The sequence below is a fragment of the Shewanella halotolerans genome (assembly GCF_019457535.1).
GTDB lineage: Bacteria > Pseudomonadota > Gammaproteobacteria > Enterobacterales > Shewanellaceae > Shewanella > Shewanella halotolerans.
In genome coordinates, this window is record NZ_CP080417.1 from 2,477,460 (window position 1) to 2,592,802 (window position 115,343).

Genomic DNA, 115,343 nt, shown 5'->3' on the forward strand with positions numbered 1-115,343 from the left:
ACTTCGCTGCTTAATCTAATTCGACCAGATTTGAAAAGGAGCCACCCGGCTCCTTTTTTATTGCCTGGCAAAAACCTTAGCCCCTTACGCTAACTCAGGCTAGCAACGCATTTCGAGCTACTTGAACGAGTTAAATTCATTGCTAAGTAACCAATTCCGCTCGCATATTCCCCCTCAAGAACTCACTCAAATACACACTCAACTTCTGTTGATAATAGTCTCTTAAATTCGATGCCTCATCACCGCTCTTACTCTCCATTCCTCCATAACTAGGCAGCCCCAAAGCTAATTAAGCAAACTAGCCTAGACAAGCCACTACAGTTGCAACAATTGCATTTGCAACTGTTTGTCATTGTTTTTATTGTCTTTTTTGATACCCAGATCTCGTTTAAGGACTATTATTAGTAGTAGGTCACTGATTTTCAGTTGTCCCTTAAGACATACCGTTGGTTTTTCAGGGGGTGGAACATGGGCATTTTCGAGCATTATCAACAGCGCTATGAAAAAAAATTAGATGAAGAGTATTCACTACAAGAGTTTCTGGCTATCTGTAAAGAAGACAGGATCGCCTACGCATCGGCGGCCGAGCGACTACTTACGGCCATAGGTAAGCCGGAGGTCATAGACACCTCTAAGGATCCGATCCTTAGCCGCATCTTCTCCAACAGGCTAATCTCTCGCTATCCCGCCTTTAAAGATTTTTACGGCATGGAAGATTCTATCGAGCAGATCGTCGCCTACCTCAAACACTCGGCCCAGGGACTGGAAGAGTCGAAACAGATCCTCTATCTCCTCGGCCCTGTGGGCGGCGGTAAGTCCTCCCTGGCCGAGAAACTAAAGTCATTGATGCAGAAAGTGCCCATCTATGTACTGAGCGCCAATGGCCAACGCAGCCCAGTCAACGACCATCCCTTCTGTCTGTTCAATCCGGAGGAGGATGGGGAGCTGCTTAAGAGCGAATACAACATACCCGAGCGCTACCTCAAGACCATAATGTCGCCATGGGCGGTGAAGCGCCTGCATGAGTTTGGCGGCGATATCTCCCAGTTCAAGGTGGTCAAGGTCTTCCCCGCCATCCTTGATCAGATTGGGATAGCCAAGACAGAACCAGGTGATGAGAATAATCAGGATATCTCATCGCTCGTCGGTAAGGTGGATATCCGTCAGCTGGAGCACTACGCCCAGCATGACGCCGATGCCTACTCCTACTCGGGCGCCTTGTGCCGTGCCAACCAAGGCCTGATGGAGTTCGTTGAGATGTTTAAGGCGCCGATCAAGGTGCTGCACCCCTTGCTGACCGCCACCCAGGAGGGTAACTACAACGGCACCGAAGGCCTGTCGGCCCTGCCCTTCAACGGCATCATTCTGGCGCACTCTAACGAGTCGGAATGGACCACATTTAGAAACAACAAGACCAACGAGGCCTTCTTAGATAGGGTCTACATAGTCAAGGTGCCCTATTGCCTGAGGGTGTCAGAAGAGATCCAGATCTACGAGAAACTGCTCACCAACTCAGAGCTGGCTCAGGCGCCCTGTGCGCCGTATACCCTAGAGACGCTGGCCCAATTTAGCGTGCTGTCACGCATCAAGGCGCCGGAAAACTCTTCCATCTACTCTAAGATGCGGGTCTATGATGGCGAGAGCCTGAAAGATACCGATCCTAAGGCCAAGTCTTATCAGGAGTATCGCGACTATGCCGGCGTGGATGAAGGGATGCAAGGGCTCTCTACCCGCTTCGCCTTTAAGATCCTCTCTAAGGTGTTTAACTTCGATCACAGTGAGATCGCCGCCAACCCTGTGCACCTCTTCTATGTGCTGGAACGCCAAATCGAACAGGAACAGTTCCCCGCCGAGACGGCAGAGCGCTACATGGAGTTTCTAAAAGGCTATCTCACCCCTAAATATATCGAGTTCATCGGTAAAGAGATCCAGACCGCCTACCTGGAATCCTATTCGGAATATGGCCAGAACATCTTCGACCGTTATGTCACCTACGCCGATTTCTGGATCCAGGATCAGGAGTACCGGGACCCAGAGACAGGTCAGCTGTTCGATCGCGCCGCCCTCAACGCCGAGCTTGAGAAGATAGAGAAGCCTGCGGGGATCAGTAACCCGAAAGACTTCCGCAACGAGATCGTCAACTTCGTGCTGCGCGCCAGGGCCAACAACGAAGGCTCTAACCCGCTGTGGACCAGCTACGAGAAACTGCGTACTGTCATCGAGAAGAAGATGTTCTCCAACACAGAAGATCTGCTGCCGGTTATCTCATTCAATACCAAGACCTCCACAGACGATCAGCGTAAGCACGACGATTTCGTCAATCGTATGATGGAGAAAGGCTACACCAAGAAACAGGTCAGACTCCTGTCTGAGTGGTATTTACGGGTTCGTAAATCATCTTGATACCCGTACACGGGGAGCTTGCTCCCCGCTAGTCTTGGGAGGTGCGCATGGCTAATTTTATCGATAGAAGATTGAATACTAAGGGAAAGAGTACAGTCAATCGTCAACGTTTTATCAACCGCTATAAGCAACAGATCAAGAAGGCCGTCAGTGATGCCGTGACCCGGCGCAGCGTGACCGACATAGATAAAGGCGAGAAGATCAGTATCCCGACCCGGGATATCAGCGAGCCCACCTTTCATCAGGGACAAGGGGGCATGCGCGAGCGGGTGCATCCGGGTAATGATCAGTTCTCCCGAGGCGATAAGGTGGAGCGTCCGCCCCAGGGCGGTGGACAAGGCAGCGGTCAGGGGGATGCGTCTAATTCAGGCGAGGGCCAGGACGATTTCGTATTTCAAATCTCCAAAGATGAATATTTGGAGTTGCTGTTTGAAGATCTCGAACTCCCTAACCTGCAGCGCAATCGCCTCAATAAACTAGTGGAGTATCAAACCTATCGCGCCGGTTTTACCAATGATGGCGTGCCCGCCAACATCAACATCATTCGCTCGCTGCGCTCATCCCTGGCACGGCGGATCGCCATGTCCTCCTCGAAGAAGGCGCTGCTGAAAGAGCTAAAAGCAGAGCTGGAGGCACTAGAGCAGACACCCGGTTCGGAGGCGGAGAAGATCATCGCCTTGAAGGAGCAGATAGCGGAGCTTGAGGCCAAGATTGCCAAGGTGCCCTTTATCGACACCTTCGATCTCAGGTACAACAATTTCGCCAAGCGCGAGGTGCCCTCGAGCCAGGCAGTGATGTTCTGCCTCATGGATGTGTCTGGCTCTATGGATCAAGCCACCAAAGATATGGCCAAACGCTTCTATATCCTGCTCTATCTGTTTCTCACCCGTACCTATAAGAATCTGGAGGTGGTCTACATACGGCACCACACCCAGGCAAAAGAGGTGGATGAACACGAGTTTTTCTACTCCCAGGAAACCGGCGGCACCATAGTCTCCAGTGCGCTCAAGCTGATGCATGAGATCCAGCGTGAGCGTTATCCAGAGAGCGAGTGGAACATCTATGCGGCCCAGGCATCGGATGGCGACAACTGGGCCGATGACTCCCCTACCTGCCGCCAGATCCTCGAGCGTAAGTTGCTACCTGTGGTGCGTTACTTTAGCTATATCGAGATCACCAACCGCGCCCATCAAACCCTGTGGCGTGAATACGAAGGACTACAGAAGACTCACGATAATATTGCAGTTCAGCACATTAAACAGGCCGAGGACATCTACCCTGTATTTAGAGAACTGTTTAAGAAACAAGCTGTTTAGGGGGCCTTATGAGTTCAAAAAAGAAGCGCACTGTATTAGATGACGGCCCGGACTGGACCTTCGAGCTACTGGAATCTTATCTCACCGAGATCGAACGGGTGGCGGATCACTACCGTCTGGATACCTATAAGAACCAGATAGAGGTGATCACCGCCGAGCAGATGATGGATGCCTATGCGGGGATCGGCATGCCCATAGGCTATACCCATTGGTCCTTTGGTAAGAAGTTTATCGAAACCGAGCAAGGCTATAAGCGTGGCCAGATGGGGCTGGCCTACGAGATAGTGATCAACTCAGATCCCTGTATCGCCTACCTGATGGAGGAGAACACCATTACCATGCAGGCGCTAGTGATGGCGCACGCCTGTTTCGGCCACAACAGCTTTTTTAAGAGCAACTATCTGTTCAAGACTTGGACCGACGCCAGCTCTATTATCGATTATCTGGTGTTTGCCAAAAACTATGTCAGGGAGTGTGAGGAGCGCTATGGTGAGGATCAGGTAGAGTTAGTGTTAGACTCTTGTCACGCCCTGATGAACTACGGCGTCGATCGCTACAAGCGCCCCAGCGAGATCTCACTCAAAGAGGAAAAGGTACGCCAGAAAGAACGTGAGGCCTACCTGCAGAGCCAGGTGAACGATCTTTGGCGCACTATCCCCCTGACACAGGACACCCAAAAGCAGCAGAGCGCCCCCAATTTTCCCGCCGAGCCCCAGGAGAATATCCTCTACTTCATCGAGAAGAATGCCCCGCTACTCGAACCCTGGCAGCGGGAGATAGTGCGGATCGTGCGAAAGATGGGACAGTATTTCTATCCTCAGAGGCAGACCCAGGTGATGAATGAAGGCTGGGCCACCTTTTGGCACTACACGATTCTCAACCACCTCTACGACGAGGGGCTGGTCTCCGACCGCTTCATGATAGAGTTTTTGAAAAACCACACCAATGTGATCGCCCAGCCGAGCTATAACAGCCCCTACTATTCAGGCATCAACCCCTATGCACTGGGCTTTAACATGTTTGTCGACATCCGCCGCATCTGCGAGTCGCCCACCGACGAGGATAAACGTTGGTTTCCCGATATCGCCGGCAGCAACTGGCTCGATACCCTGCACTTCGCCATGGAAAACTTTAAAGACGAGAGCTTTATCAGCCAATATATGTCACCTAACATCATTCGCCAGTTCAAGTTTTTCAGTATCTTAGACGATGACAAGAAAAACTATCTCAGTATTTCTGCGATCCATGACGACCTGGGTTACCAAGAGATCCGCCAGACACTGTCCCAACAGTACAACCTGTCTAACCTTGAACCTAACATTCAAGTGCAGAGCGTTGCCATCTCAGGCGATCGCTCGTTGACGCTGCGCTATATACCCATCAATCGTATTCCACTGGATAAGAGCTGCCAGCAGGTGGTCAAACACCTGCACAGGCTCTGGGGCTTCAATGTGACCTTGGAAGAGATTAACGATCAGGGCGAGCCTATCGTGATCGCCAGCTGCCCGGAAAAGCTCTCGGAATCTGATCCTGCTTCTTAGGGGGATAGAAAAAAGGGAATGGGTGAATGGATACGGGAAATAAGGGCATAAAAAAAGCGCCACTAAGGCGCTTTTCTCATTTCAGATCCGCTATTAAGCAAATTTGAAATCCACGTGCTCGATCATAGGCTTGAACGCGTGACGTTGCATAGCTTGAACACGAACTTTAACTTCTTTACCGTCTAGAACGATAGTGATGTCGCTGTTGTAGAAATCATCGTTAGTTTGGATGTTGATGATTGAACGGTGTTCGAATTCGATAGAAACGGCTTCTTTGCCCGCACCATAGATAACTGCAGGAACTTTACCAGCATGACGTAGGCGGCGGCTCGAACCTTTCCCAATTTCAGTGCGGGTTTGTGCGGTAATTGTGTAAGACATAATTTACTCACTTAAATCAATAGTAATATAGGTGGCCATCGCTTTCGACCAACGATGACCTCATTTAAAGCGAGCGAATACTAGCACAGTGATCCGGCTTTAACAAACCTTAAGTGAGTCAAAGCCGGCATTTAGCTTACCAGGTACGGATGGGGCCGGTATCGACGTGCACAAAGCCTGAGCTTGGGTAATAACCAACACCGCCGAGTTTTAGAGAGATCGCCGCATCACGCAGATCTTTAAGGTTGACGTCAGGCAGTGCGATATCCATCGCCATCCCCTTCATATGATAACTCTTCTTCGCCACCCCTGAGCTGCGATTGGCCAGCATCTGATTAGTCTTAGGCGAGCGATATCCTGAGATCACATGAAAATCTTCGTCGACCTTTAGGGTCTGCTTCAGCGAAAAAAGCAGATCGAATAGGCGCTTATCCATGGGCGCCGTCTCGTTTTGACGATGATCCCGCAACAGGTGATTAAAATCATTCAAGGTATTTGTTTGATAATCACCATCGATCCAATAGCTTCCCTGCCCCCGTTCTCCTGTATGCCTATTGTAAAACCCTAGGGATCTTACTCCTTGTGTCGAGCGACTCGCTCGCGCTTTAGACGGCACCATAGAAAACATTGCTACACCACCTAGGCCTAATAACAACTGCCTACGCGCAGGACAAACTATCGTCACATCAACACCACCGTTTACTTTTTAACCAAAACAGCGGACAAGTTAACCTTAATTTAGGGGGAGATCAAGTGTTACTTTCTGCCAGAGGCCAGATAAACACTGGGCTAGCGGCTATTTGGCGGCGTGCAGACTCAGACTAATATTTTGATTCTTTTTGTATATGTCGTCTCTAAACTGGGCAACATTGTCGTCATCCAGCCAGGAGGTCCAATACACTAGATGTATAGGTAGGCCCGCATCGAAGGCAAACCACTGGGTCTTATCTCGCTCGATTTGCATACGTACCCAGGTCTGCTTGTCACGCACCAGATGCGAAGCCATCCAGTTGGCTAACTGTTCAACTTTTTCGATCCGAATACAACCCGATGAGAGCGCCCTGTCACTGCGCTGGAACAGCGCCTTGTCTGAGGTATCGTGTAGATAGACACTGTACTCGTTAGGAAAGAAGAACTTGTAGCGTCCCAGCGTATTTCCAACCCCAGGCTTTTGCACCAGACGATAGGGAAACTTACCCTTGGCGATGTCGCGCCATTCATCATCACTCTTGATGACCCGCTCTCCCTGATAGTCAAACACCTCAAAGTTGCGGCTGCTGATGTAGCTGCCATCCTCTCTCACCTTGGGCAGGAGATCATGGGTCAACAAGCGGCGCGGCACCCGCCAGCTGGGATTAAGCACCAGATTCTTTATCTCGCCGCTGATGATAGGCGTCTGGCGATAGGGCTTACCGACGATCACCTTAGACCTGAGTGCCACCTGGTTATCATCCACCAACCACATCTCATAGGCGGGGATATTAATTAGCAGATAGCGCTTGCCTATGTCAGCCAGATACTCGGCCCGGCGGATAAAGTTAACCGCCAAGAGCTGAGCACGCTCTCTGGGAGTGCGGTTGAGCCAACTCAGGGTTGCGGGGCCTATGATGGCATCAGGCTTGAGGCCATGGCGGGTCTGAAATTTGATCATGGCCACTTTTAACGTCTCATCAAAATAGAGGCCACTGGTATCCCCCTGGGGATAGTCCCCCAAGGCCTGCAGTCGCACTCTAATATCGGGGATGACTCTATGACTGTCACCGGGCTTTAGCCAGCCCTGGGGCTCGAGTGGCAACCAGGACTCATGGCGTGCCAACCAAAGAAGATAGCGCACGCGATTACTCAGCATCAGATAATCGGCTACCTGGGGCTCGCTGGCGATAACGCTGGTATAGGGATCGTCAGGCGCCAAAGGAAACTCGCCGGTCGCTATGCCTTGGCGCTGCCAAAACTGAGCGGCGGCCTGGGCTATGGTATAGAGCCTTGCAGGGGAGAGCGCTCCTTCCGCGCTAAGCTGCTCACGGTAGCGCTCAAACTCGCTGGAGGCACTGGCAAGGTGGATCACTTCCACCTGATCGAGCAACGCCTGATTTGCCGCAGCGAGACGCTCATCGGCAACGCCTAAGCATGACCAACACAGCAGAAGCAATATGAAAATGCGTCTCAAAGCCATAAAAACCTCCTTGGATAATTATGGCTCATAGTTGACAGGGCAACCTAGGCGACTAAAGACGGATTTTTTATAAGCTAATGCCCAGTCCAAACAAACCAGGTATGTTGAAAAAGAAGGCTAGGACCCGTGTTAGCTGAGGGTCGAACGTGTGATTAAGGTTTTACCCGTGCCTGGATAGTACCTTAACTGCCAGTTTTCACTGCCTTTTGCTCTGTTGTCGCGAATATAGTTAAAGTAACAATAGGTGTTGCTATTACTGATGTCGCCACCAGAGAACCAATAGACGATATCGTTACCGCCGCCAAACGCCGCATCACCATGTGGCGCCAACTGGTAGTCATTATTATCTAACAAGCCCTCCCAAAGTTGACGGCAGAACTCCCCTTGCAACAAGGTACCATTGTTACCATCTGCCTGGGTTGTCTGCCCCAGCGGAAAGCCTGTGGTGGTCGAATCGATAGTACCGTCATCAAAGCAGGCAAGATCCACCACATGACCACTCGCCCCCGCAGCCGCCCAGCAGCTGTGATAGAGGGACACACCAGAGCTAAAGGCGGCAAACGCTCCCTTCGCCGCGCTGTCGTGGGCATCCTGGCCCACAGAAATAAACCTTGGCAAGGCAACCACGGCCAGTATCGCCAACACGACAATCACCACCACTAACTCAATCAGGGTAAATCCGCTAACTCTACGCATCTGAATTCAAGACCTTAATAACTAACACATTAAAAGAATGCATTAAAACGATTCTTCCAATAATTGTATTACGCCTTTAGCGAAATCCCAGCTGGCAAAAGTGTAAAATGCGATAGGCGCATGATTTTTAATAATTAAATAGAAGATTGTTAGTGAACAAACAAAAAAGCCCCAACTTACGTTGAGGCTATTTTGTCATCAATTGATGGTACCCGAGGCCGGACTTGAACCGGCACGCTGTTACCAGCGAGGGATTTTAAATCCCTTGTGTCTACCAATTCCACCACTCGGGCAAAGTGTGTTTTACCGCATATTTGCACTAAAACATAAAGTGGAGGCGCGACCCGGAGTCGAACCGAGATCGACGGATTTGCAATCCGCAGCATAGCCATTCTGCCATCGCGCCTTAGGTTAAGATTGGAGCGACATATCGGGTTCGAACCGATGACCTATACCTTGGCAAGGTATCGCTCTACCAACTGAGCTAATGTCGCTTACTTCATCTTATTCCGCGTCAGAGTCTTAACAAGCTTTCCCCTGACTGCGGATTGGCATTCTACCGATTTACCCTCAAGTGTCAACGCCCTATTTCACCTTAATGCACTGTTTGGACACTAAGTGATCGCATTGCATTTTAATTGTTCGATTCGTCTGTGAGATCCGCCCAGGCGGCCATAATGTAGCTCACCATGGACCAAAACGTCAGGATAGCCGCCACGTAAAACAGTGCCATCGCCGTATAAGTCAGAAACTCATTAGGCTTCCAGATAAGGCCTATGATCGCCACCATCTGCGCCGCCGTCTTATACTTGCCTATCCAGGACACGGCAACCGCGCCGCGCTTACCAATCTCGGCCATCCATTCACGCAGTGCTGAGATCACTATCTCACGACCAATCATAAACAGCGCCGGCAGGGTCAGCCAGATACTCTTATATTCTGCGACCAGCAGCACCAACGCCGTGGTCACCATGATCTTGTCGGCAACAGGATCTAAGAATGCACCGAAACGGGTTGATTGCTGTAATTTTCGCGCCGCATAGCCATCTAGTGCATCGGTCACCGCCGCCAGCCAAAATACGAACGCAGCCGCAAAGGGTGACCAAGTGTAAGGCACATAAAAAAGCACTACAAAAACAGGTAGTAATATTAATCTAAAAAATGTGAGAGCTATCGGTACATTAAACGGCATGTGAAAACCAATTATCTAAAAGCAGCGCCAATCTTGCCTTAATTTTCTCACCCTCGCAACGCATCATGTATTGTTTGTGCCATTTCTAGGCTAATGCCTGGCACTTTAGACAATTGCGCTACGCTGGCCCCCTTAACCTGCTGTAAACCACCTAAGTATTGCAACAACGCCTTACGACGCTTAGGCCCCACCCCAGGAATAGACTCGAGCGTCGAGGTATTACGGGTCTTCTGACGTTTGTTACGGTGGCCGGTTATCGCGAAACGGTGTGACTCGTCGCGAATATGTTGGATCAGATGCAGCGCGCCGGAATCAGCCGGTAGACTAAAGGCCACCTCGTTCTCGCCATAGATGAGGGTCTCGAGTCCGGGCTTGCGCCCCTCCCCCTTTGCCACACCGATGAGCGTCGGTGCCACATCCAGGTGAGCAAACTTTTCATTAACGACTTTCTGAGCGATCCTCAGCTGTCCCATGCCGCCATCAATAAAGAGGATGTCGGGGATCTTGCCGTCTGCCTCTATCTTATCGAAGCGCCTACCGATCGCCTGTTTCATCGCCGCATAATCGTCTCCCGGAGTGATGCCAGAGATATTATAGCGGCGATATTCTCCCTTGCTCGGTCCTTCGCGATTAAACACCACACAGGAAGCCACAGTGCTCTCCCCCATGGTATGGCTGATATCGAAGCATTCCATGCGATTGATCGCCTGACTCTGCTCCAGCGCCTCTTCCAGCAGTAAGAAACGCTCCTCGACGGTATTTTGGTGAGACAGACGAGTCTCTACCGCATTCTTGGCGTTAGCATCGGCGATACGCAGGAAACTGGCGCGCTCGCTGCGCACCTTGGTCTTGATCAGCAGGCGTCTATTGGAGGCCTGAGCAATTGCCTCCTCCAGCTCATGGATATCTTCAAATTCATGGCTGACCACTATCTCTCTCGGCAGCGTGCGCTGACTGTCGACATTCAGATAAAACTGCAACATGAAGGCGCGTAGCACCTCACTGACCTCAGTCTCGTCCGGCACGCTAGGATAATAGCTGCGACTGCCGAAGATCTTACCGTTACGAATAAACAGCAGATGGAAACAGGCGATGCCCGAGGCGTAGTAGGCGCCAATCACATCCATGTCGCCAGAGTCGCTGGATACCTCCTGCTGCTCGGCTACGCGGCGAAGCGCACTGATCTGGTCGCGATAACGGGCGGCATCCTCATAATTGAGATCCATAGCCGCCTGCTCCATCTTGCCCACCAAGGTGGCGATCACCTGTTGATCCTTGCCCCGCAGAAACAGGCTCGCAAGCTTAACCTGCTCGGCATAATCTTCATCGCTTATCTTACCCACACAAGGGGCGCTGCAGCGGGCGATCTGATACTGCAAACAGGGACGAGAGCGCGCCTTATAGTAAAGATCGTCACACTGACGGATAGGAAACAGCTTCTGCATCAGATGCAGGCTTTCGCGCACCGCGCCGCCATTGGGATAGGGACCGAAATAGTGCCCCTTCTCCCGCTGAGGCCCGCGGTGATAGGCAAGCCTTGGATGACGATGGCCACTCAAGAAAATATAGGGATAAGACTTATCGTCACGAAACAGCACATTGTATCTGGGCATGTACTGCTTGATGTAATCGTTTTCCAGTATCAACGCGTCGGTTTCGCTGGGGGTCAGAGTCACATCGATATTGGCAATGTGAGTCACCAATGCCTGAGTCTTGACGTTAGGCAGATTACGCCTGAAATAGGAGCTGAGGCGCTTCTTGAGATCTTTGGCCTTGCCCACATAGATAACGACCCCCTGAGCATCGTACATGCGATAAACGCCGGCAGAGGAGGAAACGGTTTTTAAAAACTGGGTCGCATTAAAGCTATCTGTCACATCGAGGCCATAAAAGTCACGCGGGTTAACACTAGAACTGGCCGGTATCCAACATCTTGTAGCGGATCGCCAATCGGGTCAGCTCGACATCGCCGCTGATCCCAAGCTTGGCAAATAAACGATAACGATAGCTGTTGACCGTCTTAGGGCTCAGGTTGAGCTGCTCAGAGATATCGCTAACCCGCTCACCATTGGTGATCATCATCATGATCTGCAATTCGCGCTCAGACAAGGACTTAAACGGGTTATCTTCCGACTGATTGAACTGACTCAAAGCCATCTGCTGGGCAATCTCCGGCGAGAGATAGCGCTGGCCATGTGCCACCTGACGAATTGCCTGTATCACCTCGGGCGGCGTCGCTCCCTTGGTCAGATAACCTGAGGCGCCCGCCTGCATTACCTTGGTCGGGAAAGGATCTTCGGTATGTATGGTCAAGACGATGATCTTGGCATGGGACTGATAGCGCAGGATCTTGCGTGTCGCCTCGAGTCCGCCAATGCCAGGCATATTCATGTCCATCAGGATCACGTCAGCCTCGTTATTACGGCACCACTGCACGGCAGATTCACCATCACCTGCTTCGCCGACAACCTTGATACCGCGCTCATCCTCTAGGATGCGGCGGATTCCTGTTCTTACTAACTCATGGTCATCAACTAAAAATACAGAAATCAACTTCAATCTACCCTTCAGCTAATACTCGGCCCACATAGACGGCATGTCGGCAACAGATTGTAATTTATCCCAAATGGGGTTAAGAAGAAAGCGGAAATTAAGTGCAACTAAGCATATGAATTATAAGTGAACTATTTTTATCCGCCGGGAAGCTTAAGGAACAATTATAGCACTCAACCTTAAGTCCTAGCTGCCCTTCATACTAAAGCACTATCATCTGAAAACGAAAAAGGATGCCGAGGCATCCTTTTATTGAGTGAATATTGTCTTACCCCAAGGATTCGGGCACACAGACCCAGCCTTGCATCAGCACGCGCGCGCTGCGGCTCATGCTGACTTTTTCGACCTGCCAGCGACCATCTTGCTCGCTTGCCTTGGCGCCCACCTTGAGGGTCCCTGAGGGATGACCGAAACGCACGCTCTCACGGGCCTGCCCGCCGGCCGCCTGATTGACTAAGGTGCCGGGAATCGATGCCGCCGTGCCAATGGCCACCGCCGCCGTTCCCATCATGGCGTGATGCAGCTTGCCCATAGACAGCGCGCGCACGTGCAGGTCTATCTCATCTGCAGCGATCTGCTTACCGCTAGAGGAGGTATAGGCCTTAGCCGGAGCAACAAACGCTATCTTGGGCGTGTGTTGACGACCAGCGGCCTCCTCAAGAGACTGAATCAGCCCCATCTGCAAGGCGCCGTGGGCGCGTATGGTTTCGAAGCGCTCAAGCGCGGCCGCATCGCCGTTGATCGCCTCCTGCAACTCAGTGCCCTGGTAACCCAGCTGCTCCGCCTTAAGGAAGATGGTAGGAATACCGGCATTGATAAAGGTGGCATCGAAGACAGGCTCGCCCGGCACCTCCAGCGTGTCGACCAGATTGCCCGTAGGGAACATATCACCCTCGCCATCGGCGGGGTCGACAAACTCCACCAGCACCTCTGCCGCCGGGAAGGTCACCCCATCGAGCTCAAAATCCCCCAGCTCCTGCACTTCACCATCCACCATAGGCACATGGGCGATGATGGTCTTGTTGATATTGGCCTGCCAGATCTTCACCACGGCTGTGCCGTTGTCTGGGATCTTAGCGCTATCCACCAAGCCCTGGGTGATGGCGAAGGCGCCCACCGCCGCGGTCAGGTTACCGCAGTTACCACTCCAATCGACGAACGGCTTGTCTATGGCCACCTGACCGAAGAGGTAATCCACGTCATGATCATCGCGTTGACTCTTATCCAGAATCACCGTCTTACTGGTACTAGACGTGGCGCCGCCCATGCCGTCCGTGTGCTTGCCGTAGGGATCTGGACTGCCGATCACCCTAAGCAATAAGGCATCACGGGCCGGACCCGGCTGCTGGGCATTTAAAGGCAGATCCTTTAACGCAAAAAAGACACCCTTGCTGGTGCCACCGCGCATATAGGTTGCCGGAATTTTCATCTGTTTCATTGACTTATCCTTTAAGAAGCAGGTAAGGCATAATCGCCTTACCCGCTATTGACTGCCCTTAGGCGTTCGCTTCGAGGAAGTCCTGCGCGAAGCGCTGCAACACACCGCCCGCCTGATAGACAAGTACCTCATCGGCGGTATCCAGACGACAGGTCACCGGCACCTCGACACGCTCGCCATTTTGACGGGTGATCACCAGCGTCAGATCAGCCCTAGGTGTCGGCGAGCCAATCACATCGAAGGTTTCACTACCGTCGATGCCATAGGTGTGACGGTTTTCACCGGCCTTGAACTCCAGCGGTAGTACGCCCATACCCACCAGATTAGTACGGTGAATACGCTCGAAACCTTCGGCGACAATCGCCTCAACCCCAGCCAGTCTCACCCCTTTGGCCGCCCAGTCGCGGGACGAACCCTGACCATAGTCGGCGCCGGCGATGATGATCAGCGGCTGCTTACGATCCATATAGGTCTCGATCGCCTCCCACATACGCATCACCTCACCTTCTGGCTCGAGGCGAGTCAGTGAGCCTTGCTTGACTTCACCGTCCACCAACGCCATCTCGTTGATCAGCTTAGGGTTGGCAAAGGTCGCACGCTGGGCCGTCAGGTGGTCGCCCCTATGGGTCGCATAAGAGTTAAAGTCCACCTCGGGTAGGCCCATCTTCGCCAGGTATTCGCCGGCGGCGCTGCTAGCCAAGATGGCGTTTGAAGGCGAGAGATGATCTGTGGTGATGTTATCCCCAAGTACCGCCAGCGGACGCATGCCCTTCAGGGTACGCTCACCGGCAAGCGCGCCTTCCCAGTAGGGAGGACGACGAATATAGGTACTCTGTGGACGCCAATCATACAGAGGGTTCACATCCTCTCCATAGTCCACCGCTAGGTCGAACATAGGGGTGTAGATATCCCTAAACTGCTGCGGCTTAACGCTCGCCTTGACGATGGCATCGATCTCTTCATCGCTCGGCCAGATATCTTTGAGGCGAATCGGCTCGCCCTTGTCATCTTGACCTAAGATATCTTTCTCAATATCGAATCTGATGGTACCCGCGATAGCATAGGCCACCACCAATGGCGGCGAGGCCAGAAACGCCTGCTTGGCATAGGGGTGGATACGACCGTCGAAGTTACGGTTGCCCGACAATACGGCGGTAGCGTACAAGTCTCTGTCGATCACTTCTTGCTGGATCACAGGGTCAAGTGCCCCGCTCATGCCGTTACAGGTGGTGCAGGCAAAACCTACGATACCAAAGCCTAGTTGCTCCAGCTCAGGCAGAAGCCCCGCATCTTTTAAGTAAAGCTCGGCCACCTTAGAGCCAGGCGCGAAAGAGGTTTTCACCCAGGGCTTACGCACTAAGCCAAGCTCATTGGCCTTCTTGGCGAGCAAGCCCGCTGCTATTACGTTTCTTGGGTTACTTGTGTTGGTACAGCTGGTGATGGCGGCGATGATCACAGCGCCATCCGGCATCAGCTTCTCGTCCTGCTCAACCACACCGGCGATGCCTTGACTGGCCAGCTCGCTGGTTGCCACGCGGCGATGCGGGTTAGAAGGACCGGCGATATTACGCACAACGCTGGAGAGATCGAAGGTCAGCACCCGCTCATACTCGGCATCTTTCAGGCTATCGGCCCACAGACCTGTGGTCTTGGCGTAGTTTTCCACCAGCTTGACCTGCTCGCTATCACGACCCGTGATGGTGAGATAGTCGATAGTTTGCTGATCGATATAGAACATACCCGCCGAGGCGCCAAATTCAGGCGTCATGTTGGAGATGGTAGCGCGATCCCCAAGGGTGAGGTCCGCAGCCCCTTCACCGAAGAACTCAAGATAGGCTGAAACCACCTTCTCTTGGCGTAAAAACTCAGTCAGTGCCAGCACGATATCCGTGGCCGTGATGCCGCTCTGACGCTTACCCGTCAGCTCGACACCGACGATGTCCGGCAGACGCATGTAGGATGGGCGACCCAGCATGACGTTCTCGGCTTCGAGACCGCCCACGCCTATGGCGATAACGCCCAACGCATCCACGTGAGGCGTATGGCTGTCGGTACCCACCAGCGTATCGGGGAAGGCCACGCCGTCACGGGCCTGGATCACCGGCGACATCTTCTCCAGGTTGATCTGATGCATGATGCCGTTGCCGGGCTGGATCACATCGACATTCTTAAAGGCCGTCTTGGTCCAGTTGATGAAGTGGAATCTGTCTTCGTTACGGCGATCTTCAATCGCGCGGTTCTTCTCGAAGGCATCTTTTTCGAAGCCCGCATGTTCAACCGCCAGCGAGTGATCCACGATCAACTGAGTCGGCACCACAGGGTTAACCTTGGACGGATCCCCGCCCTTCTCGGCGATGGCATCACGCAGGCCTGCCAAGTCAACCAGAGCCGTCTGGCCGAGAATATCGTGACACACCACGCGCGCCGGGTACCAAGGGAAGTCGAGATCGCGCTTACGATCGATGAGCTGACTGAGGGCGTCGTTAAGCAGTTCGGGGTCGCAGCGTCTTACCAGGTTTTCTGCCAGCACCTTAGCGGTATAGGGCAGTTTGTCATAGGCGCCTGCGCTTAAGGCCTCAACGGCGGCGCGGGTATCAAAGTAATCGAGCGCGCTGCCGGGAAGCGGTTTACGATGTAAAGAGTTCATAAAATCATCCAAACGATTTAAGAGTTGAAGCAAGCAAACCAAAACAGCCCCTGAGCCTTTAAAGGCAGAGGGGCTGGTATCTAGGCTTATCTTTCGCTGATTGGCACCACTTTACGCGGCGCAGAGCCGATATAGTCCGCGCTCGGTCTGATGATGCGGTTGTTGGCGCGCTGCTCCATCACGTGGGCTGCCCAGCCGGTTAGGCGCGAGCAGACAAAGATAGGGGTAAACAACTTAGTTGGGATCCCCATGAAGTGATAGGCTGACGCATGAAAGAAGTCGGCGTTACAGAACAGCTTCTTGGTGTCCCACATATACTCTTCACAGGCCACAGAGATATCGTAGAGTGAGGTATCGCCAAACTCTTTCGCCAGCTTCTCAGACCAGGCCTTGATGATCACGTTGCGCGGATCTGACTCTCGGTAGATGGCGTGACCAAAGCCCATGATCTTCTCTTTACGCTCCAGCATGCCAGCCATCTGCACCTTGGCATCTTCTGGCGAGCTGAACTTTTGGATCATCTCCATAGCAGCCTCGTTGGCACCGCCATGCAGTGGGCCGCGCAGCGAACCGATAGCACCTGTGATACAAGAGAACATGTCTGACAGGGTCGAGGCACAGACACGTGCGGTGAAGGTCGATGCGTTGAATTCGTGCTCTGCGTAGAGGATCAGCGACACGTCCATCACGCGGCGATGTTGATCCGATGGCGTCTTGCCATTAAGCAGCTTAAGGAAGTGGCCACCTAGCGAGTCTTCGTCGGTCACGCAGTCGATCTCGACGCCGTCATGGCTGAAACGGTACCAGTAACACATGATGGCAGGAAACGCTGCCAGCAGACGGTTAGCCGCCTTGTTCTGTTGGCTGAAATCTGTCTCTGGCTCAAGATTACCCAGGAAAGAGCAGCCGGTGCGCATTACATCCATGGGATGGGCATCAGCCGGGATGCGCTGCAGCACCTCTTTGAGGGTCTGAGGCAGGTCGCGCATCGACATCAGCTCGCTCTTGTAGGCATCCAGCTGCGCCGCATTTGGCAACTCGCCATTAAATAGCAGGTAAGCAACCTCTTCGAAGGTGGCGTTATCGGCCAGATCCGACACATCATAGCCACAATAGGTTAAACCTGAGCCTGATTTTCCCACTGTACATAACGCCGTTTCGCCAGCACTCTGTCCACGTAGTCCGGCGCCGCCTAATTTTTTATCTACCATAACGTCTTCCTATTATATTTTTGTCTATCCCTAGTACTGCATCATCTAGGTTGTAGGGGGTATGCTGTCAATCTGACTCGCCCTTGGCGAGCCAGGCTGTGTTACTTGTTCTTACCTTCGGCAAACAGGCTGTCGAGCTTCTGCTCATAGGCGTGATAACCAAGATAGTCATAGAGCTCCATGCGGGTCTGCATGGTATCAACTACCGCCTTCTGGTCGCCGTCGCGCAGAATGGTTTGATATACATTCTCTGCCGCCTTGTTCATGGCTCTGAAGGCGCTCAATGGATAAAGCACCATGGCCGCGCCCCACTGACCTAATTGCTCGCGATTCCACAGCTCCGTCTGACCAAATTCTGTGATATTGGCCAGAATAGGCACATCTAAGGCTTCGGCAAAAGCGCGGTAATGCTCTTCTGTCTTTACTGCCTCGGCGAAGATACCGTCGGCGCCAGCAGCCACATAGGCCTTGGCACGTTCGATGGCAGCTTCCAGTCCTTCCTGAGCAAAGGCATCGGTGCGGGCCATGATGAAGAAATCGGGATCAGTGCGCGCATCGACCGCCGCCTTGATACGATCTACCATCTCCTCAACAGAGACAATCTCCTTGTTAGGACGGTGACCACAACGCTTCTGAGCGACCTGGTCTTCCATGTGCACGGCCGCGGCGCCGGCTTTTTCCATATCTTTAATAGTCTTGGCGATGTTAAATGCCCCGCCCCAACCTGTATCTATATCCACCAGCAGCGGCAGATCACAGGCAGAGGTGATGCGCTGCACGTCGACGATCACATCGTTTAGTGAGGTCATCCCCAGATCCGGCAGACCATAAGAGGCGTTGGCTACCCCGCCACCAGAGAGATAGATCGCCTTGTGACCGATCTGCTTGGCCATCATGGCCGTGTAGGCATTAATGGTTCCGACGATCTGCAATGGCTTGTTGTCGGCCAAGGCCTGACGGAATTTCTTTCCTGCGCTCATGCTCGCTTCCTCTTATGACTGAATTGATGAGAGTTTGTTTCTGATGTTGTTTCTTGAATAGGTGATATGTCTGCGCATCAGCATCTCGGCCAGCTCCTGATCGCGATTGGCAATGGCCTGCACTATATGCCTGTGTTCGTCATAGGCGGTGGTAACTCTAGGCCCCGCCATGCCGAGCTGAACGCGGTACATACGCACCAGATGATAGATGCCGTCGAACAACATAGAGATAAGGTGCTTATTCTTGCTGCCCAATATGATGCGGTAATGAAAGTCCACATCGCCGGCCTCTTGGTAATAGGATTCACCCTGTTTGACGTCTTGAAAATGGCTGACCAGCAGGGCTTCGAGCTCGGCTATCTCTTCATCGCTCATGTTCTTCGCCGCCAGACGTGCGGCCATTCCCTCGAGGGATTCGCGGATCTCATACAGGGCCAGTAGCCCCTCTTCACTGAGCGCCACCACCCTCGCGCCAACGTTAGCCCGACGCTCGACGATATGACAAGACTCGAGACGATTGATCGCCTCGCGGATCACTGCTCGGCTGACACCATAAGTTGTCGACAATTCTGTCTCACTTAGCTTGGCACCCGCAGCAATGACCCCTTCGACAATGTCTTGCCTGAGTTGATAAAAGGTTTTATCTGCCGTTGTCACGGGGGTTTGGCTGTATCGGGTCATGGTGAATGTGATCGCCGTCAAACAATTAGTTGTCGACAATATAGCCTTCACAATCGACTTTCTCAAGCTAAAACCGGAAAATTGTCGACAAAAAGAGGTCTGTTTCGACTAAAGTCTTAACGCCTTGCATTTGATCGACGGATAAAACCCAACGAGGAAGCGGTCATTAAACAGGCAATTCGATTTGAATAAAGGGGGCTAATCGCTGTTGTGAATCGCGTTCTTAATGCCTAAAAGATGTGACTTAGGCCTCTGTTTAAAGAAAAACTAAAAATGCTACTTAAACAGTCTGATTGTCGACAAAATGTTTTATAAGCGGAAATAATTAACCTCTGTGGGAGTCGAATTCCAAGACAAACCTGCACATACGCCCACACTTACACCCACTAGAAAGCAGGCATATAAACAGCCGCATTTGGTTATACGAAAGTGAAACTCGCGCGAAACTATAGCCAAACTAGGTCGAAAGTAAGTCGAGCCGTCGCCAAACTGTGCTAACATCAGCCCATGTTTCAACAATTCACCCCAGAAATGATCGCACATTCCATCGACGCCGCCGCTTTATCGCCCCACTTTAACTTACCCCAAGTCGACCAACTTAAGCCTAACTTGCACAGTCGACTCCTTGGTCAGGAACGCACACTTGACGCCTTCAACCTGTTAGCCAAGGCCTGCGGCCAGCATATGTACCTGGCCGATCAAAGCGGCATCGATAGGCTCGCCCTCATTTCAGCCCTGGTCGACTATCAGGGACACAGAGCTACCCACTATCTTAACCGTTTGGCGCCCGACGCCAGCCTGGCATGGCAAACCGAGGCGGGTGATGAGTGCCTATGCAGCGCGAGTAAACCCTATCGCTATCTGAGCGGCGCCATTAGACGCAGGGATCTCATAGGCCATCTCGATGCCCATAACCCTAATGTCTATCATCCGGGCGCCATGGCCGACTGTGATTACCTGTTTATCTGCGCCGAGTCGCTGTGGAAGCGCGAGGCCCTGTGGGAACTGGTAATGGAAGCCGCCCATCGCGGTGAATATCAACTGCACTCAGGCTGGCCGGCAATTCCCCTGCACAGCAAGATCATCCTGGTAGGTAGCAGCACCTTATATAGTATCAGCTATCTGGAAGAGCGTAACTTTCCCGCGGCGTTCCCCCTGCTCGGTGAGTTGGTGGATGAGATAGATCTCAATGAATTTAGCGAACTCGACTATGGCAACTATTTAGTCGAACTGGCGGATACCAACCAGCTCACGCTGGAACAATCGGCGCTCGCGCCTTTGTTTAATTACAGTGCCCGCCTGGCAGATCATCAGCGCCACCTAAGTCTGGAGACTCTGGGGGTCAGTCAGCTCATGGTACAGGCCAGCCTCTACAGCAAGAGCAAGCAAATTAACGGTGAGAACATAGCCCTAGCCCTCGCCCGTCACCAGACGCGCCACAACGCCTCTCAGAGCCTGTCAGCCCAGAGCTTTGATGACAACTTCATCAACCTGCCGACCCAAGGTGCCATGATAGGCCAAATCAACGGCCTAACCGTATTGGATGCCGCCGAATACACCTATGGTGAGCCGGCACGGATCACTGCCGCCGTGCACTATGGCGACGGCGAGGTGGCCGATATTGAACGTAAATCGGAACTTGGCGGCAACATACACGCCAAGGGTCTGATGATCCTCACTTCTTGTCTCTACCGTATCTTCGGTAAGGATGCGCCGTTGCATCTTAATGCCAACATAGTATTCGAACAGTCGTACCAGGAGATCGATGGTGACAGCGCCTCACTGGCGGAATATTGCGCCCTGATGTCGGCCATTGCCGAGCAGCCAATAGAGCAAGGTATCGCCGCCACCGGCGCCATAGATCAGTTTGGCCAGGTACAGGCTATTGGCGGCGTTAACGAGAAGATCGAAGGCTTCTTCGACCTGTGTCAACGTAGAGGACTCACGGGCACTCAGGGAGTGATCATCCCAGCCTCTAACGTGCAGCAACTCAACCTGGCGCCAGCCGTAATAAACGCCGTCAAGGCAAAAGAGTTTCACCTGTACCAGGTCGAACATACGGATCAGGCGGTAGCCATCTTGATGAACAAGCCAGCCGGCAGCCGCGACGATAATGGTCAATTCCCCGAGGAAAGCCTGTATGGCATGGTACAGGCGCGATTAGAGGGACTCGCCGGCTATCCAGATGAAGAGCGATCCTTTTTTGCCAACTTGCTCCATAAATTGAAACTTTCTAGCTGATCGGAGTTGTTTGGCGTACACGTGTTAGCTAACCTTGGCGACTCAAATTGCTAGAGTGAAGTTAACAATGAATAAAGCAAACAGTTTCAGTAAAGAAGAATTAGTCGCCTGCGGGCACGGTAACCTATTTGGCGCCAACTCGCCTCGCCTGCCTATCGACAACATGTTGATGATAGACCGCATCACTAAGATCAACGATGACGGCGGTGAGTTTGGTAAGGGTGAAATTGTTGCTGAGCTGGATATCGATCCATCACTCTGGTTCTTCGGCTGTCACTTCGAGACAGATCCCGTGATGCCTGGTTGTCTGGGCCTAGACGCCATGTGGCAGCTGGTCGGTTTCTTCCTCGGCTGGGAAGGCGCCGAAGGTAAGGGCCGCGCGCTGGGCGTTGGTGAAGTGAAATTTACCGGCCAGGTACTACCCGATGCTAAGAAGGTTACCTACAAGCTGACCATCAAGCGTAAGGTCTACAGAAAGCTGGTGATGGGTATTGCCGATGCGGTAATGGAAGTCGACGGCCGTGAGATCTATTCGGCGACGGATTTAAAAGTCGGTATCTTTACCGATACCTCTAGCTTCTAAGCGATTTGCGATAGCTCATTTACGAAAATGCCCTCTTAACAGAGGGCAAACAGCTAAATCACTTGTTGAACAGGCCGCTGAGACGGCCATCGACGCCTTCGCGCCACCCTCCGAGCCAGTGTGATTTAGAGTCTAAAGTAGAATAAGGACAGTTATCCTTCGAGCGGCCACCTATCCCGGCCTGGAATCCCTTTGAAAAAGCTCTATCGAGACGATCTCTTTTTTGTCTTTTCATGCAAGCATCCTCTGTTCTCAAATCCTAAAGGCCGAAGCCTCATCCATAGAAATAGAACTTTTTTATCATGAGATCAATCAAAAATTCGCCTTTAGAGATGGTTATCTTTTAAACGCATGAGTTCCTTATTAATAAAAAATCGGGGCATAAGCCCCGATTTTTAGTTCGATAAGTTCTAACAACCCTTAGGCCTGAACACGACGTCTCAACCAGACCAGCGGCAGCAAGAACAACCAGGAAAAACTGGCGGCGCCTTTACGCTCATATTTACCATTGCCCGAATTATCTGTCTCTTCTACTTCACAGGCCGTACCCGATGTAGTCGGCTTGAGCACGACCATACGTGGCAGATAAGCGGTTACCGGCTGACCATTGGCATTGAGTGAAAACAGTGGCTTACCGTTCTCACCAATTATTAGATTACCCTTCTCATCATATTGATACGAAGGCTTACGAATGAAGGCTGTGCCTACTATGGTGCCATCATCGTTAATGCTGTTGGCTTCTACAATGCGGATCTCACTATCATAGTAAAGTGTCTTACCATCACCGTCGACCACCTCAACTTGGTTACGGGTCCACTTGCCAGCATCGTCTTTAACATAACCCTTAGACTCACACACCAGGAGATCATCGATAACGTTAAACTCGTCGCTCGCCTTATCATACAGGAAGGCGCCCTTCATACGTGGCTTCTCTTTCTCGCTGGTGACCTCGACGAAACCCACGACCTGATCTTTGTTGTTGATATCACGTGGACGCGAGCTGCGATCAGACATTACGGTATAGAAATCATTCGGCGTCACGAAGGTTGGATCTTCGGCGTTGGTGTCCAGATAGAAGAACTTGTCACGCAGGTAGCCTTCGATGTAGCGGCGGTAGCTGCCCACCAGAATGCCATTGTCGTTGATGTCATAAGCAACTGATGACAGCTGATCGTTAGTCATCTTCACCCAGTGATATTGGTAATCTCCCTGGGCATCTTTCTTCCAATAGGCGGCATCGAACGCCAGCTTATCCTTGTTATCGTTACGATAAACATGAGAACGACCAGCAATCACACCCTGGCTGTTCAAACCGATCCCCTGAGCGGTGAACACGTTATCAGAGGTTGATTCCAGTCCCAGCGGTAGCTCGGTCGGTGTCACATCCGTGCCATCGAACTGCCATACAAAGGCGCGTGTCTGATATAGGATACGACGCACATTGTTGCTATCTGGATATTGATCCCTCTGCACACAGACATCGACAGGATAGTCTTCACCTGTGATGCAATTGTCAACTCGAGTCTTACTCGACTCAGACAGTTCTGTGGTCGCATAGCCAGTGATTAGGTTATTGTCATTGATGGCTGCCGCCACAGAGACCCCGCCCACAACTACATCCGTATCGTCCTTGCTATAAACGGTATATGGCGGTACCAGGGCGATATCTGTCCCTTCTGCAGTCTTGAGGAAGCCACGCTCCTCAAATTCACGGTAGTACCAATATTCCTGATCTTGGTTTTTGTCGTTGCGCTCACCGGTAAACTCGGTTTTCTGCTCTGGCGCGGTATAGGTACCGACCTTGATCCCATTACTATTAATGCCATAGTAATAAGCATTAATCGAGTTAATGGTCTCCGGCTGATCTTCGTCGGTATCTTTCGGGTGTGTGGTGCCAAAAACCGAATCAAAAGTTGGGATCCAGCTGCCGCTCGCGCCATTGCCATCGGCACTAAAGGTAAAGTTGTTGGCAATGATGGGCGCGTTAATCGAGTAAGACACTAGTTGCTCGGGCGGAATACCATCTTCGATATCGATGGCGCCACCAGTCTCGTCGTCAACCTCAAGCTTCTTCTTACCCTTAGAGATCCCCACCATCTTATCTTGCTGATTCACAAACATGCCGTAGCCGTTGATGGTCGACTCTAAGGTACCATTAAGATCATAGTCTTCGATATTCTGGATCTCATAGACAGGTGTAGCATGAGCCGTCTGCAGCGCGGTGATCACTCCGGCGGCGACTAAAGAGATGGCTCTATCAAACTTCAACTTCATGTACTTTTCCTATTATTCTATCGTCTATTTGAGGGCTTCTAGCTCTTCCCAACGTTCGAAACACACTTCTAATTCCTGCTCCAGCTCAGCCAATTCATTTAATCGGCTGCTGACCAGATCTTGTGCTTGAGTATAAAAATCGGGCTCATTAATAACTGCCTGCAAGCTTTCAATCTCTGCTTCGAGTTGCTCCATCTTGGCAGGCAAGGCATCGAGTTCTCTCTGTAATTTATAAGAAAGTTTCTTCTCTGCTTTAGCGGCCGCCTTGGTTTCGCGCTTAACCGGTTCGGCAACCTTGGGTTGGACAGCGTCCTTGGCAACTGGTTCCTCAGAATAAAATTTTGCCCCCTGGGACACGGCATCCTGGTAGCCGCCGACATATTCGCTCCAGCCGCCGTTACCGGTAAACCACCAGGAGCTGGTAACCGTGTTATCGATAAAGGCGCGATCGTGACTCACCAATAACAGGGTGCCTTGATAATCGGTCAACAGCGACTCTAGCAACTCTAAGGTCTCGATATCAAGATCGTTTGTCGGTTCATCGAGAATGATCAGGTTTGCTGGCCTTAACAGCAGACGCGCCAGCAGTAACCGATTCTTTTCCCCACCGGAAAGTGCCTTAACCGGCGTGCGGGCGCGCATGGGTGAAAACAGGAAGTCCTGCAGGTAGCTGAGGATATGCCTGTCCTGACCATTAATGGTCACCGTCTTCTTGCCTTCACCTACGTTGTCTTCAACGGTTTTTTCCGGATCAAGCGCCTCTCGATACTGGTCAAAATAGGCCACTTCTAACTTAGTACCTACCTTCACCTCACCGGATTGAGGCGCAAGCTGACCAATCAACAGCTTGATCAGGGTCGACTTGCCACAGCCGTTAGGGCCAATAAGGGCGATACGATCGCCGCGCATCACAGAGGTGGTGAAATTCTTCACCAGGTTCTTATCTGGCAGGCTGTAGTTAAGATCTTTGATATCAAATACCAGCTTACCCGAGCGCTCGGTATCGGCCACGGCCATCTTAGCGCCGCCCTGACGATTGATACGTTCCATACGCTCCACACGCAGCGCTTTAAGCGCACGCACGCGGCCTTCGTTGCGGGTACGGCGCGCCTTGATCCCTTGGCGGATCCAGGCTTCCTCTTCTGCCAGCTTCTTATCGAACTGAGCGTTCTTCTCCTCTTCAACCCTGAGCCATTCGGCCTTGCCGTCGAGGTAGGTCTGATAATCACCGGGCCAGGAGGTCACCACACCTCGGTCGAGATCCACAATACGCGTCGCCATGCGCTGAATGAAACCACGATCGTGACTGATAAAGACGATGGCACCGCGATAGTTAAGCAGAAACTCTTCAAGCCATTCGATAGTGTCGATATCCAGATGGTTGGTAGGCTCGTCGAGCAGCAGCAGATCCGGCTCGCTCACCAGGGCGCGCGCCAGTGCCACCTTGCGCTGCCAACCGCCAGACAGGCTCGCCAGGCTCGCATCGGCGTCCAGTCCCAGTAGTTCACAGGTCTGATTGATGCGGGTATCAAGCTGCCAGCCGTTAAGATGATCGAGATCCGATTGAAGACGTTCCATCTGCTTAAGCAGGCGCTCCATCTCTTGGGCGTCAACGTGGGCAACATCATGTGACAGCTGATGATAACGCTCTAGCTTCTCACCCACCTCCTGTAAACCAGCAGAGATATAGGCGTAAACCGTGCCCTGCTCCGCCTTGGGTGGGTCCTGTTGCAGTCGGCTGACCTTAACATCTGTGGCGATGTTAAACTCGCCATCGTCGAGTAACACCTCACCGCCAATCACCTTCATCAGGCTCGATTTACCGGCGCCGTTACGGCCCACGATACAGACGCGCTCGCCAGGCTCTATGGTAAAGTCGGCGTTTTGCAATAAGGGGGTGTAGCCATAGGCCAATGAGCCGTTATTAATACGAACCAGACTCAATTTATGCTCCTGTAAATTGTTGCAACTGCTCGCTGTCGAAAGGCCAGCCTAACTCGGCGTCATCGACCCTACGCAGCAGCACTGGAATACGCACGCCATAGCGCTGCGCCAGTTGCTCGTCATCGCAGATATCCTGCAATACAAAATCGATATTCAGCGCCGTGATAAGCGCCTGGGCCTGCTCACACAGGTGGCAGGCATCGGTATGAAAAAGAATATAGCCGCTGGTCTTAGGCATGCTGAATCAACCAGGTATTATGAATATGCGGATTACGCTTGTAATCCAGTGGCAGCGTCTGCTTATCCAGGTTAGTGATCAACAAACCAAGGGCACTGAGCGCCTCGCTATCCATCTTAAATTTGCGCTTGTTGTTGGAGAACAGTATCTCCCCGCCCGGACGCAGCAGCTTTACCAGCGCGCTTAACAACTTGACGTGGTCGCGCTGCACATCGAAAGAATCTTCCATGCGCTTGGAGTTAGAGAAGGTCGGTGGATCGATGAAGATCAGGTCATACTGCTGGTCGCAGTCATCTATCCACTGCAGGCAATCGCCCTGAATAAACTGATACTGCTTGCCTTTAAGGCCATTCAACTCGAAGTTGTCCTGCGCCCAGTTGAGATAGGTGTTAGACATATCGACCGTAGTCACCGACTTGGCTCCGCCCAGGGCGGCGTGCACCGAGGCGCTGCCGGTATAGGCAAACAGGTTAAGCACGTCTCTGTCTTTCGACTTCTCGCCCACTAGCTTACGGGTCAGTCTATGATCTAAGAAAAGACCTGTATCCAGGTAGTCCTTCAAGTTGAGCTTAAACTTGGCGCCGTACTCAGTGGTAACCAGCTCGAGCTTTGTGGCATCCAGCTTCTGGTATTGGTTGGTACCCTTCTGACGCTCACGGGTCTTTAGAATAATCTTATCGGGGACAACACCGATGGCCTGAGGCAGTACAAGTAAGACGTCGGTCAGACGACGCTTAGTCACCGCCTCAGGAATAGACTTGGGCGCCGAGTACTCCTGGATCACCACATGATCCAGATAGATATCGACCGCCACATTGTACTCGGGGATATCGGCGTCGTAGAGGCGATAGCTGTCTATCCCCTCACGCTGAGCCCATTTGCTTAGCTGCTTATGATTCTTCTTGATACGGTTACTAAAGGCCGTGGCGACCTCACTCACCTCACCGCCCTGGCTCAACACCTGGCTTGGGTCGAGACGACGGGTGCTGTTGGCGTGCAGTGTATAGAGGTTAAAGGCACACTCGAGCGCGCCGTTATACATCTTCATCTGCTTGTCGGCTTTCAGCTTAAGGGCTGAAAGGAGTTCGATGTCGCTGTTGAGCACAGCTACCTGCCAGCCACCAAATTCGGCCTTGAGTTTATCACCCAGTTGATAGTAGAGCTGCAACAGAGAAGTGACATTGCCCAAACGCTCACCATAAGGCGGGTTGGTGATCAGATAGCCCTGCTCCACCGGCGGCGTAACATTGAGGGCGTTAGATACGGAAAACTCGATAAGCTCGGCAACGCCAGCGTTTTGCGCGTTACGTTTTGCCAGCGCCACCAGACGCGAATCGATATCCGAGCCATAAAACTTGATCTCACAGCGCTTGGTACCGATAGAGGCACGAGCCTTGGCCTCAGCGAGCAGCTCCTGCCAGTCGGCCTCTTGATGGCGTAGCCAGTGCTCGAAACCGAAACGGCGACGCTGCAGCGCAGGTGCGATATCACAGGCCATCATAGCCGCCTCGATCAATATGGTACCGCTACCGCAGAAAGGATCGAGTAGATCTTTCGGCGCCTGTTGCCAGCCACTACGTACCAACATGTTGGCCGCCAGGTTTTCCTTTAGCGGTGCCTCCCCCGTGGTGGAGCGATAACCGCGCTGATGCAGCGCAGGCCCAGAGAAGTTAATCCCCAGGGTAATTTGGCCACGGCGATAATGAGCATCTATCTTAAAGTCGGCATCGACACGGGCCACATCGGGACGTGGAGAGCCATCGTCACGAAAACGGTCAACCACAGCATCTTTTATCTTAAGCGCGCCAAACTGTGAGTTCTTAATAAAGCCACCCACACCATGAAAATCTATGCTAAAGCTGCTCTTATTGGAGAAATGGGTCTGCCAATCGATGCAGTAGGCCGCATTATAGAGCTGCTCGGGATTCTCACAGGGCCCCTTGTAGATCACCAGAATGATACGGCTGGCGAGTCGCGACCATAGGGTTATACAGTAAGCCAGATTAAGGGGAGCAGAGAAATAGACGCCGGCAACGCTTTCCTTTATCTCGGCGGCGCCAAGCTCTGCCAGTTCCAACGACAGGGCGTACTCATAGCCTCTTGGGGCTGCGGCAAAAAAATTCAACATGGATAGATAGACACACTTCAAAAATCAATCCGTCATTATACCTTGTCCTCAGATTAAATGATAAAAAGTTCTGCCAAATGAAGGTTTAAAATTTCCCGGCTTGATCGATAAGCCAACACATTGTCGGATTAATAAACGCTTGACGCGAAATTTGTAATCGTTACTTGCATTGGCTCCGCCATGTCGATATAGTTCGCCCCGCTTTGACGCACTAGGTACTACACAGCAATAAAGCTGAAAGCTGTTAGCACCACAGAAGTTAGAGTAAACATCCGGACGCGGGATGGAGCAGCTTGGTAGCTCGTCGGGCTCATAACCCGAAGGTCGTCGGTTCAAATCCGGCTCCCGCAACCAATTTCTTTCGTAGCAAGAATCAAAACAACTACAGCGTTTCTTACGGACGCGGGATGGAGCAGTTTGGTAGCTCGTCGGGCTCATAACCCGAAGGTCGTCGGTTCAAATCCGGCTCCCGCAACCAATTTCTTTGTAGCAAGAATCAAAACAACTACAGCGTTTCTTACGGACGCGGGATGGAGCAGTTTGGTAGCTCGTCGGGCTCATAACCCGAAGGTCGTCGGTTCAAATCCGGCTCCCGCAACCAATTTCTTTGTAGCAAGAATCAAAACAACTACAGCGTTTCTTACGGACGCGGGATGGAGCAGTTTGGTAGCTCGTCGGGCTCATAACCCGAAGGTCGTCGGTTCAAATCCGGCTCCCGCAACCAATTTCTTTGTAGCAAGAATCAAAACAACTACAGCGTTTCTTACGGACGCGGGATGGAGCAGTTTGGTAGCTCGTCGGGCTCATAACCCGAAGGTCGTCGGTTCAAATCCGGCTCCCGCAACCAATTTCTTATGTAAAAACTCTCCATTATCATTAGCTCCCTAACCAAGAGAAAAACGGCTCGTCGGGCTCAACTCTCTATACAAGCAGCGAAGGTCGTCGACGGTATGCCGCCCAATTCAAATCCGGCTCCCGCAACCAATTTCAGATTTAACCCCCTTTATATATACTCAAGCGTAGCTCGCCTGGCTCAACTCACGCTATTAGCTTCAAAGGTCGTCGACGGTATTCCGCCCAGTTCAAATCCGGCTCCCGCAACCAATTTCAGATTTCCCCCCTTTATACATACTCAATTGTACCTCGCCTGGCTCAACTCGTGATATGAGCTTCGAAGGTCGTCGACGGTATTCCGCCCAGTTCAAATCCGGCTCCCGCAACCAATTTCTTATACATTAATCCCCCTTCCATTAAACTCTGAAAGATAAGATAAAGCAGATTAGTCGCTCATCGGGCTCAACTCACTGTAATAAGCAGCGAAGGTCACCAGACCAAATCCTGCACCTGTAACCAATTTCAGATATATTTCCCTTTGCATAATACTTAAACGCCAAAAAGCTCGTAGGACTCCAATATCCATTAAAGCTATGAAGGTCGTCAACGGCATGCCGCCCAGTTCCAATCCAGCTCCGACAACCGATTATTGACATAAGAATCTCCCTCTCCCTTATCACTTTCATTTGGAAGAATAAGCAGCCAGGCTACTCCTCAGATTTAACTCTCTACACAATCGGCAATCAGCAATCAGCAATCAGTAATGACCTCTAGCCGACTTCACCAGGTTTTAAAGAAAACTTTATAGAAATCCAAGTCAATAAATTCGCTATAGTTGTAATTATTCCCATATTCACAAGCCTTAAGATGACTCTCTTTTGGACCTCTACCCAATGCTCCAATCTAAAGGCGTGATCAAAAAACAGACAGAAAAGCATTATTGCTTAACAAGTATTTGTTTTCTCCATAGTGTTGCGCAGATGAATAAAAACCAAGAATGCCTATTTGATGAGCACATAACAGCTTAATCAAAGACGGGGAAAATAAAGAAAAAGAGATGAGAAAACATCATAGATCGAAGAAATGATTTAGATTCGGTCATCGCAATAAAATAAATAGATCAAACAGCGGGCATAAAAATGGGGAGCAGTCGCTCCCCATTCAAGTAATCTATTCTCGCTTTTAGCGTTATTAAGCCGCGGCTATCTGACGATTGGCCTTTAGCGGATGCAATCTATCGTTCATCACCTTAATGCAATCGAATTGGCGCATCGCCTTACTGTCGCTCAAATGCAATTCAGGCGATAACAACATAACCAGGGATGCCTGAATGTTAGACTCGACCACTAGTACTTGCACCACGTCGCCTTGGCATTTCAACTGAAACACCTTGCCCAGCTCACTGTATACACAGACTGCAGATGTCTCAAAAAACCACGACTTAGGCATCTGAGGTTTTAATAGAAAATGGGCCGCCGTAGCATTAAGCGCCAGCTGTACCTTCACCGCGTCGGCTATATTTAATGACTTACCAATACGCTCAATAAACTCTATATAGAATTTGGCGTGCTCGACATTAAATTCCGTGGTGGCCAAGGCGTCAGGAATAAGTGCTTTCGTTTTATAGGGAGTCAGAAATTCCATATCCGAACCTAACGAAACGCTTAAAACCCCATACGAATCGTTATATATCCATTGCCAATCCCTTTGTGGCATTAATAACATAACGTGTACCTATATACTTTAATACAGCTCGATAATAGATGATATTTCATCCAATATCAAAAAAAATATTATAAATATGATATAGATTACAACACGTTATCGCGATCAAACGCGATCTAAATAAGATCGCGCGATCGTTTCAAGATCTAAAATAAGATCTTATTTACTTTTTACGCGATAAGCATCGACGATCTCTTTAATTAATTCTGGTCCGCGATAAATAAAACCAGAATAAATTTGTACCATGGTTGCACCCGCATCAAGTTTATCTAACGCGTCGGCAGCACTGCTAATACCGCCAACCCCTATGATGGGCACCTGACCTTTCAGGCAATCAGCCAACTGCTTAATTACTTTTGTTGATAATGAATTCAAAGGCTTACCGCTTAGTCCACCGGCTTCGTTAGAATTCACCAAGCCGCTCACCCCATCGCGCGTAAGCGTGGTGTTGGTGGCGATAGCACCATCGAACTCGTTGCGAATGAGCGATTCGGCAATCTTCTCAATCTCGTCAGGCTCAAGATCCGGCGCAATTTTCAGCGCGATCGGCACATACTTTCCATGACGCTCAGCAAGATCTTTCTGCTTAGCTTTTAGTGATCCCAATAGATCATCAAGCAGATCACCATACTGCAAACTGCGCAGGCCTGGTGTGTTTGGCGATGAGATATTGACCGCAATATAGGCTGCATAGGGGTAAACCTTCTCCATACAGATAAGGTAATCCTCTTTGCCCTGCTCTACCGGCGTATCCTTGTTCTTACCGATATTCACCCCAACCATGGCGCCAGACTTGGCTGCCTTAAGGTTAGCGACCAGATTATCGACCCCCTTATTGTTAAAGCCCATGCGATTGATAATCGCCTTGGCCGGCTTTAAACGAAACAGGCGCGGCTGATCATTACCAGGCTGTGGACGCGGAGTCACCGTGCCCACTTCCACATGGCCAAATCCCATGGCGTGGAACGCATCGATACATTCACCATCCTTGTCCATACCGGCAGCCAAGCCGACAAGATTTGGAAAGGTCAATCCCATAAACTCGACAGGGGCCGCTTGCAGCTTCTGTGCATAAAAGCAGTTTAATGGCGAATTCGCAGTTGATTTCAGACTGCCTATAGCAAGGTTATGGGCCTTCTCTGGATCCATCTGAAACATCACTTTCTGTGCGATTTTGTAAAACATGCATTCTCCTAGACCGAAAAAAGCCCCGGCGATTGCCAGGGCTCATGACTAATTTTTATTTTTTACGATTGACCTTCGCAATGAAGGATCAACAGATTCAGCTCACGTAGGGCGACTGAGAACTTCGCAAACTCATGGGTCTGCGAGGTCTTAAAGTCTGCAAGCATGTGGAACCATCTCTCCAATAAGCCCTGATTGGATTCGACCCACTGATCGATAATGGCGTCAGCGTCGCAAACCGATGGGCAAGTACGTAACACCGCTGAACTCAGTGAACGTTGTTGCCAATCGAGTTCTTCCCTAAATGCCGCTCTCGCAAGCGCCTGCCAGTGGTTAGCCACAGGCTGGGCACTTATCTGCTCGAGGAACCAGTGCAAGTCGATACGAGCACCTAACTTGTAGTAGGTCTCGGCAACCAAGGCTACAGGCTTGTCTTCCAGCTCGGCAATTTGTGAGATGTCCAGTGCAGAGAAGAGCGTGCTCATGTTGACGACGTCGGTCGCCACCTGCTCTGGAACTCCTTCTTTCACCAGCGCTGCAATCTCGGCGCGGATGCCGTTAACTTCATCTTCCACCAGATACTGATGAACGTTCTGACGAAGTTCCTGGAACACTGGGCTAAAGAAGGCCACAACCTGCTCGATGCTTTGGTTACGGTTACGATGACGTAAGAACCAACGACACGCGCGGCGTAGATTACGACGCAACTGATGCAGCATCTCACCCTGAACCACAGCAGGTACCACACCGTTTAGCGCCGTGATCGATTTAGTTAATTCAGCTAAACCAAATACTTCACGAGCCATAGTGTAGCAGATTGCGGCTTCGGCGACTGAGGCACCTGTCTCATCTTGCATACGCTGAACGAAATTTAAGCCCATATCGTTAACCAACTCGTTGGCCAAAGAGGTGGCAATGATTTCGGCGCGCAGCGGATGGGTAACCATACGCTCGCTGTACTTCTCCTGTAGCTGTCGAGGGAAGTATTCGATAAGCAGCTGACTCAAGAATGAATCGTCAGTAATTTCCGGCGTGAGCAGTTGCTCTTTCAATACCATCTTGGCGTAAGCCACCAGTACAGAAAGCTCTGGGCGAGTCAGTGACTTACCGTTCGCCAAACGCTCTGCTAACTCATCATCGGTCGGCAGGAACTCGAGCGCTCTGTCTAGCTTGTCTTCCTTCTCCAGATAATGGATGAAGCGGATCTGCTCTTTCAACTGCTCGGCGCCGCGCACCTGAGTCACAGAGATGGTACGCGTCTGATCCTTACAGTCTTGCAGTACGATGCGGCTAACTTCGTCTGTCATCTCAACAAGCAGACGGTTACGCTGTTTCACCGTCATCTCACCTTCGGCCACCATGGCGTTCAGCAAGATCTTGATGTTAACTTCGTTATCCGAACAATCCACACCACCCACGTTATCCACGAAGTCGGTGTTCATGCGGCCACCGTTGGCGGCGTATTCGATACGACCCAGCTGGGTACAACCTAAATTACCACCCTCGCCTATGATACGGGCCTGAACCTCGTTACCGTTGACGCGCAGTGCGTCGTTGGCGCGGTCGCCCACCTCGGCGTGCGTCTCGCTGGTCGCCTTGATGTAGGTACCGATACCACCGTTCCAGATCAGATCCACCTTCATCTTCAGCAGCTCTTTAAGCAGCTCGTTTGGTGTCATAGATGCCTTCTTGGTATCCAGCATCTTCTTCATTTCTGGCGTCAGGGTGATCGACTTGGCCGAGCGCAGGAATATGCCACCGCCCTTAGAGATCAAATCTTTATTGTAATCTTCCCAGCTTGAACGTGGCATCTCGAACAGACGTGCACGCTCTTTATAACTGCTGGCCGCATCCGGATTCGGGTCGATGAAGATATGCATGTGGTTAAATGCCGTCACCAGACGAGTGTGCTCAGAGAGCAGCATACCGTTACCGAATACGTCACCGGCCATATCACCAATAGCCAAACAGGTGAAATCTGTGGTCTGGCAATCGATGCCGATCTCACGGAAGTGACGCTTAACCGATTCCCACGCGCCGCGCGCCGTGATACCCATCTTCTTATGGTCGTAACCGTTGCTACCACCCGATGCGAAGGCGTCGCCTAGCCAGAAGCCATACTCTTCAGAGATAGCGTTAGCGATATCTGAGAAAGTCGCGGTACCTTTGTCGGCCGCCACAACCAGATATGGATCGTCTTCATCGTGACGAACCACGTTTGCCGGCGGAACGATTTCGCCTTCGACGATGTTGTCAGAGATATCCAGCAGACCGCGGATAAACAGGCGGTAACACTCTTGGCCTTCGGTGAAGAAGGCATCGCGGCCACCTTCGGTCGGCAGTTGCTTACAGACGAAGCCCCCCTTGGCGCCCACAGGTACGATAACTGTGTTCTTCACCTGCTGTGCTTTCACCAGACCCAGTACCTCGGTACGGAAGTCTTCACGACGGTCAGACCAGCGCAGACCACCGCGGGCAACCTTGCCACCACGCAGGTGAACACCCTCTACCCTTGGTGAGTAGACGAAGATCTCAAACTTAGGCAGCGGACGTGGCATCTCAGGGATCTCTTCTGGCGAGAACTTGAATGACACATATGGCTTGTTGCTACCGTCTGGCAGCACCTGATAGAAGTTGGTACGCAGCGTGGCGTTGATCAGATCCAGGTAACGGCGAATGATACGGTCGTCATCCAGGCTAGACACATCTTCCAGACGCATATCGATCTGTTCAACAAACTTAGCCAGAGTACGAGTCTTCAGCTTAGGGTTAAACTTACGGATAAACATCTTCACCAGCAGATCGGCTATCTGTGGATAGCTGCTAAAGGTCTCTTCGATGTAGGCCTGACTGAAGGTGGCATCGATCTGACGCATATATTTAGCATAGGCACGTAGCACTGACACTTCGCGGCCAGACAGACCCGTCGCCAATACCAGACGGTTAAAGCCATCATCTTCCAGCTCTTTACGCCATACCTGTGACAAAGCTGTCTGGAATCTATCTTGGCTGTCGGCCAGGTTATCAACCGCCGCGCCTTGTACCGTCATCAAGAAGTCAAGGATCCAGAAGGTAGAACCATCGGCGGTCATCACTTCATATGGACGCTCGTTGATCACACGCAGGCCGAAGTTTTCCAGCATAGGCAATACATCTGACAGATGGATTGGCTCATCTTTATGGAAGAGTTTCAGGCGCACCTTGTTGTCTTTAAGCGCAGTTTCCTGTGGCTGATAGAAGAGCATGCCAAGCTTGTGATCGTCGTCCAGCGCTTCTAAGTGCTCGATATCCACCACGGCAGAGCTAGGCAACACATCTTCTTTGTAGCTACGTGGGAACGCGTTCACATAACGTTTGACCAAACGGTTGCCAGACTCTTCGCCTTGGGCAGTGATCAGCGCTGTGTTTAACTTGTCTTCCCATGAACGCGCAGCTTCAATTAGATTGTTTTCGATGGCAGCCACATCTACATCCGTAATATTATTATCGACTTTGACTATATAGTGAGTACGCGCGAGCGTAGACTCAGAGAAATAAGTTGTAAATTCAACATCTTCTTTAGTATTGAAGTGCTGCGCCAGAATACGTTGAGTATCTTCACGCAGCTTAGTGTTGTATCTGTCTTTAGAGACGTAAACCAGGCAAGAGAGGAAACGACCAAAGCCATCCTTGCGCACAAACAACTTGAGTTTGTCGCGATCTTGCATCTCGAGTACGCCGTGGGCCATGCTGGCCAGTTCAGATTCCCGTGCCTGAACGATCTCGTCACGCGGCAAGGTTTCCAGAATGTGCATCAGGGCCTTGTAGTCATGAGAATGTTGCGTCAGGCCAGAGTCGTCCAGTACGCGCTGGATCTTCTCTGCCAGTAGCGGGATCTCACGTGGACTACGGTTATACAGGTTTGAGGCGTACAGGCCGATGAATCTGTCTTCACCAATAACGTTACCCTGCTCGTCGAAACGTTTGATGCCGATATAGTCGACATAAGCTGGGCGGTGAACACGGCTCTTCTCTGTGCTCTTGGTCAGGATCAGCAGACTGCTGTCGAGTGCTTCTTTACGTGCGGTATCTGACAGGCTGGAAAGCATGAGTCCTTTTGAGGTCTTAGGCTTACCTGGTACGTTCATCAGACCCAGGCTGGTCTCGTTAACCGGCAGCAGCTCGAGATCGCCCTCGACCTTGTGCAGGTCGTAACGGCGATAACCCAGCAGGGTGAAATGATGGTTGTTCAAATAAGTCAGGAAGTTGATGGCCTCATCGAGCTCACGCTTCTCACCGGGGAACGGACGACTAGGCAGCTCGGCGATGGTCTCGCTCAGCTTGTTCGACATCGCCTGCCAGTCGTTGACCGATGCAGCCACGTCACCCAATACAGATTGAATCTCTTTTTCCAGGCTCTTGATATCGGCGTCGCTGCTCAGTCTGTCGACTTCGATCAGGAATACGGCAACCTTGTCGTTGCTCTCGTCCTTGTCGTCATTGTAGCTAACACCGGTGATCACGCCCTGGTCACGCTTCACGGTCAATGGCGTGTGCAGCATCATATGAGTGGTGATGCCCATGCGGTTAAGCGCCATGCCTACAGAGTCAACAAGGAAAGGCATATCCGGTTGAATCACCTCGATAATTGAGTGGGATGATTTCCAACCATGCTTAGATTGACTCGGGTTAAACACGCGAATATGGGTCTCGCCAACTGGCGTCTTGTTCGCGGCATTCCAAAGGCTGAGGACGGCGCCGTAAAGATCACTGTCATTGCGGTGTTGCAAGTCATCTTTCGACATGTGGGCATAAATACAAGTTGCGAACTGTTCAACTTGTTTGGCTTGTGTATTGGGAACTTTCGAATGAATTAGGCTGACTACGTTCTCGAGTAGTACTGAAGGCATTGCATCTTTCAAGGCCATGTTGCTGTTTCCTTTAGGGTCTATGGCAGCGTTTTTGTAATTTTATGGATGCTTGAGCATATGACAGGCCAAATCTAATTATGTGACCTAAGTCATAGCGCGAAGTTTATTACTAAATGTGCCAATTTTCGAGAACTATTTTAGTGGTAGATCCTCATCCCCCGGGGTTTTGCGGCCCTATTGATGTGCATGATGAAAAAACAATCGTAAAGTGAGCGTAACTATGCAAAAAAAGAGAGAGCTAATGCTCTCTCTTTCAGCTCACTATCGCGGCTTACGCCAGAAAACCGCGCCTATCGCAGGCAAAATAATTATTGCCCCCAACATATTCACTAAAAACATGAAAGTTAACAGGATCCCCATGTCCATTTGGAACTTAAGTGCCGAGAAGAACCAGGTGCTCACGCCAATCGCCAGTGTCAGACCGGTGAAGATCACCGCGCTGCCCCGCTCAATAAGCGCCTGATGATAAGCAGTCTGCACTGGCATGCCATCTCTGAGTTTGACCGCCATGGTCGACAAGATGTAGATACCATAATCCACACCTATCCCCACACCTAGGGCGATCACCGGCAGTGTACTCACCGCCAGACCGATATCGAGCTGAGTCATCAGCGCCTGCGCCAGGGTCGATACCACGTAGAGCGGTAGGATCACCGCCACCGTCGCACGAATCGATCTAAAGCTTATCAGACAGAGCACAAACACAGCGCCATAAACATAGAGCATCATAGGCAGTTGCGCCTCGGCCACCGCCTCGTTGGTCGCCGCCATCACACCAACCGGACCTGAAGCCAGCTTAAATTTAAGCTTATCGCTGTCCATCTTGGCCGACAGTATCTTGACTTTGTCGATCACCTGCTCGATGGTCTCCGCCTTATGATCTTTAAGGAACAGATACACAGGCATCACAGAGCAGTTGCCATCCAGTAGGCCCGAGGTGGTCGGGATCTGCCCTACCGCCTGGACCAGACTCGCCGTGGTGCGAGGCAGCACCTGCCACTTAGGATTACCCTCGTTAAACCCAGCATTAACCCGCTTGGCGATAGAGGCTAGACTCGCGGTCGACTCGACTCCAGGGGTATTGGCCACCAACCACTCAAACTCATCTATCTGGGTCAGCACATCATGATAGGTACAAGCCTCGGGAAACGCCTCAACGATCACCGTCATCACGTCTGTGGTGATGGAGAAGTGATCGGTAATATAGAAGGTGTCCTGATTGTAGCGGCTGTCAAAATGCAGCGCAGGCGCGCCGCCTTGCAGATCGCCGATCTTCATCTTACTCGCCTGCTGCAGGCCGACGCCATAGAGGGCGACGGTGGCCAGCAACACGATAACCGCATACTTAGGCGTCGCGAAATTAGAGAGCTTACGCCAGAGCGCATCCACCTTACCGTTTGACTTGGTCGGCAGCGCCTTGACCTCGGTAAAGGAGATCAGCAGCGGCAGCAGCACCAGGTTGGTCAGGATGATCACCGCCACACCCAGGGAGGCCGAGATAGCCAGCTCGCGAATGATACCGATATCGATGGCCAGCAGTGTCATGAAGCCCACGGTATCCGAGAGCAGCGCCACACCGCCTGGGATCAGCAGGCTACGAAATGCCAGCGCGGCAGCGGCCTTAGTGGTTTCCCCCTCACCCACACGGCGCCTGACGGCGTTGATCATCTGCACACCGTGACTCACCCCGATGGCAAATACCAGGAAGGGAATGAGAATCGACATAGGGTCCAGACCAAAGCCCACCACAGTAAGCAGACCCAGCTGCCAAACCACAGCCACCAGGCTACACACCAAAGGCAGCAGGGTCAGCTTGACCGAGTGGGAGAAGAGATACACCATCACGGCAGTTACTAAGATGGCGATGGCGAAGAAGAGCACCACGCCCTTGGCACCCTCGGCAACATCGCCGGCCATCTTGGCAAAACCTATGATATGGATCTTTATCTTGTCGTTTTCATACTGGCCGCGCAGCTCCTTCTCGAGCTGACTGGCAAAGGCCAGGGTATCGAGTGGCTCGCCGGTCTGAGGATCGAAGTCCATCAACTGCGCGGTCACCATGGCCGCCGAGTAATCTTCGGCGATGAGACGCCCGACGATACCCGCCTTCTCTATGTTGCTGCGCACTACTTCAAGCCCGGCAGGAGTAGTCGAGAAATCCGCCGGGATCACTGGGCCGCCGGCAAAACCATCTTCCACCACCTCAGTAAAGCGGGTCGAGGGCGAATAGAGCGACTTCACCTGGGCACGATCGACGCCAGGGATAAAGAACAACTGATCGTGTACCTGCTTTAGGGTATCGAAAAAGTTGGGGTTGAAGATGTTGCCACTGGTGTCTTCTACCGCCACCATGATGCTGTTGGCCCCACCAAACTGCTTCTGATGCTTCAGATAGGTCTGCATATAGCTATGGTTAAGCGGAATGTTCTTAACGAACGCCGCATCCATCTTCAGATGGCTGGCCTGGAAGCCAAGAAACAGAGTTGCCAGCAAGAAGGCGAATATCACATAGGCCCGTTGCCGAAACAGGAAGGATTCTAATCCATTAACTAATTTATCTAACATGCCTGGGCCTTATTATTTTTGTTGTAATGCAACTAAGCCTTTGGTACCGGCAATCCACAGTGTACCCGTCTTATCCTGACCGATAGCCACCAGGTTTTCCCCCTGACGCTGCGTCACCATAGTCACGCTATCATCGCTGGCCACGTCGATCACCACGCCGCCGTTGCCGACCAGCCTGATCTTGTCGTCACTTAGCACTAGTCCGCCATTGAGAGTCGATTTTGTGGTCAGCTCAATCTCTTGCCACAGCTCGAGATCCCCTTCACTCTTAAACAGGTGACCGCGAAGCCCGAGCACATAGATCCCCTGTTTAGCCACCAAGATGTTAAACAGCGAGCCCTCGTAAGGGAATTCGATGCGCTGCCAGGTGAGGCCCTTATCTTGTGACTGGGCCGCTAAACCGAGTTCGCCCACCATCAAGAGGCGATCATCGGCAAGGCGCACCACGCGATTAAAGTGAGGCAGTAAGGTGCTGCGCTCTTTCAAGTAAAGGCTTTCATCTTCCGCCTTTAACTCATCCAGATACGCTTGATCTTCTTCATACAAGAGCTCGGTGTGAAACTCTTTCTGCCACTGCTTACCGCCATCCTGAGTACGGTAGAAGAGGCCATAGGCGCCAATGGCGATGCCGTGGTCGGCATCGAAGAAAAGCACATCCAGGAAAGGCTTTTCAATTTCGGGAGAGCGCATCTGCTCTACCCAGTTGTGACCGCCGTCTTGGGTATGCAATATGGTGGCATCATGGCCCACCGCCCAGCCAAGCTGGGGCGTTAACAGAGTTACCTTGGTGAGCAAGGCACGACTCGGTGAACTCACCTGCTGCCAGCTATCGGTAAAACGAAATAGATGACCGCGATCGCCTACGGCAATCATGGTCTCGCCCTGCTTGGCGATATCCAATACCAGGGAGTGCGTCGCCAGCGGCTGAATATCGGAGCCTGTCACCTCGGTTGCCGCTTGGGCCCCGCCTAGGGTGACAAAACAGAGTGAAGATAAAGCGACAAGCCGAAGCATGCTAAACCACATACAAACTTCCTTTCGTGAAATGAGGGGCCAACAGGCCCCTCTACGCTAACTCTTTAAAGAATGAGTCCTTAATACACAAGTACCTAGGCTTAAATACTTAAATACTTAAATATAATAAGTGCCTAGGTATAAGCGCTTAACGAATACCAGCGCGTCTCAATGCCGCTGGGGTAAAGTTCGCTTCGCTCAACTTGGCATCGAAGTTATACATACGACCCTCGTTATCCAGACCCATCGCCAGGTAACGACGAGATTGTAGATCGTGGATCACTTCGAGTGTGGTCCAGTGAGTCGGCACTTCGTAGTAGTTGATGGCGTGTGCCACGGCGACGCGATAAAGCTCATCGCGGTTGTCGTACATATCCGCCATAGACACTTGCCAAGAATCCTCATCCAGGTAGAAGACGCGAGTCTTGTAAATATGACGCATCCCTTCCTTCAGCTGAGCCTTGACCACCCACACGCGGTGTTTCTCCCAACGCACATAATCTGGGTTGATGTGGCCAGGTTTCAGGATCTGCTCATACTTGAGCTTATCTGAGTGCAGCTTGTAGTCGTTGTAAGGAATGTAGATCTCTTTCTTGCCTAACAGTTCCCAGTTATAACGCACTGGCGAGCCGTTAAACATATCGAAATCGTCTGTTGTGCGCAGACCATCAGACACAGTACCCGGTGTATCGAAGGCGACGTTTGGCGCCTTGCGTACGCGGCGCTGCCCTGTGTTATAGGTCCAGGCCTGACGCGGGAGCGCCTCCTGGTCCATGGTCTCCTTCACCAACAGTGCGGTACCCGCCAGACGCGCCGGCTGTGTCACCACCTGCTTAAAGTAGAACAGGGTGTTCGACTCCTTTAGCTTATCCAGAGTCATCTCGGGGCGAGAGTACTCGAAGCGGATCTCTTCGGCGGTTTCCACCAAGGTATAGCTACCAGATGCGGTTGGTGCCGCCTGGCTACGGGCGGTTTCCACATCTACGCCACGAAAACGCAGCACGTGGTTCCAGATAGCCTCGAGACCGTTCTGTGGGATCGGGAAAGGCACGCCAATTGAGGCGCCAGAGATACCGTTACCGTCGGCCACTAGCTCGGCTCGGCTAGCGTTTGCCTTAGTGGCGTCGTAGACAAACTGCGGCACAGAGGCGGTGCGGCGTGTCTGATAAACATTCATCTTGAAGGTATCGGGATAGAGATCGAACAGCTTGAGCTGGCCTTCGGTCAGATTATCCTTGTACTGCGCCTTGTTGGCATTAGTGATGGTAAATTCAATCTTATCGCCCGGGAAAGGATCTGGATGATGCATCCCCTTCTCGTAACCCGCAACAGGTTTGGTAATGCCGCCATCCCAGGCAGGAATAGAGCCATCTGCGTTACCCGCCTTTTCACCGCCGAGCGGCGTAAGTTCGGTGCCAAGCTTGGCCGCCTCGGCCTCTGATACTTTTGCAAAGGCTGTTGGCGCGGTCAATGCGACGATCACAGCTGCCGACAATAGTGTTAGTTTTTTCATTCTTATTGTCCTTGTGAATTAGATTGAATACTTGATGTTGAACGACACGTAATCACGATCTGACATCAGATTCGTGGTGCCAACACCACCGAAGAAGGAGTTGTAGGAGAAATCTGCGCCCCAACGACTCTGATAATCGAAATTCACGCCGATAGCGACGGACTTCTTACCTTCGGTGAACAGGAACATAGGATCGGGTGTGATCCCGTCAACATCATGCGAGAAGATGATGCGCGGCGCCATGTTGACCCCGGCAAACAGGTTGTTGTATTCGGCCTTGGCCACTAGACGATAACCCCAGGCAAAATCTGTTGGGAACGGGTTAGTCTCAGGACCATTGTGTACTGCCTCTATGATGCCAGGCATATTTGGGTTGCCGCCAGAGCGCGCAGTGCCAGGGCCATTGAGACGAAGCTCATCGAAGCCTGGCATATCGTGGATCCACACACCACCAACCTCGGCGAGCATGACTAGGTTATCGGTACCCAGGGTTGGACCAAATAGATGGGTGAAGGTCACCTGTGCCTGAGTGGTATCACGACGGATATAACCTTCGGCGGCTTCACCAGAACCAATTCCTTTCACCTGAGAGATGCCATCAAATTCTGGACGTAATCCTGCATTGGCCAGCTGCTGTGGCATGGCGGCAAACAGGAGTTCAACGTCATCTATCTGTAGCGGCTCATCTTGACGGTGAGCTATCTCACCGGCCACAGAAGTGTCGCCAATCAGGGTGTTGAAGCTAAAGCCATAGAGCTTGATATCTTCTGGGTATTCGATCTGTGCCTTAGAGAAGGTCTCTAGACCCAGCAGTGTCTGACGATCGACCGTACCACCAGTTGCCCCAAGGGCTGCCAGGGTAGCTAAGTCTTTACCAATCGCTTCCTGGGTAAAGTTAGCCGCGGTGCCGCTGATCAGCGGACGACGGCTATGATAGTTCATATAGTAGAAACCAAACTCGGTTTCCCCTAGCTCTGGCGCATAGTAACCTAGCTTGATACCGTATTGGCCCGAGTCGCTGGCGCTCGCCTGATCTTGCATCAGGGTCACCTTAGTCGGATAAGCCAGTGCCAATGAACCCAGTGTCGCCGCATCATATTGACCCGATGCCACCATAGCCGCCAGCTTCTGATACTCGCCAATCAAGAAGTCGAGATTGATATCTGGGTTAGCGTTGAAGCCCAGCTGCGCATTTTGCGAATAGCCGCCATAGCCGGCGAAATCATTGGTTGAGAAGTAAGAGCCCGGAGTCGGCACCCAAACTGGTTCCCAATCATATTGATAGAAGGCTTCAACCGAGAGCGATTCCGTCACACCCAGTGACGCCCAGATCATCCCCTGAGGTCTGAAGGCTTCTTTAAGCTCGGCGCCCGGCGCATTGAGAATGTTAAGATCCACCGGGTTGATGACACCAATACCGTGCGGAATCAGGGTGCTTTCACCCCAAGAGACCACCTGATTACCGATACGAACGCTAAGTGGGTTGGCACCATCGTTAAAGTCGAAATCACCATAGATGAAAGCATCCAACAGGCGCACATCTTTACACTGTACCTTAGAGGCCTCGGAGTCAGCACAAGGGTCATACTCTTTGCCAGTTATCGGATCGCTATATCCATAGCTGCCGTTATTCGCCTTCTGGTCGTAGAAATACATGCCACGGGCAAACAGGCCGAAATTCTTATACTTGAGTGATAGTTCATGCAATCCCTTGAACACCATAGAGGTTACGTCACCCTGAGAGTAGAGCATGTTACTCAAGTCACCATTACTCGAGTAGGAACCCGGCTGAGCCCAAATCTCGGCCGAAGTATATTTGGTGTTACCGAATGCGGTATAGTTTGACCAGTCAAAGCGCGGGTGATTCACCTTACCGATCTGATTATCCCAGTCCCGCTCCTCAACACGCCAGCTTGCACCGGCACTGAATGTTGAATCGAACGAACCTTGAACTTCTCCCCAATCGAACGACACGGCTTGCACGCCCGTAGTCGCTCCAATACTCAACGCTGCGACGATCCCCAAAGCTAGCGCTGACTTGTTAAAGCCATTTTTAACGTTTTTCATTTTAGCTCTTCTCCGTAACCTGCTGGATTCTTTGTTATAGGAATGGTGGCCAACATCTTGTTAGCGTACAGGTAACACCATTGTTACAGCATTTAGGGGTGATGAGCAAGGCGAAAAAACAGAAAATTACCTTGAGATTTGTACACTTAAGCTAAAGGGCTTACATAAATTCAAACACACGATTTAAATCTATTCTAACAAGTCGTACCAGATGAAAAACGCCCGTTGAAAAAGCAAGCATAAACAGGCAATTAAACTTGTGTCATCGAAAGCTAAGCCTTTGATGAATCGAAATCGCCCGTTTGAAGTATATACTCTAAAAATCTTAAAGTTGGGTCAGAGAAACCAGTTTACCTTCATCATCGAGTTGCAGACGAAAGTAACCCCTGATGCCTGAGGTTGTCAGAAAGGGTCTGAAGTGGCGGGCGTGGATCCAGAGGGTCTTACCTGAGCTGTCTTTCACCTCAATCTTATCGATACTGCCTTGATAATAATTAAGAAACTCTTGGTAACTCACCTGCATGGGAAAGGTAAATATCATCATAATTTGCTTTCTAAAATGGGGCGAGATGCCAAGCACCTCGCCCTACTCTCTTAGACTATCTGTTTAAGGTAACTCAGCCTAACAATTCGCTAACGGCTAAGCCAATAACTAAACCAGAAACCGGGCCAACACCTAAGCCAGGGCCTTAGAGACCTTCTCATAAAGGTCTTTCGACAGATCCGGCAAGGCCAATATCTCCTGCAGAGCACTACGCATCAATTGCTGGCGCTTTTCATCAAACTTCTTAAATTGGATCAGCGGCGTAATGATACGTGCAGCCACCTGTGGGTTTAAGGTATTGAGTTTAATGATAGCTTCAGTCAGAAAGCGATAACCACTACCGTCAATACGATGGAACACCTCTGGGTTTGCCGCCGCGAACGCGCCGATTAAGGAGCGTACCCTGTTAGGGTTGGCAAAGCTAAAGGCGCTATGCTGGGTTAGCTCTCGCAGTGCATCACAGCGATCTTCGCCCGGACAGCATGCCTCCAGCGTCAGCCATTTATCCATCACCAACGGCGTATCGGCCCACTTCTGTTGGAAGTCTTGCAGTAGACTGGCGCGCAGCTCAGACTGCTCAAGGTTAAGCGCAGCCAGAGCACCCAGGCTATCTGTCATGTTGCCAGCCTGTTCATATTGGCACTGGGCCAGGCCTTGATGAGCATCCGAAGTGTGCAGCAGTAAACCGAGGCAGGCATTTTTCAGGGCTCTCGCCCCGGCATCATCTAACAGACTCAGCTCACGATAACGCGCAAGTAGCTCATCTTCACAGCCAGCGGCGATCTCTTCGAGCATAAACTCGCGGGCCGCAGCCAGGGCGTCGAGATCGACACTAGTCACCTGCTCTACCAGGGTATTCAGGCTTGGGAACCTAAGAACCTCTGCAAGCAATGCCTGATCTAGCTGCTCATCGAGCAGTAAGCCTTTCACCCCATCGACCAAGCGCGGATCGACATACATCGCCTTCTGCGCCTTAAGGTGGGCCACATTTTGCCAAACCGCCTGACTAAAGAGTGCAGCCGAAGCCTCCCACTTGGCCACCTCGCTGCTGGCATAACGCATCAGGTGGATAAGTTGCTCTACGCTATAGTCGAAGTTAAGTCTCACCGGCGCCGAGAAATTTTGCAGCAGCGAAGGCACAGGCTGCTCGCTCATGCCGTTAAACACCAGCTCTTGCTCTGCCTCGGTGATGCTATAGACTTGGCTGAGTAGCGAGCGTCCGTCGCTGCCAAGCAGCTCTAGATCGAGTGGGATATGCAGCGGCAATTTCTCACTCTGCTCCGGCGTCGGCGGCGTATGCTGACGCAGGCTCAGACGATATTCTTGTTTTTCGGCGTCATAGCGCTCGGCGACCGAAAGCTCAGGGGTACCCGACTGGCTATACCAACGTCTGAACTGAGTCAGATCCACGCCGCTGGCATCTTCCATCGCCGCGACAAAATCATCACAGGTCACGGCCTGACCGTCATGACGCTCGAAATAACACTTCATCCCCGCCTGGAAACCCTGCTCACCGAGCAGGGTGTGCATCATGCGGATCACCTCTGCGCCCTTGTTGTAGACGGTTACGGTATAGAAGTTATTCATCTCGATCACAGACTCGGGACGAATGGCATGGGCCATTGGGCCACTGTCTTCGGCGAACTGCTGGTTCTTGATCACCTTGATGGCATGAATACGGTTGACCGCTCGCGAGCCCACATCTGAGCTGAATTCCTGATCGCGAAACACCGTCAGGCCCTCTTTCAGACTCAGCTGGAACCAGTCGCGGCAGGTGACGCGGTTACCCGTCCAGTTATGGAAATACTCATGGCCCACTACAGACTCGATGCCGTGATAATCTTCATCGGTTGCCGAGTCTTTGTCTGCCAACACATATTTAGTGTTGAACACGTTCAGGCCCTTGTTCTCCATGGCCCCCATGTTGAAGAAATCCACGGCGACTATCATGTAGATATCGAGATCATATTCGAGATCGAAGCGGCTCTCATCCCAGGCCATCGACTTCTTCAGCGATGCCATGGCGTGGTGTGCCTTGTGCAGGTTGCCCTTGTCAACGAAGACCTGCAGCGCAACCTCGCGGCCGCTTTTAGTGGTAAAGCTATCGTCCAGCAGGTCGAAATCACCCGCGACTAAGGCAAACAGGTACGCCGGTTTCGGGAAAGGGTCTTCCCAACAGACGAAGTGACGTCCGCCGTCAATATCGCCTGAATCGACACGGTTACCGTTGCTCAGAAGGTAAGGAAACGCCGCCTTGTCGGCTTCGATGCGCACCTTGTAAATCGCCAGCACATCGGGGCGATCGAGGAAATAGGTGATGCGTCTAAAACCTTCTGCCTCACACTGAGTGCAGTAGGCGCCATCTGACATGTATAGGCCTTCCAGCGCCAGGTTGGCCTCGGGATCCAGCTTGGTCACTATGGTGAGTTCAAAGTCCGCTAAGTCTGTTTCAATACACAGCTGCCCCTCGGTGACGCGATAATCATGACGCTTACCATCGACCAACAGCTGGCTAACGCTTAAGCCTTCACCGTCCAGCTCAAGGGTGTGTGCAGCATCGTTTAGACGCTTCACCTGGCTGACCGCAGTCACCTGAGTATTGGCACCATCGAGCACAAAGGAGAGGTCCACCTGAGTAATAGTGAAATCTGGTGCGCGATAGTCTTTTAAATATTTGGCCTTAACCTGTGCCATTAAGATTCCCTCATCTGAAAAGATTATAAAAAAACGCGCCAATAGCGCGTTTTTAAAAAATTTGGCTCAATATTATTTCGCCTGGTTTTTAGCCACTCTTTCCATATCCACTAGATCCAGTGTGATATAGACAGTCTCGTCGAGAAATGCATCCGGCGCCTTCACATCATCTTCGGCGTCATCCAAAGACTTAAGCGCTTCGAGCCCATCCACGGCGCGCCGCTCGTTGAGACGTGCAAGTTGCTTCTCATCGTTGGTTTCACGCTCGGCTATGCGCTCTTTCTCAACCAAAGAGACGCTGGTTTCTTTGTGGCTCTTCTTAAACTCGGCAATATCTTGATCGATATAACCAAATTCAACGTCTTTCTTGATACGTTGCTGGTGACGCGAGTCCAGATTGGTCACTAGCTCTGGAGTGATATCCCCAAGCGTACCGTACTGAGCCACGGGCACCTTATCCCAAGGCAGTGCGTTGGCTTCCTCGGCTTCGCCGTATTCGCCGGGCTCTAGTGCACTCGGGAATGGAATATCCGGCGTCACGCCCTTAAGCTGGGTGCTGCCACCGTTGATGCGGTAGAACTTGGCGATGGTGTACTGCACATGGCCGATAGGCTTATCGTACATATCATAGATACGGCCCAGGCTCTTATGCTGCTGCACTGTGCCCTTACCAAAGGTCGACTCACCTACGATAAGCGCGCGATCGTAGTCTTGCAGTGCGGCGGCGAAGATCTCAGATGCCGAGGCACTGTAACGATCCACCATCACGGTGAGCGGTCCAGAATAGGTCACACGGCCGTCGTTATCGCGGTTTTGCGACACCTTACCGTTAGCATCGCGGATCTGTACCACTGGGCCTTGCTCGATAAACAGGCCGGTAAGCAGTGTCGCTTCGGTTAATGCGCCGCCACCATTACCCCTAAGGTCGATAACCACACCTTCAACCTTGGCGTCTTTTAGCTTAACCAGCTCTTTGGTGACATCTTGAGACAGGTTCATGTAGAAACCAGGAATCTTAATCACCCCAACCTTACGGCCGGCGTAATCACCGGTTTCCGGCTCGATCACCTCAGAAGTCGCGGCGCGATCCTCCAGACGGATCTTGTCACGCACTATGGTCACATCGATTGGCTTGGCAGAAGAGCCGCCCTTCTTAGGCAGGATCTGCAGCACGACCTTACTGCCCTTAGGCCCCTTGATCAGCTCGACCACATCATCCAGTCGCCATCCGATCACATCGACGATCTCTTTACCTTCCTGACCGACGCCCACGATGCGATCTTCCGGCGCAAGCTTTTCGCTGTTGGCCGCAGGGCCGCCAGCAACCAGGCTCTTGATCACTGTGTAGTCATCATCCATCTGCAACACGGCACCTATGCCCTCCAGGCTCAAGTTCATCTCCATCTGGAAACGCTCGGCGTTGCGCGGTGACAGGTAGCTGGTGTGCGGCTCGACGCTGCGAGAGAAGGCATTCATCACACCTTGGAAGACATCTTCACTCTTGGTCTGACTCAAACGCTTAATGGCATTGTTGTAGCGCTTCTCGAGCACCTTAACAATTTCATCCCAGTTCTTGCCGGTCAGCTTAAGGTTAAGGGCATCGTACTTGACCCGTTGACGCCACAGCTCATTGAGTTCGGCCTCATCTTTTGGCCAGGCGGCATCTTCTCTGTCGTATTGATAGCTATCGCCGGGGACGTTAAAGTCCATCTCCTTGTCGAGCAAGGATAAGGCGTAGGCAAAACGGTCGTAGCGACGCTGCTGTATCAGATCAAACATCTTGTAGGCGGCAGTGAGATCGCCGCTTTTCAACATGTCGTCGAATTGAGTCGCATAAGGCTTGAAACTGTCGATATCACTCTGAAGCAAGACATTACGGCGATAATCAAGCTGCTTAAGATAGCGGTCGAACACCTGCTCAGAGAAGGCGTCGTCCAGATCGAATCTATGATAATGGGCGCGAGTGAACAGGCCCGTCACTCGCTTACTCGCTACTTTATGTTGCGGCTCTTGCGTTAGAGAGGGCAACTCGCTAGATGGAATACTGGGCGTCAGTGCCCATGCCGAGAATCCTACAAAGATGCTGGCAATGGATGCTGCCAGAGTGAGTTTTCGCATCAACAAGTTACTCCTTTTAAACGATGAACAGTTATAACAGGATATGCTCTACCGGGACTTTTACCGTTAATCCTGAATCTAACTGTACTTGAACATCTTCTTTCTTGATGTCCAGGACAACACCTGCAACAGGCGATTTACCTAGTTTGACACTCACACGTTGATTTGGTTTCAACTCAGTCAGTGTTGCCGGGGTTAAATCCTTTGCCTCAACCTGTGGCTTGGCCGCTTTTGGCGCTGGTTTGTTACTACGCTTAGGCAGTGGCTTCTTGAAGGCTTTCTTCTCTGGCTTAGGACCAGACTTATCTGTCTTCTCTGCTGCCGCTTTCGCCGCACGCTTTGCCTTAGCCTTCTCTTGGCTCTCCTTCAGTGTAGCCTGTGCATGGTCGATATGCTCTTGCTCCAGCTCGCCACACTCGTTGCCGTCGAGATCGACACGCTGTGCCCCAGCCTTAACCCCTTTCAGGTAACGCCAGCTACTGGTGTAACGGCGTAAGGCGATTCTTAATTGCGTTTTACTGACTTTAGAATCATCAGCTAACCTTTCAGCCAAGTCTTGAAACAATCCTATTTTTAGAGGCTTAGTTTCACCTTCAGCGATAAAGCATAAAGGAAATGTTTCATATAAATACGCAAGAATTGCGTTGGTGTCGGTCAACTTTTCTGTTGATTCCATCATTACTTCCACAGTTTAAAAGGGACTACCACCTCGCCGGGTTAACGTCGGCACTGGCGTGTCGTTCATATTGGTTAGACATCGGGTCGCTTATTTGCCTCAGGGCGGCGACCACACAATCCAACATACCTTATCAATTACAGTCAATAAACGCCATGTATTCATTTCAACTAATGAAAAATGTCACGGCGTGTTTTTGAATTCATCAAGCGGCCTATTATAAGGGCGCGCCAGACGAAAGCGACCATCAATTGTGCAAAATTGGTTGTAGTTTAAGCAAATAAAGCCTTTTCCAGACTTTTTACGCAGGACTCTAGCCCCAATTGATCCGCCTCGTCGAAACGAGAGAATGAAGGGCTATCGATATCGAGCACGCCGATCACCTGACCGTCGCGGCGCAGCGGGATGACAATTTCCGAGTTACTGGCGGCATCACAGGCGATGTGGCCGTCGAAGGCATGGACATCTGCGATGCGTTGGGTGATGTTACTCTGGGCCGCGGTGCCGCAAACCCCTTTACCCATAGGAATACGGGTACAGGCCACTTTCCCCTGGAAGGGGCCCAGAACCAGTTGTTCACCTTGCAGCATATAGAAGCCGACCCAGTTAATATCATCCAGATGCTCGTTAAGCAGCGCCGAGAAGTTCGCCATCGCGGTAACGAGATTGTCTTCGCCGCTAAACAGGGCTTCAACTTGACGGGTAAGCGTCGTATAACAAGGTGTACTCATACAAATTTCCTAACAATTTATGTTTTCGTTTCAGCTTTTGATTCTGCTTTTTTCGCAGGTTTCTTAGCCGGTGCAGCCTTTGTCACTGCGCCACCTTTTAAGAGTCCCATGAGCTGATCTTTATGTTCTGCCATGTAGAAACAGAGTTGTTCCAATGCATTTTCATCTAAGCCTAAATCAACTTGCTCGATAAAAGGAAGAAGATTATCCGCGATATCGAGCATCTTATCGTAGGCATCCGCCTCCTTCTTAGATGTGAATGTCATCTTCTCCACCCCTTCTCTGACTACGACAAATTTCGTTATAACTGCCATATCCGCCCTCACACTGTTTTTATATACAGTTGTAGAATCTCATAAATACAACTTCTTATGCAAGTCTCAAACTTTATCTGTTAGAATCTGCTGCACTATTGGCTCCGGATTTGGGAGCCGCCTTATTAGGTATTTCAATAGATTGACTATAGTAATATCTTATAGGCAATAGATTACTGGTCTATATCAAGAAATTTGCACTCTTGCTATGACCTTAGATGACAGGAAGCGCCCCAGAACAGATATGAAAACAGAGGTGTTAGATAAGAGTATCGTTCTCTGCCGTGCTTGCGATCTGGTCGTGAGAAAACGCGCTTTGCCAACGGGTGTGCGGGCCCTCTGCCCTCGCTGCCACACTAACCTCTATGATACTCCTTACTGCTCCATCAACGGCATGTTGGCCCTGTGTATCACGGCGCTGGTGCTCTATTTTCCCGCTAACTTTTTCCCAGTGCTGGAGATGCACTTTCTGGGCAGTATTCGCACCACTACCATAGCCGGTGGTGCCATGGCCGTTGCCTCCCAAGGCTATTGGGTGGTAGGCATCGCCGTATTAGTTGCAGCGGTGATTGCCCCCGGCCTGCTTATTCTATCAATTCTGACCCAGGTACTTATTGTCAAATACCGACTCAAGGTGCCCTTCTTTCGCAACATCTATAAGAAGCTACTGAAACAGCACAGCTTATTGGCCCAGCTCTCCATGCTGGAGATCTATATGATCAGCATCTTCGTCTCGGTATTTCAGCTCTCCGATTACACCGACCTCTATTTCGGTATCGGCACCTTCTGTTTCACTATGCTGTTTATCATGGTGATCTTCATGCAGCGGGAATATGACATAGAACATATGTGGAGTGTGCTGGATGAGTAAGCTCAGCAGGCCTCCCCAGGGCGAATCATTGGGGCTAACCAACTGCCCCACCTGCAAGTTCCTCTGCCATCTGGAACAGGGTAACTGCCCGCGCTGCGGACAGGCGGTGCAGAGCCGGGATCGCACCAGCGTACAGAAAAGCTGGGCGCTGCTGATCACCGCCGCCATCTTGCTGTTTCCGGCCAACCTCTACCCCATCACCATCATGACCAGTCAGGGGCAGGTACGCCAGGACACCATCTTCAGCGGCATCAACCATTTGGTGCATCTAGACCTATTACCTATTGCCATTATTCTGTTTACCGCCAGTATCTTAGTACCCATGTTGAAGATTTTTGGTCTGGCGCTCTATCTTACAGCGATCAGCTATCGCCTGCCGATCTCAAAAAGGACACTCATGGCCGGCTTTCATATCATCGAATGGATAGGCCGCTGGTCCATGCTGGATCTGTTTGTGATCTCCATTACCGCGGCGCTCATTAACATGGGACAGATTTGGGATGCTAAACCGGCGCCGGCAGCCACCGCCTTTGCCTTGGTGATCCTGCTGACACAACTGGCCGCAAAAGTATTAGACACGCGTTTACTCTGGGACCGATTGGAATCGAAAGATGACACAAATTGAAACACCAAAAGTCGTTAAGAAAAAACTCTTCTCTCCCATCTGGCTACTTCCCCTGATCGCCTTGGCGCTGGGGGCCTGGCTGGGTATCAAGAGTATTCGCGAATCCGGCGTCGAGGTGCGCATTCATTTCCCCAGCGCCACGGGAATAGATGTGGGTAAGACACTGGTCAGGTATCAGGGCCTCACCGTGGGTAAGGTTGTTGATATCAGTATTGACGACCAGCTACAGGGCGTTTACGTAGATCTGCTGATGGATTACCGCTCGACACCTTTCCTGCGCGATGAGACCAAGTTTTGGTTGGTGACCCCAAAGGCCTCGATCACCGGCGTCGAGGGGCTAGATGCCCTCTTCTCGGGCAATTATATCGCCATTCAACCTGGCGAAGGGGATTACAAAAACGAATTTACCGCCGAAGATCAGGCCCCGCCTGTGGCGCCGGGCTCAGACGGCTTGATGATAGAACTCACCAGCGCATCGCTCGGCTCCTTAGATGTCGGCTCCCAGGTGTTTTACCGTCAGATCCCTGTTGGCAAAATAGTCAGCTACCGCCTGGTGAACGACGACAGCATCCTCTTCAATGCCTATATAGAGAAAAAATATGCCCATCTGGTGAAGCAAGACTCACGCTTCTGGAACGTCTCGGGCCTAGCGCTGGACGCCTCGCTTTCAGGCATCAAGGTCAAGACAGAGAGCCTGTCGGCCATACTCGCCGGCGGCGTCAGCTTCTCATCCCAGGGCAGCAGCGAACAGGCTAGCGTCAATCAGACTTTCACCATCTTCGAAGATAAGGAACATGCCCTCGGTGGCATCACCTTTAGCCTCACGGCCGACGATGCCGATAGCCTGAGCACGGGCGCCGACATCGTCTATCGCGGCATCAGTATCGGCCAGATCACCCAGACTCATCTAACCGAGTCGGGTGTGCGCTTCGATGCCAGCATCGCCACCCAATATGCCGATCTGTTAGGCACAGACAGCCAATTCTGGCTCGAAGGCGCGGATCTTTCCCTCAGCGGCATCAAGCATGCCAGCCGTTTGGTGACCGGCAATGTGGTGGCCTTCCTACCGGGCAGCGGCGAACACCAGACCAGCTATCCACTGCTGGCCAAGGCACCGCAACACTCGCAATCGCCACTCATGCTCAGCCTAAACGCCGAGGAGAACCCGGGGATCAGCGCCGGCGCCGAGGTGCGCTATAAACAGCTGCCCATAGGTCAGGTAGATAGTGTCGAGTTCAAACCTGACTATTCGGGTCTCGCCTACCGCATCCAGATCTGGCCCGAGTTTGCCAAGCTTATCCATCAGGGGAGCTACTTCGTTGCCGAATCGGCCCTGGCCATCGATGCCTCACTGGACGGCGTGAGCGTAAACACAAGGGATCTGACCACACTTACCAAGGGCGCCATCAGCCTGGTACAGGGCCGCAGCAAGAAGACCGCTAACCCTAGCCAATCGCTACCGCTATTTGCCAACGCTAAGCAGGCCGAGAGCTATCTCGCCAAGCAGAATCGTCTCAAGATAGTGCTGAGTAGCCCAGATGGTGCAGGTCTCGCCGCCCACTCCCCCATCTACTACAAGAAGATGCTGATCGGTGAGGTGCAGGGAGTCAACTGGCGCGCCAGCAGCGAAGACTTTGCCATCGAGCTGGGTATCGACAAGCAGTTCGCCTCTCTGGTTAAGCCAAGCACCATCTTCTGGCGTAACAGCGCGCTAAGCGTCGATGCCAGCCTCAATGGCGTTAAGGTTGACGTGGCGCCGCTGGAAGGCGCATTAAAGGGTAGCGTCTCCCTTGGGCTGCTGGAACAAGATGATATCGGCAATCAGAGCCACCTCTATGGCTCAGAGACCTTGGCCCGCGCCAAGGCAACCCCCATTAGCATAGAGTTCGATGCAAGTACCCGCCTGAGCAGTCACGCACCTATCCGCTATCAGGGCCATCAGATAGGTGAAGTCGAGCGGGTCAAGCTGTCACAGGACTTACACAGCGTCAGCGTGGATGCCTACCTCTATGGCGACTACGCCGCGCCTTTCCTGGCAGACGATGCCCAGTATTTTATCGTCGATGCCAACATCTCGCTTTCCGGTGTCACCGCCGCCGAAACTCTGATCACTGGCCCCTATGTGTCTGTGCTACCAGGCCAGAGTGGCAATCAAGTGCATGACTTTATGGGCAGCGTCGAATCGCCCACCCTGCTCAGTCAAGATGCCCTCACCTTCACCCTGATGGATGACAATTTGGGCTCGGTCAAGATAGGCACACCTATCATCTTCCGCGGCATTAAGATTGGCGAAGTCAAACAGGTGCAACTCTCGGCTACGGGCACTCAGGTAGAGATGACGGCGCAGATTGCCAAGGGCTATAGCCACCTGGTCAACCAAAGCAGTCAGTTCTGGGATCTCTCCGGCATCAAGGTAGATCTCGGCCTCTTCTCCGGCGCGCAGATAGAAACCGGCTCCCTTGAGACCATTATCGCCGGCGGTATAGGCGTAGCGACCCAATCCCCCACCACAGCCAATAACCGTATCGGCCAGCATCAGGTCTTTAGCCTGCAGAGCAAACTGGATCCCACTTGGCTAAAATGGGCGCCAAATCAACAAAGTCCTAACTAGGCCTCTCTATTATTGAGAGACAAGGCGTCACTTTGGTGGCTATGCTATTAGTAGCCACCAGATTTGCGAGCCGCCGTCCAGACCAGCTTACCCAGGAGTCGATATGAGCAAAGATTTGCTGCGCGAAGCCGCAATCAATCTCAAGAGAGCCGTCCCCTTGATGTTAAAGCATCAGATCCCGACGACCCCCACCAACTATGCACTCTGGTACGCCTACGTAGGTCAGCAAAATCCAGAACTCATCACTAAGATGGACAGGATTGTCAATGAGTACAACACCTGTCCGCCGGTCACAGCCGAGCTACTCTATCGCGAACATATTGCCGATCCCAGCGAGGTCAACGTACTCAACATGCGCCAAAACCTGGAGGCCATGACCATAGAGCTGTCGCAATCGATCAAGGATACCAACCAGGACGCCACCGTCTTTCAGCAGCGGGTGGACAGTAACTTCAATCGCCTCAATCGCATCGAGGAGGAGGGTCTGAGCCTGGAGAAGGTGTTGGGGCTGGTGCGGGATCTGGTGAAGGAGTCAGACGATATTCGTCAGAGTACCGAATATTTTACCGGTCGTCTCGACAAGGCTCAGGAAGAGATCGCCGCGCTTAGAGAAGCGCTGAAACGCTCAGAGCAAGACGTCTATCATGACGCGCTCACAGGTGCCCTCAACCGCCGCGCCTTCGACCAAGATCTCAAGGGCCTGCTGGCTCAGTCCCCCGAAGGCACCTGCCTCATCTTGGCCGATGTGGATCACTTCAAGAGTTTTAACGACACCTATGGCCACCATCTAGGCGACAATGTGTTAAAGGCGGTAGCTAAGCGCCTCAACGAGTCTTGCCGCGACGGGGTCAAGCTCTACCGCTATGGCGGCGAAGAGTTTGCCTTAATCGTGCCAAACAGCCATCAACGCAAGGCGCGCCATCTGGCCGACGCCATGCGTCGAACGCTTGAGAAGATCTCCCTCAAGGACAGACGCAAAGATCAGACAATCGATAAGGTCAGCGCCTCGTTTGGGGTGAGCGAATGGCAGGCGAAAGACACCTTCGAGTCGCTCATCGAGCGCACAGATAGCTTTCTCTATGACGCCAAACGCCTGGGGCGAAATCGGGTGATGCCGCTCTGATCCCTATTCGATGAGCACTGATCCCTAATCTGTGAGCGCTAAAGGCTAATCTGTGAACGCTAGTCGCTAGGATTGGAGTTGCCCCGATTGCTGACGTAACTGAGGGGACAGATATCGCTGGGGCGACTGAGGCACATTAGATAGCTCAGTTTCCTCCGAGATAGTCGGCGTATCCGGCGATGCGGGCAGACGCGTTGCCAGCGCCTGCTCTCCCGCCTTATCCCCTGTCTTCTCTCCCGCCTTTTCTCCCGCACCCTCACTACGCATGGGCTCGGCGATCACCACGAAGCGCTGACGACTCTGGCCGCCCAGGCTGTCGAAGGGATAACAGGTGACTAAGGTCAGACGCAGCGCATCTTCTTGGGCAAGCAGCGCGGTGTCTTGCTCATCCACCACCTTAGTCCCCAGCACCCGATAACTTATGGTCTCTGCCGAGGCATCCTGCAGGGCGATCACCTGACCCGGATAGATCCCCTCGAGTCTGGCGAAATGAGTGTCCCTGTGACCGGCGATAACCGTGTTGCCCCAATGATTGATTTGATTATCCGCCAGGATGGCGGCGGGTCCGAAGGCCAAATTGCGCCCGGAGGCGCCCGCCAGCACATAAAGCGGCGCGCCGCGACGCCGCCCCTGCTCGTCCTCAAAGTGCAGCTTGGCGATCGGGTAGGTATCGGCCCAGCTCCAGGGCTTATGGGCTTTACGATCCGCTAAGGTTCTGTCCCATGCCCGCTCAATCAGAAACTGGGCAAAATGTGCCTTGGCTTGCATATAGCCTCCTTTAAAGATCAGTGTCATCGCCGCCATCAAGGCGGTCAGAAGCAAAACATGCCTGAGTCCCAGGCGTCTGCGACGATTCATCATCAGGCCTCCAAACGTCTGCGCCAAAGCCCGCGTAGGCAGGGCAGATAACTCACCCAATAGGCGCCGATCAGCAGTAACATCATGGCGCCCAGTGCCAAGTAGAGACGACTCTCGGTGGCGGTCTGTGGCCACTGATTTTGCATCGGCATAGGGGCTGGTTTAAACAGCTCCATGGCATCCATAGCCTCGGGGCGTGATGGCGTCCTATCCACAGCCACCAGGCTGGTATAGGGGCTGACCAGGTGATAATCCATCGCCAACCGGGTCACGCTCTCTTTTATCGCCCCTTGATTCTTGGCGTTTTTACTCAGCTGCAGGCTGGCTATCTGGTTACGCGCCCAGATAAGATCTATTCCTCTGGGCTTATCGCCCCCCGTCAGGGCCAGGCGACGTTGCCAGTTCTTGCCATCGAGATCGCCCGAGATGATCAGGGCATCGCTGCGCGCTCGCTGCGCGGGCGTGAGTCGCAGTGCCACCATGATGGGCTCATGGGCATAGAGATCGCCTATCTGCACCGGCCAATAATCGGGAATCGAACCATCGTCCAGCGTCAGAGTCACATCGCTGATCTGCGGCGATTCAATCTTCTCCAGCAGCTCACCTATCTTGGCATCCACCTCGCTTATCTTACCCACATAGGTGTAAGTGCCCCGCCCCGCCCTGGCCGCGCGCTCCATAAAGTAGCCATTGGGCGCCGCGCCTATGCCCACGGTAAACAGCCGCTGGCGGCCGATATTGGCGGCGATCAGCGCAAACAGTGAGGCCTCATTGCCCACGGCGCCGTCAGTGATAAATACCACCTGCTTCAAACGCTCTGCCGATGAGATGGGCGACACACCGGATTCTGGCTGACTCAAGGCCCGCAGCAGCGCCGGGGCCATCTCGGTGCCGCCATCGGCCTCCAGGCTCTGCACGAACAGATTCGCCTTGCCCAGGTTGGCCGCGGTGGCTGACAAGGCTACCGGCGACAGGCTGCGCACGCTGCTGTCAAAGGCGATCACATTGAAGGTATCTTGGCTGCCGAGGCCGGCTAAGGCGTTTAAGATGGCCGACTTGGCCTGGGCGATAGAGTCCCCCGTCATTGAGCCAGAGGTGTCGATCACCAGTGTCAGCTCTCTTGGCAGGCGCACCCTCGCCTTATCCTGGGGCGGCATCAGCATCACCAGGGCGTAGCTGTCTTGCGCCTCTTTATCACTCGCTCGCGCCTCTGCCGCTTGATTCGCTTTCGCTTCGCTCACCGCCTGATTATTGCCTGCCGGTGAAGGTGCATGGGATTCCTGATTCTTGAATTCATGAGTCTTGAACTCATGGGTCTTGCCTAGCTGAGCAAACATCACGGCGCTTGGCTGCTCGGCAAGCAGTGGGCGCCACTTAAGCAGAAAGTCGCGATCGGGTCGCAGGTTGGCTGTGAGATTGAGCCCTATCTTAGTACCGCCAAGCTGGGTTTGGCGCATCTGATGATAGGGGGTCTCCAGTCGGCTGATGGCCATGCCAGCATCCAGTACCACATCCAGATAGAGCTTCTGCTCATCGCTCTGTGCCCCCTCATTAAGGGCGTTAAGTCCTTGTGCATCGTCAACTGATGCTTGTTCTAAGTCTAAAGCCTGCCCCTTGGGAAAGTATCTCGGGGTGATGGCCGTAGGAAAACGCAGGCTGAACTCGCCATCTTGATAACGCACCTGCTGCTGATAGGCAATCTCCACCACCAGTGCCTCGCCCGGGCCCAGATTCGCCACCTCTGAGGTGAAAATATTGGGTCTTTGCTGACTTACCAGGCTGGCCTTCTTGCCGCTGGCCTTTGCCTGTTCGAAGGTTTGCCTCGCTACTGCCTTGGGCTGGATCTCACCGATTATCACCCGCTGGCCGATATGCAGCTTGAGGCTGTCGACCGCCGCATCGTGAGGCAGCGGAAATTGATAGCGGCCATTGAGCCAATGCTCGCTGTCGTTCACAAACACCTGCTTTACCGACACCCGATTGATCCAACCTGAGATGTTCATCTGCACCTGGGTATCCACGGCAAGGGCCGTGACGGGCACCTCGCTCGTTAGCTGAACGCCATCTAAGCGATACTCGAGCACCCCCTGACCTAAAATGGGCTCATCGGCGGCGGGCAGATCGAAATGGTGCAGCTGCTCACCATATTTGGCAGCCGTCACATTGACGCCAGCCGGTTGACCCATGCGCCCAAAGGCCGGCGTCGTCGAGCCAATCGCACTGACGCTGAACACCAAGGCGGCGACAACCAGACGCTGGCGAGAAAAAAGCGCCCCCCTCGGGGGGCAAAGGTCGGTCTGGTTCATCCTGAGACGCGAGCGTGGCAACATCTTACTTCTCCTTTTACGCGTTGCTTCATGGTGCGGGATCTAGTTAGATGCCAGGGCGGTATCGCCAGGCAGCAACTTGATGGTGACGCGGCGATCGAAGAAGTCATTTTCGAAGCTCTGTTCATCCTTCACCGGCGCGCTGGCACCATAGGCCTTGGCATCCAGACGGGCCTCATCTACGCCTCTGGATACCAGGTAGCTTCTCACCTCGGCTACGCGCTGCTCGGACAGGGCCTGGTTGTAACTGCTGTCGCCGCGGCGATCGGCGTAGCCGGTGAGATCTAATTTCAGCTGCGGCGAGATCGCCATGGCATCGGCCACCTCGTTGAGCTGGCTCTGAAAGTGCGGCTCGACGGTAGATGAGCCCGTCTTAAACTGGACGTTGAGCCCCAGGGCCAGCTCTTCTAAACGGGTGCCCTGATGCTGTCTAAGCTGTGCCAGTTCCACCTTGGCCTCTTGATACTCCTGCTGCACCGTCAGCAGCGCCTCATTTTGCTGCTTGAGCGCCATCATACGGCTCTCCTGTTCGGCTAACGTGGCCTGCTGCTGTTTGATCTCGCTGTCGTTGGCCACCGTCTGGCCTATCATGCCGCCGGTGAAGGCGCCGATAATCGCCCCCACAGGGCCGGCAACCACGGCGCCCAGCACTATGCCAGAGCCCACACCGATAAGCGCCTCTTCATCGGCCGAGCTGTTACTTGTACTTTGAGTCGCTTGAGTTGCGGGGGCAGCGAAAGCCATTGAGCTGCCAAATAACGAAACACTGATTAATGCGGCAATGATCTGCTTCTTCATGGGAAAATCCTCAAGTTGACATGGATTGGTGAATAAGAACCCTGTGGTTCCTGTCGATGAGGTCATTAAACCTGAGTGAAATGGCAAGTCCGGGGTGCAAAAATGACGATGCGCAGACCAAATGTGGCAAGAAAATGGCTTTTACCCCGAGCCACTTTTCTCCCGAATATTTTGCTGTATAGTCACACTCCAGAAACCCTAAGCTGTAATGGATGGATCATGAAGCGTATTGCAATAGTGGAAGATGAGGCGGCTATCCGCGAAAACTACAAAGAGGTGCTGCAGCAGCAAGGCTACTTTGTGCAGGCGTACGCCAACCGCCCCAGCGCCATGGAGGCCTTCAACACGCGTCTGCCTGACTTAGCAATCATCGACATCGGCCTGGAAGATGAGATAGATGGTGGCTTTACCCTATGCCAGTCACTCAGAGCCATGTCGAACACCCTGCCTATCATCTTTCTGACCGCCAGAGACAGTGACTTCGACACCGTCTGCGGCCTGAGGCTGGGCGCCGACGACTATCTGAGCAAGGATGTCAGCTTCCCCCACCTGATCGCCCGCCTCGCGGCGCTATTTCGACGCTCGGACATCCAAAATGGCGCCAATCCGCAAGATGGCATGATAGAGCACGGCAACCTGACCATAGATGTCAACCGCATCCAGGTCTACTGGAAGCAGCAGCCTATCGAGCTGACGGTCACCGAGTTTTGGATGGTGCACGCCCTGGCCAAACGCCCCGGTCATGTGCGTAGCCGTCAGGCGCTGATGCAGGACGCCAAGATCTATGTAGATGACAGCACCATCACCTCCCACGTGAAGCGGATCCGTAAGAAATTTATCAGCCAGGATCCAGAATTCGATTGCATCGATACCGTCTACGGCATGGGTTACCGCTGGGATACCCAAGACTAAGCATGTTTAATCTGCCCATCGGCCTGCGCACTAAGGTCGCCGTACTCTCACTGTTCCTGCTCTGCCTGCCCTGGCTTGGCTATCAATATGTGTGGGAGATGGAGAAATACCTGCGTCACGGCCAGGAAAAGACCCTGGAAGGCACCACCCAGGCCCTGGCCACCGCCCTGCATGAACGTCCCAAGCTGTTCGACAAGCAGGCGAGCTTCTTGTCACAGGTGAAGAAGGGGCGGGATCTCTACGCCTATCCCTTAACCGGCCCTATCCATCTGGATGGCAAGCTGGGCGAATGGGCCTCTAACCGCCACCGCGCGGTGACCTATGGCGCCGATCACCAGCTATTCAAGGCAGATGACGGCAAGCCACTCAATATCAGTTTCACCCATATGGTGGGCAAGTATGCCGGCTACCTCTATGGCTATTTCGAGGTGACAGATCCTAAAGTGATCTACCGCGGCACCAACAGCCTGCGCATCGACAACAATGATCACTTGGCCATCGCCACCCTGGCGCCCGACGGCCAGTTCCGCCGTTATATCGTCGCCACCATACGCGACGGCTGGATCAGCGCCTTCGAGCTGCCTGCCGATCCCCGCAAGTCCCAGCCCGTCACCCCAGAGGTGCGCATCCAGGGCAAATGGCTGAAGACAGATAAAGGCTACAATATCGAGCTGAGGATGCCGCTTGAGATGGTAGGCAGCAAGCTGGGCTTTGCCATCGTCGATGTTAACGACAGAAAAGTGCGTAACGTCGAGGCGATCGTCGGCACCTCGGCCACAGATGATGTCACCAAGCTGGGGACGGTTCTGGTGCCTTCGCCGGAGATCGAAAGCATCATCAAGGGGATGAGCCACAACAGCTCGCGGATCTGGGTGGTGGATCGCCACGGCCGGGTACTGGCAAAATCCGGCGACATCTACAGCAGCACCAATGTGTGGGCGCAGACGGCAACCGAGCAGACACCAGACACCTTCTGGGGCCGCTTCAAGCAGCAGTTCCTGCACCCGCTCTACTATCGCATTTTGACTACGCCGCCTAAGCATTTTGTCGACTCGCTCAAAGACTCTACCGTGCTAGAGGGCAGCCATATCCGCAAGGCCCTGGCCGGTCAGTTTGGCTCCACCTGGCGCCTCAGTCCAGATGGCAAGGCGGTTATTCTCGCCGCCGCCAGCCCCATCTGGATCGACGATACCGTGATGGGCGTAGTGATCGCCGAGGAGACCACCCACGGCATCCGCACCCTGCGCAACAAGGCGCTGGAGAAGCTGTTTAACGTGATACTGACCGTGATGAGCATGGGCACCCTGGCCCTCTTCTTCTTCGCCTCCAGCATCTCCAGCCGCATCCGTAAGCTGAGGGACGATGCCGAACAGGCGATCGACAGCCAAGGGCGGATCAGAAATGCGATTGTCGGCTCTAAGGTGCGCGACGAAATAGGCGATCTCAGCCGCAGTTTTGCCAGCATAGTCGGCCGACTGAGCCAATATACCCACTATCTGGAGAACATGTCGTCGCGCCTCGGTCATGAGCTGCGCACGCCGGTCGCCGTGGTACGCTCGTCACTCGAGCACCTCAACAGTCAGGATCTGCCGCCGCAACATCAGAAGTATGTAGATCGCGCCCACGAAGGGGTGAGCCGCCTCAACATGATCCTCAACAACATGAGCGAGGCGACCCGTCTCGAAGAGGCACTGACCGACGCCGAGGTGGACAACTTCCCCCTCTCCAAGGTGATCTCAGGTTGTATGCAGGGCTATCAGATGACCTATGCCAATCAGGTATTTGAGCTGGAGATAGACAAAGACCCCATGACCATGCGCGGGGTGCCCGAGTATATCGCCCAGCTGATGGACAAGCTGATCGCCAACGCCATCGAGTTCAGCCAGAGCGATACGCCGATTAAGGTGTCGCTAAAGGCCAAGGGCCGACAGGCACTGCTGAGTGTCAGCAATCAGGGGCCTTCGCTGCCCGCCAACATGGGCGAGCAGATCTTCGAGTCCATGGTGTCTGTGCGCGCCCAGAAGGCACAGGACAAGCCTCACTTGGGGCTGGGGCTCTATATTGCCCGCTTGGTCACCGATTTTCACAAGGGCAGCATACGCGCCGAAAACCTGATGCAGGATGGTCAGGCCACCGGCGTGGTTATCCATATCCGTCTGCCGCTGGAGGCGCAGTAACCTCCACGCTAAAAGGGAAAACACTCCAATAAATCTCACTTTCATTTAGCCGTATAGATGTTAAGATGGCTGCATTGAGTTGCCAACACGAGAGTATGGGATGAAAAGAGAGACCAAGATAGTCAGCGTCGGCCGCGACAAGAAGTGGAGCAAGGGAGTGATCAACCCGCCGGTGTTTCGCGCCTCCACCGTAGTGTTCGACACCATAGAGGATATGCGTCATGCTACCAAGAACCGCGCCAACGGCGAGATGTTTTATGGTCGTCGCGGCACCCCAACCCACTTTGCCTTCCAGGCGGCCATCGCCGAGCTCGAAGGCGGCGTAGGCACCGCCCTCTACCCTTCAGGTTCGGCGGCCATCTCAGGCGCCCTGCTCTCCTTCCTCAAGGCAGGCGATCATCTGCTGATGGTCGATACCGCCTATGAACCCACTCGGGATCTGTGCGACAAGCTGCTCAAGGGCTTCGGCATAGAGACCACTTACTATGATCCCCTCATAGGTGATGGCATAGAGGCGCTTATCCGCCCCAATACCAAGGTACTGTTTCTCGAATCTCCCGGCTCCATCACGCTAGAAGTGCAGGATGTGCCGACCCTGAGCGCCATCGCTCATCGCCACAACCTGGTGGTCATGCTGGATAACACCTGGGCCTCACCCATCAACTGCCGCCCCTTCGAGCTGGGGGTGGATATTTCGATCCAGGCGGCGACCAAATATATCGTCGGTCACTCGGATGTGATGCTGGGAACCGCCACCGCCAACCAGGCTCATTGGGACCAGCTCAGGGAAAACAGCTACCTCATGGGCCAATGCACCTCGGCGGACGATATCTATCTCGCCAGTCGCGGCCTGCGCACCCTTGGAGTACGCATGGCCCAGCATGAGAAGAATGGCCTAGAGGTCGCCAACTGGCTGGCCACACGCCCAGAGGTGGATCATCTGCGCCACCCAGCGTTTGCCTCCTGCCCCGGACATGAGTTCTTCAAGCGGGATTTCAGCGCCTCCAACGGCCTCTTCTCCTTCGTGCTCAAACGCGGCAACATCAAGGCGATCACCGCCTTCGTCGAAGGCATGGACCACTTCAAGATGGGCTTCTCCTGGGGCGGCTACGAGAGCCTGATCTTGGGCGTATTTGGCATCGACAAGCTGCGCACCGCCACCCAGTGGGACAGCAGCAAGCCGCTGATCCGCTTGCATGTGGGCCTGGAAAATCCTGAAGATCTCATCAAAGATCTCGAGGCCGGCTTCGCCCGCTACAACGCGGTATTGGATGGCCAGAGCGACTAGCGCCTCGCCTGAATAAGTGTGGGGATTAACCATAAAAAACGCCGTCAGATGACGGCGTTTTCTTTGTTTTGATTACCTGCAGGTTTTTCCGATTCACGCTAGTGAGTCGCAGGCGCTTGCCAGGCCTGGGTACCATACAGGGGCACGGTCGACAGGCTGTGCTTATGGCTGCCATCTGTCTCCTTGGTGGAGTATGAGAGATAGATCAGCGTCTGGCTGTCGGCGTCATAGATGCGTCTCACCTTGAGGGATTTGAACAAGATACTCAGTGAGGCCTTAAACACCACCTCGCCGCCGTGGCTCTTGTCGATATTGGCGAGATCCGCAGGCAAAATTGGTCCGGTCTGACGGCAAGCGATCCCCATATCCGACGGATCGGCAAAGTCCAGATTCGCCTCGATACGACTGATATGACAGGTCACGCCGGGGATCTTAGGATCTTGCCTGGCCTCGATGATCACATCCTTGGTGGTAAAGACCCCCAGGCTCACCTTGCCTACATCATCGCCGCAGCCCGCCAGCAGGCTTGTTGCTGCGACAAACATGATTCCAATCCAAGCTTTCATCTTCATTCCTTTTTGCCTTGTTGTCTCGTTGTTTTGTGGTCTTATTGCCTTGACGCCCAAACACCTTAATGCGTTAGCCAAACACCTTCTGCGCCCAGCGGGTGAGTCCGGCGGTCACACTGCCAAAGTGGTCACCGACCACTATCTCAGTCTCAGGATACATCTGGGCAATCTTCTGGTAAATCGCCGGGCTCTTGGCCGTACCGCCAGTGACATAGATAATATCGGCCTGCGCCTTGTCCGTCGCTTTAGCCATTGCCTCCGCCATTAAGGATTGGATCAAGCCCACAGGCTGAGCGATCGCATCAACGAAGCGTTGCTGATCGACTTCGGCTGTCAGCGCCGCATCGACATAGTCCAGACTCGATTGAGTAGCCGCATTATCTGACAGGGCAATTTTCGCCCCCTCGGCGCTGCGCACCAATCGATAACCGAGCTGATCCCGCTGCACCTTGAGCAGGCGCGACAGCAGATCCGAGCGTTCAGCATCCTTGATCAGTTCCTCGATCATCTTGCGGGTCGTCAGGCTGGCAAAGTCGCGCTGTGCGCTGATGTCGTTGACCGCCACCGCATTCCAAAAGGGTTGACTGGGCACAGGCAGGCCATTGACCATATGAGACCCCAGCCCAAGGTGGGGCATGAAGGCCTTCATCGCCAGGGCGATATCCAGATCGTTACCGCCAATACGCTGGCCGCTGTGGCCCAGAAAATCCTCGCTGCGATCCGCCTTAGCGATATGAGACGGCCCCATCTTCACCACAGAGCAGTCTGTGGTGCCGCCGCCCACATCGACCACCAGCACTGTCTTGTCCTGGGTCAGGCTGGCTTCGAAATCCATCCCCGCCGCCAGGGGCTCGAACAGGAAACTCACCTCGATAAAACCCGCGCGTTTAGCCGCCAGCGCCAGGATGGCTTCGGCCTGGCGGTTACTCTCCTCGCCGCCTATGCCCTGAAAGTTGACTGGGCGACCGATCACCGCATGGGTAGCACTTCCCTTAGCCCCCAACTGCGTATCCGCTAAGGTCTTAATATGCATCATCATCAGGGTAACGATATCTTCAAACAGGGCTATTTGATCCGCTCGCAGACCGGTTGCGCCCAGGAAAGACTTGGGCGAGCGCACATAGAAGCCCTCTTCGGGCATCTCAAGATAGTGGGCCACCGCCTGCTCACCGACAAACACCGCCTGCTCATCGCTGTCGAGATCCAGCGCCTGTCTGGCATGACGGGCACGGCTCAGCTGCGCCGAGCGCAGCTTGGCGTAATCGGCCTTCAATTCAGCAGCTAGCTGCTGATAGACGGCCTCGGCAATCAACTCACGGTCGAAGGCATATAGAGTCGAAACCAGATAGTGAGAGTCCCCCGCCAGAGGCAACAGCTGCACCCTTTCGCCATCCATAATGCCGACGGCGCAATTGGCGCTGCCATAATCGAATCCAACAAACATGCTAAGCGCTCCCGCCCATGAAAAAAGCCGAGAAAAATAACACACTCAGCATAAAAGACAAGCGGCCAACTCAAATAGGATCCACAAAGCTCCCCCAAAAGCGCTCATAAAAGCCCACGCAAATATCGTCCATGGGAAATCGACTAAACTTAAAGAGATATTGGGAGTCGTTATGCACAGCTTAAACTGGCGTTCATTGAATGTTATCCCCCTGCTCTTGCTGCTCTTGCTAATAGCGCTGAGCCTAGGCAAGAGCGTGTCGGCCGTAGAGCAAAACAGTGAGTCCGCGCAGCAAACCACGCCCCAATCCATCCCCCTGCTGCAATTTAGCGGCGCCATAGGCCCTGCCATAGGCGAATACCTAAGTGAGGAGATAGACCACGCCAATCGCCTGCCGATTGAGCAGCGACCCGAGCTTATCATGATAGTGCTAGATACCCCCGGGGGGCTGGTCACCAGTCTCAGAAGCATCAATCAGGCGATCCTCGCCTCCAAGATCCCAATCGCCTGTCTGGTAGCCCCTCCGGGCGCCAGGGCGATGAGCGCCGGCACCTATATGCTCTATGCATGTCATATCGCCGCCATGGCCCCCGCCACCACGCTAGGCGCGGCCACGCCAGTGCAGCTTGGAATGCCCTCGTCACCCCAGGACTCTGATTCGGGTTCGGGTTCTGGTTCCGACTCTGATCCCAAAGAATCTGGCTCCCAGGATAGGGCAGCACAAAAGGATGGTGCTGGTCAGTCTACTCCCGAGTCAACGCCAAAGGACAACAAGGATGCCATGGCCCACAAGGTGCTCAACGATGCGGTGGCCTATATTCGCTCACTGGCTAACCTGAGAGGCCGGAACGTAGAGTTTGCCGAGCGCGCCGTTATCGATGCCGCCACCCTCACCTCAGATGAGGCACTGGCCCAAAATGTGATCGACCTGATAGCGGCCGATCCCCAAGAGTTGGTGGCCAAGCTCGAAGGCTATAGCGTGGTGGTGGATGGCGAGGCTAAGCGCCTGTCCCTAGCAGAGGCGAATCTGGCTCCCCGTCAGCAGAGCTGGCGCAATCGCGTCATCGCCACCATAACCGATCCCAACATCGCCTATATCCTGATGTTGATCGGTATCTATGGTCTGCTGCTGGAGTTTTACAGCCCTGGCATAGGCGTCGCCGGTGTCACCGGCGGTATCGCCCTCTTGGTCGCCCTCTACGCCTTTCAGCTGCTGCCGGTCAACTACGCGGGGCTTGGGCTGATCCTGCTGGGCATAGCCCTCATCGTCGCCGAGTCCATGGTGCCCAGCTTCGGCATTTTGGGCTTGGGTGGTATCGCGGCCTTCGCCCTGGGCTCGCTGTTTCTTATCGATGCCGAGGGCGGCGATCTCTCCATCTCGCTGCCGCTTATCGCCGCTGTGACGGTCACCGCCTCGGGCTTCTCTCTCTGGGTGCTCTCCAGCCTGTGGAAGGCGCGTAAGGCCGCCAACGTCAGCGGCGACGATCTGCTCATCGGCGCCAGCGCTCGGGTGGTGAAAGGCTTCGAAAAGTACGGCCTCGTCACCCTGGGCGGCGAGTGTTGGCAGGCCAGATCAGATACCCAGACCCAGACGGGCGAGACGGTTGTCGTACTTGAGCGCGACAAACTTACCCTTATCGTTACCCCAGCGGCGACGCTGCCCGATTCAGACAATCCTTAGGAGGTTTATATGGAAGCCTTAGCCTACAATACCCAGCTCTTCTTCGTCGCCCTCGTCTTCCTGCTAGTGTCGTTGCTGATCAGCACCTTCAAGATCCTGCGGGAATATGAACGCGGGGTGATCTTCATGCTGGGGCGCTTCTACCGGGTCAAGGGCCCAGGCCTCATCATAGTGATCCCTCTGGTGCAACAGATGGTGCGGGTGGATCTGCGCACCGTGGTGATGGATGTACCGACTCAGGATGTGATCAGCCGCGACAACGTCTCGGTACAGGTCAATGCCGTGATCTATTTTCGGGTCATAGATGCCCAGAAGGCGATCATCAATGTGGAGGATTTTCTGCAGGCCACCTCTCAACTGGCGCAGACCACGCTACGATCTGTACTCGGGCAACATGAGCTTGATGAGATGCTGGCCAATCGCGACATGCTCAACACAGACATTCAGTCTATCCTCGACAGCCGCACCGACGGCTGGGGGATCAAGGTCTCTAACGTGGAGATAAAACATGTGGATCTCAACGAGACCATGGTGCGCGCCATCGCCAGACAGGCGGAAGCGGAGCGTATTCGTCGCGCCAAGGTGATCCACGCCTCGGGCGAAATGGAGGCCTCGGCCAAGCTGGTAGAGGCGGCGCAGAACCTAAAAAAATCGCCCAACGCCATCTTGCTGCGCTACCTGCAGACCCTGACTGAGATCGCCGGCGAGAAGAATTCGACCATCCTCTTCCCCCTGCCAATGGATCTCCTCAAGGGGGTGCTAAACCGGGTTAGCGACCAGGAAGAGCCCCCGGCAAAGAAAACGGAGGACTAATGACCGAAACGGGTCGCCTCGAAGCGGTTAAGCAGCAGATGCACCAGGTAACAGGCCATCAAGGTCAGCACGATGGCGCCAAAGATACTCGCGCCGCGATAGAGGCTGCTGTAGATGAGATCATTCGCCGGCGTCAGGTTTTGCCCATAAAGGGTCCCCATGGTGGTCATGGCGCCAAACCCTACTCCAGAGCCCATCGCCTCGGTCACATGAGCCTGACTAAACAGCAGAGTCACCAACCAGAATAGCGGTAACAGAAGCACCAGCTCGTGGGCCCAGGTATAGAGCAGCAGCTGCATCAAGAGACCACAGGTCACCCCGAGAATGGTACCTACGGCGCGGCGTCTGGCATATCCCAGGGCGCCGTTCCAGTGCATGGGAAAGATTAACAACAATGTCGTCGCCTGGGCCGCCAGAGAATCACGCAGATCAAACACCTGAAACACGGCGAAGGAGATGGTGGCGATAGCCGCCCCCATCAGCGCCTCGTGACGCATGCGATGGGGCGCCTTAGGCATGGCAGCCATAGGCGCCCGTGCATCGACGTCGGGAAACAGGTAAATCATCAGGTAGGCAATAAGCACGGAAAAACCACAGCCCATGAAGTTATTGATCGCCAGCTCGGTCAAATCAGTATCCGGGTAGCTGGCAAAGTGCAGCATGATGCTCAGGCTGATCACCCCTGTGGCGCCAAACAGAAACAGGCTGCCGCGGGACATGCAGGCAAAACGATAGAGAAACAGCAAAAAAGCGACCATGGACATCACTATCGGGTGCGAGCCCAAATACTCGGCCAGCAGCGCCACCTCAATGATGGCGATGGCGGACGAGGCCATCACCTGCCGCACCGCATGCAGCGACATCTTAGGCAAGACCCCCAGCATCAACATGGGCAGAACGGTAAAGAAGACCCCATAGTTAAATTCCAGCACCTTGCAGCTGAGAAAGCCCAAGGTGGCGCCGGTCGCGATACGCAGACATTGGCGCAGATCGTTAGCGCTTAAGGGATGATGACGAATTAACACGCTTCGCCCCTAGTAGATGTAATGCAGCAGGCTGATAAACTTGATCTGCACCTTGGCAAACAGCTGATAGATAACATTGCTTGGCTGAAGCTGCACGGTTGCCTTGGCGCCGGCCGGCAGGGATATGGCCACATCGGGTGCCAGCTCCAGGTGAAGACGGAAACGTTGGGCATCTCGCACCCAACGGTTTGACTCGGTTGGCGTCGCCAGACGTCCATTGGCATCGAACTGGGCCTGACTCACACCGGCATCGACGCTGCTGACGCTCGCCTGAAACAGCTCACCAGGGCGACCATCGAAGGCCACCAGCGCAGTCGCGCCCGGGACTATGTGACGCAGGTTCTTCTCACGAAAATCGGCGATCACATCCACATTATCCAGCAGCAGCGCCATGACGGGCGTCGACTGATTCACCATGTTGCCCGAGGCCAGCTGCACGTTGGTGACCACACCATCGTGTTCTGCGCGGATCTGGGTATAACTCAGGGCAAGTCGCGCCTGAGACAGACGATTCTTGGCCTGACGCAGCTTGAGGTTATCCTCGCCCGGTAATCCCCTCAGGGTCTTTACCTTAGCCAGCTGCGCCTTGGCGGCCAGCAGCTGGGAGCGACTGGCTTTCACCTCAGTTTGGGCCTGATCGATCATCTGCTGCGACACGCTCTGATTGGCATAAAGTGATTGAATACGTTTGGCCTCACGCTGCTTGAGCGCGTAGGCGATCTCTTTTGCGCTCACCTCGGCGGTCGCGGCGGCGATGGCTGAATCTAACTCGGCGTTATCTTGTCTCGCCTGCTCCAAAGCCAATTCGGCCTGCTCCTGGGCCAGCAGGAATGGGGTCGCGTCCAGGCTAAACAGCAGATCGCCCTGGTTCACCTTCTGGTTATTGGCGACCTGTACCGAGACGACTCGGCCACTCACCTGAGGCGCGACCTGGGTAATGGTGCGCGTCGCCATCGCCTGGGTGGTCAGCGGCATCTTAAGGTCGGCCACCAGGAAATAACCAAACAGCAGAATGAAGCCGATGCTGGCAAACTTAACTAAACGGGCAAATTGCTGATCCGGTGTCATGCTTTCTACTTTTCCTCTTTATCTGTGGCGGTGGGGTGTAATTTCTTTACGGCGTTTTCGCTGATACGGTTGAGCACAAATTCGAACGCTTCGAGCTGCTCTGGGCTAACTCCCTGATAAAGCTCGGCGCGCAGATCGATAATGCGCTGACGAATAAAGGCCAGCAGATCCTGGCCAGCCTGGGTTAAGGAGACGCGCCGCACGCGTTTGTCATGCTCGCAGCAGTGACGCTCGATAAGTGCCTGCTGCTCCAGCTGACTCAGGGTGCGCATCAAGGACGCCAGCTCTATCTCGAGGGCCTCGGCAAGATCCTTCTGACTGGTCTGCTGGCCCATGCGATAGAGCTTCCAAAGCACACTCCAGCGGCTATGGGTCAAACCCAATGGGGCAAGCTCGGCATCGGCGACCATGCGCCAAAGCCTGGCGAGCCTAGCGACTCGCTCCGCATTGGACGATTCGGCCCAATCTCGATTTTCTACTGCCATCTTGACCCTCCTCGAGGCATTGTGACGCAAACAAATTACTTAGCATGCTAAGCATTATATTTATTTAGCAGGCTAAGTAAATGGTGAGATGAAAATAAATTACATCCAGGAACTGTGTCGCCTGGCGCCCTCGCCCATCCAGATGCCTGAGAATAATGAATTAGGTGAGTTAATAGGAAATGAGTGAAAACGGAAAAAAGAATTAGAAAAACTGAGGGCTAAAAGGTAGACGGTAGAAGTCTAAATAATGAAAATTATTGGATATAGCGGGTTTCTCGGCATATGTCACCGAAGAGAAAAGGACACAGGGTAAAGCTATAAAGACAAACAGGCCGATGGTCGCCAGCAGCTAACGTCTTAATCAGCAGCTAACGTCTTAATCAGCACCTAACGTCTTAGCCTGCACGGCGCTTGGTTCTGGGCTATTCGCTCAAATGCAGCAACTGATTTGTATTCTAGTCACCAGGAATCATTAGACAAAACGCGGCCAATAAAAAAGCGAGCATTGCATAACACAACACTCGCCTTTGCTTCTTACTCTGAATACATTGGCTCAGACTCTAAAAACTGAAAGGCTATCTACATCCTCGCCAATACCGCTCATCAAGCAGACAGGTCGCCCGATGCAACTCATCTCTAGCAGCCCTTTAAGTATAGAAGCTGTTCTGGCTTTTCGCCCAAACAATCGTGCAGATATCAGCGCCGACCAGTTAGCCTTCCTGGTGCTGGCGCTGTTTGCGCTCGACCTTGTCCTGACGGCGCGCCTCGATCACCTGCTTCACATCGCTGCCGATATGGCTCTCGCCGCGTGACTTGGCCAGTTGCACCTGACGCTCACGCTCGACGAAACGCTTGCGCTGCTTGTCAGACAACTTGTCGATGCAGTGTGGGCAGCTTACGCCCTGTACATAATGCTCGCTTTGTTTGTCTTCTTCGGTAATAGGCAGGCGACAGGCATTACACTGGTCGTACTGTCCCTTTTCCAGCTGATGGTTAACCGACACGCGATTGTCGAACACGAAACACTCGCCTTCCCAGAGGCTCTCTTCGGGTTTAACCTCTTCCAGATACTTAAGCACCCCACCTTCTAAGTGATACACCTCATCGAATCCCTGCTCTTTGAGGTAGGCGGTAGATTTCTCGCAGCGAATGCCGCCGGTGCAGAACATGGCGACCTTCTTGTGTTGCTTAGGATCCAGGTTCTGCTTCACATAGTCGGGAAACTCTCTGAAGGTCTGGGTCTTAGGGTCGACCGCATTCTTGAAGGTGCCTATGTTGACCTCATAGTCGTTACGGGTGTCGATTAGCAGCACCTCGGGATCTGAGATCAGCTTGTTCCAGTCCTTAGGCTTCACATAGGTGCCCACCACCTTACGGGGATCTATACCTTCGACTCCCATGGTGACTATCTCTTTCTTCAGCTTGACCTTAGTGCGATAGAAAGGCATCTCATGGTCGAATGACAGCTTGTAGACGATATTATCCAGCCCTGGCTGGGCGTCTAACCAGGCCAGTAGACTATCGATCCCCGCCTGACTGCCGGCGACCGTACCGTTAATCCCTTCGCTGGCCAGCAGCAAAGTTCCTTTGATCTCTAAAGATTCCATCTCCTTAAGCAATGGCTGCTGCAGGGCTTCGAAGGCCGGCAGGGAGACAAACTTATATAACGCACATACTACAAACTGAGACATATCAACCTCTTAAACTGCTCGCTGAGGCTTAATCCCCAGTGCATGGATAGACGCGCTTACAACCTAAGTATCAACCTAAGTATCAACCTAAGCATGGCCTAAGTGACATGGCGCGCAAAATGGAGGCGAATTCTACCTAAATCACAGTTAAACAAACAGGCAGAAAAAGTAAGGGTATTTTATTACCCCCTGCGCGGTCGCCTGCTCAATAAGACGAAAAGCCTTTCGGGGTTGCGATTTAGGGCAAAGCCATGAAGAATAGCGCCAGCAATCAAGGAGACCCCATGGCCTACCCCATATTATATTCGTTTCGTCGCTGCCCCTATGCCATGCGCGCCCGTCTGGGCCTCTTTCTCGCAGGCCAGGAGGTGGAGCTCAGAGAGATAGTGCTCAAACATAAGCCCGAGCCCATGTTAGCGGCCAGCCCCAAGGGCACTGTACCTGTGCTTATCCTAGAAGATGGCAGCGTCATCGACGAGAGCCTGTCGATCATGCTGTGGGCGCTCGGTAAGAAGGCCAAAGAGGGAGATGAGAAAACAGCGGCGCTGCTCCTTAGCCATGAGCCTGACCTGCAACAAGCGGCCATGGATCTAATTAGTGAAAACGACAATGAATTTAAGCCCTGGCTGGATAAGTATAAGTACGCCGATCGCCATCCAGAGCAGACGCAAGAAGACTATCGTTCCCAGGGCGAGCACTTTATCGCCAGGCTGGAAGCCAGGCTGAACGAACATGCCCAGCTGATGGCAGACCTTCCAACCCTCGCCGACTATGCCATCTTCCCCTTCGTGCGCCAGTTTGCCCACGTGGATAATACCTGGTGGCAACACGCTCCCTACCCTAAGGTACGCGCCTGGCTCGCCAATCATATAGATAGCCCAGTCTTTACTGCCATCATGAAGAAATACCCCACCTGGCTCGACAGCGGTGAGAGCTTCTCACTGCTAGAAAACTAACCGGGAGCACACAAAAAAGGCGCCCTCAGGCGCCTTTTTCCTTCCTTATCTGTCTATGCTGAATTTCACTGCAGCGACAACTGATACACGCTGGTGCTGCCGCTCACCTCATTGCCTATGATCAACAGCGGCTTACCGTTGGGGCTGTCGGCCGCGGCCACGAAGCTCATCCCTTCAGGGCCGAGATCTCCCGCCGCCTCAGGCGAACCTGTGATGTCGCTGCCATCGATCTCGAAGCCGACCTCGAAATCACGATTGACCACATAGTCGACAAACTTCACCGCAAACGGGTTGGTGATCTCATAGATCATGAAGCCAGAGGTGCGCTCCAGGCCGATGAAGGCGTAGCGCTTACCCTCAATCTCGCCAATCGCCAGCGCCTCGGGCTCGGCGCCCTTATCGTCGCTGCGGCTGTCGCCCTTGTTCTCTTCGTTATTGTTGTTGAAGTTCATCCCCAGCAACGCTGCCGTGATGCGGGAGAAATCACTGCCGCTGTCGAACACCTGCTGACCGTTTTGATCCCAGATAGAGAATGAGCGACCGCCGTAGGCCACTATCTTGTCGAAGTCACCATCACCATCTTCATCTCCCATTGAGGTGGTCACCTTGAGGCGCGCCAGCTGCGTCTTGTCCTGTGCCGCGGCAAACTGCGGATGATTAGCATCGAGCGTGAGGTCGCCGGCGCGCACCTCTTCGGAGAAACCGCCATAGTCACGAGAGTCCCCCTCGTTGGCCGTTACCACAAAGTCGCTGCCATGCCACTGGTAGCTGGCAATCGTATCGGGCTGATACAAGCCAACCACCCCCGGATAGGCTTGAATATTGACCCTGTCATCCTTGTCGCTGGCATCGATCGCGTTCTTCCCTAAACCAAAATCCTTAAAGCCGAGGGGCCAGATGGCCTTGACCGCTTTGCTTGGAATATCGATCACCGCGATGGCGTTGTTTTCCTGCAAACTGACATAGGCGAGCTTATCGTCTGGCGATACGCTGATATATTCAGGCTCCAAGTCTTGCGCGCGACTGGCACCCGGGCCGTTGATCTTGATGTCGCTGGAAAACTCGGCTTCGCGCGCGCCGCCCAAATTAAAGTCGCTGAAATCCAGTAAGGTCGCGCTGGTCGCCGGCATACCATCGGTCACGGCTATTATCGCCACCGTGCCGAGCGGATCGACGCTGTAGTCATCACTCGGCTCACCTTCGCCGGCCACCAATACTTGCTTGCCATCATGGCTAAATACGACATTGTCTGGCAGCGCACCGACCTCGACACCATGGATTAGGCTGGCTTCTCCGGCGCTATCGATGCGATAGAAGGCGACATAGCCCATCCCCTGCTTGCTGTTACCCGCCTCATCGCCGCGCTCTATGGCCACCGCCAGCAGATCGCCATGTATGGCCAGGCTGTTGACGCCGCCAAGACGAGCCAGGCCAAGATCTTGCGCCACATCCAGCACAGCCAGCTTAGGCAGGTTATTGAGCACCAGGGCATCGCTGCCTGCTACCGGGATTGCGGCTAAGTTGCCCGCATCGACGATATCTACCTTACCGCTCTGGGCGTTTACCACGAAGATACGTTTACTCGCCACATGAAAACCGACGATCTCCGCGGCGCTCTGACCATAGACGCCAGACTCATAACGGCCCACCAGCTCGGCGCTAAGCCCAGACACCGTCTCACGGCAAAGGTATTGAGTCTGCTCGGCGTTGACTTCATCGCTATCCAGCACGCCGTTGCCATTGAGGTCCAGGCCTGTCTGTATCATCTGTCCACCGAGTGGACATTCAAGGTCACCCGCTGGCAGCTGGGTAAATGCAACCAGGCTACTCGCGCCGTTTGCGCCATTGCTGCCATTTGTACCATCTTTGCCGTCATCGCCGCTGCAGGCCGTCAGACCCAGAGTTGCCATGACCAAAGCTATCGCCGTTTTTTTCATCTTGTTATTCATTGCCTAATCCTTTTGCTTGCCCTGAGTACGCCTAAGTAAGAACCGCCAAGAGGCGGATAAATAGGCTATAAATTGCGCTAAGCTAAGACGGAGATAAGACGAATTCATGACGTGAAGATGACAGTTTAACGACAGGCGACGCGAAAATTAGCCTGGTGCGTAAATTTCCCTTTGTCGCCCGCGTGATTCGCGCTAAATTTTGAGTCGGTATGATTTCGGATAGATGAGTCCATGTGCAGATTTTTAACCTATAGCGGCCCCAAGGCGCTGATGTCCCCCCTGATCTTTAAGGCCTCCAACTCGCTGGTGATGCAGAGCAAATACGCCCAGAAACGTAAGGTGCCCACCAACGCCGACGGTTTTGGCCTGGGCTGGTATCCCACCCAGGATGATCCTATCCCGGCGACCTTCGTCAACGTGGATCCCGCCTGGAGTAACCGCAACCTTAAGATGATCGCCGAGAAGGTAGAGACTCAGCATTATTTTGCCCACGTGCGCGATGCCTCCAAGGGAATGCCGGTCAGCCAGGCCAACTGCCACCCCTTCTCCTGCATGCATTACCTGTGGATGCACAACGGCCGCCTGGATCAGTTCGATAAGTTCCGTCGTCAGCTGCTCAATCAGCTCTCGGATCGCGCCTTTGCCTTGATCAAGGGCAACACGGACTCAGAATATGCCTTCGCCCTCTTCATGGACATGCTGGAATTTGCCGAGAAAGCCAGCCTGAGTCAGCTGGAAAACGCGATGGAGGCGACTATCGCCTGCATCATGCGCCTACGTAAGGCTGCGGGCGCCGACACTAACGCCTTCATCAACTTTGCCGTCACCGATGGTAAACACACGGTCGTGACCCGTTTCGCCACATTGGAGGGAGTTAAACCCGCCTCACTCTTCTTCGGTCGTGGCAAGGTTAACGAATGCCAGGAGGGGATCGAATTTATCCCCCACACGGAAGAAGTTCAGGAGGGTGAGCAGGCCTGCATCATCATCTGCTCGGAGCCGCCAACGGATCAGAGCGAGCACTGGACCAAGGTGGAGCGCAACCACATGGTGAGCGCCATAGGCAACGAGCGAGTGAGTCAGCGCAAGCTGGACCTGCCGTTTCAGTCAGAGCTTTAACCCAGGTTAGATGACTAGGGGGCCTTGCCCGTCTAGCAAGGTTTTGTTACAAATCGGCTCGCCTTGCATTAGCCTAAGCGCAATAAAGCATTGGCCAACGCGAGGCGAGATCCCGTACAATCGTTCTTCTCCCAGATAACATCCCCATCACCTGTTATCACCCCCACAAATTGTCTTAAATTCGGTCACAAGAGGTATGAGTGAACAAAGCGTCGATCCCGTCATCTGAGCTTAGCCAACCCCAGGGCATCCCCAATCTGGCCCTGTTGATCCCCATGTTATCGGCCATCGTCGCCATCACGCCGCTGGCAATCGACATGTACCTGCCGGCCATGTCGACCCTGGCCAGCAGCTTCAATTCAAGCGTCACTACTGTGCAGCAGTCACTCAGTCTCTATCTGGCGGGCTATGCCCTTGGCATGCTCACCTTCGGCCCTGTTGCCGACCGCATCGGCCGCCGCCCCTTGGTATTAGTTGGCTTAACCGGCTTTGGTCTGATCAGCCTGACACTGGCCTTCGTCACTAGCGTGGAGGTATTTCTGGGGCTGAGATTCCTGCAGGCCTTCATCGGCGCCGCCGCCACAGTGGTGGTGCCCGGCTACATCAAGGAGGTCTATGGCAAGAACACCGCCAAGGGGATGTCCTACGTCAGCCTGATCATGATGCTGGCGCCGCTCATCGCCCCCACCATGGGCAGCCTAATCCTCGAGCTGGGTGAATGGCACCTGATCTTCTTCATCTTGGCCTGTTACGCCAGCTTGCTGCTCATCCTGGTACTGACCAAGCTAAGAATGCCCAGCGATTCGCAAACAAGCGGCCGCAGTCAGCGGTCATTCTTCGGCGCCTATGCAGTGGTGTTTACCAAGCCAGGCGTTAAGCTGCATATCGCCAGCGGCGTGATGACCTCGTTTGCCTTTTTCTGCTACCTCACCGCCTCACCGTTCGTCTACATGGAGGTGTTTGGTCTGGATAAGAGCCTGTTTGCCATCCTCTTTAGCACCAATGTCGGCGCCCTGATGCTGGCCAACGTGATCAACAGCCGCATCGTGGTCAAGTATGGCTCACGCCGTATGCTCAAGGTGGCCACCCTACTGGCGGCCGTCGCCGGTATTGGCTTATTAAGCGTTAACCTGCTGGGACTTAGCTATCACTTTACCGTGGCGGCGCTCATCCCCTTCATGGGTTTCCTGGGCGTAATGTCGGTCAATGCCGATGCCATAGTGCTAATGAAGTTTCAGCAGGAGACTGGCACGGCGACGGCGGTGATCGGCACCCTGAGATTTGGCTTTGGCGCCCTGGCGGGTCCTTTGTTGGCGCTCTTCTACACTGGGACAGCGGTGCCCTTCTCCGCGCTCATGTTAGGCGCCGTACTGCTAGTGGGCCTCTGCCAATTCCTGGCGCATTCACAGCAAAGACAGGGCTAACGGTGCTGATACGTCAATTACCGCATTAACTCGCCACGCTTACGTTAGATTCACCGTCAAGCTCGCCATTAGCTTCGCCACCAAGACAAACGCCGCCCGATGACTCAATTGGGCGGCGATGACACAAAATAGCCTTCTGAGACTAAAGTCTACATCGCCCGATTAAAGATAGATGACGGCGCTCAAATCCCGTCAAACCGCCACTTCGGCCAACAGCCACCTCACCTCGAACGTGAGTTTTGCTCAACTTGGCAAACTTTGCAGATAAAAGGCTTGAATTCATTCATCTATTGAATATGATGAAATTCTGTTCATTGGCAACAGTCACCCCAAGCCGACCGCTTTAGGGTGAAGCGCGAGTCTGGATTACCCTCCAGACTCTATGTTTAGAGCGATTACCGTCGCTGTATCAAGATACTGCATACCGTCGCGGTAACTTAAGAGGGATCACCAATGGAAAAACTTTCCGGCGCCAGCATGATCGTCCGATCATTAATCGATGAAGGCGTTAAACACATTTTCGGCTATCCAGGTGGCTCGGTACTCGATATTTACGATGCCCTGCACCAGAAATCCGGCATAGAACATATTCTCGTACGCCACGAACAGGCGGCCGTGCACATGGCCGACGGCTATGCCCGCGCCACCGGCAAGGTGGGTGTGGTGCTGGTCACCTCTGGCCCAGGCGCCACCAATGCCATCACAGGGATCGCCACCGCCTACATGGACTCAATCCCGCTGGTCGTCCTCTCTGGACAGGTCCCCAGCAACTTAATTGGTAATGATGCCTTCCAGGAATGCGACATGATAGGTATCTCACGCCCCGTGGTGAAACACAGCTTCCTGGTGACAGACGCCAAGGATATTCCTGCCATCATCAAGAAGGCCTTCTATATCGCCTCTACCGGTCGTCCCGGCCCTGTGGTGGTAGACATTCCCAAGGATTGTCTCAACCCACAGATATTGCACGAATACCAATATCCGGATGAGATAAACATGCGTTCCTATAACCCGACGACTACGGGCCATAAGGGACAGATCCGCCGAGGCCTGCAGGCCCTGTTAAAGGCCAAGAAACCGGTACTCTATGTGGGAGGCGGCGCGGTGATCTCGGGCGCAGACCAGCAGATCCTTAAACTGTCTGACAGACTCGGCCTGCCGGTGGTCAGCACCCTAATGGGGCTGGGTGCCTTTCCCGGCACCCACGCCAACAGCGTCGGCATGCTCGGGATGCATGGCTGTTATGAGGCCAACATGGCGATGCACAACGCCGACCTTATCTTCGGCATCGGGGTAAGATTCGACGATCGCACCACCAACAATGTGGAAAAATATTGCCCCAACGCCACCATATTGCACATCGATATCGACCCGTCATCCATCTCCAAGACGGTCAGGGTGGATATCCCCATAGTAGGCTCGGCCGATAGCGTGCTCGATGACATGCTGGCCCTGCTGGACGATGAGCCGTCAATGAAAAATGATGAAGGCGCCATCGACTACTGGTGGAGCGAGATCAATCAGTGGCGCAGTCGCAACAGTCTGGCCTATGACAAGAGCAGCGAGCGCATCAAGCCCCAGCAGGTGATCGAGACCCTACACAAGCTGACCAATGGCGATGCCTACGTGGCCTCGGACGTGGGTCAGCATCAGATGTTTGCCGCCCTCTACTACCCTTTCAACAAGCCAAGGCGCTGGATCAACTCGGGTGGCCTGGGCACCATGGGCTTTGGCCTGCCGGCCGCCATGGGGGTCAAGATGGCCAAGCCGGACGAGACGGTTATCTGCGTCACAGGTGATGGCTCGATCCAGATGAATATCCAGGAGCTATCGACCGCGCTGCAATACGATACGCCGGTTAAAATTATCAACTTAAACAACCGTTTCCTCGGTATGGTGAAGCAGTGGCAGGATATGATCTACTCGGGTCGTCACTCCCACTCCTACATGGACTCAGTGCCTAACTTTGCCAAGATCGCCGAGGCCTACGGCCACGTGGGCATGACCATCAGCGACCCGGCCGAGCTGGAAGCCGGGCTCGAGAAGGCCCTTGCCATGAAGGACAAGCTGGTCTTTGTCGACATCAGCGTCGATGAGACAGAGCACGTCTACCCAATGCAGATCCGCGGTGGCGGGATGAATGAAATGTGGCTAAGCAAGACGGAGAAAAGCTAATGCGTCGAATTATTTCTGTATTACTCGAAAACCAACCCGGCGCCCTATCTCGCGTGGTAGGCCTTTTCTCTCAGCGAGGCTACAACATCGAGAGCCTGACGGTGGCGCCGACGGACGATGTCACCCTCTCCAGGCTCAACATTACCCTAGTGGCCGACGAGGCAGTGCTGGAACAGATTGAGAAGCAGCTGCATAAGCTGATCGACATTCTCAAGGTGTCCAACATTACCGAGTCCAGCCATATCGAGCGTGAGCTGGCGCTGATCAAGGTGAAAGCCAAGGGCGCGGGTCGTGAGGAGGTGAAGCGCACCGCCGATATCTTCCGCGGTCAGATAGTGGATGTCACCTCTGAGCTCTACACCATTCAGATGGCCGGCACTTCGGATAAACTCGATGCCTTCATCGCCGCCATCGGCGAGGTGACTAAGGTGATTGAGGTATCTCGCTCAGGTGTGGTCGGTCTGTGCCGCGGTGAGAAGGCGATGCGCGCCTAAGCGAATACCCAATCGTTAACGACTAATCAATACGCACAAAAAACGCCAGCATTTGCTGGCGTTTTTACTATTTTAAACGAAAAGCCTCAACCCAAGAGCCTAAAACAAAAAGCCCTAACTCAAAATGGCCCTTGGATATCAAACGATTTATTTAACGCTTTCGGGACTAACATTCTCGGGGCTAACACTATCAGAATTAGCACTCTCGGCCAGCTTAACCACCTCACCGGTCAGCGCCACGCCCGCCATCAGGGCACCGGCGCCGCACTGGAAGGTCTCTTCACTCGAGGTCAGGTTGTTCTTATAGTTAGACTTGATATTCACTATGGCGTTACCGCCTTGTTTCAGCGCGCTATTTTTAAGGGCGATCATCGCCGATAGGAAGACCCATTCGCAGGCTTCCTGATCTGACTTATTAAACGCATTGGTCTTCTTGTTGGTCTTCAGCTCACCCAGTTTCTGCAGCGGCTCACCATAGGCCTGCTCGCCAAAGTAGAAGCTGACATCACTGCCCAGCTTGGCCTTGGCCGCATCTGAATTAAGTACCGAGGCGATGTTATAGTTGCCGACATCATCTCTTGCAAAGGCCAGCGGAGAACACAAGGTCAGAGAGGTCAAACCTACAAGCAGTATCTTTTTCATCTTTACAAATTCCGTTGATTTGGCATGAGCGAATCCTCACGCCGCGCACTAGTTCAAACTAGCACTTCCATTAACATTACCAGACCGACAATAGGTCAGCGTCCAACTTATTTCCACAGCGCCAGAATAATTCCAGATTAGGCATAAAGAGCCAAAGGCAAACACCGTGGGAATCGCCGAGCATAACCAACTCCATGGCTAAAGGTAAATAGCCAATGGCAAACTTTGAGATAGGGCTACCTAAAAACCTGCCAGCTGGCTATCATGGCAGCAGTTAAAGCCATCCTCTACCGGAATTCCCATTGAAAGCATTCGACTTTAACCTGCTTCCCCTACTAGAGGTGTTGCTGGAAGAGCAGAGCGTCACAGCCGCCGCCGAGCGCCTGCACCTAAGCCAATCAGCGGTGAGCAAACAGCTCAACAAACTCAGAGACTCATTCGACGATCAGCTGTTCGAGCGGACCGCTCACGGCCTGCGTCCAACACCTAAGGCCAAACAGCTGGGGCCGGAGATCCGTCAGATCTTGAGTCAGGTCTCCTCCCTCACCCGACCCAGCGACTTCGATCCCTCCAAGAGCCACAGACGCTTTCGGCTCGAATTAGTAGAGACCGCTTACTCGCTGACCTATCCACACTTCATGCCTAAGCTGCTCAAGCAGGCACCAAAGATCACCATAGACAGTCAGACTTGGCACAATGAGAGCATGGAGCGGCTGCTGCGCTGCGATACCGATCTGGGGATCGCCTGCCGGGAGTGGGATGATCGCTCTTTGCAGCATGTTAATAATCTGCCGAGCGCCCTGCGCTACGTCGAGCTGACCCGGGATCACTCCCTCTGTCTGGTACGCGAGGGACACCCGCTGCTTGATGAAGAGTGGAACCTCAATACATTCCTCAAATATCGCCACATACAGGTCACCTTCGGCGGTATCTCCCACTGGCTGCTGGATGATGTGTTGCAGATGAAGCACCTCAAGCGGGATATTGCGGTCAACCTCACCGATTTTAACAGCGCCATGCAGCTGTGCGAGCAGAGCGACCTCATCCTCTGCTCGCCCGCCAAATACGCCAAGGTGATGATGGGGCAGTTTAAGCTGGTATCACTGCCGATCCCCACACAGATGGTACCCGGCACCTATCTGCTGCTCTGGCACAAGCATTTCGATCTCGACCCCAGCCACCGCTGGCTCAGGGAGCTGATCATCGACTCGGTGCAGTCCTAGGCTTCGAGAAAAAAAGATAAAAAAACGCCAGCGAGATGAATGCTGGCGTTTTTACTTGGAGATGGCGTCTAAAGCGCTAATGCCCAACTAGCAGGCTTAACTAGAAGCCTTCGACCCCTTTCATATCAGGTAAGTGGTGAGCAATACCCTTATGACAATCGATACAGGTCTTCTCGCCGCTGGCCAATGATGTGGAGTGCATATTGGCCGCACGTGTCGATTGACGAGTAAAGTCCATGTAGTCGAAATTGTGGCAGTTACGACATTCAAGCGAATCGTTGGCCTTGAGTCGTGCCCATTCATGCTCTGCCAGTTCACGGCGCTTGGCCTCAAACTTGTCACGCGTGTTGATGGTGCCGAATATCTTACCCCACACCTCTTTCGAGGCCTGCATCTTACGGGCTATCTTATCTGTCCAGTTATGAGGCACGTGACAATCCGGACAGGTCGCACGCACACCACTGCGGTTGGTAAAGTGTATCGTCGACTTCAGCTCCTGATACACGTTATTTTCCATCTCGTGACAGCCGATACAGAAGGCTTCTTGGTTGGTGGCTTCCAGGGCGGTGTTGAATCCCCCCCAGAAGATCACCCCCGCGACGAAGCCGCCTAAGGTAAGAAAACCTAAGCTAAAATGCACGCTGGGTTTTCTTAACACCTGCCAGATTTTTTTCAACTTATCTAACATACGGCCGCTCCTAGTGCTTAGCTGCTTCAGCTTTAATCAAGTGGTCGATATCGATAAAGTCATTACCTACCAAGGTTTTTGCATCCAGCTGTGGCACATGGCACTGAGTACAGAAATAGCGACGTGGAGAAAGATCCGCTAAGAAGTTATTTTCCCTGTCCATGTAGTGGGTCACACTCACCATAGGTGCCTGTGAGTCGCCAACACGCTTACGGGCGTGGCACGACATACACTTATTCACCTTCAGGTCTATCTGATAGCCGTCGATCTTATGGGGGATCACCGGCGGCTGCATCGGATAGTTACGCACCTGCTTAACGTCTGTGTTACGCACTTTCTGCATCACAGGCGGCGTCGGGTTAGTGTCGAGCGGCGCCTGCCTGAGGGTGGCAACCTTCTCATCGGGCACGCTGGCAGCCATGCTGCTAAAAGTCGCGCCGACAGAGAGAGTCACCAGAGTCGCCAAGGTTACAAGTTTCAATGATTTCATGGTGATTCTCCTTATGCCTTAACTACTTTAACTGCGCACTTCTTAAAGTCAGTCTGTTTAGACAAAGGATCCGTCGCATCTAGCGTCACCTTGTTAATCAGCTGGCTGGCGTCGAACCAAGGCACAAAGACCAGACCGACAGGCGGCTTGTTACGACCACGGGTCTCGACGCGTGTCTTGATCTCACCACGGCGTGACACCACCTTCACCTCATCACCGCGACGCAAGCCGCGTTTCTTGGCGTCTTCTGGATGCATGAAGCAAACGGCATCCGGGAAGGCGCGATACAGCTCAGGCACACGCTGGGTCATAGAACCTGAATGCCAGTGCTCCAGCACACGACCGGTCGATAACCAGAGGTTAAACTCTTCATCTGGCGACTCGGCGGCAGGCTCGTATGGCAGTGCGTAGATAACCGCCTTACCATCTGGCTTACCGTAGAACTGGAAGCCAGTACCTGGTTTCACATAAGGATCGCTGCCTTCGCGGAAGCGCCACTTGGTCTCTTTACCGTTAACCACAGGCCAGCGCAGACCGTGCACCTCATGGTAGGTATCGAAGTCAGCCAAGTCATGGCCATGACCGCGACCGAAGGTAGCGTACTCTTCAAACAGCCCCTTCTGAACATAGTAACCAAAGTGCTTGGCTTCATCGTTCATATACTTAGGATCGGCCTGCTCCAGTGGGAACTTATCTACGTTACCGTTCTGGTAGAGTACCTGGAACAGCGTCTTGCCCTTGTACTCAGGGTTCGCCGCCAGCACCTCTTTTGGCCAGACTTCGTCTGTGGTGAAGCGCTTAGAGAACTCCATCAACTGCCAAAGATCTGAGCGAGACTCGCCCGGTGCCTTCACCATCTGATGCCAGAACTGGGTACGACGCTCGGCGTTACCATAGGCGCCCTCTTTCTCCACCCACATGGCGGTTGGCAGAATAAGGTCGGCGGCCTGTGTGGTCACCGTTGGGTAGGCGTCAGACACCACGATGAAGTTTTCTGGGTTACGATAGCCAGGTAGACCTTCCTCGTTGATATTAGGACCGGCCTGCATGTTGTTGTTTACCTGTACCCAGTAGGCATTGATATCACCATCTTTCAGACGACGATTCTGCTCTACCGCGTGGTAGCCAGGCTTAGGCGGAATGATGCCATCTGGGATCTTCCAGATCTTCTCGGCAATCTTTCTGTGCTCAGGATTATTCACCACTAGGTCTGCAGGCAGACGATGTGAGAAGGTACCCACTTCACGGGCGGTACCACAGGCAGAAGGTTGACCGGTCAGCGAGAATGGGCTGTTACCCGGCGTCGAGATCTTACCTGTTAGCAGGTGAATGTTATAAATCAGGTTGTTACACCACACACCACGGGTATGTTGGTTGAAGCCCATGGTCCAGAATGAGGTCACCTTGGTATTTGGATCGGCGTAGAGTTTCGCCAATTCAATCAGCTTATCTTCTGGCACGCCAGAAAGCTTGCTGACAGAAGCCACGTCATAATCGGCAACGAAGGCCTTGAAGGCGTCAAATTCGATTGGGGTAGACTTGCCGGCCGTCTTAACGTTCTTGGCTTTCTGCTGCAGCGGATGGCTTGGACGCAGGCCATAGCCGATGTCGGTTTCACCCTTGCGGAAGTTAACGTGCTTGTTGACGAAATCCCAGTTTACCGCATCGTTTTGAATGATGTAGTTGGCGATAAAGTTCAGAATAGCCAGGTCGGTCTGCGGCGTGAAGACGATACCGAGATCGGCCAGGTCGAAAGATCTGTGGGTAAAGGTCGATAGCACAGACACCTTAACGTGTGGCGCGCTCAGACGACGGTCGGTAACACGGCTCCAGAGGATGGGGTGCATCTCGGCCATGTTAGAACCCCAGAGCACGAAGGCATCGGCGTTTTCCATGTCATCGTAACAACCCATAGGCTCATCGATACCGAAGGTACGCATGAAGCCACCTACCGCAGACGCCATACAGTGACGGGCGTTAGGGTCGATGTTGTTAGAGCCAAAACCGGCCTTCATCAATTTAGAGGCGGCGTAGCCTTCCCATACTGTCCACTGGCCTGAGCCGAACATACCGATTGCGGTTGGGCCCTTCTTCTTAATGGTGGCTTTCCACTTCTCTGCCATGGTATCGAAGGCAGTGTCCCAGCTCACCGGGGTAAATTCGCCATGCTTGTCGTATTTACCATTGGTCATACGTAGCATAGGGGTCTGGAGTCTGTCCTTGCCGTACATGATCTTAGACAGGAAGTAACCCTTGATACAGTTCAGGCCACGGTTTACCTCGCTCTCGGCATCGCCGTGAGTCGCAACTACCTTGCCGTCGCGTGTCGCGACAATGACCGAACAACCTGTACCGCAGAAACGACATGGCGCCTTGTTCCACTCAAGTTTAGTCTGCTCTGAACTGGTAATTAGGTTGCTTGCCGTTGCAGGCAAGGCCAAACCAGCCACTGAGGCAGCGGCCATGGCCGCATTTGCCTTCATAAATTCGCGTCGATTCATCTTCATTTTTCAACCTCTTCAAGCACTTCACTCTGGTGATACACCATGGCTGCGGACAGCACGCCCTCAATCTTGTTGATCGTCTCAATGTCAGCCATCAGGCCCTTCTGGGTCATGCCTTCCAGCACAACAACCAGCTTGACCTCATCGTTTACAGACAACTCAGCATTTTCCATCTTCATGATTGTCTGTCTGACACTGGACATAAACTCAGGCTTAACCTGAACCACTAAACTGGTGACGTGAAGTTCATTGCTCATTGACATTTACACTCTTAATAATTGTTCGAATACAGTGGGTTAACCTGCACCTGGCGGGCCGGTAAATATCTGACTAAACCAGATAGCGAAGCCCAAACCAGAAACGAGTAACACTGACAGCAGGGGAGCAAGAAAAACGGTTAGAAACACAAATATTTTTAGCTCTAAACTTTTCTCTTCATTAGGTGTGGAACTCATGCATCCTCCAACGGGTCATGCCGGTTTTCATAGCAGATAAAGTTGGTTAGTCAGTGGTTGATATAGAGCAATCAAACGCTATAACCATACTTTTCTTCCTGTTATTTATGGTATCAATAAATTCTTAACATTCTGTATACCCCTAAATCGGTAAATTTCATGCAGGTTTGATCTGGATCATCCTTTTGTCACAGATAAAACCCAGATCACCTCTCCTAGACACGTATTTCGATTGAGAAAGCAACAAAATGAATAAATTAGCTATTCATGAACAACTAAAACATAGTCATAAAATGGCGATTTCGTAAGTCAAAATGTGATCTAAATCGTAAAAATATATCAATGGGGGTAGAGGGGAATTTTGTGGGGTTAAAAAAAGCACCCGTTGCGGGTGCTTCTTCAGTCTTTATGACAACAATCAGGCTTCGGCGATGCGGTTGAGGATACGCTTCTCCGATATGGGATAGGCGGTACCTAACACCTGGGCGAAACAGGAGACACGATACTCCTCTATCATCCAGCGAGCCTCCTGCAGCGCCTCGGGCACGGCCGCGCTGCGGGGCACCTTGACCAGCTGGGCAGCCAGGGTCTGTTGCACATTGTTGATGCTGTGCAGGTGCAGGCGGTCACGGTTAGGATCAACGGGCAGCTTATCTAAACGATTATCTATCGCCTTGATATAACGGATTAAATCAGAAAGTCGCTGCCAACCACACTGCTCGACAAAGCCTTTAAACACCAGGTTATCCAGCTGGGTCTGAATGTCGCTCATGGCGAAGGCGATATCCAGGCTGATCTTGCCCTTAAGGCGTTTCTTCACCTTCTGATACAGGGTCAAGATCTCCTCCACCTGCAGGGCGATCTTGGCCGCCGTGGGGTTGAGATCCTGACGCACCAGATCTTTAGCCTGCTCGAACTGCTCGGCGCTGCGCACATCTAAGCCCTTCTCATCCAGCAGCTGCTGCACCGCCGCCGACAGGATATCGTCGATCAGATACTGCACCTGGCCAAAGGGGTTGAAGTACATGGCCAACTTGGCCTTGTTGGGCAGGGTGTTCTGCAGGTGTTTCACCGGCGATGGCATGTTGAGCAGCAAGAGACGCTGCAGGCCCGCCTTGTGGCAGCGGCCGGCCTCATGCTCGTCATCAAACAGCTTGATGGCCACGCTGTCTTTGTTGTCCACCAGCGCAGGGAAAGCCTTCACCTGGAAGTTACCCCGCTTCTTCTCATACTGTTTTGGCAGGTCACCAAAGCTCCACTGGGTCAGTTCACTCTGCTCTATGCCGCTCTCGGCGACGTTGCGAATCGCCTGGGTTACCCTGCCCTGAAGCTTATCTTTTAGCTGCTCAAGCTCCCTGCCCTGAGCGATCAACTTACCCTTGTCATCCTCCACCTTGAAGTTGATCAGCAGATGGGGCGCGAGCTGCGAGAGGTCGAAATCATCAACCGAGATACGCACGCCGCTCATGCGCAGCAGTTGCTTACACATGGCATCCAGCAGACTCATCTCACTACTGCTGTTAGTATTAGCCATCGCCTGCAGGCAGGCCCTGGCATAATCCGGCGCCGGCACGAAGTTACGTCTCAATGTCTTAGGCAGGGACTTGATAAGCGCGGTGATCTTCTCTTCACGCAGGCCAGGCACCAGCCAGTCGAAGCCCTGGGCCTCTATCTGATTAAGCAGCGCGACGGGGAGATGCACCGACACGCCGTCATCTGCATCCGCCGGCTCGAAGTGATAACTCAGCGGCAGGTTAAAGTTGCCCTGATGCCAGCTGTCGGGGAAGTCCAGCGCCGAGATATGTTCGTCGCTACGCTTCATCAGCTGCTCACGTTCAAAGTCCAGCAGATGCGGCTGACGCTTCTTCTCCTGCTTCCACCAAGTCAGCAGCTTAGGGGCGTTGTAGATCCCCTCGGGGATGCGCGCCTCATAGAAATCCACCAGCGCCTGCTCGTCCACCAAGATGTCGCGGCGGCGGGACTTGTGTTCCAGCGCCTCGATATCGTCAATCAGGGCGCGGTTGTTGACGAAAAACGCCTCCTTGGTGCGCAGCTCCCCTTCGGCCAGGGCGCTGCGAATGAAGATCTCGCGGGCCTCCACCGGCTCTACCGGGCCATACTGCACCCGGCGGCGATTAACTATGGTCAGGCCGTAGAGCTGCTGGTTCTCCAGCGCCACCACACTGCCCTGCTTGGCTTCGAAATGGGGCTCTACATAGCTTTTCTTCACCAGATGGCCGGCCAGCGGCTCGACCCATTCCGGCTGGATCTTGGCGCAGCAGCGGGCAAACAGACGCGAAGTTTCGGTCATCTCGGCGGCCATGATCCACTTAGGCCCCTTCTTAGCCAAGGGCGAGCCGGGGAAAACGAAGAACTTGCGGTTGCGCGCCCCCAGATACTCGTTGTCCTTATCCTTGAAGCCGATATGACTCAGCAGACCGGTCAGCAAAGATTTATGCAGCAGCTCATAATCGGCGGGCTCGCTGTTGAGCTTCCACTTGAGGTCGTGCACCGCTTGTCGCAGCTGAGTATAGAGATCCTGCCATTCACGCACGCGCAGATAGGCGAGAAACTCCTGCTTACACAGCTTGCGGAACTGACTGGCGGACAGGGCTTTCTGCTGCTCCTTGATGTGATCCCACAGCTTCACCCAGGCGATGAAGTCAGAGTCCTTATCGTTGAAGCGTCTGTGGGCCTCATCGGCGGCCTGCTTCTTATCCATTGGGCGCTCGCGGGGATCTTGGATCGACAAGCCTGCGGTGATCACCAGAGTCTCATGCAGACAGCCATATTCCTTGGCCTGCACCACCATGCGCGCCAGGCGCGGATCCACCGGAATACTCGCCAATTGACGGCCAAGTGGCGTGAGTTGCAGCTGCCCCTTGTGTTTGCTCACCGATTGCAGCTCTTCCAGCAGCAGGAAGCCGTCGCGGATATAGCGGGCATCGGGCGGCTGAATAAAGGGGAAGCCTTCGATGTCACCAAGGCCGATGGAGAGCATCTGCAAAATGACAGAGGCCAGGTTGGTCCTTAGGATCTCGGGATCGGTAAACTCGGGGCGATTGTTAAAGTCCGCCTCATCGTAGAGACGAATACAGATCCCCGGCGCCACGCGGCCACAACGGCCCTGACGCTGGTTGGCGCTCGCCTGGGAGATAGGTTCGATCGGCAGGCGCTGCACCTTAGTGCGATAGCTGTAGCGGCTGATGCGCGCCGTACCCGGGTCGATCACATACTTGATACCGGGAACCGTCAACGAAGTTTCCGCCACGTTGGTGGCCAGCACGATACGGCGTCCGCGATGACTCTTGAACACCTTGGACTGCTCACCATAGGAGAGACGCGCATACAGGGGTAACACTTCTGTGTCGCGATACTGCTGTTTGTTGAGCTGATCTGCCAGGTCACGGATCTCGCGCTCGCCGTTGAGGAAGATGAGGATATCCCCCGGCCCCTCGGCCATCAGCTCCTCCACCGCGGCAAAGATGCCATCGGTGAGATCTAAGTCTTCTTCCTGTTCGCCCACCAGCGGACGGTAGCGAGTCTCCACCGGATAGGTACGGCCCGACACCTCGATCACAGGCGCATTATTGAAATGCTTAGAGAATCTCTCCACGTCTATGGTGGCCGAAGTGATGATCACCTTGAGATCCGGACGGCGCTTGAGCACGCTCTTGAGGTAACCCAGGATGAAATCGATATTCAGGCTTCGCTCGTGGGCCTCATCGATAATGATGGTGTCGTACTGATCCAGGTATTTGTCTGAACTCAGCTCCGCCAGCAAGATACCGTCTGTCATCAGCTTGATGTAAGAGGTCGGCTTGATGGCATCGGCGAAACGCACCTTAAAGCCTACCACTTCGCCCAGTGGGCTGTTTAACTCTTCGGCCACACGAGTCGCCACGCTGCGGGCGGCCAGTCGTCTTGGCTGGGTGTGGCCAATCAGACCGCGGGTGCCCAGGCCAAGCTCGAGACAGATCTTCGGCAGCTGAGTCGTCTTACCCGAGCCTGTCTCACCGGCCACAATCACCACCTGGTTATTGGCGATCGCCTCGGCTATCTCGCCGCGCTTTTGCGACACGGGCAAGGCGTCAGGATAGTTGATCTCAGGGCGATTCTGCCTGCGGCTCTCCACCTTGGCCGCGGCGGCAATGGCCTGCTCTTCTAACTGGGCCAGCGCCTCATCTTTCTGCTCGCCATCGGCTTGTTTTTTCAGTCTATGAAGGCGGCGCTTGATGCGAGAGGCATCGGCCTGAAAACACTGGTTGAGGAAGGCATGAGACAGGGGGTGACGTGGCGAATTCAAAGGAAAAACCCATATAGCAAAACACAAAGCAGGGATCCTACCAAGGAACGCGTCATTTTGATATGGAAAATCGCCTCAAACCGGCGAATTTGTTCACCTTTATTATCGACAGACACCACAGGGTATTGTCGATAAAAAGGTGAACATAAGCATTGACTTAGGCAGGTTTAAGATAACACTCCTGCATAGAGGTGTTGATCGCCCTTAGTACGGCATTTCTGTCTATGATGCCGACCACCCTGCCCTGGTCGATCACAGGATAGATCTTAGGCTTGGGCAGCAGCATCTGCTCCGCCAAACTGATGATGGGCTCATCCTTGGTGACGGTGAGCACATCGGTGCGCATGCAGTCACTCACGTTGGCGGTGAGATCGCAGTGATAGGTACTCTTAAGCATCACGGCTAAACAATCTTGTTGCGACAAAAAACCCACTAAATGACCCTGTGCATCGACCACGGCTGCGCCTAGTTTTTTTTGTGAGAGCAGCTTCTCGACCGCGGCCGCCAGTGTCATGTCTGCCTGTAATAACACCGGCTGGCGGTCCATATAATCAACGACTTTCATCGATTCCATATTCTGACTCCTTAATCGTGTCCGCACCTTAAGTGTAATTAAGGTTGGTCTAAAAAGCCGAAGTTTTAACCAATTTTATTTATAAGCATACAAAACAAATATTTATGCAACAGACGTAAAGTTTGAAGCGGATCAAGTGCCGTCAAAAAGTGGGACATTTTGACCCATATTTTTAAATAAACTTGATCCAGCTCATAGCTATAGAAGGTGGAATGCCCCTGCGGATCACAAGGTTTATAAATGTTGACATACATCAACATTCGCGCCGAATTTGAGGCCTAAACTTAGTTACTGAATCGTGCCACTACATTTTCGCATCAAAATGAAAACAAAGGGTTAACCATGGACACACATGCCGCCTTATATCAACAAGGCCAAGCACGCCTCGAAGAGTTACGTCGCTTGGCGCCTCGTCATGCTCAGACATTGCAAGACAAGATGGAAGAGCATGGAATCACCCGCCGAGACTTTATGAAATGGAGCGCCGCCGTCACCGCTATGCTGGCGTTGCCGCTTCCCTTTAGCACACTGGTCGCTGAAGCCGCCGAATTGGCGGACCGCGTACCACTGATCTGGTTGCACATGGCCGAATGTACTGGCTGCTCCGAATCTCTGGTGCGTGCAGACACCCCTAACCTCGACTCGCTGATCTTCGACCATGTTTCATTGGAATACCATGAAACCCTGATGGCTGCAGCCGGTTGGCAAGCCGAAGAAAACCTGGAACACGCGCTGGAAACCTACAAGGGTAACTACCTGCTGGCCGTCGAGGGGGCTATCCCCACAGCAAACAACGGTGCCTTCCTGACCGTTGGCTGTAAGGGTCACACCGGCCTTGAGATCATCAAGCATGCGGCCGAAGGCGCTGCCGCCATCGTCTCTGTCGGTACCTGTGCCTCCTTCGGTGGCGTGCAGGCCGCCGCTCCTAACCCAACCGGTGCCAAGGGCGTCGATAAGGTAGTGAATAAGACAGTGGTTAACTTAGGTGGCTGCCCACCAAGTGAAAAGAACATTGTTGGCACCCTGATGTATTTCATCATGTTCGGCAAACTGCCTGCGCTGGACATGTTTAACCGTCCTAAGTGGGCCTACGGCGCACGGGTACACGATAACTGTGAACGTCGCGGCCGCTTCGATGCGGGCGAATTTGTCGAGCAGTTTGGCGATGAAGGCGCGAAAGAGGGCTACTGCCTCTATAAAGTGGGATGTAAAGGGCCTTATACCTATAACAACTGCCCCACAGAAAGATTCAATCACCACACCAGTTGGCCGGTGCTTGCGGGTCACGGATGTATGGGCTGCTCCGAGCCTAACTTCTGGGACGACATGGCCGACTTTGAAAAACCCCTTGGCAGACAGCTCCTTCACGGGCTGGACGCAACGGCCGATACCGTCGGCGCAGTGATCTTGGGTGCCACAGCTGTAGGTATCGGCGCTCATGCTGTTGCCAGCGTATTTGCCAATTCGAAGGAGGACTAATTCAATGAGCAAACGTGTAGTTATCGACCCTATCACTCGAATCGAAGGCCATCTGCGCATCGAGGTCGAAGTCGACGAAAATAATGTTGTTCAAAAAGCCTGGTCCTCCTCCACCCTATGGCGTGGCATCGAGGTGATCCTCAAGGGACGCACTCCGATGGATGTGGGCCTTATCGTACAGCGTATCTGTGGTGTCTGTACCTATTCACACTATCGCTGTGGTACCGAGGCGGTAGAGAACGCCTTAGGGGTAAAGATCCCGCTTAACGCTAAATACCTGCGCTCGCTCATGCAGACCTCGCTCTATATGCATGACCACATAGTGCACTTCTATCACCTCCACGGCCTGGACTGGGTGGATGTGGTCTCTGCGCTGAGTGCCGATCCGGCCGCCGCCGCACAGGTGGCGCTGAAATATACCCACAACCCAATCGCCGCCGGCGAGGGTGAGCTGCGCGCGGTACAAGAGCGCGTCAAGGGCTTCGTCGAAACCGGTAAACTTGGCCCCTTCGCCAACGCTTACTGGGGCAACGGCACCTATAAGTTTACCCCTGAGCAGAACCTGATCGCCCTGTCGCACTACCTCAAGGCACTGGAAGTACAGCGCGTTGCGGCCGAGATGCTAGCCATCTTCGGTGGTAAGCAGCCGCATCCTCAGTCGCTGGTGGTCGGTGGTGTTACCTCGGTGCGTGACATGTTAAGCCCTGCCCGCCTGCAGGAGTGGAAACAGAAACACGCCATCGTGACCGACTTTATTCACCGCGCTTATAAGGCGGATATCGTCATGGCGGCCGAAGCCTTCGGCGGCGAGCCTAGCGTACTGGGCGGCGTCAACGTGAAGAACTTCCTGGCAACCAACGACTTCGTCCTCGCCGACGGTCAGTACATGTTTGACCAGGGCGTGATCATGAATGGCGATCTGGCTAATGTCACAGACATCAATCCAGATCTGATCAAGGAAGATGTGAGCCACGCCTGGTATGACGCAAGCGAGCCACAGCATCCTTATGAAGGCACCACAATCCCTAATTACACAGGCTTTGTGGAGCGCGACACAGTCTACGGTAAGCTGCCAACACTGGATGGCGACGGCAAGTACAGCTGGGTGAAATCACCTCGCTATCAAGGCGAGCCAGTCGAAGTGGGTCCACTCTCTAGCCTGCTGGTCAGCTATGCCCGCGGCAACAAGGTGGTGGTCGATGCGGTGAACGGTCTGCTGGAAGCCACTGGCCTACCGGTTGAAGCCCTATTTACCACGCTTGGCCGCACTGCGGCGCGCATGCTGCAAACCGTTATCGTGGCCGAAGAAGGCCTCAAAACCTTCGATGCGCTGATCGACAACCTGCTTGTGGATGAGGCCACCTATGTGCAGCCTGAGATCGACCCAAGCAAGGAGTATGTGGGCCACGCCATGATCGAGGCGCCGCGCGGCATGCTCAGCCACTGGATCCGCATCAAAAACGGTCTGGTGGAGAACTATCAGGCAGTGGTGCCCACTACCTGGAACGCTGGCCCTGTGGACGCCGCCGGTAAGGTCGGTCCCTATGAGGCATCCCTATTGGGCCTCAAGCTGGAAGACCCGACCAAACCACTGGAAGTGATACGTATCATCCACTCGTTCGACCCATGTATGGCCTGTTCGGTACATGTGATGGACTATAAGGGTCAGGATCTGGGTGAGTTCCGTATCGACCCAAACGGCAATAACTAAGGAGCAACTCATGGCTACAACCAATGTACCCTATGAGAGAGCCTTTATCTTCAGCGCCGCGATCAGGATTTTTCACTGGTTGCGAGCGCTCTCCATACTGGTTCTTGTCATCACAGGCTTCTATATTGCCTGGCCGTTTTTGGTGGCGCCGAGCAGCACGGATGTGTTGGTACAAGGGTGGATAAGATTTGCCCACCTGATCTTCGGCTTCGTGCTGTGTGCCATCACGCTTGCCAGGGCCTATCTGTTCTTCTTCAGCAAGAGCGACATAGAGCGACGTTCCTTTAAGGACGTCACCAGCGTCAACAGCTGGATAGTGCAGCTTAAGTCCTATCTCTGGATGGGACACCTGGACAAGAAAGGTGTATATGGTCCCTTGCAGTTTGTCACCTACTTTGCCGTATCAGTGATCGCAGCGTTAATCTGCATCACAGGCCTGGCACTGTACGCCAACGTATATCATCTCGGCCTTGGCGGCATGTTAGGCGACTTTGCGGCCTGGTTGACCGGCGCAATGGGCGGCCTGGCCCAGCTGAGGATCTGGCACCATTACTTTACTTGGGTGTTTATTATCTTTGTGGTGATCCACGTCTATATGGCGGTTTGGACCGGCATCAGATTTAAACATAATTCGGTAGATTCCATCGTCTCTGGCTATGACTACCATCCTAAGAAGCACTAAATAAGGGCGCCATGAAAATACTGTTACTCGGTATTGGTAATGTGCTGTACGCCGATGAAGGGATCGGCGTACATTTTGTCAATTACCTGCAAGAAAACTTTCGCTTTAGCCATCCGTCGCATCAACTCGATGTGATGGATGGTGGCACCTTAGCCCAAGGGCTAATTCCCATCATCTGTAAATACGACTATCTTGTGGTGGTAGATACGGTAAACGCCCACGGCGTCGGACCAGGAGAGGTCTATTTTTTCGATTTCGACAAGGCTCCCAGCGAGATCGATTGGCAAGGAAGCGCACACGAGGTGGAGATGTTACAGACATTGACCATGATGGAGATGGTCGGAGACAGACCAAAAACTTTCGTACTTGGCTGCACGCCAACCGTACTCGAACCTATGACACTGGGGCTCACCCCGCGTGTCACCGCCACCGTTCCCCTGATGGAAACGACAATACTCACCCATTTCAAGTCCCTCGGATTCGAGATCGAACGGATCAACGACTTGGCTATTGAAACGCTCATTCCAGATTCTTATAAGCGCGGTGTAACCCTAGATGAAGACAATCAAATTTGAATTTACCTGCTCACGGCAGGTGCCGCTTTACGCGCATTTATGTAACCGATACCTAAATTATGGTGAACTAAATATCCATGTCGGTTACCAGGGCGGCGCCTATTTTATCGAGGCCGAGGGCAAACAGAGCGAGCTGGAAGGCCTGGCCGATGATATCGCCCAGGATTTTCTGATCTCCGTATGGCTCACCGATTCCCGCATCGCCCTGATCGACGCGCCGACCGGCAGCAAAGCCCCCTTGGCAACCCAGCCACTGGTGCAGGAGTTCTGTCAGCAGTGCGCGCCGCACTTTGGTGATAATCAGGCGCCAGAATTTGGCCAGCTGGATCTTGCCTGTGACTGTTGCCACGGCGAGCGCCGCATCCATCAAGACTATCGCGGCCTGACCGCTGGCGACATTCAGGCCATGTATCAGCAGCTGATGATCCAGGGCGAACTCGAACTGGCAGGCGGCATTAGGCTGAGCCTGAGCCCGATTGACAACAATCCCGATGAAAGCAGTTCCAATAAAAACAGTCAGCGCCCTCGCCTGCTTATCTGTAATCCCAACACCCTCAATGCCCAGTTCCACCTCAGCGATCCACAGGTGTTGGCGCTGTCGAGCATAGAGAAGCCACTCATCTGCGTACGGCCCATCAAAGATCATCCAAAGCTCGCCCAGCCCCTGTACGATCTCTGCTTCGCCTACAATCGTCTCTTAGTGATCCTGGCCGAGCATCTGCGCCAGCACGGCACAGATTGGGTCTATTTAGCCGATCCCGCCCAGGGCGAGGCGCTTGCCTATATCGATGGCCAATGGGCCGAGATCCACACGAATGCGCCAAACAGCCTGCGCATCGACTCGCCCAAGCAGGCGCTACATGATGCCGTGCTGCTGGCCGGCAAGGACACCTATTACTACGCCAGCCACAGCGACAAACAGGGCGGCCACTACCTGCTAGAACAAGGCAGTGAAGTCAAAGCGCGCCACGGCGCCAAGACAGCCGCTATCTTAGGCGATGATGACCTGGCCCTGTGCGCCCTGCACAGCGTGAATCTCGAGCATGGCCTTGATAAGAACAGCGCCATCATCTATCTCAGCCGTGACCATGGCGGACAAATCTACACCTTAAACAGCAAGTGCGAGGCCGAGCGTTTCTTCGCCCTGCCCGAGCTGCCTGAAAACGGCTATGAGATATACCATCAGCTAGAGCAGAGCCCCCAGCGCAAGGTGCTGGAGAAGTTTAAGCAGCGTTATCCCGAAGATTATCTCAGGCTGCTGGACCTTAAGCTCCCCAATGAGCGCCATAGTTTAAGCGCCCTGTGGGCGGTAGGCGCGGTGATCCTGGGTCTCGAGAGCCGCTCCTTGAGCATAGGCGATCTCAACGACGCCCTGATGGCCGCTGCCATGGCCCATCGCGGCAGCAACTCGCCACGCATCGACTATCCGCTCACCCGCGGCGAAGCCTACCGCAGCCTCAACTGGTGCAAGACACTGGGCAGCCTGATCAGCTTCCGTCTGGCCGACGACAGAGACAGCCAGAAACTGGCCTTTGGCATGCACGACTCCTTCGCCGACTACCTGGCCAACTGGATTGAACATCTGGATCTCAACCTTGGGGTCAAGTCGGTGGCCCTGGCCGGTAGCGAGTGGGTTAACCCCCTGCTGTGTCAGCGGGTCGCCCTAAGGGTCGGCAAGAACTTCCCCCTCAAACACAACCAGCTGCTGGAGATCGATGGCAACAACCATGCTATCGGCGCCCTGCTGCTGAAGAAACGCAGGCTATAACATGTCTGCCAAGCTGCAAGCGTCCATAGAGGCGACCAAGCGAGTCAAGCTGGACATCACAGGTATTGTTCAGGGGGTCGGTTTTCGCCCCTTCGTCTATCGCTGGGCCACTGAGCTTGATCTGCTGGGCCTGACCTTCAACCACAGTAAAGGCGTGACGGTGGAGCTGCAAGGCAGCGATGCGGCGATTAGCTCTTTCGTCGAGGCCCTGACTCAGACGCCACCGCCACTTGCCCGCATCGATAGCCTGAGCCAGACAGCACTGCCGCTTGAAGAGTGCGACAGCTTCGAGATAGTGCACAGCCAGGCGGATGCCAAGGCGGTGGTGGCCGTCTCCAGCGACAAGAGCAGCTGCCAGGAGTGTCTCGATGAGATAATGGATCCCGGCAACCGTCACTATCAGTACCCCTTTACCAACTGCACTAACTGCGGCCCCAGATATACCCTGATCCGCGCCCTGCCCTATGACAGGCCCAACACCGCCATGGCCGAATTTGCCATGTGTGATGCCTGCGCGGCGGCCTATCAGAATCCGCTGGACAGGCGCTACCACGCCCAGCCGGTGAGCTGCCCAGAATGCGGCCCCCAGCTCAGCCTGCTGGCACAAGATAAGCGTCTGCTTGGTGAGCGTAACGCTGCGCTGGACCTGGCCGTCGAGCTGCTGGCCCAGGGCAAGACTCTGGCCATCAAGGGGCTGGGCGGCTTTCATCTGGTATGCGATGCCACCAATGACGAGGCGGTAATGCAGCTGAGATCCCGTAAGCAGCGCCCGGCCAAGCCCTTCGCCGTGATGTGCGCCTCGCTCGACATGGCCAAGACATTGGCCTGCGGCAGCGATGCCGAATGGCAACTGCTGCAAAGCGCCGAGCGGCCCATCACCCTGCTGCAAAAGGCGCTCAGCAAAGAAGAATCCAGTAGCGATGCGAACGAAAGCGACACACTAAGCCCGGCCGTGGCACCTGGTATCGACAGACTCGGGCTGTTTCTGCCCTACACGCCGCTGCATCAACTGCTGCTCAGCAGGCTAAACCGCCCGCTCGTGGCCACCAGTGCCAACCGCAGCGGCGAGCCCATCATCACGCACGGCGAGCAGATCTTCGAGCGCCTGGGCGAGGTGGTCGATGCCGTGCTGGATCATAACCGCGAGATCCTTAACGGCTGTGACGACAGCGTGGTGCAGATGGTGGATGACAAGCTGCAGGTGATCCGTCTGGCGCGGGGCTATGCGCCGCTGACCCTGGCGCTGCCAGAGGAAGTCCCCCAAGAAACCTTGGCCGTTGGCGCCCAGCAGAAGAACAGCATTGCCTTCGGCTTCGACCACAACCTGGTGCTCAGCCCACACATAGGCGATCTCTTCAGCCTGGAGGCGGAGCAATATTTTATCGACACCCTGGCGACCTTTAAGCGCCTGTACCAGTTCAGCCCCAAACACCTGGTGAGCGACAAGCACCCCGATTACGCCTCGACCATCTGGGCCCAGCGACAAAAAGTTGAGCAAGGCATCGCCTACACTCAGGTGCAGCACCACTACGCCCATATCCTCAGCGTCATGGCCGTCAATCAGAGAGTCGACAAGGTATTGGGCTTCAGCTTCGATGGCACGGGCCTCGGGGATGAGCGCCAACTCTGGGGCGGCGAAGCCATGCTAGCCGATATCTCAGGTTTCAAGCGCGTCGCCCATCTGAGCCCAATGGCGCTAATCGGCGGCGAGCAGGCGATTAAAGATCCCCGCCGCATCATGCTGGCACTGTTGTTCGCGCGCTACTCAATTGAAGAGATTAAGGCGCTGCCACTGGCGGCAATCGAGGGACTGCCAGCCAGCCTCATCGGCAACCTGCATACCCTGTGGCACAAAGGCGTTGCAACCCAGATGACCAGCTCCATCGGCCGTCTGTTTGACGCCACCGCCTGCCTGCTCGGCCTGATGCAGACCACCCAATTTGAGGGACAGGCCGGCATGTTGATCGAGGCCAAGGCCAATGAGGTCAGCGAGGCGCAGTTAGAAAGCGAGCTTGCGGCAGCGGATCTGGCCTTTAGCATGAGAGAGAGCGACGGCGTATGGCAGCTAGAAGCCCTCTGGGCACAGATGGTGGATGCCCTGCTCAAATGGCAGCACAAACCCGAAGGCATAAGCCTTATCGCCCGCGGCTTCATGAACGCGCTGGCCCAGGCGGTCACCGACTGCGCCATCAAGCATAGCGGCTTCGACGTGGCGCTTTGCGGCGGCGTGTTTCAAAACCGCTATCTGCTCAGCGAGACACGTAAACGCCTAGAGATGGCTAAGATTAAGGTGCTCGATTCGCATCAGGTACCGGTTAACGATGGCGGCATTGCCCTGGGGCAACTCTGGTACGCCATACACAAGCATTAACTCGGCTTAAGCCGCGCCTAAATCGCCCTGTGATAAGCGCTTGAGCCAATTTGATTAACAGGATTTTGCCTAAAACTGACCCGGGTCAATGAAGTCACCGGGCTCCTAGCGCAAAATGGCATTAACGCCTTAGATTTTTTGGAGTTCATTATGTGTAAAGACTGCGGCTGCTCTATCACTCGAGATCATGATCACCACCATGATCACGACCATCACCACAGCCATGAGCATGATCATCACGAGCACAGCCACGAGCATAGCCACGCGCACGGTCATGAGCACAGCCACGGGCATCATCACGAGCACAGCCACGAGCATAGCCACGCGCACGGTCATGAGCACAGCCACGGGCATCATCACGACCACGGCGCCCTGCGTAGCAATCCCCAGCTCAACGACAAGAAGACACTGTCTGTCATCCATAAGATCCTCGATAAAAACGATCACGAAGCAGCCCACAACCGTGCCCACTTCGAGGCCCACAATATCACCGCCTTCAACCTGATGAGCAGCCCTGGCAGCGGCAAGACCACACTGCTAGAGCATCTCAAGGAGTACACAGATCTTAACTATGGCGTGGTCGAAGGCGATCTTGAGACCTCCCGTGACGCCGACCGCCTCATCGCCAAGGGCATTCCCGCCTTCCAGATCCAAACCGGCTCCGCCTGTCACCTGGACGCCTTCATGGTGCACGATGCCCTACATCATGTGGATCTGGCGGCCCTGGATATCTGCTTCGTGGAGAACGTCGGCAACCTGGTCTGCCCCGCCTCTTACGATGTGGGCACCCACTTCAACATAGTGCTGGTGTCTGTACCCGAAGGCGACGACAAGATAGAGAAATACCCGGTAATGTTCCGCAAGGCAGATCTGGTATTGATCACCAAGGCCGACCTGTTGCCCCACTTCGATTTCAGCGTCGAGGAAGCCAAGGCCCAAGTGAAACGCCTTAACCCAGAGGCCGAAGTGATCACCACCTCCATCAAGGATGGCGACAGCATGCGCGCCGTGGTCGACTGGCTAAACACCCACAGGAGCCAGTAACCATGTGCCTATCCATCCCCTCAAGAATTGTCGAACTCCACCCCGAGGAGCAGGCCGTAACGGTCGAGACCCTGGGGGTGAAGCGCAAGGTCAGCAGCCATCTGATGGAGGAGCCACTGGCCCTCGACGACTATGTGCTGATCCATATCGGCTTCGTGATGAACAAGATAGACAAGGCCGACGCCGAGCAGAGCCTGGCCCTGTATCAGGAGATCGTCGCCAAGATGAATGAGCAGGAGGCCCAGGCATGATAGCGCTCAAGCAGCTATATCAGGGCTTTAGAGATCCTGAAACCATACACAACCTGGCTAAGGAGATCGCCCTGCACGCCGCCAAGCATGAGGGCAACATCTACATCATGGAGGTGTGCGGCGGTCATACCCATACCATCATGAAATATGGCCTCAACCAGCTGTTGCCAGACAACATCGAATTTGTTCACGGTCCCGGCTGCCCCGTGTGTGTCATGCCGAAAGAGCGCATCGACCACGCCGCCATCCTGGCCTCTCAGCCCGGTGTGATCCTGGTGACCCTGGGGGATATGATCCGCGTACCCGGCTCAAAAGGCAGCCTGGCCGAATTCAGGGCCAAGGGCTGCGATATTCGCCCACTCTACGATCCCATGGACGCCCTGACCATTGCCAAGGAGAACCCGGATAAACAGGTGATCTTCTTTGCCATAGGGTTTGAGACCTCAACCCCCATGACCGCCGTGCTTATCGAGCAGGCCGAGAAACAAGGGCTTGATAACCTGCTGTTTCATATCAACCATGTGCTGGTGCCACCTGCCATAGACGCCGTGATGGCCGATCCCCAAGCCAAGGTGAATGCCTTTATCGGCCCGGCTCACGTGAGCGTGATCTCGGGTGCCAAGCTCTACCGCCCCGCCGTTAACCAATACGGCACGCCCGTAGTGGTCTCCGGCTTCGAACCTGTGGATGTGATGGAATCTATCCTGCGCATCGTCAAACAGAAGGTCGAAGGGGTCGCCGAACTCGACGTACAGTACAGCCGCGCCGTGAGCGAGGAAGGCAACGTGCACGCCCAGCAGAAGGTCAATCAGTACCTCACCGTCAGGCCGCATTTTCGCTGGCGCGGTCTGGGACCGCTGAATGAGTCGGCGCTGATGCTAAAACCCGAATATGCCCATCGCGACGCCGAGGTGATCTATCGCGACAAGCTGGATGTGGCCGATATCGACGATCACAAGGCCTGCCAGTGCGGCGACATCTTAAGAGGCATCGCCAAGCCGAAAGACTGTAAGGTCTTCGGCCGCGGCTGCACCCCAGAGACGCCCCTCGGCAGCTGCATGGTCAGCTCGGAAGGCGCCTGCAACGCCTATTACCGCTATAACGGAGTCTAATCATGGCCGACAACGAAAAAACCGTACAACTCAGTCACGGCGGTGGCGGCAAGGAGATGAACCGACTGATCAAGTCGATCTTCTTCAAGGCCTTCAATAACCCGATTTTGGCAAGCGAAGAAGACGCCGCCCTGCTCCACTTCGAGGGTCAGGCCGCCTTCACCACAGACTCCTTCACCGTATCGCCGCTGTTTTTCGCCGGTGGCAACATAGGCAAGCTCGCCATCGCGGGCACGGTCAACGATCTGGCCATGATGGGCGCCGAGCCCCAATACCTGAGCTGCAGCTTCATCATAGAAGAAGGCTTTGCCATCAAGGATCTGAAAACCATCGTCGATAGCATGGCCGAGGAGCTGCACAAGAGCGGCACCCGCATCGTCTGCGGCGATACCAAAGTCGTGCCTAAGGGCTGTGCCGATGGTCTGTTTATCAACACCTCTGGCGTAGGCCGCGTGTTGAAGCCACAGATCTCGGTGAAAAATCTGCAAGTAGGCGATGCCATTATCGTCTCAGGGGATATCGGCCGTCACGGCGCCGCCATCTTGATGGCCCGTGAGGGACTCACCCTGGAATCTGAGCTGGTCAGCGACTGCGCCAACCTCTGGCCCGTGGTCGAACAGTTGATCGCCTGCAACATAGAGGTGCACGCCATGCGCGACGCCACCCGTGGTGGCCTGGCTGCTGTGCTTAATGAATGGGCCAGCGCCTCCGATGTCGGCATCAATGTCGAGGAGAGCAAGATCCCCGTGTGTGACGAGGTCAAAGGCCTGTGTGAACTCTATGGCTTCGAGCCCCATGACCTGGCCAACGAAGGCACCTTTATCCTGGCGGTGCCGGGTGAGATTGCCGAAGGTGCACTGGAGATCATCCAGCGCTACGGCCACTGTCAGCAGGCGGCCATCATAGGCCATGTGGAAGAAACCCATCCGGGCAAAGTGGTGCTCAAGACCCCATGGGGCAGCAGCCGCTACCTCGATCTGCCCCAGGGTGAACTACTGCCAAGGATCTGTTAATGCACGAGTATTCGATTGTCACCGCCCTGCTGGAACAGTGTGAACAGCACGCCATCGCCAATCAGGCGAGCAAAATCACTAAGGTGGTGATAAAGATCGGCGTCTTAAGCGGCGTCGAGCCCGCCCTACTGGCGACCGCGTTTGAGACCTTCAAGCTAGAGGGGCGCGCTAGAGAGGCGGAACTGGAGATTCTACATCAAGAATTGGTGCTCGAGTGCCAGGCTTGCCAAAGCACTCATACCATCAAGGAACGAAGTGTCATTTGTCCTAGTTGTCACAGCTATGAGACCCGCATCATCGAAGGGGAAGAATTGCTGCTGATGCAACTAGAGCTAGAAACCGATGAATAAAACCAAACATATATGGAGTATTACAATGAAAAAAGCCTCACTACTACTCGCTAGCCTTCTTCCTGCAGCGGCTTGGGCACACCCAGGACACAATGGCATAGGTCTGTTCCACCACCTTAACGACCTACTCCCCATCATAGCGCTAGTGATCATCGTCGCCGGCGTGATGCTGTGGAAGAAACGCTCTTAATCCAAGCGTTACCCTAAGCGTAAAGACAGCGTTAGACTCGCCAGAGTCTAGCGCCGTCTTGAGCCGTCTGGCCAAAACTCGATTTACGTAAGCACACTTTGACAACCAACACTGTGAGTTTGTAAACAGGCTTCATCAAATCATCCACAGATGACCCCCTCACGAGGTAGCAGCTTGCGCCCTCTCCCCTCAATAAACTTAAATCCGTTTTAAACGCCCCAAACAGACACTTTTTTAGCGCTTCATCCGAAAACCTTAAAACCTTGCCACGGCTCAACTCATTTTTGGACAAAAGTAACTCAGCACTATTATTTTTAACTGATGATTTGGGATAAGCTGACTTTGTTTAAAGAAAGGCTCGGAAGTGGCTATTGAGTCAGTAGCGATGCAGGCATTGTTCTTTATAAAGTTTTGAAAAAATACAAAATATATTCATCAATTAAACGAGGCGAGTGCATAAGCACACTTAAATACAGTAATATAAGACCGCTACACTAGCTGTCTCTAACGGTGAAAGGAGTTCATGTGAGTCAAGAAGATGATGAGAAATACCCAGCAAGCGCCATATCCTCATGGAGTGGCTTCGTTTATCAAGGAAAAATTGCGCTATATCACTCACTTAAGCTTATTTACGATGACGACTTAAACTTCGAGCTTCAGCTAGATAGTAGTGACGACTTTGCTATTTATAAAAATGGAAAGCTACAAACCGCCCATCAAGTCAAAGCGAAGATTAGTAAATATCGTAGTGGCTACTCCTCGGCTCTGGAGCAGTCAACGTTGATCGAATACGACAAAATAAAAGGGACGCCCCGTTACTTTCACGTATCCGTACAGCTAGACAATACCCATGATCACAAAGGCGCTAGCGGAGAAATAGTGAAATTCTACCGTTACGGAGACAACTATCATTGTGGACTGGGTGAAATTGAAGGGCTGACCAAAGCGCTAATAAAAAAAATCTGTGAGAAACAGTCCATCACGGTCAGTGATAATCTCATAAATTTTAACTATTGCTTACTCTCAGAAAAAATAAGTACCAAGGCGATACACAATCACAAATTAAATCAAGTGGACGGTTTTTCAGAAAACAAGGCTGCTTACGAGAGCCGTATCAATGGAAGAGATATCCTAAAGGAATTGCTGGCCGAAAATCCCTATCAGAATCGCGACTACTATGCCATTGAACTAAAGGCCAGGCTCCAAACCCATTTAGAAGAAAGACTGGATCAGGCGCTACCAACCATGAGTGACACGACTTATATGAGAGCTAGGCGTTTATGTGAGCACATTCGGAAAACCGACATCGAAGAATTGGAAACCCTATGCCAGATGATGAAGCCATCCGAGCGGTTTCAAGACGTTCAGACGAACGACATAAGACGCTACACTAAGCTTATCCAGGCTATTTCAGTGGAGCCCATATTCAAAAATCTCCCGCACTACCTCGACAGCGAAAATCGGTTCTACGTACCTACAGCTCTTGACGTGGATGAAAGCGAAGAGTGTGAATCTGACATGATCAGTGAAATGAAAAACAACGGAAATTTACTGAGACTACTGTTTGAGTACAACCATCTAATCGCCAGCAAGTCGGAAGCCTCATTCACCTTTAATACAAAATTCACAAACTCGGATGACTACGACAACAAGCTGACCACTGAAAAACTTGAAAGCAACTTCACCAAGTCACTATGCATTAGCGTAATAACAAAGGACGACGCGGAGGGTCGACTGAATGATAAAGCAACTAATTGATGAAGCACTTGTTGCCCATAACTTTGTAAATATACGCAAACTGGATACCACAAGCTTCTATATTCGCGAATCTGGATCTGCCATCAGGTTCGCAGTCCTACATAATCTTGACGACTTCCCTGACCCAGCCGAACTGAATAACCGAATCAATCACCTTGCGCCTGAGGAATTTCTCAGAAATCCAAGCTTCAAGAAGAATTGCGATCTGATTTGCGTTCATCGCCTTGACGTTCTGGCTGAGTTCAAAGATCACGAAGAAGAAATCTTCGCAATCGAGGAGGATCCGCATTTTTATAAGAAATATGTCCTCTACTACAGTAGAGCGGAAGAAAGTGCGCTTACAGATTTTACCTACGACAAACTGGTATCTGTCATTGCTAACAAAAAGGAATTTCTTAACTACAAAGAAAATCCTCTTGTCGCCACACAATACAGCTTCGCGGCAAAGACCTTTATCAAGCTTCCTTTCTTAGAGTTACCTAGCTATCAAGAAAACCTTATATCCTTAAGGTTGCAGGCTGCTGAGGCCGTTGCAGAAGCCGGTCTGAACGATTCGTATTTGACTATTCAGAGAGTTACAAACAAAAACGTCGACAAAATTATCAAGGAAATGATTAACAATGAACTGGCAAATATCCAAGATTGAAGTCTCAAGCTTCAAAGCATTCAAGCATATCTACTTAGATCTTGGCGAGTCGTCCTTGCTAACTCTGGACGGGCCAAACGGTTATGGTAAAACAAGCATCTTCGACGCAATCGAACTGCTGCTCACAGGCCAGATAAATCGAATACAAAATCTATTCTCTACATTATTAACCAAGAAAAAGAGAGACTACGCGGACAATCTCTTCTGGAACAATCGCTCCGGCGAGAACGACCTCTGTATTAAGATTGAATTTACTAATGATGATCGCAAACTTGTTTTAGCCAGGCATTGCCCAGCGGTGATATTCAAAAAACCAGCGAACAATCGTGCAGACAAGTATGAAAACTTTAAGCTCTACGAGCTGCCGGAATTTAAATCATCTGACTTTACGAAGATCAATCTGCGCGACAACAACTTCCTTGACGAAGTTTTCGGTAAAAACTTCAGGGAAAACTTTTCCTTCCTTAACTATCTGGAGCAAGGACAAAACCGGCTGTTACACACTCGGGTAGACGAACGTAAGGATAAATTAGGAAACCTATTTAACATCAGCGATATCGAATCCGAGATCGAAAACTGCAACACCATATACAGTAAACTGACAAAGCACATCAACGATCCTGAGCGTAAGGCAAAAGTCGAGTCACTCACCGAAGAGATAGCCACCCTAAGAGACACATTACAGGCTGAGGCTGAGATCGTTGGATACAAAAAGCTCTCAACGGCAAATGTCCAGCCTGGATGGGACAAGGAGAACCTGTTCTCGACGTATTCAGCGGTAGATCATACTGCCTACCTCAAGTCTGTTCGCAAGATTATCACCCTTCTACCACTCAAAGCCACGATAAAGGTCAGGGTTCATAACGAGACAATCGATGCCGAAATTGATCGTAACGAGGAATCCCTGAGAAGCTTGGCTCAGTTTGGTAAGGATCTTGGCAAACTTTATGTGCTTGATGCTATCAAGAAAGAAATTGATGAGTTAGAGCGTTCAGCAAACATCATCAAACGCGGTGCTACGGCAATCAAGCTCGAAGAAGCCCGATTACTACCAAACTGGGTGGATGGGCGCCTTGAGTGGTTTGAGTTACAAATTGAATCCCGAAACAGCCTACGCAAAAAAAGCAGCGCCAATGCGAACGTCATAACCGAATTGGAACGCTTGAAAAGGCAGCTGATTGATGAACATAAGAAGTCCTATCCCGATGATCAGTTGTGCCCTCTCTGTGGTGCTGACTGGGAAGATCACAAATCAATGGTAGATGCCATTGAATCGAGAACCAAGCAGCTCTCTGATTCGCTTGCTCAAGACGGCAAGGACTTAATTAACCTTATCGCTGCTATGGATGCTGAGCTGAAGCTCATCGACACACATATCCAAGACAGCTTGAAACTTGTCAAGCCTACATTTGAACCAAATCTCCATGCAGCACTGACTAAAATTAAGCTTCGGCTCCCAGCAATAACCCTGTTACTGGAGAAGCTGCAAAACGAAAACATTCAATTCACTGACTCATTTACGGAAATTGATAATGTAATAAATGAGCGACTTGAAAAGCTCAAAGAGATTCTAAGGAATAAAAAACAGGTTGAAACTGATGCTTTAGCTCTGCCGGAGGACTGGCGAGAAACAACAAACAGTGCCTTCAAAGACCTTCAAGACTTCTACATAATCACAGCTGAAGACCTAAAGTACAAAGAGCTGTACATATCGATTAAGGCCAACGAGGCTCAAAATGCCAGGCTCCAAACCTGTATTTCCGATCTTAAACTTATCGAAAAAGAAACCCTAGCGGCCCAAAAAGCACAAAGTAAAATCAAAAAGCTCCGCGACACACTGAAGGAGACAGAGCAAAGGTATACCGACCAGACAATTTCGGCTATTGAGCTCATATTCCATATCTACAGTGGCCGACTGATCCAAAACTACCAGCGTGGTCTGGGGCTGTTTATCGAAAGCCGCGAAGGTACGCAGTTAAGGTTCCTGACTGCTGAGAAGTCTGAACACGACGCAGTCATGTCTATGAGTTCTGGTCAGGTGTCAGCCCTTAGCCTTGCTTTCTTCCTCTCGCTCAACAAGGTCTATGCTGGAGTACCTCTCATCCTGATTGATGATCCGTCACAATCTCTAGATGAAGTTAACGTTGCTTCCTTTACCGATCTACTCCGTTGCGAACTCAAGCATTGCCAGTTGGTTGTCTCCTCCCACGAGGATGATATCTCAGCCTATATGCGCTACCGGTTCGACAGAGCAGGCTTGAAAACAAGTTCGCTCAACATGCAGCTCTTGGCGAAAGAAGCTTCGTAAAGCCGCCCGTGGCAATGCTATAGCACTGGGTGTATGTGATATTCATGCGGATAAGTTAGCCATATTGAAGAGAGGGTCATAAACATCAGTGGGCTCAGGTTTAACCTTTATCCTGCATTAGCTTAGATATGCCAAAATCAGAACTCTATTAATCGATCTCGTATCAGTCATAATTCACTCTGAGGCAGAACGAAGTTATTTTTTGCGCCCTATTCACAACAAACACGGGGAAATCGAAGAAGCGTTAAAACCCTAGTGTAAGCACACTTTTGGCTCTCGGCGGCATGGACGCCGCCGTGAAGCGTATAAGGATATATTCACAGCGTGCCAAAAGAGTGCTTGCACATACCACGCCGGGCAGGCGTTAGGTTGCCATGAAGGTTCGACCTTCGACACCAATATATAGACACGAATGCTGGTAAACGCTTCAACTGAAAAACTACTGACAAACCTCCCATGCCGGGCAGGCGTTAGATTCCTCTGAAGGTACGACGACCTTCAACTCATTTAATTAATGACCATGTCGCCAAATACAAATCAATCAAACAATAGAAATGCCAAACCTTCATTCCAAGACCAACACACTTTGGGGCATAAACCGTTTAGAGTGGTCGTTCTAACCCATTGTTAGACAGTTTCGAGTTAGGGATTACTATCGAAACAGTCTGCTTCGGATAACTTCAAATTGGCGAAAAGGAAGCAGACGACTTAGTTGTTTGAGAGCATAAGCTCATAGGTTTCATGGCAGCGCTCGCCGGTCAATCAGTGGCGGGCGCTCCTCCTTCCTGTGCGCATCAGAGCAATTGACTTAATAGAGCGACAGGCTTATTCAACAGCCAAATAAAGTGTCGACTAAGCGACACTTTATTTATTAGTTGCTTTTTGACAAATGACTCAAACAACTTTAGTCGACTTGCTAGTCTTGATGTTTTTTCAAGCCAAGCACCTATCAGGCACCTTCTATGAGGGATCGACGTTGAAGATGAAAAGCACTTCACCGTTTCCGGAGTTTCCTGCATAGGAAGTCGGGGCCTTGCTGTCCGTCCTGGTTGAAGGCATCGCATAACTACCGCCACCGCCCCCGCCATAGCATCGGTAATCGTCCCCACCAGAAGCGTCCGTGCCATATACGGTACCGCTGCCGCCACCACCATAGCCGCCGCCACCGCCGCCACCGCCGCAGGTGGCCGGGTTACCGCCCTCACCACCTTTGCCGGCATTGACCGCCAGATTGGGACCAGCGTTTATCCAGCCCTTTGAACCTTCAGAACCCGAACCTCCCGACGCACCGCCGAAACCCTGATACCCGCCATTATGGCCATCGCCCCCGCAGGCCACGCCTTCCGTACAATCGGTTCCGCCCCCGCCCATGCCGTTGGTATTGGTGAACCAAGACCCATCTAAAGAAGGCAGGCCATCGTAAAAGGCGTTTGCGCCTACGCCGGTTGCCGATTTGCCAACTTGGCTTGAATACGCGAAGCCGCCGTTGCCACCGCCGCCGCCTTGCATAGAACCGCTGTAGAAGGCGCTTCCCTCGCCGCCACCACCACCGCCGCCGGCGATCAGAACTATCTCGTTGTGCGGCAGGGAGCCGTCCGGCTCAAAGCTTGTCACGATCGTGGCTGCGCCTCCGGCCCCTCCGCTGCTATCATGACTTCCCGCTTGCCCCAAGTAGTAGTAGAAAATCGCGTTTCCGAAAATATTTCCATACTCGGTGCCTGTGGTTACCATCTGGGCAAAGCCTCCTTTGCCGCCTTCTCCCGACCCGCCGCCTACTGAATTGTTAGTGCCGTTACCTCCTCCGGCGCCGATTGCCTGTATCCACAAGGTTGTATTCTCGTCTATGGCGCTGTTGAGGGGACTTGCCTGGGTTGCAATGTTGGTCCAGAAAACCGCTTGATTACAGCTGGTATTTAGGCTGCACACCACCTGGTTTGAATTGCCGGTGGCAAGAGAACAGGTTGCATCGCAGTCCTCGATAGCGTACGAAACCGCTCCACCCAGGGCGAAATCTGTCACTGCGGTGTGCGTCTGGCCCACATCGTCCATGACGGTGAGCGTCGCCTGGTAGTTCCCCGAAACGTCTTTGACACCATTGGTTGAGGCGGTATCGGCGTAGGGGTGGACTTTGAGCGGCCCCCGGTTAGGCCCACCCTGAATGGTAACCGGCCCATAGACGGTTTCGCCCGTATCCAGGTTTTTTACTGTGTAAGTATGAGCAATCAGTTTTCTCTCACCGCCTGCAACGGAAAAACTTCCATCGAGTTCCATTCGGCCGGGCACGTTAGACGATTCCATTGCCGTCAGTCGCGCAGTCGGAGCGTTTTCACTACCGTCACAGCCCTGCAGTGCGCCCATTGAGCAGGCCAGCACTATGAATGCCGGTTTCGATGAATGGGCGAAATTCGTCAACCCCGTGTACAGACGATGGATCCGGCTTAAAAAAGCTGGTGATAAAGACATTCGGTTTCCCCTTGATCTTCCTTTTCCTGGGCGTTGTAACGATTCAGCATCCGCAAGGAAGTATTGATATGATCATTTCATTTCCACAAATGGCCTTTGTTGCCAAAAAATGAGTCAATCCAAGTTCCTTTTGTGCGACTAACTAAAAAGCCCCAGTGTAAGTCAATAATTTGATTGAAAATAAATGTGCGAAATACAGAATTTTCCTTGGATTTCATCAAGGACAACCGCGTAACCTTGGTGCACAGGCAAACTGAATACCACGAATTCACCGCCAATGAAAACAAAATTGCAACATATGTACACTTCCGTTGTTTTACATCCCTCTGTTCAGGACATTAGTGCTTCCATGTACAACACCCGCCGGCCAGGCGATTGATTGCTATGAAGGTACAACCTTAACTCCACTGTGTAGACACGAATACCGGCATACGCTGAACTAACAACTAACGAAATGAGCGCCGAAATCGCTCACTAATTCACCACCAACAAACACCACCTCAACCCCCACCTTAAACTTCAAACCGCTAGTCAAAAACAATGCCAACTCCCCACCTCCCACTCAAACAGAGTCAAAAAATAGATCCTTTGCTAATAAAATGACAGCGTCATTTTTACATACACAAGCAACCACTTAATAAATTTTAAACCATTAAATACAAATGGTTACACAGCAGAGTGATACACTAAAAAGCGGCAAAACATTGACAGTTTATTTCCTAAAAAAAGCGGCGTATAGTGCGTTTCTAATTTAGTGACACCAGGGTGAAAATCATGTTCCGCTTTACAATTTATTCCATCGTGGCCTATGCCTTCTGGCTGACCTTTGTCGACGTATCCAACTATTTGGGTGCGGAGGAAGAAGGTGGCTGGCTGTCGACCATCAAGAGCGAGTGGGCCAGCTTTAAAAATGATGAGCCGCCGCTGAATGCTAACTATCTCAGCAACCAGGCCACTGATTGTCAGGCGAGCAACTCTTGCTATGAGCCGAGTGAGCCACTGGGTGAATAAACTCAAGTTAAGAATTTAAAGCGACAAACCTAAGGTGAACAACCTCAGCCTAACACGCGCTAAGTTTGCACCTTGCCATTACATCTTGGGACGACACTTTCACCCCGCGGCGCATGCCAGAGTCATCCCAAGATGTCTGCTTTTGGATTAAAAGCCCGATTCATATCCAGATTTAAAGCCCAGTTCTTAGCCAGTGGCACACCAGTTCTAAATCTAAGTTTAAACCTAAGTTTTAAAACATAGCTCTAAAATTTAGCTCTCTCCCTGAAGCACTCTCAGAATTAGCCCAGAAAAATTCCCGCCAGGGTAAAGGCGCTCACTAGGGCGAAGAAGATCCACTGAAACAGGGAGCGAAATGCGCCCTTTATCTCCGCAAAGTATCCTATGTAGATCTGCCAGACGGCAAACAGCACGAAGTTCAGCGCGATAAACAGTAGCAGCCCATAGCTTTGCATGTTTGAGACCATGGAGAAGGAACAGGCCAACAGCACCAGCGCCGAGAGCACCAGAAACACCGAGATGTAGTGAAATACGCAGTGCATAACAGATTTGGCGATGGGGTCGAAATCTGCCTCAAGCATAGGGGTTAAGAAACGTTTTTTCCCCAGGGTAAAATGGCCGACGCAGGTCAAGATGGCGATGATGCCGGCGATGAGAAAATAGATGTTCATCGAGTCTCCATGAAAACGGGCGAGTAAAGATCACCCTTATCTAGACCAGTCTAGTCGATTCCCTGTTTCATGCATGATCGAAAAAGAGTGCGCCAGCGCACTCTTTTGTTGAAATTTTGCCTGTGACAGAGGCGCTTACATGGTCGCCATGATCCAGTAATCCAGACGCTCCTGCGGGTTAGCCATCAGCTTCTGACAAGGGCCCTTGTAACGGTTCATCAGGCTACCCAGGTTGTGGTTGCTCGGCAGGCTGGCCTTCTGCTCGGCGACGGTTGCCGCAAGCTGCTGCTCTACCTTGTCGGCGTCCTGATACTTCTTCGCCAGCGTCACGGCATCTTCGCCAGACTGCTTAAGCCTTTCGCCCACAGGCTTCATCTGCGGCGCATTCATGCCTGAAATGGTCTCTGAGGCGATTTGGTAATAGGCGGCGCACTCCAGCACCTCTTTGTTAAATGCCAATTCGGCTTCTGAGGGGGCGGCAACGGCGCTATTGGCCATGAGGGCGAATAGCGAAAGTGTAAGAGTCTTGCGCATCAATACTGTCCTTGAGCAATGAGTTTGAACCATTTCTACTTTAGATGTCACTGAATATCAAGGTTATAGCCTAAAAATTCTTGCTCCAGCTGGAAGCCGAGTGACTCATACAGGGCCTGGGCCTGATGGTTATCTTTATGGGTCTCGAGAAAGATAGAGGCGATCCCCTTGGCCTTGGCATAATCGATGGCGGTCGTCATCAATCGCCGCCCTACCCCGACGCAGCGGGCATGCTGGGTGACATAGAGGTCGCTCAAGATAAGGTTGGCGCGGGCATGGATAGAGCTGAAACTGGGATAGAGCTGACAAAAGCCCAGGCCATTGCCCTGAGCATCTAACATCAAGAAGATCACCGCATCCTTGCGCGCCAGTCTGGCATTGATAAACTTGTTGGCCAGGTCGATATCGCTCGCCTGACCATAGAACTGACGATATTCGTTAAATAGACCCGCGACAATGGCCGCATCTTCCAAACTTGCCCTGCGTAATTCTCCCGACATTTATCCTCCCTGATATTTTGGTTAACTTATT

Annotated in this window: 91 protein-coding genes and 8 tRNA genes (2 of these 99 cut by a window edge); 42 read left to right on the forward strand and 57 right to left on the reverse strand. The window is 53.0% G+C overall.

Features of this window, described 5'->3' with window-relative positions; translation table 11 throughout:
• The 4 genes from sodB to K0H81_RS10595 all read left to right on the forward strand — a co-directional run.
• Positions 1-14, forward strand: the final stretch of a protein-coding gene (gene sodB, locus K0H81_RS10580; RefSeq protein ID WP_011865632.1) for a superoxide dismutase [Fe]. It extends 571 nt beyond the left edge of the window; the window shows 14 of its 585 coding nt (coding positions 572-585); its start codon lies beyond the left edge, outside the window; its stop codon occupies positions 12-14.
• A 454-nt stretch (positions 15-468) separates the two neighbouring features.
• Positions 469-2,403 carry a PrkA family serine protein kinase gene (locus tag K0H81_RS10585; RefSeq protein ID WP_220058300.1) on the forward strand — a complete coding sequence of 645 codons (1,935 nt, stop codon included), beginning with the start codon at positions 469-471 and terminating at the stop codon, positions 2,401-2,403.
• A 47-nt stretch (positions 2,404-2,450) separates the two neighbouring features.
• Positions 2,451-3,719, forward strand: coding sequence for a YeaH/YhbH family protein (locus tag K0H81_RS10590; RefSeq protein ID WP_144199091.1), 1,269 nt, complete (start codon positions 2,451-2,453; stop codon positions 3,717-3,719).
• A gap of 8 nt (positions 3,720-3,727) precedes the next feature.
• Positions 3,728-5,260: a SpoVR family protein gene (locus K0H81_RS10595; RefSeq protein ID WP_144199089.1), complete on the forward strand. Its 1,533-nt coding sequence runs from the start codon at positions 3,728-3,730 to the stop codon at positions 5,258-5,260.
• Positions 5,261-5,353: 93 nt separating this feature from the next.
• On the opposite strand, the gene rplY is transcribed toward K0H81_RS10595, so the two are convergent.
• From rplY to K0H81_RS10670, 15 genes are all read right to left on the reverse strand, one after another.
• Entirely contained in the window at positions 5,354-5,641 is a 288-nt protein-coding gene (rplY, locus tag K0H81_RS10600) for a 50S ribosomal protein L25 (protein WP_011865628.1), read from the reverse strand.
• A gap of 136 nt (positions 5,642-5,777) precedes the next feature.
• Entirely contained in the window at positions 5,778-6,326 is a 549-nt protein-coding gene (gene mepK / locus K0H81_RS10605) for a peptidoglycan L,D-endopeptidase MepK (protein WP_220058301.1), read from the reverse strand.
• 111 nt (positions 6,327-6,437) lie between these two features.
• Positions 6,438-7,814 carry a L,D-transpeptidase family protein gene (locus K0H81_RS10610; protein WP_220058302.1) on the reverse strand — a complete coding sequence of 459 codons (1,377 nt, stop codon included), beginning with the start codon at positions 7,812-7,814 and terminating at the stop codon, positions 6,438-6,440.
• Positions 7,815-7,943: 129 nt separating this feature from the next.
• Entirely contained in the window at positions 7,944-8,510 is a 567-nt protein-coding gene (locus K0H81_RS10615; protein ID WP_220058303.1) for a prepilin-type N-terminal cleavage/methylation domain-containing protein, read from the reverse strand.
• 206 nt (positions 8,511-8,716) lie between these two features.
• A tRNA-Leu gene (locus K0H81_RS10620) sits at positions 8,717-8,803 on the reverse strand.
• A 39-nt stretch (positions 8,804-8,842) separates the two neighbouring features.
• Positions 8,843-8,916 (reverse strand) — tRNA-Cys (locus K0H81_RS10625).
• A gap of 12 nt (positions 8,917-8,928) precedes the next feature.
• Positions 8,929-9,004, reverse strand: a tRNA-Gly gene (locus K0H81_RS10630).
• 140 nt (positions 9,005-9,144) lie between these two features.
• Positions 9,145-9,702 carry a CDP-diacylglycerol--glycerol-3-phosphate 3-phosphatidyltransferase gene (gene pgsA, locus K0H81_RS10635; RefSeq protein WP_011865624.1) on the reverse strand — a complete coding sequence of 186 codons (558 nt, stop codon included), beginning with the start codon at positions 9,700-9,702 and terminating at the stop codon, positions 9,145-9,147.
• A 47-nt stretch (positions 9,703-9,749) separates the two neighbouring features.
• Complete coding sequence (gene uvrC, locus K0H81_RS10640; protein WP_220058304.1) at positions 9,750-11,579, reverse strand: excinuclease ABC subunit UvrC; 1,830 nt, start codon at positions 11,577-11,579, stop codon at positions 9,750-9,752.
• 31 nt (positions 11,580-11,610) lie between these two features.
• Complete coding sequence (gene uvrY / locus K0H81_RS10645; RefSeq protein WP_041407121.1) at positions 11,611-12,255, reverse strand: UvrY/SirA/GacA family response regulator transcription factor; 645 nt, start codon at positions 12,253-12,255, stop codon at positions 11,611-11,613.
• Positions 12,256-12,523: 268 nt separating this feature from the next.
• Positions 12,524-13,693, reverse strand: a complete 1,170-nt coding sequence (gene prpF / locus K0H81_RS10650) for a 2-methylaconitate cis-trans isomerase PrpF (protein ID WP_220058305.1) — start codon at positions 13,691-13,693, stop codon at positions 12,524-12,526.
• A 58-nt stretch (positions 13,694-13,751) separates the two neighbouring features.
• Positions 13,752-16,340, reverse strand: coding sequence for a Fe/S-dependent 2-methylisocitrate dehydratase AcnD (acnD, locus tag K0H81_RS10655; protein WP_220058306.1), 2,589 nt, complete (start codon positions 16,338-16,340; stop codon positions 13,752-13,754).
• An 86-nt stretch (positions 16,341-16,426) separates the two neighbouring features.
• Positions 16,427-17,551 carry a bifunctional 2-methylcitrate synthase/citrate synthase gene (gene prpC, locus K0H81_RS10660; RefSeq protein WP_011865619.1) on the reverse strand — a complete coding sequence of 375 codons (1,125 nt, stop codon included), beginning with the start codon at positions 17,549-17,551 and terminating at the stop codon, positions 16,427-16,429.
• Positions 17,552-17,652: 101 nt separating this feature from the next.
• Positions 17,653-18,531 (reverse strand): methylisocitrate lyase, encoded by an 879-nt coding sequence (gene prpB, locus K0H81_RS10665; RefSeq protein WP_220058307.1) that lies wholly within the window; start codon positions 18,529-18,531, stop codon positions 17,653-17,655.
• Between the two features lie 12 nt (positions 18,532-18,543).
• Positions 18,544-19,212: a GntR family transcriptional regulator gene (locus tag K0H81_RS10670; protein WP_160793627.1), complete on the reverse strand. Its 669-nt coding sequence runs from the start codon at positions 19,210-19,212 to the stop codon at positions 18,544-18,546.
• 531 nt (positions 19,213-19,743) lie between these two features.
• Between K0H81_RS10670 and K0H81_RS10675 the strand changes: the two genes are divergently transcribed.
• Positions 19,744-21,453 (forward strand): S16 family serine protease, encoded by a 1,710-nt coding sequence (locus K0H81_RS10675; protein ID WP_220060838.1) that lies wholly within the window; start codon positions 19,744-19,746, stop codon positions 21,451-21,453.
• A 67-nt stretch (positions 21,454-21,520) separates the two neighbouring features.
• Positions 21,521-22,036, forward strand: a complete 516-nt coding sequence (fabA, locus tag K0H81_RS10680) for a bifunctional 3-hydroxydecanoyl-ACP dehydratase/trans-2-decenoyl-ACP isomerase (RefSeq protein WP_144199071.1) — start codon at positions 21,521-21,523, stop codon at positions 22,034-22,036.
• 58 nt (positions 22,037-22,094) lie between these two features.
• On the opposite strand, the gene rmf is transcribed toward fabA, so the two are convergent.
• From rmf to rlmKL, 5 genes are all read right to left on the reverse strand, one after another.
• On the reverse strand, positions 22,095-22,271 hold the full coding sequence (gene rmf, locus K0H81_RS10685; protein ID WP_011865614.1) for a ribosome modulation factor: 177 nt from the start codon (positions 22,269-22,271) through the stop codon (positions 22,095-22,097).
• A 185-nt stretch (positions 22,272-22,456) separates the two neighbouring features.
• The gene (locus K0H81_RS10690) at positions 22,457-24,310 is read right to left on the reverse strand and encodes a DUF3466 family protein (RefSeq protein WP_220058308.1); all 1,854 of its coding nucleotides are present in this window, start codon (positions 24,308-24,310) and stop codon (positions 22,457-22,459) included.
• A gap of 24 nt (positions 24,311-24,334) precedes the next feature.
• Entirely contained in the window at positions 24,335-26,254 is a 1,920-nt protein-coding gene (locus K0H81_RS10695; RefSeq protein ID WP_220058309.1) for an ABC transporter ATP-binding protein, read from the reverse strand.
• Between the two features lies 1 nt (position 26,255).
• On the reverse strand, positions 26,256-26,492 hold the full coding sequence (locus K0H81_RS10700; RefSeq protein WP_220058310.1) for a glutaredoxin family protein: 237 nt from the start codon (positions 26,490-26,492) through the stop codon (positions 26,256-26,258).
• A complete protein-coding gene (rlmKL, locus tag K0H81_RS10705; RefSeq protein WP_220058311.1) occupies positions 26,485-28,620 on the reverse strand; it encodes a bifunctional 23S rRNA (guanine(2069)-N(7))-methyltransferase RlmK/23S rRNA (guanine(2445)-N(2))-methyltransferase RlmL in 2,136 nt (711 codons plus the stop codon). The genes K0H81_RS10700 and rlmKL overlap by 8 nt, the downstream gene beginning before the upstream one ends.
• Positions 28,621-28,897: 277 nt before the next feature.
• Between rlmKL and K0H81_RS10710 the strand changes: the two genes are divergently transcribed.
• The 5 genes from K0H81_RS10710 to K0H81_RS10730 all read left to right on the forward strand — a co-directional run bounded on the left by K0H81_RS10710 (position 28,898) and on the right by K0H81_RS10730 (position 29,467).
• Positions 28,898-28,974 (forward strand) — tRNA-Met (locus K0H81_RS10710).
• Positions 28,975-29,021: 47 nt separating this feature from the next.
• A tRNA-Met gene (locus K0H81_RS10715) sits at positions 29,022-29,098 on the forward strand.
• A gap of 46 nt (positions 29,099-29,144) precedes the next feature.
• Positions 29,145-29,221, forward strand: a tRNA-Met gene (locus K0H81_RS10720).
• 46 nt (positions 29,222-29,267) lie between these two features.
• Positions 29,268-29,344 (forward strand) — tRNA-Met (locus K0H81_RS10725).
• A 46-nt stretch (positions 29,345-29,390) separates the two neighbouring features.
• Positions 29,391-29,467 (forward strand) — tRNA-Met (locus K0H81_RS10730).
• A 432-nt stretch (positions 29,468-29,899) separates the two neighbouring features.
• Here K0H81_RS10730 and K0H81_RS10735 read toward each other — a convergent pair.
• The 14 genes from K0H81_RS10735 to K0H81_RS10800 form a co-directional block, all read right to left on the reverse strand.
• Positions 29,900-30,082 (reverse strand): hypothetical protein, encoded by a 183-nt coding sequence (locus tag K0H81_RS10735; RefSeq protein ID WP_220058312.1) that lies wholly within the window; start codon positions 30,080-30,082, stop codon positions 29,900-29,902.
• Between the two features lie 563 nt (positions 30,083-30,645).
• Positions 30,646-31,179 (reverse strand): cell division protein ZapC, encoded by a 534-nt coding sequence (locus tag K0H81_RS10740; protein WP_220058313.1) that lies wholly within the window; start codon positions 31,177-31,179, stop codon positions 30,646-30,648.
• Between the two features lie 159 nt (positions 31,180-31,338).
• Positions 31,339-32,364, reverse strand: a complete 1,026-nt coding sequence (pyrD, locus tag K0H81_RS10745; RefSeq protein WP_220058314.1) for a quinone-dependent dihydroorotate dehydrogenase — start codon at positions 32,362-32,364, stop codon at positions 31,339-31,341.
• Between the two features lie 62 nt (positions 32,365-32,426).
• The gene (locus K0H81_RS10750; RefSeq protein ID WP_220058315.1) at positions 32,427-37,271 is read right to left on the reverse strand and encodes an NAD-glutamate dehydrogenase; all 4,845 of its coding nucleotides are present in this window, start codon (positions 37,269-37,271) and stop codon (positions 32,427-32,429) included.
• Between the two features lie 264 nt (positions 37,272-37,535).
• The gene (locus K0H81_RS10755) at positions 37,536-39,839 is read right to left on the reverse strand and encodes an efflux RND transporter permease subunit (RefSeq protein WP_220058316.1); all 2,304 of its coding nucleotides are present in this window, start codon (positions 39,837-39,839) and stop codon (positions 37,536-37,538) included.
• Between the two features lie 12 nt (positions 39,840-39,851).
• Complete coding sequence (locus tag K0H81_RS10760; RefSeq protein WP_220058317.1) at positions 39,852-40,865, reverse strand: WD40/YVTN/BNR-like repeat-containing protein; 1,014 nt, start codon at positions 40,863-40,865, stop codon at positions 39,852-39,854.
• Between the two features lie 136 nt (positions 40,866-41,001).
• Positions 41,002-42,366, reverse strand: a complete 1,365-nt coding sequence (locus K0H81_RS10765; protein ID WP_011865604.1) for a DUF1329 domain-containing protein — start codon at positions 42,364-42,366, stop codon at positions 41,002-41,004.
• 18 nt (positions 42,367-42,384) lie between these two features.
• On the reverse strand, positions 42,385-44,433 hold the full coding sequence (locus K0H81_RS10770) for a DUF1302 domain-containing protein (protein ID WP_220058318.1): 2,049 nt from the start codon (positions 44,431-44,433) through the stop codon (positions 42,385-42,387).
• A gap of 325 nt (positions 44,434-44,758) precedes the next feature.
• Positions 44,759-44,977, reverse strand: coding sequence for a DUF2835 domain-containing protein (locus K0H81_RS10775; protein ID WP_409928953.1), 219 nt, complete (start codon positions 44,975-44,977; stop codon positions 44,759-44,761).
• A 132-nt stretch (positions 44,978-45,109) separates the two neighbouring features.
• Positions 45,110-47,671, reverse strand: coding sequence for an aminopeptidase N (pepN, locus tag K0H81_RS10780; protein ID WP_220058319.1), 2,562 nt, complete (start codon positions 47,669-47,671; stop codon positions 45,110-45,112).
• Between the two features lie 72 nt (positions 47,672-47,743).
• Positions 47,744-49,789, reverse strand: a complete 2,046-nt coding sequence (gene prc / locus K0H81_RS10785) for a carboxy terminal-processing peptidase (protein ID WP_220058320.1) — start codon at positions 49,787-49,789, stop codon at positions 47,744-47,746.
• A gap of 31 nt (positions 49,790-49,820) precedes the next feature.
• Positions 49,821-50,465, reverse strand: coding sequence for an RNA chaperone ProQ (proQ, locus tag K0H81_RS10790; RefSeq protein WP_144199413.1), 645 nt, complete (start codon positions 50,463-50,465; stop codon positions 49,821-49,823).
• 272 nt (positions 50,466-50,737) lie between these two features.
• A complete protein-coding gene (locus tag K0H81_RS10795; RefSeq protein ID WP_220058321.1) occupies positions 50,738-51,196 on the reverse strand; it encodes a GAF domain-containing protein in 459 nt (152 codons plus the stop codon).
• A gap of 17 nt (positions 51,197-51,213) precedes the next feature.
• Positions 51,214-51,510 (reverse strand): YebG family protein, encoded by a 297-nt coding sequence (locus K0H81_RS10800; protein WP_011865597.1) that lies wholly within the window; start codon positions 51,508-51,510, stop codon positions 51,214-51,216.
• Positions 51,511-51,754: 244 nt separating this feature from the next.
• On the opposite strand from K0H81_RS10800, the gene K0H81_RS10805 reads away from it, so the two are divergent.
• The 4 genes from K0H81_RS10805 to K0H81_RS10820 all read left to right on the forward strand — a co-directional run bounded on the left by K0H81_RS10805 (position 51,755) and on the right by K0H81_RS10820 (position 56,740).
• A complete protein-coding gene (locus tag K0H81_RS10805) occupies positions 51,755-52,381 on the forward strand; it encodes a paraquat-inducible protein A (RefSeq protein WP_186300531.1) in 627 nt (208 codons plus the stop codon).
• Positions 52,374-53,006, forward strand: coding sequence for a paraquat-inducible protein A (locus tag K0H81_RS10810; protein ID WP_144199043.1), 633 nt, complete (start codon positions 52,374-52,376; stop codon positions 53,004-53,006). The genes K0H81_RS10805 and K0H81_RS10810 overlap by 8 nt, the downstream gene beginning before the upstream one ends.
• Positions 52,993-55,617, forward strand: a complete 2,625-nt coding sequence (locus K0H81_RS10815; RefSeq protein WP_220058322.1) for a PqiB family protein — start codon at positions 52,993-52,995, stop codon at positions 55,615-55,617. The genes K0H81_RS10810 and K0H81_RS10815 overlap by 14 nt, the downstream gene beginning before the upstream one ends.
• A gap of 103 nt (positions 55,618-55,720) precedes the next feature.
• Complete coding sequence (locus K0H81_RS10820) at positions 55,721-56,740, forward strand: GGDEF domain-containing protein (protein WP_220058323.1); 1,020 nt, start codon at positions 55,721-55,723, stop codon at positions 56,738-56,740.
• Between the two features lie 66 nt (positions 56,741-56,806).
• Here the strand turns inward: K0H81_RS10820 and K0H81_RS10825 are convergent, their stop codons facing one another.
• The 3 genes from K0H81_RS10825 to pdsO are packed head-to-tail and all read right to left on the reverse strand — an operon-like array spanning position 56,807 to position 60,723.
• Complete coding sequence (locus K0H81_RS10825) at positions 56,807-57,601, reverse strand: class GN sortase (RefSeq protein WP_258406272.1); 795 nt, start codon at positions 57,599-57,601, stop codon at positions 56,807-56,809.
• The gene (locus K0H81_RS10830; protein ID WP_220058324.1) at positions 57,601-59,928 is read right to left on the reverse strand and encodes a marine proteobacterial sortase target protein; all 2,328 of its coding nucleotides are present in this window, start codon (positions 59,926-59,928) and stop codon (positions 57,601-57,603) included. The genes K0H81_RS10825 and K0H81_RS10830 overlap by 1 nt, the downstream gene beginning before the upstream one ends.
• Before the next feature lie 39 nt (positions 59,929-59,967).
• Complete coding sequence (gene pdsO / locus K0H81_RS10835) at positions 59,968-60,723, reverse strand: sortase-associated OmpA-like protein PdsO (RefSeq protein ID WP_220058325.1); 756 nt, start codon at positions 60,721-60,723, stop codon at positions 59,968-59,970.
• Positions 60,724-60,942: 219 nt separating this feature from the next.
• On the opposite strand from pdsO, the gene pdsR reads away from it, so the two are divergent.
• The 3 genes from pdsR (at position 60,943) to K0H81_RS10850 (ending at position 65,100) form a co-directional block, all read left to right on the forward strand.
• Positions 60,943-61,635, forward strand: a complete 693-nt coding sequence (gene pdsR / locus K0H81_RS10840; protein ID WP_011865589.1) for a proteobacterial dedicated sortase system response regulator — start codon at positions 60,943-60,945, stop codon at positions 61,633-61,635.
• Positions 61,636-61,637: 2 nt separating this feature from the next.
• Positions 61,638-63,812 (forward strand): proteobacterial dedicated sortase system histidine kinase, encoded by a 2,175-nt coding sequence (gene pdsS, locus K0H81_RS10845; protein WP_220058326.1) that lies wholly within the window; start codon positions 61,638-61,640, stop codon positions 63,810-63,812.
• Between the two features lie 100 nt (positions 63,813-63,912).
• Entirely contained in the window at positions 63,913-65,100 is a 1,188-nt protein-coding gene (locus K0H81_RS10850) for a cystathionine beta-lyase (protein WP_220058327.1), read from the forward strand.
• A gap of 98 nt (positions 65,101-65,198) precedes the next feature.
• On the opposite strand, the gene K0H81_RS10855 is transcribed toward K0H81_RS10850, so the two are convergent.
• Together K0H81_RS10855 and yegD are read right to left on the reverse strand one after the other, a co-directional pair.
• Complete coding sequence (locus tag K0H81_RS10855; protein WP_186300530.1) at positions 65,199-65,672, reverse strand: CreA family protein; 474 nt, start codon at positions 65,670-65,672, stop codon at positions 65,199-65,201.
• 67 nt (positions 65,673-65,739) lie between these two features.
• Complete coding sequence (gene yegD / locus K0H81_RS10860; protein ID WP_220058328.1) at positions 65,740-67,113, reverse strand: molecular chaperone; 1,374 nt, start codon at positions 67,111-67,113, stop codon at positions 65,740-65,742.
• A gap of 172 nt (positions 67,114-67,285) precedes the next feature.
• Here yegD and K0H81_RS10865 point away from each other — a divergent pair, with 172 nt between their 5' ends.
• Entirely contained in the window at positions 67,286-68,794 is a 1,509-nt protein-coding gene (locus K0H81_RS10865) for an NfeD family protein (RefSeq protein ID WP_220058329.1), read from the forward strand.
• A gap of 9 nt (positions 68,795-68,803) precedes the next feature.
• Positions 68,804-69,607 carry a slipin family protein gene (locus K0H81_RS10870; protein WP_220058330.1) on the forward strand — a complete coding sequence of 268 codons (804 nt, stop codon included), beginning with the start codon at positions 68,804-68,806 and terminating at the stop codon, positions 69,605-69,607.
• Here K0H81_RS10870 and K0H81_RS10875 read toward each other — a convergent pair.
• The 4 genes from K0H81_RS10875 to trhO form a co-directional block, all read right to left on the reverse strand.
• Entirely contained in the window at positions 69,604-70,632 is a 1,029-nt protein-coding gene (locus tag K0H81_RS10875) for a DUF2955 domain-containing protein (RefSeq protein WP_220058331.1), read from the reverse strand. The genes K0H81_RS10870 and K0H81_RS10875 overlap by 4 nt on opposite strands.
• A 9-nt stretch (positions 70,633-70,641) precedes the next feature.
• A complete protein-coding gene (locus K0H81_RS10880) occupies positions 70,642-71,700 on the reverse strand; it encodes an HlyD family secretion protein (RefSeq protein ID WP_144199019.1) in 1,059 nt (352 codons plus the stop codon).
• 5 nt (positions 71,701-71,705) lie between these two features.
• The gene (gene slyA, locus K0H81_RS10885; RefSeq protein ID WP_220058332.1) at positions 71,706-72,185 is read right to left on the reverse strand and encodes a transcriptional regulator SlyA; all 480 of its coding nucleotides are present in this window, start codon (positions 72,183-72,185) and stop codon (positions 71,706-71,708) included.
• A 710-nt stretch (positions 72,186-72,895) separates the two neighbouring features.
• Positions 72,896-73,876, reverse strand: a complete 981-nt coding sequence (gene trhO, locus K0H81_RS10890; protein ID WP_220058333.1) for an oxygen-dependent tRNA uridine(34) hydroxylase TrhO — start codon at positions 73,874-73,876, stop codon at positions 72,896-72,898.
• 284 nt (positions 73,877-74,160) lie between these two features.
• On the opposite strand from trhO, the gene K0H81_RS10895 reads away from it, so the two are divergent.
• Complete coding sequence (locus K0H81_RS10895; RefSeq protein ID WP_220060840.1) at positions 74,161-74,832, forward strand: glutathione S-transferase; 672 nt, start codon at positions 74,161-74,163, stop codon at positions 74,830-74,832.
• 65 nt (positions 74,833-74,897) lie between these two features.
• Here the strand turns inward: K0H81_RS10895 and K0H81_RS10900 are convergent, their stop codons facing one another.
• Entirely contained in the window at positions 74,898-76,781 is a 1,884-nt protein-coding gene (locus K0H81_RS10900) for a choice-of-anchor I family protein (RefSeq protein ID WP_220058334.1), read from the reverse strand.
• A gap of 231 nt (positions 76,782-77,012) precedes the next feature.
• Here K0H81_RS10900 and K0H81_RS10905 point away from each other — a divergent pair, with 231 nt between their 5' ends.
• The 4 genes from K0H81_RS10905 (at position 77,013) to ilvN (ending at position 81,993) form a co-directional block, all read left to right on the forward strand.
• A complete protein-coding gene (locus tag K0H81_RS10905) occupies positions 77,013-77,900 on the forward strand; it encodes a class II glutamine amidotransferase (protein ID WP_220058335.1) in 888 nt (295 codons plus the stop codon).
• Positions 77,901-78,100: 200 nt separating this feature from the next.
• Positions 78,101-79,324 carry a multidrug effflux MFS transporter gene (locus K0H81_RS10910; protein ID WP_220058336.1) on the forward strand — a complete coding sequence of 408 codons (1,224 nt, stop codon included), beginning with the start codon at positions 78,101-78,103 and terminating at the stop codon, positions 79,322-79,324.
• A 453-nt stretch (positions 79,325-79,777) separates the two neighbouring features.
• Positions 79,778-81,499: an acetolactate synthase 3 large subunit gene (locus K0H81_RS10915; protein ID WP_011865574.1), complete on the forward strand. Its 1,722-nt coding sequence runs from the start codon at positions 79,778-79,780 to the stop codon at positions 81,497-81,499.
• Positions 81,499-81,993: an acetolactate synthase small subunit gene (gene ilvN / locus K0H81_RS10920; RefSeq protein ID WP_011865573.1), complete on the forward strand. Its 495-nt coding sequence runs from the start codon at positions 81,499-81,501 to the stop codon at positions 81,991-81,993. The genes K0H81_RS10915 and ilvN overlap by 1 nt, the downstream gene beginning before the upstream one ends.
• 147 nt (positions 81,994-82,140) lie before the next feature.
• On the opposite strand, the gene K0H81_RS10925 is transcribed toward ilvN, so the two are convergent.
• Positions 82,141-82,635, reverse strand: a complete 495-nt coding sequence (locus tag K0H81_RS10925; protein ID WP_220058337.1) for an excinuclease — start codon at positions 82,633-82,635, stop codon at positions 82,141-82,143.
• Between the two features lie 302 nt (positions 82,636-82,937).
• Between K0H81_RS10925 and K0H81_RS10930 the strand changes: the two genes are divergently transcribed.
• Positions 82,938-83,858, forward strand: coding sequence for a LysR family transcriptional regulator (locus K0H81_RS10930; protein WP_220058338.1), 921 nt, complete (start codon positions 82,938-82,940; stop codon positions 83,856-83,858).
• A gap of 100 nt (positions 83,859-83,958) precedes the next feature.
• Here K0H81_RS10930 and K0H81_RS10935 read toward each other — a convergent pair whose 3' ends face one another.
• From K0H81_RS10935 to K0H81_RS10965, 7 genes are all read right to left on the reverse strand, one after another.
• Complete coding sequence (locus K0H81_RS10935; RefSeq protein ID WP_041511447.1) at positions 83,959-84,546, reverse strand: cytochrome c3 family protein; 588 nt, start codon at positions 84,544-84,546, stop codon at positions 83,959-83,961.
• Positions 84,547-84,556: 10 nt separating this feature from the next.
• Positions 84,557-85,036, reverse strand: coding sequence for a nitrate reductase cytochrome c-type subunit (locus K0H81_RS10940; RefSeq protein WP_220058339.1), 480 nt, complete (start codon positions 85,034-85,036; stop codon positions 84,557-84,559).
• An 11-nt stretch (positions 85,037-85,047) separates the two neighbouring features.
• Positions 85,048-87,537 (reverse strand): nitrate reductase catalytic subunit NapA, encoded by a 2,490-nt coding sequence (gene napA, locus K0H81_RS10945; protein WP_220060841.1) that lies wholly within the window; start codon positions 87,535-87,537, stop codon positions 85,048-85,050.
• 2 nt (positions 87,538-87,539) lie between these two features.
• Positions 87,540-87,797: a chaperone NapD gene (locus K0H81_RS10950; protein ID WP_144199404.1), complete on the reverse strand. Its 258-nt coding sequence runs from the start codon at positions 87,795-87,797 to the stop codon at positions 87,540-87,542.
• A 39-nt stretch (positions 87,798-87,836) separates the two neighbouring features.
• Positions 87,837-87,995 carry a nitrate reductase gene (locus K0H81_RS10955; RefSeq protein WP_011865566.1) on the reverse strand — a complete coding sequence of 53 codons (159 nt, stop codon included), beginning with the start codon at positions 87,993-87,995 and terminating at the stop codon, positions 87,837-87,839.
• 418 nt (positions 87,996-88,413) lie between these two features.
• Positions 88,414-92,301, reverse strand: a complete 3,888-nt coding sequence (hrpA, locus tag K0H81_RS10960) for an ATP-dependent RNA helicase HrpA (protein WP_220058340.1) — start codon at positions 92,299-92,301, stop codon at positions 88,414-88,416.
• A gap of 157 nt (positions 92,302-92,458) precedes the next feature.
• Complete coding sequence (locus K0H81_RS10965; protein ID WP_144199000.1) at positions 92,459-92,875, reverse strand: CBS domain-containing protein; 417 nt, start codon at positions 92,873-92,875, stop codon at positions 92,459-92,461.
• Positions 92,876-93,217: 342 nt separating this feature from the next.
• Here K0H81_RS10965 and hyaA point away from each other — a divergent pair, with 342 nt between their 5' ends.
• The 15 genes from hyaA to K0H81_RS11040 all read left to right on the forward strand — a co-directional run bounded on the left by hyaA (position 93,218) and on the right by K0H81_RS11040 (position 110,133).
• On the forward strand, positions 93,218-94,354 hold the full coding sequence (hyaA, locus tag K0H81_RS10970; RefSeq protein WP_220058341.1) for a nickel-dependent hydrogenase small subunit: 1,137 nt from the start codon (positions 93,218-93,220) through the stop codon (positions 94,352-94,354).
• A 4-nt stretch (positions 94,355-94,358) separates the two neighbouring features.
• Positions 94,359-96,065, forward strand: coding sequence for a nickel-dependent hydrogenase large subunit (gene hyaB, locus K0H81_RS10975; RefSeq protein ID WP_220058342.1), 1,707 nt, complete (start codon positions 94,359-94,361; stop codon positions 96,063-96,065).
• A 10-nt stretch (positions 96,066-96,075) separates the two neighbouring features.
• Positions 96,076-96,747: a Ni/Fe-hydrogenase, b-type cytochrome subunit gene (gene cybH / locus K0H81_RS10980; protein WP_220058343.1), complete on the forward strand. Its 672-nt coding sequence runs from the start codon at positions 96,076-96,078 to the stop codon at positions 96,745-96,747.
• Positions 96,748-96,758: 11 nt separating this feature from the next.
• Positions 96,759-97,322, forward strand: a complete 564-nt coding sequence (locus K0H81_RS10985; RefSeq protein ID WP_220058344.1) for a HyaD/HybD family hydrogenase maturation endopeptidase — start codon at positions 96,759-96,761, stop codon at positions 97,320-97,322.
• Positions 97,303-99,090 carry a NiFe hydrogenase gene (locus K0H81_RS10990; protein WP_220058345.1) on the forward strand — a complete coding sequence of 596 codons (1,788 nt, stop codon included), beginning with the start codon at positions 97,303-97,305 and terminating at the stop codon, positions 99,088-99,090. The genes K0H81_RS10985 and K0H81_RS10990 overlap by 20 nt, the downstream gene beginning before the upstream one ends.
• 1 nt (position 99,091) lies before the next feature.
• Positions 99,092-101,461 carry a carbamoyltransferase HypF gene (hypF, locus tag K0H81_RS10995; RefSeq protein WP_220058346.1) on the forward strand — a complete coding sequence of 790 codons (2,370 nt, stop codon included), beginning with the start codon at positions 99,092-99,094 and terminating at the stop codon, positions 101,459-101,461.
• 150 nt (positions 101,462-101,611) lie between these two features.
• Positions 101,612-102,505, forward strand: coding sequence for a hydrogenase nickel incorporation protein HypB (hypB, locus tag K0H81_RS11000; RefSeq protein WP_220058347.1), 894 nt, complete (start codon positions 101,612-101,614; stop codon positions 102,503-102,505).
• Between the two features lie 2 nt (positions 102,506-102,507).
• Entirely contained in the window at positions 102,508-102,756 is a 249-nt protein-coding gene (locus tag K0H81_RS11005; RefSeq protein ID WP_220045013.1) for a HypC/HybG/HupF family hydrogenase formation chaperone, read from the forward strand.
• On the forward strand, positions 102,753-103,868 hold the full coding sequence (hypD, locus tag K0H81_RS11010; RefSeq protein ID WP_220058348.1) for a hydrogenase formation protein HypD: 1,116 nt from the start codon (positions 102,753-102,755) through the stop codon (positions 103,866-103,868). Before K0H81_RS11005 ends, hypD begins: the two co-directional genes overlap by 4 nt.
• A gap of 2 nt (positions 103,869-103,870) precedes the next feature.
• Entirely contained in the window at positions 103,871-104,881 is a 1,011-nt protein-coding gene (hypE, locus tag K0H81_RS11015) for a hydrogenase expression/formation protein HypE (RefSeq protein ID WP_220058349.1), read from the forward strand.
• Positions 104,881-105,231 (forward strand): hydrogenase/urease nickel incorporation protein HypA, encoded by a 351-nt coding sequence (gene hypA / locus K0H81_RS11020; RefSeq protein WP_011865553.1) that lies wholly within the window; start codon positions 104,881-104,883, stop codon positions 105,229-105,231. Before hypE ends, hypA begins: the two co-directional genes overlap by 1 nt.
• 25 nt (positions 105,232-105,256) lie before the next feature.
• On the forward strand, positions 105,257-105,421 hold the full coding sequence (locus K0H81_RS11025) for a hypothetical protein (protein ID WP_181006099.1): 165 nt from the start codon (positions 105,257-105,259) through the stop codon (positions 105,419-105,421).
• Between the two features lie 525 nt (positions 105,422-105,946).
• On the forward strand, positions 105,947-107,179 hold the full coding sequence (locus K0H81_RS11030) for an ABC-three component system protein (RefSeq protein WP_220058350.1): 1,233 nt from the start codon (positions 105,947-105,949) through the stop codon (positions 107,177-107,179).
• Positions 107,160-107,825 carry an ABC-three component system middle component 1 gene (locus K0H81_RS11035; RefSeq protein ID WP_220058351.1) on the forward strand — a complete coding sequence of 222 codons (666 nt, stop codon included), beginning with the start codon at positions 107,160-107,162 and terminating at the stop codon, positions 107,823-107,825. Before K0H81_RS11030 ends, K0H81_RS11035 begins: the two co-directional genes overlap by 20 nt.
• Positions 107,800-110,133: an AAA family ATPase gene (locus K0H81_RS11040; protein ID WP_220058352.1), complete on the forward strand. Its 2,334-nt coding sequence runs from the start codon at positions 107,800-107,802 to the stop codon at positions 110,131-110,133. Before K0H81_RS11035 ends, K0H81_RS11040 begins: the two co-directional genes overlap by 26 nt.
• A gap of 960 nt (positions 110,134-111,093) precedes the next feature.
• Here K0H81_RS11040 and K0H81_RS11045 read toward each other — a convergent pair.
• The gene (locus K0H81_RS11045; protein ID WP_220058353.1) at positions 111,094-112,596 is read right to left on the reverse strand and encodes a hypothetical protein; all 1,503 of its coding nucleotides are present in this window, start codon (positions 112,594-112,596) and stop codon (positions 111,094-111,096) included.
• A gap of 774 nt (positions 112,597-113,370) precedes the next feature.
• Between K0H81_RS11045 and K0H81_RS11050 the strand changes: the two genes are divergently transcribed.
• On the forward strand, positions 113,371-113,607 hold the full coding sequence (locus K0H81_RS11050; protein WP_220058354.1) for a hypothetical protein: 237 nt from the start codon (positions 113,371-113,373) through the stop codon (positions 113,605-113,607).
• A 281-nt stretch (positions 113,608-113,888) separates the two neighbouring features.
• Here K0H81_RS11050 and K0H81_RS11055 read toward each other — a convergent pair whose 3' ends face one another.
• From K0H81_RS11055 to K0H81_RS11070, 4 genes are all read right to left on the reverse strand, one after another.
• Positions 113,889-114,278 (reverse strand): hypothetical protein, encoded by a 390-nt coding sequence (locus K0H81_RS11055; RefSeq protein WP_220058355.1) that lies wholly within the window; start codon positions 114,276-114,278, stop codon positions 113,889-113,891.
• A gap of 135 nt (positions 114,279-114,413) precedes the next feature.
• Positions 114,414-114,812 (reverse strand): hypothetical protein, encoded by a 399-nt coding sequence (locus tag K0H81_RS11060; RefSeq protein ID WP_011865545.1) that lies wholly within the window; start codon positions 114,810-114,812, stop codon positions 114,414-114,416.
• Positions 114,813-114,859: 47 nt separating this feature from the next.
• Positions 114,860-115,312, reverse strand: coding sequence for a GNAT family N-acetyltransferase (locus K0H81_RS11065; protein WP_220058356.1), 453 nt, complete (start codon positions 115,310-115,312; stop codon positions 114,860-114,862).
• Between the two features lie 26 nt (positions 115,313-115,338).
• On the reverse strand, positions 115,339-115,343 hold the 3' portion of the coding sequence (locus K0H81_RS11070) for a GNAT family N-acetyltransferase (RefSeq protein WP_220058357.1). The gene runs 601 nt beyond the window's last position; the window shows 5 of its 606 coding nt (coding positions 602-606); the start codon falls outside the window, past its right edge; its stop codon occupies positions 115,339-115,341.

Bases quoted from the DNA above. Each gene is read 5' to 3' on its own strand.
- K0H81_RS10585 (WP_220058300.1), top strand. From the start codon at position 469: ATGGGCATTTTCGAGCATTATCAACAGCGCTATGAAAAAAAATTAGAT.
- K0H81_RS10590 (WP_144199091.1), top strand. From the start codon at position 2,451: ATGGCTAATTTTATCGATAGAAGATTGAATACTAAGGGAAAGAGTACA.
- K0H81_RS10595 (WP_144199089.1), top strand. From the start codon at position 3,728: ATGAGTTCAAAAAAGAAGCGCACTGTATTAGATGACGGCCCGGACTGG.
- rplY (WP_011865628.1), bottom strand. From the start codon at position 5,641: ATGTCTTACACAATTACCGCACAAACCCGCACTGAAATTGGGAAAGGT.
- K0H81_RS10610 (WP_220058302.1), bottom strand. From the start codon at position 7,814: ATGGCTTTGAGACGCATTTTCATATTGCTTCTGCTGTGTTGGTCATGC.
- K0H81_RS10615 (WP_220058303.1), bottom strand. From the start codon at position 8,510: ATGCGTAGAGTTAGCGGATTTACCCTGATTGAGTTAGTGGTGGTGATT.
- pgsA (WP_011865624.1), bottom strand. From the start codon at position 9,702: ATGCCGTTTAATGTACCGATAGCTCTCACATTTTTTAGATTAATATTA.
- prpF (WP_220058305.1), bottom strand. From the start codon at position 13,693: ATGAAACAGATGAAAATTCCGGCAACCTATATGCGCGGTGGCACCAGC.
- acnD (WP_220058306.1), bottom strand. From the start codon at position 16,340: ATGAACTCTTTACATCGTAAACCGCTTCCCGGCAGCGCGCTCGATTAC.
- prpC (WP_011865619.1), bottom strand. From the start codon at position 17,551: ATGGTAGATAAAAAATTAGGCGGCGCCGGACTACGTGGACAGAGTGCT.
- prpB (WP_220058307.1), bottom strand. From the start codon at position 18,531: ATGAGCGCAGGAAAGAAATTCCGTCAGGCCTTGGCCGACAACAAGCCA.
- K0H81_RS10670 (WP_160793627.1), bottom strand. From the start codon at position 19,212: ATGACCCGATACAGCCAAACCCCCGTGACAACGGCAGATAAAACCTTT.
- K0H81_RS10675 (WP_220060838.1), top strand. From the start codon at position 19,744: ATGATCGCACATTCCATCGACGCCGCCGCTTTATCGCCCCACTTTAAC.
- fabA (WP_144199071.1), top strand. From the start codon at position 21,521: ATGAATAAAGCAAACAGTTTCAGTAAAGAAGAATTAGTCGCCTGCGGG.
- rmf (WP_011865614.1), bottom strand. From the start codon at position 22,271: ATGAAAAGACAAAAAAGAGATCGTCTCGATAGAGCTTTTTCAAAGGGA.
- K0H81_RS10690 (WP_220058308.1), bottom strand. From the start codon at position 24,310: ATGAAGTTGAAGTTTGATAGAGCCATCTCTTTAGTCGCCGCCGGAGTG.
- K0H81_RS10700 (WP_220058310.1), bottom strand. From the start codon at position 26,492: ATGCCTAAGACCAGCGGCTATATTCTTTTTCATACCGATGCCTGCCAC.
- rlmKL (WP_220058311.1), bottom strand. From the start codon at position 28,620: ATGTTGAATTTTTTTGCCGCAGCCCCAAGAGGCTATGAGTACGCCCTG.
- K0H81_RS10740 (WP_220058313.1), bottom strand. From the start codon at position 31,179: ATGTTATTAATGCCACAAAGGGATTGGCAATGGATATATAACGATTCG.
- pyrD (WP_220058314.1), bottom strand. From the start codon at position 32,364: ATGTTTTACAAAATCGCACAGAAAGTGATGTTTCAGATGGATCCAGAG.
- K0H81_RS10750 (WP_220058315.1), bottom strand. From the start codon at position 37,271: ATGGCCTTGAAAGATGCAATGCCTTCAGTACTACTCGAGAACGTAGTC.
- K0H81_RS10755 (WP_220058316.1), bottom strand. From the start codon at position 39,839: ATGTTAGATAAATTAGTTAATGGATTAGAATCCTTCCTGTTTCGGCAA.
- K0H81_RS10760 (WP_220058317.1), bottom strand. From the start codon at position 40,865: ATGTGGTTTAGCATGCTTCGGCTTGTCGCTTTATCTTCACTCTGTTTT.
- K0H81_RS10765 (WP_011865604.1), bottom strand. From the start codon at position 42,366: ATGAAAAAACTAACACTATTGTCGGCAGCTGTGATCGTCGCATTGACC.
- K0H81_RS10770 (WP_220058318.1), bottom strand. From the start codon at position 44,433: ATGAAAAACGTTAAAAATGGCTTTAACAAGTCAGCGCTAGCTTTGGGG.
- K0H81_RS10775 (WP_409928953.1), bottom strand. From the start codon at position 44,977: ATGATGATATTTACCTTTCCCATGCAGGTGAGTTACCAAGAGTTTCTT.
- pepN (WP_220058319.1), bottom strand. From the start codon at position 47,671: ATGGCACAGGTTAAGGCCAAATATTTAAAAGACTATCGCGCACCAGAT.
- prc (WP_220058320.1), bottom strand. From the start codon at position 49,789: ATGCGAAAACTCACTCTGGCAGCATCCATTGCCAGCATCTTTGTAGGA.
- proQ (WP_144199413.1), bottom strand. From the start codon at position 50,465: ATGGAATCAACAGAAAAGTTGACCGACACCAACGCAATTCTTGCGTAT.
- K0H81_RS10795 (WP_220058321.1), bottom strand. From the start codon at position 51,196: ATGAGTACACCTTGTTATACGACGCTTACCCGTCAAGTTGAAGCCCTG.
- K0H81_RS10800 (WP_011865597.1), bottom strand. From the start codon at position 51,510: ATGGCAGTTATAACGAAATTTGTCGTAGTCAGAGAAGGGGTGGAGAAG.
- K0H81_RS10805 (WP_186300531.1), top strand. From the start codon at position 51,755: ATGAAAACAGAGGTGTTAGATAAGAGTATCGTTCTCTGCCGTGCTTGC.
- K0H81_RS10810 (WP_144199043.1), top strand. From the start codon at position 52,374: ATGAGTAAGCTCAGCAGGCCTCCCCAGGGCGAATCATTGGGGCTAACC.
- K0H81_RS10815 (WP_220058322.1), top strand. From the start codon at position 52,993: ATGACACAAATTGAAACACCAAAAGTCGTTAAGAAAAAACTCTTCTCT.
- K0H81_RS10820 (WP_220058323.1), top strand. From the start codon at position 55,721: ATGAGCAAAGATTTGCTGCGCGAAGCCGCAATCAATCTCAAGAGAGCC.
- K0H81_RS10825 (WP_258406272.1), bottom strand. From the start codon at position 57,601: ATGATGAATCGTCGCAGACGCCTGGGACTCAGGCATGTTTTGCTTCTG.
- K0H81_RS10830 (WP_220058324.1), bottom strand. From the start codon at position 59,928: ATGTTGCCACGCTCGCGTCTCAGGATGAACCAGACCGACCTTTGCCCC.
- pdsO (WP_220058325.1), bottom strand. From the start codon at position 60,723: ATGAAGAAGCAGATCATTGCCGCATTAATCAGTGTTTCGTTATTTGGC.
- pdsR (WP_011865589.1), top strand. From the start codon at position 60,943: ATGAAGCGTATTGCAATAGTGGAAGATGAGGCGGCTATCCGCGAAAAC.
- pdsS (WP_220058326.1), top strand. From the start codon at position 61,638: ATGTTTAATCTGCCCATCGGCCTGCGCACTAAGGTCGCCGTACTCTCA.
- K0H81_RS10850 (WP_220058327.1), top strand. From the start codon at position 63,913: ATGAAAAGAGAGACCAAGATAGTCAGCGTCGGCCGCGACAAGAAGTGG.
- K0H81_RS10855 (WP_186300530.1), bottom strand. From the start codon at position 65,672: ATGAAGATGAAAGCTTGGATTGGAATCATGTTTGTCGCAGCAACAAGC.
- yegD (WP_220058328.1), bottom strand. From the start codon at position 67,113: ATGTTTGTTGGATTCGATTATGGCAGCGCCAATTGCGCCGTCGGCATT.
- K0H81_RS10865 (WP_220058329.1), top strand. From the start codon at position 67,286: ATGCACAGCTTAAACTGGCGTTCATTGAATGTTATCCCCCTGCTCTTG.
- K0H81_RS10870 (WP_220058330.1), top strand. From the start codon at position 68,804: ATGGAAGCCTTAGCCTACAATACCCAGCTCTTCTTCGTCGCCCTCGTC.
- K0H81_RS10880 (WP_144199019.1), bottom strand. From the start codon at position 71,700: ATGACACCGGATCAGCAATTTGCCCGTTTAGTTAAGTTTGCCAGCATC.
- slyA (WP_220058332.1), bottom strand. From the start codon at position 72,185: ATGGCAGTAGAAAATCGAGATTGGGCCGAATCGTCCAATGCGGAGCGA.
- trhO (WP_220058333.1), bottom strand. From the start codon at position 73,876: ATGTCTCAGTTTGTAGTATGTGCGTTATATAAGTTTGTCTCCCTGCCG.
- K0H81_RS10895 (WP_220060840.1), top strand. From the start codon at position 74,161: ATGGCCTACCCCATATTATATTCGTTTCGTCGCTGCCCCTATGCCATG.
- K0H81_RS10900 (WP_220058334.1), bottom strand. From the start codon at position 76,781: ATGAATAACAAGATGAAAAAAACGGCGATAGCTTTGGTCATGGCAACT.
- K0H81_RS10905 (WP_220058335.1), top strand. From the start codon at position 77,013: ATGTGCAGATTTTTAACCTATAGCGGCCCCAAGGCGCTGATGTCCCCC.
- K0H81_RS10915 (WP_011865574.1), top strand. From the start codon at position 79,778: ATGGAAAAACTTTCCGGCGCCAGCATGATCGTCCGATCATTAATCGAT.
- ilvN (WP_011865573.1), top strand. From the start codon at position 81,499: ATGCGTCGAATTATTTCTGTATTACTCGAAAACCAACCCGGCGCCCTA.
- K0H81_RS10925 (WP_220058337.1), bottom strand. From the start codon at position 82,635: ATGAAAAAGATACTGCTTGTAGGTTTGACCTCTCTGACCTTGTGTTCT.
- K0H81_RS10935 (WP_041511447.1), bottom strand. From the start codon at position 84,546: ATGTTAGATAAGTTGAAAAAAATCTGGCAGGTGTTAAGAAAACCCAGC.
- K0H81_RS10940 (WP_220058339.1), bottom strand. From the start codon at position 85,036: ATGAAATCATTGAAACTTGTAACCTTGGCGACTCTGGTGACTCTCTCT.
- napA (WP_220060841.1), bottom strand. From the start codon at position 87,537: ATGAATCGACGCGAATTTATGAAGGCAAATGCGGCCATGGCCGCTGCC.
- K0H81_RS10950 (WP_144199404.1), bottom strand. From the start codon at position 87,797: ATGAGCAATGAACTTCACGTCACCAGTTTAGTGGTTCAGGTTAAGCCT.
- K0H81_RS10955 (WP_011865566.1), bottom strand. From the start codon at position 87,995: ATGAGTTCCACACCTAATGAAGAGAAAAGTTTAGAGCTAAAAATATTT.
- K0H81_RS10965 (WP_144199000.1), bottom strand. From the start codon at position 92,875: ATGGAATCGATGAAAGTCGTTGATTATATGGACCGCCAGCCGGTGTTA.
- hyaA (WP_220058341.1), top strand. From the start codon at position 93,218: ATGGACACACATGCCGCCTTATATCAACAAGGCCAAGCACGCCTCGAA.
- hyaB (WP_220058342.1), top strand. From the start codon at position 94,359: ATGAGCAAACGTGTAGTTATCGACCCTATCACTCGAATCGAAGGCCAT.
- cybH (WP_220058343.1), top strand. From the start codon at position 96,076: ATGGCTACAACCAATGTACCCTATGAGAGAGCCTTTATCTTCAGCGCC.
- K0H81_RS10985 (WP_220058344.1), top strand. From the start codon at position 96,759: ATGAAAATACTGTTACTCGGTATTGGTAATGTGCTGTACGCCGATGAA.
- K0H81_RS10990 (WP_220058345.1), top strand. From the start codon at position 97,303: ATGAAGACAATCAAATTTGAATTTACCTGCTCACGGCAGGTGCCGCTT.
- hypF (WP_220058346.1), top strand. From the start codon at position 99,092: ATGTCTGCCAAGCTGCAAGCGTCCATAGAGGCGACCAAGCGAGTCAAG.
- hypB (WP_220058347.1), top strand. From the start codon at position 101,612: ATGTGTAAAGACTGCGGCTGCTCTATCACTCGAGATCATGATCACCAC.
- K0H81_RS11005 (WP_220045013.1), top strand. From the start codon at position 102,508: ATGTGCCTATCCATCCCCTCAAGAATTGTCGAACTCCACCCCGAGGAG.
- hypD (WP_220058348.1), top strand. From the start codon at position 102,753: ATGATAGCGCTCAAGCAGCTATATCAGGGCTTTAGAGATCCTGAAACC.
- hypE (WP_220058349.1), top strand. From the start codon at position 103,871: ATGGCCGACAACGAAAAAACCGTACAACTCAGTCACGGCGGTGGCGGC.
- hypA (WP_011865553.1), top strand. From the start codon at position 104,881: ATGCACGAGTATTCGATTGTCACCGCCCTGCTGGAACAGTGTGAACAG.
- K0H81_RS11025 (WP_181006099.1), top strand. From the start codon at position 105,257: ATGAAAAAAGCCTCACTACTACTCGCTAGCCTTCTTCCTGCAGCGGCT.
- K0H81_RS11035 (WP_220058351.1), top strand. From the start codon at position 107,160: ATGATAAAGCAACTAATTGATGAAGCACTTGTTGCCCATAACTTTGTA.
- K0H81_RS11040 (WP_220058352.1), top strand. From the start codon at position 107,800: ATGAACTGGCAAATATCCAAGATTGAAGTCTCAAGCTTCAAAGCATTC.
- K0H81_RS11045 (WP_220058353.1), bottom strand. From the start codon at position 112,596: ATGTCTTTATCACCAGCTTTTTTAAGCCGGATCCATCGTCTGTACACG.
- K0H81_RS11050 (WP_220058354.1), top strand. From the start codon at position 113,371: ATGTTCCGCTTTACAATTTATTCCATCGTGGCCTATGCCTTCTGGCTG.
- K0H81_RS11055 (WP_220058355.1), bottom strand. From the start codon at position 114,278: ATGAACATCTATTTTCTCATCGCCGGCATCATCGCCATCTTGACCTGC.
- K0H81_RS11060 (WP_011865545.1), bottom strand. From the start codon at position 114,812: ATGCGCAAGACTCTTACACTTTCGCTATTCGCCCTCATGGCCAATAGC.
- K0H81_RS11065 (WP_220058356.1), bottom strand. From the start codon at position 115,312: ATGTCGGGAGAATTACGCAGGGCAAGTTTGGAAGATGCGGCCATTGTC.